This is a genomic window from Kineococcus rugosus (genome assembly GCF_050871975.1).
Taxonomy (GTDB): domain Bacteria; phylum Actinomycetota; class Actinomycetes; order Actinomycetales; family Kineococcaceae; genus Kineococcus.
The window spans coordinates 1-111887 of sequence record NZ_JBJLSJ010000014.1; the positions used below are offsets into that span (position 1 = coordinate 1).

Below are 111887 nucleotides of genomic sequence, written 5' to 3' on the forward strand. Positions count from 1 at the left end.
CCTGGGGTGCGGTCGACATGTGGGCACAAACGGCGTCACGTGGGGGCTCGGGGGGTATCGGGGCGGCGTGGGCCGGGGTGCCCGCCGGGCGGCGCCCACCCCGGTGCGCGGTCAGCCGATCTGGTTGGCGAGGTCCTTGGAGGCGCTGTCCCAGGCGGCGGCGGGGGTGATGCCGTTGACCTCGACGGACAGCAGGGCCTGCACCAGCGAGGACTTCACGACGGCGTCCTCCTCACCGAGGACCTGGGTGGGGGCGGACTCGGCGGCCTGGGAGAAGATCTGGCCGATGGGCGCGCCCTGGAAGTACTCGTCGGTGGCGTCGGCGACCAGCGGGAACGCCTTGGTGTTGGAGGGGAAGTTCCCGCCGACCGCGAAGACCTTGGCCTGCTGCTCGGGGTCGGTCAGCCACTTGACGAGCTTGGCGGCCTCCTCCTGGTTCTTGCTGGACTGCGGGATGCCCAGGTAGGCCCCACCCCAGTTCCCGCCGGCCCCGCCGGGCAGGGAGGTGACGTTCCACTTGCCCGCGCCCGCGTCGCCGGCCTTGCCCTTGATGTACCCGACCATCCAGGCGGGGCAGGCGATGGTGGCGAAGGAACCGCTGCCGAAACCGGTGTCCCAGGCCGGGTCCTCGAACTGCTCCAGCTTGGCGGTCAGGCCCTCCTGCGCGGCGGCGGCGGCGGTGTCGAAGGCGTCCTTGACGGCGGGGTTGCTGTCCCAGACCAGTTCGCCGGCCTCGTCGTAGTAGATCTCCTCCTCGGTGGAGACGATCGCGTTGTAGAACCCGCCGGCGGAGTCCATCCAGGCGGCGCCCGCGGGGGCCTTGGCCTTGAACTCGCGGCCGAGGGCGACGTAGTCGTCCCAGGAGGTCATCCGGGCGGCGAGCTGGGCGGGGTCGGTGGGCAGGCCGGCCTGCTGGAGCAGGTCGCTGCGGTAGCACAGGCCCATGGGGCCGATGTCGGTGCCCATGCCCAGGACCTTGCCGTCCTCGGTGGTGGCCGCGGCCGACTTCCACTCGGGGTAGTTCGGGGTCTGCTCCCCCGCGACGGTCTGGGACAGGTCGACCCACTTGTCGTCCTGGTTGGCGACGACGTCGGCGATGCGGCCGACCTCGATGCCCTGGATGTCGGCGGCGCCGTTGCCGGAGGCCAGCTTGGTCTGCAGCGCGGGCCAGTAGTTGTTCTCACCCTGGGTGGACTCGTACTGGATGGTGACGCCGGGGTTGAGCTTCTCGTACTCGTCGAACAGCCCGGCCTCGTCGAGGCCGAAGGTGCCGAACAGGCTGACGGTGAGGTTCTTCCCGCCGCCGCCGGACTCGGTCTGCTCGCCGGTGCTGGACTGCGCGGTGCTGCAGGAGGTGAAGAGCAGGGCACCGGTCAGGGTCGTCGCCAGAGCGGCGAGGGTCTTCGCGCGGACGGTGGGCATGGGGGAACTCCTCGGGCCTCGCCTGGACGGCGGATCGACGGTGATCAGGTCCGTGAGAGCGCTCTCATCGGGGAACGAGTCCCGTGAGAGCGCTCTCAAGGGGTGCGAACAGAGTGGACCCGGGGACTACCCGGTGTCAACGGTCAGGACGTGGCGCGTTCGACGAGTTCCGTGGCGGCCACGACGTGGTCGCTCACGGGGCGGCCGTCCACCAGCGCCAGCAGCATCCGCGCCAGCTCGCGCCCCATGCCCACCACCGGCTGGCGCACCGTCGTCAGCGGCGGCGTCGCGGCCGCCGCCAGCGGGGCGTCGTCGAACCCCACCACGCGCACCTGGTCCGGCACCGACCGGCCGGCCGCGGCCAGCGCCTGCAGCACCCCGGCGGCCATGAGGTCGTTCGCGGCGAACACCCCGTCCAGGTCGGGCCGGCGCGCCAGCAGCTCCTCCGTCGCCCGCCGCCCGCCGTCCACCGTGAAGTCGCCGTCGGCGGCCATCGCGGCGCTGAAGCGCTGCCGCTGCGCGCGCAGCTCGGTGCGGAAGCCCTCCAGCCGCTCCTGCCCCACCCGCATGTCCATCGGCCCGGTGACGGTGACGACGCGGCGGCAACCGCGCTCCAGCAGGTGGCGGGTGGCGGTGCGGGCCCCGCCCACGTTGTCCGCCGACACGAACGGCACCGTGGAGGACTCCTCGTAGGGGCGCCCGGACATCACCACCGGGATGCCGGCGTCGCGCAGGTGCTGCGGCAGCGGGTCCGGCCCGTGCACCGAGACCAGGATCGCCCCGTCCACGTGCCCGCTGCGGGCGTAGCGCTCGAACCGCTCGCGCTCGCGCCCGGTGGACAGCACCACCAGGACCAGCTGCACCTCGCGGTCGGCGAGCTCGGCCTGGGCGCCGCTGGCGATCAGCGGGAAGTAGGAGTCGGCGAAGAACCGCTCCACCGGCTCGACGACGACCAGGGCCACCGAGCCGCTGCGGCGGGTCACCAGCGAGCGGGCCGCCTGGTTCGGCACGTAGGACAGCTCCGAGGCCGCCCGCAGGACCGCCTCGCGGGCGGCCTCGCTGACCCGGCCGTACCCGGCCAGGACGCGGCCGGCGGTGGCCCGGGAGACGCCGGCGCGCAGGGCGACCGACTCCAGCGTCGGCGCAGCCGGAGTCGGCACGGGTCCTCCAGGGTCAGGGGTTCTCGCGGGGCGGGCGCGCCCATCCTCGCAGCCCGCGGATCCCGATGACGGCGATCGCGGTCCCCAGCACCAGGCTCACCACCACGAGCACGAGGTGGACGAGGAAGAACGGCTGCGGGCCGTCCTGCCAGGACCGCTCGTCGCCCCAGATGTTGCGCAGGAAGTTCGGCCAGATGAACCAGCTCCAGACCCCGAACAGGACGAGGAACCAGCTGACGGGTTTGGACAGGACCACGGCCCGATCCTCCCACCCCTCAGCGCCGGCGGCGCCGCGCCAGCCCCAGGGCCGCCCCGGCGCCGGTCAGCCCCACGACGACCCCCGACACGAACGGCACCCGGCGCCGGCGCCGGGCGGGGGCCCTGAGGTCCTCGGGGACCTCCGGGCCGAGCGGGACGAGGAGCCGGGCCGCGGCCATGAGGTCGGGGTTCAGCGAGCCGTTGTCCTCGGCGCGCACGGCCGCCAGGGACGCGGCGAGCAGGATCAGCCGCCCGATGAGGTTCATGAGCACCAGCAGCACGATGAGGGTGACGGCCGAGCCGACGAAGGCGCCGCCGCCGTCGGCGCTGCGGCTGGCGATGGTCGTGCCGAACTGCTTCAGGACGCCGATGCCGACGCCGCCCAGCACGGCGCCCTGCAGCAGGTCGCGCACCGGGACGTCGGCGCCGGGCAGGAAGCGGAAGACGGCCAGGAACGTCAGGGTGTCGATGGCGAAGGACACCGCGAAGCCGAGCGCCGCCAGCAGCCAGCGCGACCACGTCGACGGCTCGAACCCCATCGCGCCGAGCAGGAACTCCCCTGCGGCGTTGGTCGCGACGACGGAGGCCACCGACAGCAGCACCCCGAACCCGATGATGACCATGCCGCCGACGTCGCGCAGCTTGACGAGGGCGAAGTTGCCCCCGCCGGCGTCCTCCCCGAAGACCGCCCGCACGCCCTGGCGCATGCCGTCGATCCAGCCGATGCCGGTGAACAGGCCGGTGGCGACCGAGACCAGCAGCGCCCAGGTGAGCGTGGTGTCGTTGAGGTAGTCGTCGATGTAGATGCCGCTGGCCCGGTCCGCGCCCCCGGCCGGTGTCGGCCCGGCGTGGACCAGCCCCGGGGCGTAGGCGTCGACCCCGTCGACGAGGTTGCGCACGACCCAGTCCCGCAGCTCGGGGGTGCCCTGCATGACGAAGCCCACCAGGGTCAGGCTGACCGCGAGCGCCGGGAAGATGGAGAAGAAGGCGAAGTAGGCGATGCCGCCGGCCAGGACGTTGCCGCGGGCGGCGCTGTACTTGGCGTAGGCGCGCAGCGGCACCGACCGCTGCACCGTGGTCACCGCGTTCTTGGCCTGCTCGACCGCGCTCACCGGCTCCGGGCCCCTCACTGCTGGAAGGTGAAGTCCTCCCGTGGCCGCCAGACGCCGTCGGCGCCGTGCTCGTAGAGGCTGAACCCCTTCACGGTGAAGGTCGCCTCCCAGTCCCGCAACACGAGTTCGGCCCGGTCCAGGGCGGCCTCGTCGACGTCGTGGGCGACGGTGACGTGGGGGTGGAACGGGAAGTTGATCTCGGCGGTCAGGGGGCCGGTCCGGATGGCGGCCTGGAGCAGCTCGCACTCGGAGATGCCCCGGGCGAGCTGGACGAAGACGACGGGCGAGACGGGCCGGAAGGTGGCCGTGCCGCGCAGGTGCACGTCGAAGGGCTCGCCGGTGGCGGCGGTGGCCTCGAGGTGGTCGCGGGCGGCGGGCAGGTCGGCCAGGTCCAGCTCGAACGGCGGCAGCAGGGTGATGTGCGGCGGGATGGCGTGCGCCAGCGGGTCGCCGAACTCGCTGCGCCACGCGGTCAGCTCGGCGGCGTGCGGGTCCGGCACCGGGATGGACACCCCGATGGTCCGGACCTGCGCGGACGGTCCTGAGGTCACCGGCGTCCGACCAGCCCGACGCGGTCGTAGACCGTCGCGAGCGTCTGCTCGGCGATCTCGTTGGCGCGCGCGGCGCCGCGGGCGAGCAGCTCGTCGAGGGTGCCGGGGTCGGCCATCAGCTCGGTGGCGCGGGTCCGGACGGGGCCGAGGGCGTCGGTGACGACCTCGGCGAGCTCCTTCTTCAGGTCCCCGTAGCCGCGGCCGGCGAAGTCGGCCTCCAGCTCGGTGATCGTGCGGCCCGACAGCGCGGAGTGGATGGACAGCAGGTTGGAGACGCCGGCCTTCTCGACGGGGTCGAACAGGACCTCGCGGCCGGTGTCGGTGACGGCCGAGCGGATCTTCTTGGCGGTGACCTTCGGGTCGTCCATGACGTCGACGATGCCGTTCGGCGAGGACGAGGACTTGCTCATCTTCGCGGTGGGGTCCTGGAGGTCGTAGATCTTCGCCGTCTCCTTCGGGATGAACGGCTCGGGGACGACGAAGGTGGCGCCGTAGCGGGAGTTGAAGCGCTGGGCGAGGTTGCGGGTCAGCTCCAGGTGCTGGCGCTGGTCCTCGCCGACGGGGACCTCGGCGGCCTGGTAGAGCAGGATGTCGGCGGCCATGAGGACGGGGTAGGTGAACAGCCCGACGGTGGTGGACTCGGCGCCCTGCTTGGCGGACTTGTCCTTGAACTGCGTCATGCGGCCGGCCTCGCCGAAGCCGGTGAGGCAGGACAGCACCCAGGCGAGCTGGGCGTGCGCGGGGACGTGGCTCTGGACGAACAGCGCGGACCGGTCGGGGTCGATGCCGGCGGCGATGTACTGCGCGGCGGTCCAGCGGGAGCGCTCGCGCAGCTCGGCCGGGTCCGGCCCGACGGTCAGGGCGTGCAGGTCCACGACGCAGTACAGGGCCTCGTGGGTGTCCTGCAGCGCCACCCACTGCTTCAGCGCGCCGAGGTAGTTGCCCAGGTGCAGCGACCCCGACGTGGGCTGCATGCCCGAGAGCAGGCGGGGACGACCCGACGTGGTGACCGTGGGAGCTGCCTCGGGGATCGACTCTGCCGACATGCCTCCATCCTGCCAGCCGCCACCGGGCCCGGACCGCCCAGGTCGGCGGGCCGTCTGTGCGGTCGTGTTCGGTTCTGTTTGACCCTGGGCGGTTGGCGCGTCATGCTCGGGGGGTGCTGGCCCACCAGCGGCAGGAGGTCATCCTCGACGCCGTCCGCGCCCACGGCGGCGTCCGCGTCGCCGACCTCGTCGAGCGCCTCGGCGTCTCGGAGATGACCGTCCGCCGCGACATCGGCGAGCTGTCCCGGCAGGGCCTGGTCGCCCGCGTCCACGGCGGCGCCGCCGCCCTGGGCCGCACCAGCGAGGAACCCGGCTTCGCCGCCAAGTCCACCCGCCGCCCCGACGCCAAGCGCGCCATCGCCCGCGCCGCCGCCCGCCTCGCCGCGCCCGGCGCCTCCGTCGCCCTGTCCGCGGGCACCACCACCGCCGCCCTGGCCGCCGAGCTGCGGTCCGTGCCCGACCTGACCGTCGTGACGAACTCCCCCCGCGTCGCCGACGTCCTGCACGACCCCGACCGGACCGTCGTCCTCTCCGGCGGCGAGCGGACCCCCTCCGACGCCCTGGTGGGCCCGGTGGCCCGCGCCGGGCTGGCCGGCCTGCACGTCGACGTCCTGTTCCTCGGCGTCCACGGCCTCGACGTCACCGCCGGGCTGAGCACCCCCAACCTGCTGGAGGCCGACACCAACCGGGCCCTCATGGCCTGCGCGGCCCGCGTCGTCGTCGTCGCCGACGCCACCAAGCACGCCGTCGTCGGCCTCACCTCCTTCGCCCCCCTGACCGCGGTCGACGTCCTCGTCACCGACACCGCCCTCGACCCCGCCGACCGCGCCGCCCTGGCCGAGCACGTCGGTGAACTCGTCATCGCCGACCCCACGGAGGACCCCACGTGACCCACCCCTTCCGCAAGACCTCGACCCGGATGGCCGACGGCCGCGAGCTCATCCACTTCGACGACACCGAGCCGTGGCTGTCCGGCGAGCGCGTCCGCGACGCCGTGGACCACCGGCCGCTGCCCCCCGCCGACCAGACCCTGCGCGGCGGCGCGCAGGTGCGGTTCGACCCGCTCACCGGGGACTGGATCGCGATGGCCTCCCACCGCAACGACCGCACCCTCATGCCCCCACCGGACCAGGACCCGCTGGCCCCCACCGTCCCCGGCGGGTTCCCCACCGAGATCGCCGACTCCAGCTACGACGTCGTCGCGTTCGAGAACCGGTTCCCGTCGTTCTCGAACCGCATCGGTGGGGAGCACGGGTCGCTCGACGGCGAGGAGCTGTGGCCCACCCGCCCCGCGGCCGGCCGCTGCGAGGTCGTCTGCTTCACCTCCGACACCCACGGGTCGTTCGCGACGCTGCACCCGCACCGCGCCCGCACCGTGCTGGAGGCGTGGATCGACCGCACCGAGGCGCTGAACGCCACCGAGGGCGTCGAGCAGGTGTTCGTGTTCGAGAACCGCGGCGCCGAGATCGGCGTCACCCTCCCCCACCCGCACGGCCAGATCTACGGGTACCCGTACGTCACGCCGAAGACGCGGGCCATGCTGCGCCGCGCCGCGGAGCACCGGGAGGCCACCGGCCGCAACCTGTTCCGCGACGTCCTGGACGCCGAGCGGCGCTCCGGCGAGCGCGTCCTGTTCTCCACCAAGCACTTCACCGCCTACGTCCCGGCCGCCGCCCGCTGGCCCGTGGAGGTCCACCTCGCCCCGCACCGCGACGTGCCGGACCTGCCGGCGCTGACCGACGACGAGCGCGCCGACCTCGTCGGGGCCTACCTCGACGTGCTGGGCCGGCTCGACCGCTACTACCCCGACGAGCACCCGATGCCCTACATCGCCGGGTGGTTCCAGGCCCCCGCGCGCGAGGGCCGCGACGACTTCCGGCTGCACCTGCAGGTGTTCAGCGTGCAGCGCGGCCCCGGCAAGGTGAAGTTCCTCGCCGGGTCCGAGTCGGCCATGGCGGCCTGGATCAACGACACGACGCCCGAGAAGGTGGCGGCCCGACTCCGTGAGGTGGCGCAGCAGTGACCGAGTTCTTCGACGCACCGGCCCGGCCCGGAACCGCCGCGGCGCTGGCCCGGGAGTTCCGCGACGCCTTCGGCGAGGACCCCGAGGGCGTCTGGTCGGCGCCGGGCCGGGTCAACCTCATCGGTGAGCACGTCGACTACACCGGCGGGCTGTGCCTGCCGCTGGCGCTGCCGCACCGCACCTTCGTCGCGCTGCGGCCCCGGACCGACAGCACCGTCCGGGTCCGGTCGCGGCAGGAGACCGGCGAGGTCGTCGTCGCGCTCGACGAGGTCGGCGCCGGTTCCCCCAGCGGCTGGGCCGCCTACGTCGCGGGCGTCCCGTGGGCGTTGCAGCAGAAGGGCTTCGAGGGTCCCAGCCTGACCGGCGGGTTCGACGCCCTCGTCGACGGCCACGTCCCCTACGGCTCGGGGCTGTCGTCCTCGGCGGCCCTGGAGTGCGCCGTCGCGATCGCCCTGGCCGAACTGGTCGAGGCGCCGCTGGACGACACCGGCCGCGCCGGGCTCGCGAGCGCCTGCCAGCTCGCCGAGAACGTCGTCGCCGGCGCGAACACCGGCGGCATGGACCAGGCCGCGTCGCTGCGCTGCCACGCCGGCGGGGCGATCCTGCTCGACACCGACGACGACTCCGTCTCCCAGGTCGCCCTCGACCTCGCCGGGGCCGGGCTGGCGCTGCTGGTCGTCGACACCCGCGCCGGGCACTCCCACGCCGGGGGCGAGTACGGCCGCCGCCGCGCCGACGTCGAGCGGGCCGCGGAACTGCTCGGCGTGCCGAACCTGCGCCGCGTCGACGTCGCCGACCTCGACGCCGCGCTGGACCGCGTCGGCGCCGAACCCGACGGGGAGGTGCTGCGCCGCCGCGTGCGGCACGCCGTCACCGAGATCGACCGGGTCGCCCGCACCGCCGACCTCCTGCGGCAGGGCCGGGCCGACGGGATCGGCGACCTGCTGAACGCCTCGCACGACTCCCTGCGCGACGACTACGAGGTGTCCTGCCGCGAACTGGACCTCACCGTCGACGTCGCCCGCGCCCACGGGGCCCTCGGGGCCCGGATGACCGGCGGGGGTTTCGGCGGGTCGGCGATCGCGCTGGTGCGCGCCGACCGGGTCCAGGCGGTCGCCGAGGCCGTCGACGCCGCGTACGCCGGGCAGGGGCTGACCGCTCCCCGGTTCCTCGCGGCCCTGCCCTCCGAGGGCGCCGGCCGCGACCTCTGACCCCCGCGGCCGGGGGACCCGCACGGGTCCCCCGGCCGCCCCGCTCCCGGTGGAGGGGTCAGGCGTCCATGCGCTGCAACCGCAGCGCCGACAGCACCACCCCGACGACGGTCACCCCCACCAGCACCACCGAGGCCCCCGTCACCCCCAGCGACGACACCGTCCCCAGCGGGACGTCGCCGGGGATCGCCAGCGACGCCACCCGGCGCCCGTACGACCCGATCGACAGACCCCGCAGCGCCGGGGCCAGCCCGGCCAGGAACGTCTCCCACAGCACCACGTACGCCAGCCCCGCCAGCAGCCCGCGCCGCGTCAGCAGCGACAGCAGGACGAACAGCGCGCAGTACGCCCCCGACGTCAGGACCGTCGCCAGCAGCACCCCGCCCACGACCCGCCCCGCGGGCTGGTTCACCGAGATCCCCAGCACCGCGCACGCCACGACCGCCGGCAGCGTCACCACGACCGTCGCCGTCCACGCCGCGGCGAACCGGGCCACGACGGTGTGCCAGCGGGGACGGGCGATCGCCCGCAGCAGCGGCAGCGTCCGCGCGTCGCGCTCGTCGCCGAACGCGCCGATGGCCAGCACGAGCGCCACGATCGGCACCACCAGCCCCGTGAGCAGGTTCCCCGTGAACGTGTTCTGCACGCCGTAGCGGTTCGGGACGCTGGTGATGCCGATGACGACGAACACCACCACCGCCACCACCAGCGGCAGGACCGCGAAACCCGCCGTCCGGCCGCGCAGGAGGATGCCCCGCAGCGAGAACCCGTACAACGTGGTGCTCATCGGCCCGCCCCCCTCGCCGCACGGACCAGGTGGGCGAACACGCTCTCCAGGTCCTCCCCGACACCCTCGACGCGCCGCAGCGTCGCCCCGCGCTCGCGCGCCAGCCGCGGCACCGCCTCGGCCAGCGCCACGGCCCGGGGAGCCTCCACCAGGACCCCCGGCCGGCCCGCGCCCTCGCGCCGCACCGACTCCACCAGACCCTCCGACAGCAGCGCCCCGGCCACCTCCAGCACCCGTTCCCCCTCCAGCCGCACCGTGCGCGGCCGGTCCACCAGCAGCTCCCGGATCCCCGCCGGCTCCCCCTCGGCCACGAGCCGGCCGTTGACGACCACCAGCACCCGCGAGGCCATCCGCTCCACCTCCGACAGGACGTGCGAGCTGACCACGACCGTGCGGCCCTCCCGCCCCAGCGCGGCCAGCAGGTCCACGTCGGCGCGGCGCTGCGCGGGGTCCAGGCCGTTCAGCGGCTCGTCGAGCAGCAGCACCTGCGGGTCGTGGACCAGGGCCTGCGCCAGCTTCACCCGCTGGCGCATCCCCTTGGAGAAACCCCCCACCCGCCGGTCGGCCGCGTCGGTCAGCCCGACCCGGTCCAGCACGGCCTGCGCCGCTTCCCGGTACCGCGCGACCCCGCGCTGCCGGGCCAGGAACTCCACCTGGGTCCGGGCGCTCGCGTGCGCCCAGGTGGCCTCCCCGTCGGCGACGATCCCCAGCCCGCGGTTCACGGCCGGGTCGGCGTGCGGGTCCCGGCCCAGGACGCGGACCGTGCCCTGGCTGGGGCTGGTCGCCCCGGCCAGCAGCTGCAGGGCGGTGGACTTGCCCGCCCCGTTGTGCCCCAGCAGACCCGTGACCCCGGCGTCGATGGCGACGGTGACGTCGGACAGCGCGACGGTGTCCGCGAACCACTTGCTGACGCCGGTGAACTCGATGGTGCTCACGCGTCGTTCCCCTTCCCGTACCGGCCGCACAGGACCGCGAGCCCACCGACCACGACGACCGCCCACACCACCCACGCCAGGGCGCCCGGCGCCGCCAGGTCCTCCCCGACGAACGCGGCCGCCAGCCGCACCGGCCCGCTGGCCGGGTCCAGCGCCAGCGGCCAGTCCTCCCCCGTCACCAGCGAGATCGCCCCCGTCAGCGCGGGCCCGACCAGGACGACCGCGAGGTACCCGCCGACGGCGAACACCCGCTTGGCGGTCAGCGAACCGACCGCCAGCCCCAGGCTCGCGTGGAACAGCACCACGACCGCGGCCGCGCCCAGGATCCTCGGCAGGTCCCCGACGTGGTCGCCGAACCAGGTGGCCGGCGCGTCGGCCGTCGCGATCGAGCCGACGAACAGCACCAGCAGCGGCCCCAGCACGATGATCGCCAGCAGCGAGACCGCCGCCAGGAACACCCCGGCCACGTACTCGAACCACGACAGCGCCGTGGCGAAGTACAGCGACAGCACCCGGTCGCGCCGGTCGCGGGTCAGCATCGACGGGATCGACGTCGCCACGAACGCGAGCAGGACGACGGAGTTCGTCGCCAGCAGCGTCGAGTACGAGATGAGGTCCGTGGGCTGCACGTCCACCGCCGGCACCAGCAGCGGGACGGCGACCACCGCCAGCGCCGGCAGGTACGCGGCGGCCAGCAGCAGGAACGGCCAGATCTTCGCGCTCGCGCTGCGCCGCAACCCCAGCGGGCGGCGCACCCCGCTGGCGACGAAGCTCGCCACCGCCGAGCGGCGCGGGCGCAGGGCCCCGGCGAACCGGGAGTACCGGATGTCGTGCAGCACCGCGCGGGGGGCCGCGCCGGGCGTGCTGGTGGGCCCGGTCACCGGACGCTCCCCGCCATCGCGTCGACCACGACGTCCTCCAGGCCGCGCGCGGCCGGGACGAGGCGCTCGATCCCCACCCCGCGCTCGGTGGCCAGGTCCCGCACCGCGTCCAGGGCCGCGTCGGGGCTGGCGCTGAGCCCGATGTCCCCGCCCGGGGTGGGCGCCAGCCGCACGCCCAGCGGCGAGAGGCGGGGTTCCAGCGCCGCCGCGAACGCGCCCGCGTCACCGGAGACCCGCAGTTCCACCGGCCCCGACGGGTCGTGGCCCACGACCACGCCCCGCTGCGCCGCGAGCGTCCCCCTGCGCAGGACGACGACCTCGTCGCAGGTGCGCTCGATGTCGTCGAGCACGTGGGAACTGGCGATGACGCGGATGCCGAGCTCGGTCGACAACCGGCGCACGATGGCCAGCATCTCCTCCCGGCCGGCCGGGTCCAGCCCCGAGGTGGGTTCGTCCAGCAGCACCAGGTCCGGCCCGTGCACGAGGGCCTGGGCGAGTTTCGTGCGCTGCTGCATGCCCAGGGAGTACGTGCCCACCGGGCGGCGGCGCTCCTCCTCCAGGCCCACCGCGAACAGCACCTCGCTGGTGCGGCGCACCGCGTCGCGGCGGCCCAGGCCGCGCAGCCGGGCCAGCGAGACGCACACGTCCTGCGCGGACATGTCGGCCGGCAGGCACGGGTGCTCGGGCATGAAACCCACCCGGCGCCGCAGCTGCGACCGGTCCCGGACGCTGTCCAGGCCGAGCAGCCGCACCGACCCGCGGTCGGGGTTCGTCAGCCCCAGGGCCGTGCGCAGCAGCGTCGACTTGCCCGCCCCGTTCGCCCCGAGCAACCCCGTCGCCGGGGCGTCCAGGGTCATCGTCAGCCCGTCGAGGGCCTGCACCGCGCCGAACCGCTTCCCCACGTCCAGGCACTCCAGTGCCGCTGGTTCATCCACCCGACCATCAGAGCACTCACAGGTGCGCCCTGGATCCCCCCTTCGACGGGCGGGCGGTCAATCCTTCGGGAACCATCACGTCGTGACCACTCCCCGAACCACCGCGGTGGACGTGTGCGTCGTCGGGTCCGGCTCCGGCGGGAAGATGGTCGCCCAGGAACTGGCCCGCGCCGGTCGCCGCGTCGTCCTCGTCGAGCGCGGCCACGTCGGCGGGTACTGCCCCTACCTGGCCTGCGTGCCCGCGAAGTCGCTGCTGCTGTCGGCGCGCTCGGGGTTGTCGTGGGTCGCGGCGCGCGCGGTGCGGGACGAGGCCGCCTCCCACCGCGACGACACCGCGGCCGCCGACGAGCTGGCCGCCGACGGGGTGGAGGTCGTGCGGGGCGCGGCGACGCGCATCGGCCCCGGCCGCGTCGAGCTGGACGGCCGGGTCGTCGAGGCGGCCGCCGTCGTCGTGGGCACCGGCAGCGCCCCCGTCCGGCCGCCGCTGCCCGGGCTCGACGACGCCGCGACCGCCGCGCTGACGTGGACCTCCGAGCAGGCGCTGGCCGCCGACGAGCTGCCGGACCGGCTCGTCGTCCTCGGCGGCGGCCCCGTCGCCGTCGAGCTCGCCCAGGCCTACCGGGGGCTGGGCAGCGAGGTGGCGCTGGTGCAGCGCGGACCGCACCTGCTGTCGGCCGAACCGGCCTGGGTGGGCGGGGTGCTCGCCGCGGCGCTGGCCGCCGACGGCGTCGACGTGCGCACCGGCGACCCCGCGGCCTCGGTGCGCGGCGGGGTGGGCGGCGGGGTGGGCGGCGGGGCGCTGCGGCTGGAGTCCGGGGCGGAACTGCCGTTCGACCGGCTGCTGCTGGCGACCGGCCGCTCCCCCGTGACCGACGGGTTCGGCTTCGCCGCCGACTGGCTCACCGACGCCGGGGCGCTGCGCACCGACGCCCGTTGCCGCGTCGTCGGCGACGACGGGCCGGTGCCGGGGCTGTTCGCCGTCGGCGACGTCACGGGCATCTCCGACTACACGCACACCGCCAACCACCAGGCCCGGACGGTGGTCGGTGAACTCCTCGGCCGGGGCCGGGACGCGGACTACCGCGCCATCCCCCGGGCCGTCTACACCGACCCCACGGTGTTCTCCGTCGGCGCCACCACCGGCGCCCGGTCGGCGCGGTTCGAGGTCGCGCAGGTCGAGCGCGCGGCCCTGGTCGAGCTGTCCCGGCGCAGCCGGGTGACCGGGTCGGTGGAGCTGTTCGCCGACGAGGCCGGGGTGCTGGTCGGGGCGGCCTGCGTCGGCCCCGACGCCGACTCCTGGGGCGCCGAGCTGGCGCTGGCCGTGCGCGCGGGCCTGGACGTGGACCTCCTGCACCACCACGTCCGGGCGTTCCCGACGTGGTCGGAGGCGATCTTCCCGGCGCTGGAGGAGCTGCGGGGGTGAACCCGCAGGGCCGCCGGCCCGCGACGACCCGGTGGGCCGACCTCTCCGGCGCCTCAGGCCCGGCTGCAGTCGGCCGTGACGGGGAGCTGGGAGTCGGCGGGTTCGTCCCACGTCCAGTTCGAGCTCCGGTGCCCCAGCTCGGGGTAGCGGGTGACCCCGGGAGCGGGCAGGGACAGGACGCAGCCGTTGCCGAAGACCACGTCCAGGTCGTACGCCTTCCCCCCGTCCACCTCCTCGACGGCGCACCCGTCGTAGATCGGCTCACCGTCCCGGGGGTCCACCGACAGCTCCAGCGAGCCGCCCGCCGGGATGAGGGGCGCGCCGGCGGACTCGCCCTGGACGTCGCGCCGGTGCGCCTCGCTGCACTGCCACGGCAGGGAGCTGACGTGGTGGGTGAAGCGGAACGTCACCACGTCGGTGTCGGTCCGCCCCTGGTTCCGCAGGGTCACGATGAACCGACCGTCGCCCCGGAGGCGGTAGTCGTCCTCGACGGCTCCCCCTTCGTCCTGCGGCAACCCCGCGGGTTCCCACCGGACATCCGCGAGGACGGGGATGGCGGCGTTGGAGGTGGCCACGTCCCGGGCGGTCTCCGCCGATCGTTCCGCCGCGGTCGCCGAGCGCTCGGAGGCGTCGAGAGCGGCCTGGGCGGTCCGCGCCGAGCTGTGGCTCGCAGCGCCGGACCACAACCCCACGGCCAGCGCCGCGATCGACACGAAGAGCGCCGCCCGTTCCACGACGACCTTCCCCACCCGGTGGAAGGACGTGCGCAGGGTGTTCCCAGCAGGTGCCGGTGGTTCGTCGGTCACGCCGTCACGCTAGGGGGCGGGTCCGACACCCCGGCGCGCGACTGCCCCGGCGGCGCGCGGCCTCAGGCCCCGTAGACGGCGACGACGGGGGCGTGGTCGGAGAACCGCTCGGCGTAGCTGGCCGCGCGGTCGGTCTCGACGGTGCGCAGCCGCCCGGCCAGCCCCGGGGTGACGAGCTGGTAGTCGATGCGCCAGCCGGTGTCGTTGTCGAACGCCTGGCCGCGCCAGCTCCACCACGCGAACGGGCCGTCGACGTCGCCGGCGACCCGGCGCTGGGTGTCGACCCAGCCGAGCTGGTCGAACCAGTGGTCGAAGTGGGCGCGCTCGTCCTCCAGGAACCCGGCCTTGCCGCGGTTGCCCTTCCAGTTCTTGATGTCGCGCTCGGTGTGCCCGACGTTGAGGTCCCCGGCGACGAGCGCCTCGCGCCCGGTCTCGCGGGCGGTCTCGCCGAGCTCGGCGAGCCGGACGTCCATGGCGTCGAGGAACCGGTACTTGTCGTCCTGCTGCGGGCTGCCGACCTCACCGGAGTGCACGTAGGCGCTGACGAACGTCACCGGGCCGATCGCGGTGTCGACGTCGGCCTCGACCCAGCGGCCGGAGGTCTCGAAGTGGGGGTCGTGGGCGAAGCCGATGCGGACGGCGGTGAACTCCGAGCGCGCCGCGATCGCGACGCCGGCGCGGCCCTTCGCGGCGGCCTCGGTGTGGGCGACGTGCGGGTAGCCCGGCAGCGCCTTGCGCAGCTCGGCGTCGGGGGCGCGGACCTCCTGCAGCAGCAGGACGTCGGGGTCGCGGGCGTCCAGCCAGTCCGGCATCCCGCGGCGGACGGCGGCGCGGACGCCGTTCACGTTGACCGTGGCGACGAGGAGTTCCTTCTTCTTCCCAGGCACCCGCGGGACGCTACCCGACCCCGGCGACGGGGCCGGGCAGCGCTCCGGGTCAGCGCAGGCCGGTGGCCCGTTCGGCCGACTCGACGACGTTCGTCAGCAGCAGCGCGCGGGTCATCGGGCCGACCCCGCCGGGGTTGGGGGCCACGAACCCGGCGACCTCGGCGACGTCGAGGGCGACGTCCCCGGTGAGCTTCGACTTCCCCGTCGCGGGGTCCACGACCCGCGAGACGCCGACGTCGAGCACCGCGGCACCCGGCTTCACGTTCTCCCGGGTCACCAGGCCCGGCACCCCGGCGGCGGCGACGATGACGTCGGCCCGCTTGAGGTGCTGGTCCAGGTCGCGGGTCCCGGTGTGGCACAGGGTGACCGTGGCGTTGGGGTGGCGACGGGTCAGCAGCAGCCCGATGGGCCGCCCGACCGTGACGCCGCGCCCGACGACGACGACCTCGGCCCCGTCCAGGGGCACGTCGTGGCGCAGCAGCAGGTCGATGACCCCGCGCGGGGTGCACGGCAGCGGGGAGGTGATCTCCTCGCGCACGCGCAGGACCAGGCGGCCCAGGTTCGTCGGGTGCAGCCCGTCGGCGTCCTTGTCCGGGTCCACCATCTCCAGGACCCGGTTGGCGTCGATCCCGGCCGGCAGCGGCAGCTGGACGATGAACCCCGTGCAGTCGGGGTTCGCGTTCAGCTGCGCGATCTCGGACTCGATCTCGCCCTGGGTCGCGTTCGCGGGCAGCTCGACCTGGATCGAGGCGATCCCGACCTCGGCGCAGTCGCGGTGCTTGCCGCGCACGTAGCTGGCCGAGCCGGGGTCGTCACCGACGAGGACGGTGCCCAGCCCGGGGACGACGCCGTGCTCGCGCAGCGTCGCGACGCGCTCGGCGAGGTCGGCCTTGACGGCGGCCGCGGCCGCCTTGCCGTCGAGGACGACCGCGCTCACAGGACGCCCTGGTTCGAGGGGTACAGCGGGAACTCGGCCGTGAGCTTGGCGACGCGGGCGCGCAGCGCGTCGGCGTCGAAGTCCGGCTTGAGCGCCTGCGCGATGACGTCGGCGACCTCGGTGAACTCGGCCGCGCCGAACCCGCGGGTGGCCAGCGCCGGGGTGCCGATGCGCAGGCCGGAGGTGACCATCGGCGGGCGCGGGTCGAAGGGGACGGCGTTGCGGTTGACGGTGATGCCGACCTCGTGGAGGCGGTCCTCGGCCTGCTGGCCGTCGAGCTTGCTGTCGCGCAGGTCGACGAGCACGAGGTGGACGTCGGTGCCGCCGGTGAGGACGGACACGCCGGCCTCGGCGACGTCGGGGGCGGTGAGGCGCTCGGCGACGATCTGCGCGCCCTCGAGGGTGCGGCGCTGGCGCTCGGCGAACTCGGGCGAGCCGGCGACCTTGAAGGCCACGGCCTTGGCGGCGATGACGTGCATGAGCGGGCCGCCCTGCTGGCCCGGGAACACCGCGGAGTCGATCTTCTTGGCGTACTCGCCCCGGGTGAGGATCAGGCCCGAGCGCGGCCCGGCCAGCGTCTTGTGGACGGTGGAGGTCACGACGTCGGCGTGCGGGACGGGGCTGGGGTGCAGCCCGGCGGCGACGAGACCGGCGAAGTGGGCCATGTCGACCATGAGGTACGCGCCGACCTCGTCGGCGATGGACCGGAAGGCGGCGAAGTCGAGGTGGCGCGGGTACGCCGACCAGCCGGCGATGATCAGCTTCGGGCGGGCCTCGAGCGCGGTGGCGCGCACGACGTCCATGTCGACGCGGAAGGTCTGCGGGTCCACGCCGTAGGCGGAGACGTCGTACATGCGCCCGGAGAAGTTGATCTTCATGCCGTGCGTGAGGTGGCCGCCGTGGGCCAGCTCCAGGCCCAGGATGCCGTCGCCGCCGCGGATGAGGGCGTGCATGGCGGCCGCGTTGGCGGTGGCGCCGGAGTGCGGCTGGACGTTGGCGTGCTCGGCGCCGAACAGCTCCTTGACGCGGGTGCGGGCCAGCTCCTCGGCCACGTCGACGTGCTCGCAGCCGCCGTAGTAGCGCTTGCCGGGGTACCCCTCGGCGTACTTGTTGGTCAGGACCGAGCCCTGCGCCTCGAGCACGGACCGCGGCGCGAAGTTCTCGCTGGCGATCATCTCGAGGGTGTCGCGCTGCCGGCCGAGCTCGGCGTCGAGGACGGCGGCGATCTCGGGGTCGACCTCGGACAGGGGGCGGTCGGTCACACCGGTGGTGGTGGGCTGGACGTCGGTCACGTTCGCTCCTCGTACGGCGGGCGGTGGTGGCGACGCGGAGCCCAGGCGGACGACCCCGTGAACGGCGGGACCCGCACGGGTCCCGTTGCCGCTCCCCGGTGGTGACCCACCTCGACGCCAGTCGCGGCCCGGCCAGGTTAGCCCAGGACGCCTCGCCCGGGCCACGCGCTACCGGGCGATCGCGGCGTCCAGGACGGTCCGCATCTTGGCCGCGGTCTCGGCGACCTCGGCGTCGGGGTCGGACCCCTCGACGATCCCGGCGCCGGCGAAGATCCGCAGGGTGCGCCCGCGCACCTCCGCGCAGCGGACGGCGACCACCCACTCCCCGTCGCCGTGGACGTCCTGCCAGCCGACGGCCCCGGCGTAGCAGCCCCGGTCCATGCCCTCGACCTCGTCGATGACCTTCAGCGCGGCCGCCCGCGGCGACCCGCCGACGGCCGGGGTCGGGTGCAGCGCGGCGACCAGGTCGACCGACGTCGTGCCGGTGTCGTTGAGCAGCGCGGTGATCCGGGTCGCCAGGTGCCAGACGGCGGGGGTGGCGACGAGCTCGGGCTCGGGGGCGGTGATGGTGCGGCACAGCGGCGAGAGGGCCTCGACCACGGCGTCGACGACGAACGCGTGCTCGCGCCGGTCCTTGTCGGAGGTCATCAGCGCGTCGGCGCGGCGCATGTCCTCCTCCGGCTCGGGCGAGCGCGGGATGGACCCGGCCAGCGGGCGCAGCAGGACGCTGGGGCCGCGCCGGCGCAGCAGCAGCTCCGGGCTGGCGCCCACGAGCCAGCGGGCCTGCGGGTCGGCCGGGTCATCGAGCGGGACGGCGAGCGCGGTGGCGCCGGGGTTGCGGCCGACGAGCTCGGCGACGAGGTCGGGCACCGACCAGTCGTCGAGGGCCTCCAGCTCCAGGGTGCGGGCCAGGACGACCTTGGAGACGTCACCCGAACGGATGCGCCCCAGCGCGGTGCGGACGGCGTCGGCGTACCCGCCGGGGGCGGGCACGGGCCGGCTGCGGGCGACGGTGACCTGCCCGCGGGCGCCGACGAGCGGCAGCGGGAGGGGGCCGGGGCTGATCTCGCCGGTCCCCAGGCGCAGGGCGCCGGGCCGGGTGAGGTCGAAGGGCACCGCCCCGGCGGCGATCAGGCCGCGGGGCGCGCCGTCGAGGGCGGCGGTGGTGCGGCGCAGCTGCTCGATCCCGGACCCGCCGGGGACCAGGGGGCGCGGCCCGGTCTGGACGAGGGTGGACTTCTCTCCGGAGAAGACGGTGGCTCCGCCACGCACGGCGAGCCCTACCGCCTCGGGTTCTGACACGCCGCCAGCCTAGGCTTGATGCCGTGAGCACGCGCCCGAGGGTCCTGACCCTGTCCTGCCCCGACCGTCCCGGCATCGTCCACGCGGTGACCGGCGCCCTCGTCGCCCTCGACGCGAACATCACCGAGAGCCAGCAGTACGGGGACCCGGACTCGGGGCTGTTCACCATGCGGGTCGCCTTCGACGCCACGGCGAGCGAGGAGGCGCTGCGGGCGAACCTGGAGGTCGTGGCGCAGCGCTTCGACCTGGACTGGAAGCTGTCGGCGGCCGACGAGCCGGTGCCGACGCTGGTGATGTGCTCCAAGCAGGGGCACTGCCTGAACGACCTGCTGTTCCGGCACCGCGCGGGTCACCTGCCGGTGGACGTCCGGGTGGTCGTCTCGAACCACACCGACCTGCGGCCGCTGGCGGAGTTCTACGGCGTCCCGTTCGTCCACGTGCCGGTCGTGACGGGCGACGCGGCGTCGAAGGCCGCCGCGGAGGCCCGGCTGCTGGAGCTGGTCGCCGAGCACGGCGCGGAGCTGGTGGTGCTGGCGCGGTACATGCAGGTCCTGTCGGACGACCTGTGCCGCAGCCTGTCCGGTCGCGCCATCAACATCCACCACTCGTTCCTGCCCAGCTTCAAGGGCGCCCGCCCGTACCACCAGGCGCACGCGCGGGGCGTCAAGATCATCGGGGCGACGGCGCACTACGTGACGGCCGACCTGGACGAGGGCCCGATCATCGAGCAGGAGATCGAGCGGGTGGACCACCGCGCGACGCCGGCCGAGCTGGTGCGGCTGGGCCAGGACGTGGAGGCGCGGACGCTGGCGCGGGCGGTGCGCTGGCACGCCGAGCAGCGGGTGCTGCTCGACGGGAACCGCACCGTCGTCTTCCGCTGAGCCGGTCCCCCGGTCAGCGGCGGCCCCCGAACCGGAAGGGGATCGGGATGGGGCCGATGCAGCAGACCCCGCTGGTCTGCGCGGGCAGCAGCAGCGCGACGGCGCGGTAGCAGGCCAGGAAGCGCAGCGCGCCGGCCGGGACGGCGCGCACCACCCCGCGGCGCGCGACCTGCTCGCGGACGGCCTGCGAGCAGGAGTCCCCGCCGTGGGCGAGGCGGTGGGCGCAGGAGTACCCCTTGCGCGGGGAGACCGACCGCTGGTACCAGCCGATGGCGGCGTCGACGGCCCGGCGGGGTGCGTGCTGCGCTCTCATGCCCTCACGCTAGGTGCGGACCCGCCGTGGCGCGCGTCACAACCAGCCGCGGCGCTTGAAGATGACGAACAGCGTGACGCTCAGCCCGAGCATCAGCAGCAGCGCCAGCGGGTACCCCAGGGTCCAGTCCAGCTCCGGCATGTGCGTGAAGTTCATGCCGTAGATGCCCCCGACCAGGCTGGGCGCGAACAGGATCGCCGCCCAGGAGGAGATCTTCTTGACCTCCTCGCTCTGGGCGAAGCTCGCCTCCGTCAGCGCGCGCATCTCCTCGTTCTGGCGCTGGCCGACGAGGGTCGCGTTCACGGTGAGGATGTCGCGCAGCTGGCTGCGGTAGTTCTCGATGCGCTCGATCGCGACGGTGACGTGGTCGGCGACGTCGCGCAGGTACCGCTGGAGCTCCTCGTCCACCCGGTACTTCTGGAAACCGCCGGTGAGGCCGTTGAGGATCGCGGTCAGCGGGGTCACCGCCCGCTGGAAGTCGCTGACCTCCTGGGACAGCTCGTAGATGCGCCGGGAGACCGCGGGGTCCCCGGTGAACACCTGGGTCTCGATCTCGTCGATGTCGTTCTCCAGGCCCCGCAGGACCGGCCCGTACCCGTCGACCACCGCGTCGAGGATGGCGTAGAGGATTGCCTCGGTCCCCAGGCCCAGCAGCTCGGGGTCGGCCTCCAGCCGCTTGCGCACCTGCGCCAGGCTGGGCGACTCCGCGTGCCGGACGGTCAGCAGGAAGTCGCGGCCGATGAACAGGTGCAGCTCGCCGAACTCCACCTCCTCGGCCTCGTCGTCGTAGCGGGCCGCGCGCAGCACCACGAACAGCGTCGAGCCGTACCGTTCGAGCTTGGGGCGCTGGTGGGCCAGGACGGCGTCCTCGACGGCCAGCTCGTGCAGCCCGAACTCGGCGGCCAGCGCGTTCAGCTCCTCCTCCGCCGGGCGGTACAGCCCCATCCACGCGACGCGGCCCTCGGCCTCGCGCAGCGCCCGCACGGTGCTCACGAGGTCGGTGGGCGAGACGACGCGGTGCCCGTTCTCGTAGACGCCGGAGTCGACGAGGCTGCTGCCGCGGGCCATCGGCGCCGACGGGATCGCGCCGTCGCGGGCGAGGTTGCGGGAGGGGACCATGCCCCGCCGTCCCATCGACGGCAACGGCAGACGGCGGCGGGGCACGGTGGACCTCCCTGGGCTCTCGGGGTGCGACAGCCCAGTGTCGCGCGCGCCCGCCCCGGCGGTGACCCCGGTGAGCGGATCGACCCGTCCGGCCCCACGCTGGGCGGGCAGGACCGACGGACCGACGGACGAGGACAGCAGGTGGGGACGGCATGAGGTACCGGGACGACGCGAGCCTGGACCCCGGCGGCGTGCAGGACCGCCGCGGCGGTGGAGGGGGGCGCGCGGTCGCCCTCGGCGGCGGGGGGCTGGGGATCGTGGGGGTCCTGGTGCTCGTGCTGCTCCAGGTCCTCGGCGGTGGCGGCGCGGACCCCGGGGCGCAGCGGGCCGGGTCCGTCCTGGACGGCCTCGGTCCCGGCCAGGTCGTCGACGACTCCCAGCTGGCCGCGTCCTGCCGCACCGGGGCCGACGCGAACGCGCGCCGCGAGTGCGCGGTCGTCGCCGACATCGAGTCCATCCAGGACTACTGGGGCGGGGTGCTGGGCTCGGCGTACGTCCCCACCTCGACGGTGTACTTCTCGGGGGGCACGCAGACCGGTTGCGGCGCAGCCTCCTCGGGGACCGGCCCGTTCTACTGCCCGGCCGACGAGCTGGTGTACCTGGACCTGTCGTTCTTCGACGACCTGACGTCGCGGTTCGGCGCGCAGGGCGGGACGTTCGTCGACGCCTACGTCGTGGCCCACGAGTACGGCCACCACGTGCAGCACCTGCTGGGCACGGCCGGCCGGGTGCAGGCCGGGGTGACCGGGCCCGACAGCGGCAGCGTGCGGCTGGAGCTGCAGGCCGACTGCTACGCGGGCGCCTGGGCCAACCACGCCACGACGGTCCCCGACGACTCCGGCGCGCCGCTGATCGAGGAGCTGACGCAGGACGACGTGGCGCGGGCCCTGGACGCGGCCGGGCGCATCGGGGACGACTTCATCCAGTCCGAGCTCGGCGGGGGCCCGGTCGACGAGAGCGCGTTCTCGCACGGCTCGTCGGAGCAGCGTCAGCGCTGGTTCACCACGGGCCTGCGCACGGGCGACCCGGCGCAGTGCGACACGTTCGCGGTGCAGGACCTGTAGGACGGCCGACGGCCCCGCACCGGTCGGTGCGGGGCCGTCGGGGCGTCCGGGCCGTCAGGCCAGGCGCGCGGCGAGGTTCTCGTCGAGCGAGCCGAGGAACTCCTCGGTCGTCTGCCACGCCTGCTCCGGGCCCACGAGCAGGGCGAGGTCCTTGGTCATCTTGCCGCTCTCGACGGTCTTGATGACGACGTCCTCGAGGGTCTCGGAGAAGCCGATGAGCTCGGGGGTGGAGTCCAGCTTGCCGCGGTGCGCCAGGCCCCGGGTCCAGGCGTAGATCGACGCGATCGGGTTCGTCGACGTCGGCTTGCCCTGCTGGTGCTGGCGGTAGTGGCGGGTCACGGTGCCGTGCGCGGCCTCGGCCTCCACGACGGAGCCGTCCGGGGTGGACAGCACCGAGGTCATGAGGCCGAGCGAGCCGAAGCCCTGCGCGACGGTGTCGGACTGCACGTCGCCGTCGTAGTTCTTGCAGGCCCAGACGTAGCCGCCCTCCCACTTCAGGGACGCGGCGACCATGTCGTCGATGAGGCGGTGCTCGTAGGTGATCCCGGCCTCGGCGAACTTGTCCTTGAACTCGGTCTGGAAGACCTCCTCGAAGATGTCCTTGAAGCGGCCGTCGTAGGCCTTCAGGATCGTGTTCTTCGTGGACAGGTAGACCGGGTACTTGCGGGCCAGGCCGTAGTTCAGCGACGCGCGGGCGAAGTCGACGATGGAGCTGTCGAGGTTGTACATCGACAGCGAGACGCCGGCGCCGGGGGCCTGGAAGACCTCGTGCTCGATGGGCTCCCCGCCGTCCTTGGGCGTGAAGGTCACCGTCAGGGTGCCCTCACCGGGGAACTTGAAGTCGGTGGCGCGGTACTGGTCGCCGAAGGCGTGGCGGCCGACGATGATCGGCTTGGTCCAGCCCGGCACCAGGCGCGGGATGTTGGAGATGATGATCGGCTCGCGGAAGATGACGCCGCCGAGGATGTTGCGGATCGTCCCGTTCGGGGACCGCCACATCTTCTTCAGGCCGAACTCCTCGACCCGGGCCTCGTCGGGCGTGATGGTGGCGCACTTGACGCCCACGCCGGCCCGCTGGATCGCGTGCGCGGCGTCGATCGTCACCTGGTCGTCGGTGGCGTCGCGGTGCTCGACGCCGAGGTCGTAGTACTCCAGGTCGACATCGAGGTAGGGGTGGATCAGGCGGTCCTTGATGAACTGCCAGATGATCCTGGTCATCTCGTCGCCGTCGAGCTCGACGACCGGACCCTGGACCTTGATCTTGGCCACTGTGCTGTCTCCTCCGACTCACGGGGCTTTCTCTCGACGTCAAGCTACCGCCCGCGCCACCCCCAGCCTTCACCGCGGGGTCCGTCTTGTCACGTACGCTGCGGCTCCGTGAGCAGTCTCGAGACCCCAGCAGAGCTCGATCCGCGGACCACGGCCGGTCAGCTCGCGGGACTGCACGCCCGCACCGACGCCGCCGTCCGCGCCGCCGACGAGCGCGCGGCCGCCAAGCAGCACCCCCGCGGCAAGAAGACCGCCCGCGAGCGCATCGCGGCGCTGGTGGACGAGGACTCCTTCGTCGAGCGCGGCGGCCTCGTGCGCAGCCGCGCGACGGCCTTCGGGATGGCCGCCAAGCACGTCGACGGCGACGGGGTGGTCACCGGCTACGCGACGGTCGACGGCCGGCCGGTGTGCGTGTACGCGCAGGACTTCACCGCGTTCGGCGGGTCCCTGGGCGAGGAGCACGGCGCCAAGATCGTCGAGCTGCAGGACTTCGCCGCCCGCACCGGCTGCCCGGTGATCGGCATCAACGACGGCGGCGGGGCCCGCATCCAGGAGGGCGTCGCCTCGCTGGTGCAGTACGCGCGGATCTTCCGCCGCAACGTGCACGCCTCGGGCGTGGTGCCGCAGGTCTCCCTCATCCTGGGGCCCTCGGCCGGGGGCGCGGTCTACTCCCCCGCGCTGACCGACATCACCGTGATGGCCGACGAGACGTCGCACATGTTCGTCACGGGCCCGGACGTCATCCGGACCGTGACCGGTGAGGACGTCGGGTTCGAGGAGCTGGGCGGCGGGCGCACGCACGCCACCCGCTCCGGGGTCGCCCACCACCTGGCCGACACCGAGGACGACGCGATCGCCTACGTGCGCGAGCTGCTGTCGTACCTGCCCTCGAACAACCTGTCCGAGGCGCCGCTGCTGCCGCCGGAGCACCCGCGCGACCTCGTCGTCGACGAGGACGACCTGGTGCTGGACACCATCGTCCCGGACTCCCCGAACCAGCCGTACGACATGACGGCCGTGATCGCCGCCGTCGTGGACGACGAGGAGTTCCTGCAGGTCCACGAGCTGTTCGCGCCCAACGTCCTGACGGGTTTCGCGCGGGTCGAGGGCCGGCCGGTGGGGATCGTCGCGAACCAGCCGCTGCAGCTGGCCGGGACCCTGGACATCGACGCCTCGGAGAAGGCGGCGCGGTTCGTGCGGCTGTGCGACGCGTTCAACGTCCCCGTCCTGACGTTCGTCGACGTGCCCGGGTTCCTGCCCGGCACCGACCAGGAGTGGAACGGCATCATCCGCCGCGGCGCGAAGCTGCTGTACGCCTACGCCGAGGCGACCGTGCCGCTGATCACCGTCATCACCCGCAAGGCGTACGGCGGGGCGTACATCGTCATGGGGTCCAAGGAGATGGGCGCCGACGTGTGCCTGGCCTGGCCCAGCGCGCAGATCGCGGTCATGGGTGCTCAGGGCGCGGTGAACATCCTGCAGCGCAACGTGCTCAAGGAGACCGCGGAGGCCGGCGGGGACGTCGACGCCAAGCGCCGCGAGCTCGTCGACGACTACGAGCTGCAGCTGGCGAACCCGTACGTGGCGGCCGAGCGCGGTTTCGTCGACGCGGTCGTCGCCCCCAGCGAGACCCGCGTGCAGGTCGTCCGGGCGCTGCGCGCGCTGAGCAGCAAGCGGGCGACCCTGCCGGCGAAGAAGCACGGGAACATCCCGCTGTGAACGAGGAGGAGCCGGTGGACGTCGCCGAACTGCTGGGGACGCTGCGCATCGAGCGCGGCAACCCCGAACCGGAGGAGCTCGCGGCCCTGACGGTGGTCCTGACCTCCCGGCTGCGCCGGCCCGCGGCCGTGGAGGTCGTCCCGGCCCCGCGCTCGCGGTGGGCCGACCCCCGCCACGTGCTGGGCCTGCCGCCGGCACCGGGGCGGGGCTCCTGGCGCGCGAGCGCCCTGCCGCGCTGACCCGCGCACCCGCCCGCGCCGTAAGCTCGCCACGTGACGTTCGACGCAGGTGACGTCCGGTGACGGAACGGCTCCCCGGGTCGGTGCGCGTGGTCCACGCCGCCGACGTGCACCTCGACTCCCCGCTGCGCGGGCTGCGCCGGCTGGGCGACGACGCCGTCGCCGACACCCTGCGCGCGGCCACCCGCGGCGCGCTCGAGGCCCTGGTCGCGCTGTGCGAGGACCAGCGCGCCGACGCGCTGCTGCTGGCGGGGGACCTGTACGACGGGACGTGGCACGACTACGCCACCGGCCGGTTCTTCACCCGGCAGGTGCAGCGGCTGGCCGACTCGGGGATCAAGGTCTTCGTCGTGTCGGGCAACCACGACGCGGAGAGCCAGATCACCCACTCCCTCACCCTGCCGCCCAACGTGCACCGGTTCGGCGTGGACTCCCCCGGCACGGTCGTGGAGGAGCACCTGGGCCTGGCCGTGCACGGGCAGGGGTACCGCACCCGGGCGGTGTCCTCGAACCTGGCCGCGGGCTACCCCCGCGAGGTGCCGGGCGTGGTCAACGTCGGCCTGCTGCACGCCACCGTCGACGGCAGCCGCAGCGGCGGCGAGCACGAGCGGTACGCGCCCTGCTCGGTCGCCGACCTGACCGCGCTGGGCTACGAGTACGTCGCCCTCGGGCACGTGCACGCGCGCGAGGTGCTGGCCACCGGCCGCACCACCGTCGCCTACTCGGGCAACCTCCAGGGCCGGCACCCCCGCGAGACCGGGGCCAAGGGCGCCTACGTCGTGGACCTGGTGCCCGGTGAGCCGGCGGCCCTGACCTTCCACGCCCTGGACGTGGCCCGCTGGGAGTCGCTGGAGGTCGACGTCACCGGCGCCGCCGACGTCGCCGACGTCGTGGGGGTGCTGCGCGATCGGCTGCTGGAGGCGCGCCGCGACGCCGGGGACCGTCCCCTGGTGGTCCGGCTGGCGCTGGACGGCCCGACGGCCGCGGCGGCCGACCTCGCCGACGCCGAGCGCCTGCGCCAGGAGGCCGAGCAGGTCGCCGAGACCGCCGGGGTCGTCCTGGAGAAGGTGGAGTCGCGCGCGCGGCTCCCGCGCGCGGGCGGCGCCGACGACCCCGAGCTGGTCGCGGCGGTCCGGGCGGCCGCCGACGCCCTCGCGCAGGACCCGGCGCTGACCCAGCTGGTGCGGGGCGTGCGCGGGGACGTCGGGCGGTTGCTGTCCGACGCCGGTCTGCTCGACCTCGGCGACCCCCGGGCGCTGTCCGCGCTCGCCCGGCGGGCCGCGCAGGACCTCTCGACCCGGCTGGAGGGACGCTGATGCTGCGCAGGGTGACGCTGGCGCCCTACGGCGCGTTCGAGTCCGCCGCGATCGAGCTCGGCGACGGCCTCACGGTCGTGGTGGGCGCCAACGAGTCCGGCAAGTCGACCCTGCTGGGCGCCGTCGCGGACCTGCTGTGGGGCTTCGAGAAGAGCCCCCGCTACGCCTTCGTCCACGCCCGGGCCCGGCTGCGGGTGGGCGCCCGCTGGGGGTCCGGCGACGACGGCGGGGGCCGCGACCTGGTCCGGTCCTCGCGGGGCCTGCTGGAGGACGACGAGCCGGTCGCCGCGCCGTGGGCCGAGGACGGGTGGGACCGCCGGGCGTGGACGAGCCGGCTGGGCCTGGACCACGAGCGGCTGCGCGACGGCGGGCGGCAGGTGCTGCGCGGCGGCGGCGACCTGGCCGGCCTGGTCTTCAGCGCCCACCACGGCAGCGGCGCGCAGGAGCTGCTGGCCGCCCTGGAGGCCGAGGCGGAGCGGCTGTGGCGCCCGCGGGGCCGGTCGGCGGTCAAGGACGGCGTCGCCCTCGTCCAGCAGCTGGACGAGCAGCTGGAGGGCACCGCGACCCGCGCCGGGCAGGTGGAGGCGGCCCGCGCCGCCGCCGAGGCCGCGCGCGCGGACGCCGACCGCGCGCAGGCGCGGCTGCGCAGCGTGCGCGCCGGGCGCGAGGAGGCGGCGCGACGGCTGCGGCTGGCTCCCCGCGTGCGGGCGCTGCTGCGCACCCGCGAGCAGGTCGCGACGGCGACCGCGGACCTCGTCGCGGCCGGCGGGGCCCTCACCGCGGCCGACGTGAGCGCCCACGACGAGGCGGCCGCCGAGCTGGCCCGGGCCGGGGCCGCCCTGGCCGACCTGGCCGACCGGGCCCGGGCCCTGGCCGAGGAGCGCACCCGCTGCACGGTCGAGGAGGACGTCCTGGCCGCGGGCGCCGAGGTCGACGCGCTGCTGGAGGCGCGCCAGGCCCGCGCGGAGGACACCGCCGAGGCCGTGCGGGCCCGTGCGAGCGCCGAGGACGCGCTGCACACCGCCCGGCAGGCGCTGCAGACCTTGGAGCCGGTGCCCGACGGGCCGGTCGCCGACGTCGTGCCCGCGCTCACCGCCCGGCTGCAGGTCCCCGCCGACCGGGCCGCCGACCTGTCGCAGCTGGCCGACGCCCACACCGCGGCGGCGGCCGACGCGGCCCGCTCGGCGGCCGAGCTCGACCGGGCCCGGGAGGCCGCCGCGGGGCGCGACCCGCTGCGGGAGGTCGCCGACGAGGACGTCGCCGCCCTGCGGGCCGTGGTGGCCGCCGCCGACCGGGACGGCTCGGCGGCCCGGGAACGGCGCGCGGCGCTGGCCGCGCGCGACGAGCGGCGGGCCGCGGCGCGCGCCGAGGCCGTGGCGGCCGGGGCCACCGACCCCGGCGCGGCGGCCGGCGCCCCGCCCTCCCTCGACCCCGGCACGGTCCGGGCCGTGCACGCGACCCTGGCCGCGGCCGAGGAGGAGCGGGCGCGCGCCGAGGCCGAGCACGAGCGCTGCGCGGCGGCGGCGCGGGCGGTGGCGGACGAGCTCGCCGACGCCGAGCGCGGCGTCGGCGGCGCGGACGAGGAGGCGCTGCGGGTGACCCGCGCGGCCCGCGACGCGCTGCTGGAGCCGCTGCGCGCCGGCGCGCCGGTCGACGGGCCCGCGCTGCTGGACGCGGTGGCCCGCGCCGACGCGGCCGCCGACGCGCTGCTGGACCACGCCGAGGCGGCGGCGCGGTTGCGGGAGCTGCGCCGCGGCGCCGACCGGGCCGCCGCGGCGGCCGCGGCCGCCGCCGCGCAGGCGCGGGCCGCGCACGAGGACGCCGACCGGGCGCGCGCGGCGTACGCGGCGTCGTTCACCGCCGTCGGCCTGCGGGTCCCCGACGGCGACCCGGCGCAGGTGCTGGGGGCCCTGGACCGGCTGGGCGCCGAGAGCGCCGCGGCCGACGCCTGGGAGCAGCGGGCGCAGGAGCTGGGGACCGAGGTCCGGGCCCAGCTCGACGCCCTCGCCGCGGTGCTCGCCCGCTGCGGCGAACCCGCCGGCGGGCCGGCCGGCACCGACGTGCAGGCCGGGCTCGACGTGGCGCTGGAGACCGCGCGCGCGGTGATCGCCGCGGCCGAGGCCGCGTCGGTGCAGCGGGCCCTGGACGCCGACCGCGACCGCGCCGCGCAGGTCGCCGCGCAGCGGCACGAGCGGCACCTGCAGGACGCCGAGCGGGCCGAGCGGGCCTTCCGGGCCGCAGCCGGGGCGGCCGGGTTGCCGGCCGACCTGGGACCGGCGGGGTGGACCGCGCGGGCCCGGGTGCTCGAGACCGCCGCCGAAGCCGTCGCCGCCGCCCGGCGCGACCAGGACCGGGCCCGGGCCCGGGAGGAACGGGTGGCCGCCTTCGCCGCCGAGGTGGTCGCGCTGGCCGCGCGCCTGGGCACCCCGTGCGGCGCGGGGCGCCCGGAGCAGGTGGAGGTGGCCCTGACGACGCTGGCGGACCGGTTGCGCCGCAGCCGGGCCGACGAGCGCACCGCCGCGGAGCTGGAGCGGCGGGCGCAGGAGGTCGCGGCGTCCACCGCGACCGAACGGGCCCGGCGGGAGCGGGCGCAGGAGCGGCTGACCGCCCTGCTGGCCGGGGGCGAGGACCTCCCCGCGCTCGCCGCGCGCGCCCGCGGCAGCCGCGAGCTGCTGGACCTGCGGGACGCCGAGCGCGCCGAGACCGCCGACCTGGCGGCGGAGGTGGGCACCGTCGAGGACCTCGCGCGGCTGGTCGGGGAGGTCGGCGCGCGCACCGACGCCGACCTGCGCACCGACGACGAGGAGGCGGCGCTCGCGGACGAGCAGGCCCACGAGGTGTGGGCGCGGGCCCGTCAGGACGTCACCCGGGCCGAGGTGGAGCTGGAGCGGCTGACCGGGGGCGCCGACGCCAACGTGCTGGCCGCCCGGCGCGCCGAGGCGCTGGCCGGGTTGCAGGCCGACACCGAGCGCTACGTCGTGGTGGACCTGCAGCGCACCGTGCTGCGCCGCCAGCTGGAGGAGTTCTCCGCCACCCGCGCCAACCCGCTGCTCGCCGAGGCCGGTGAGGTGCTGACGCTGCTGACCGGGGGGCGCTGGACCGGTCTGGTGGCCCTCGACGACGGCGGGGTCCGGCGGCTGGCGGTCCGCCGGGCGGACGGGGAGCTGCTGGAGGGGGCCGACGCGCTGAGCGAGGGCACCGCCGACCAGGTCTTCCTGGCGCTGCGGCTGGCGGCGGTGACCGCCCAGCACCGCGCGCTCGTGGCGTCGGGGCAGGGCCCGCTGCCGGTGGTCCTGGACGACGTGCTGATGACCTTCGACGAGGTCCGCACGCGGGCGGCGCTGTCGGCGCTGGCCGAGATCGCCCGCGACGTGCAGGTGGTGCTGCTGACCCACCACGCCGACGTGGCCGGGCAGGCCGCGGACCTGGCCGCCGCGGGGGCGGCGGTGACCGTGACGCGGCTGCCCGCCCCGGGGGCGGTGCCGGCCGCCGCGGCGCCCGCGCCGGGCCCGGACCGGCGGGCGCGCCCGGGGGTCGACCCGCAGCTGGTGCGGGCGTGGGCGCGGGACCAGGGGCGGGCCGTCGCCGACCGCGGCCGGGTGAGCGAGCAGCTGGTCCGGGACTACCTCGCCGCGCACGACCTGGGCGAGACCGGCTGAGGCCGGCCGGCCGGGGCCGGGTGGGGGTGGGTCAGAACCCCTGCAGCTGCAGGAGCATCCACGGGCTGAACGGCGAGGGGTCGGCCGCGACCTCGGCCCGCAGCTCGTCCAGCCCGACCCAGCGGTAGGCGTCCACCTCGTCGGGGTCCAGGGCCAGCTCACCGGCCAGGCGCGCGGTGAACACCGGGCAGACCTCGTTCTCGACCGTCCCGTCGTCCATGACGGCGCGGTAGCGGAACGTCGGCAGCAGCGGCGCGACGTCCACGACCTGCGCGCCCAGTTCCTGCACCGAGCGCCGCACGACCGCGTCGGCCGGTTCCTCCCCCGGACCGGGGTGCCCGCAGAACGAGTTCGTCCACACCCCCGGCCAGGTGCGCTTCGACGCGGCCCGGCGGGTCAGCAGCGTCCGCCCCCGCTCGTCGAGGATCCAGCAGGAGAACGCCAGGTGCAGGGGGGTGCTGGTGTGGTGCACGTCGGCTTTCGGCGCGGTCCCGCACGGGGTCCCGTCGTCGGTCAGGAGCACGACGAGTTCCACGGTCGGGTCGGCAGGCGCGAGGGTCACCCCCAGAAGGTAAGCGGTCCCCGGAGCGGTCGCGCGCGAGGAACGCCGACACGCCGTCGGCGACACCCCGCGCCGCGGTGATCCGGGCCCGGGGGCGCCGGGGCGGGCCCGCGCCCGGCGCCCCCCGGTCTCACGGGTGGACGATGATCTTGACCGCGGTGTCCTTGTGCTCCACGAGGGTGGTGAAACCCTGCTCGACGAGGTCGTCCAGCGCGATGCGGCCGGTGATGAACGGCGCGAGGTCGATCCGGCCCGAGCGGACCAGCTCGATCGTCTCGGGGTGGTCGCGGCGGTAGCCGATGATGCCCCGCAGGTCGATCTCCTTGTTGACGAGCTTGGTCATGTCGACGGTGGCCGGGTGGCCCCAGATCGACACGTTCACCACGACCGAGACGGGTTTGACGACGTCCAGGCACAGGTCCAGGACGGGGTCCACCCCGGCGCACTCGAACGCGGTGTCGGCGCCCACGCCCCCGGTGAGTTCCAGGACGCGGGCCTTCACGTCGTCGCGCGAGGGGTCGAGGACGTGGTCGGCGACACCGGTGGACAGCGCCTTCTCCTTGCGGGCCCGCGTGAGCTCGACCAGGACGGTGGTGACCCCCAGGCCCTTGAGCACGGCGGCCACGAGCAGGCCGATGGGGCCCGCGCCGCCGACGACGGCGACGTCACCGGCCTGCGCGCCGCTGCGGGCGACGGCGTGGTGGGCGACGGAGAGCGGTTCGATGAGCGCGGCCTGGTCGAGGGGGACGTCACCGACGGCGTGGACCCACCGCGCGTCCACGACCACCTTCTCGGCCAGGCCGCCGCCACCGCCGGCCAGGCCGATGAAACCCATGTCGACGCAGACGTTGTAGTTCCCCGCGCGGCACGGGGCGCACCGGCCGCAGACGAAGAACGGCTCGACGACGACGGCGTCGCCGACGGAGAACCCCTCGACCCCCTCACCGATCTCGGAGACCGTGCCCGAGAACTCGTGGCCGAGGGTGACCGGCGGTTCCTCACCGGTCAGCGGGTGGGGGTGCCCGGGGTGCGGCACGAAGATCGGGCCCTCGAGGTACTCGTGCAGGTCGGTCCCGCAGATGCCGCTCCAGGCGACGTCGATCTTCACCGTCCCCGGGCGCACCCCGGGTTCGGGGACGTCCTCGACGCGGATGTCCTTCCGCCCGTGGAAACGTGCTGCCTTCATGGCTGGGGCCACCTCCGTGATCGGTTGTCGGCGACGGTTCGCGGACGCCCCATGCCACCTCCCGCGTACGCTGCGGTCGAGGGTTGCAGGGGGTTGCGGTGCAGATGGGTGAGCCGGCCGTGGGTGCCGGGCAGGATCCCCGGGAACTGGCGCGCCGGTTGCGGCGCACCCGGGAGGCGGTGCTGGGGTCGCGGCGCCGGCCCGCGGACGTCCGCCCGGTGATCGCCGCGTCGTGGGAGCGCGTGCGGCGCAGCGACCTCGACCCCTCCGGCGGCGTCCCGGGCCGGTACCTCGACGGGGCGGGGCTGCGGGAGCGGCGCGCGGGCACCGCGCTCGTCGACGCGCTGCCGGCGGTGCGGGCGCACCTGCGGGCCGCGGCGGACGCCGTGGGCCAGGTCGTCGTGGTCGCCGACGCCGGTGGTGCGGTGCTGTGGCGGCAGGGCTCGCCCGCCGCCCGCCGCCGCGCCGACGCGCTGGGTTTCACGGAGGGCTCGGTGTGGACGGAGGACTCCGTCGGCACGAACGCCATCGGCACGGCCCTCGTCGTGGACGCCCCGGTCCACGTGTTCGCGGCCGAGCACTACGCCGAGACGCACCAGCCGTGGACGTGCGCCGCGGCTCCCGTGCACGACCCGGCGGGCCGCGTGCTGGGCGTCGTGGACCTCTCCGGTCCGGCCGCGACCGTCCACCCGGGGACCCTGTCGCTCGTCGCGGCGACCGCGCGGGTCGCCGAGCTGGAGATCGCGGCGCTGCACGAGCGCCGGCACCGGCCGCTGGCCGCCCTCACCGGTCCCGGCGTGCTCGTCGTGGCCCGGGACGGGTGCGTCGTCGGGGGCGCGTCGGCCGGTTCCCCGGTCACGGTCCGCGACGGTCGCGCGGTCGTCCCCGGGGTGGGGCGCTACACCGCCGAGGAGGTCCCGGGGGGCTGGCTGCTGCGCGCGCCGGACCCCGCGCACGTCCCCGCCCGCCTCGAGCTGACCGGGACCGGCGTCCGGTGGTGCTCGCCGTCGAGGACGGTCGAGGTGCCGCTGTCCCCCCGGCACCGGCAGCTCGTGGAGCTGCTCGCGGCCAGCCCGCGGGGGCTGTCCGCGGCGCAGGTGGCGCAGCGGCTGTTCGGGGACGGTGCCCGCGCGGTGTCGGCCCGGGCCGAGCTGTCCCGCCTGCGACGGCTGCTCGGCCCGGTCCTGGCGTCACGTCCCTACCGGCTCACCGTCCCGGTCGGGGAGCGCTGAACCCCACCGCTCAGACGGGGACGGGGGCCGTCGCGGCGGCGACGGCGTCGTCGAGCTCGGCCCCCAGCCCCAGGTCCTCCCCCGCCACCAGCCGGGCCTCGAGCTCGCGCACCCGGGGGATGACGAGCTCCCCGAACGCCTCGACCTCCTCCTTGACGTGCAGGAAACCCAGCAGCAGCAGGTCGACGCCGACGAGCCGGTACGCCAGGACGCGGCGCGCCACCTCGTCGGGGGTGCCGACCAGCCCGGTCCGGAACCCGTCGTTGTACTGGACGAGGTCGCGGAACCCGCTGTCGGCCCACATGCCCTTGCCGTCGCGGGTGGAGTTCCCGGCCTCCTGCACCGCGGCGCCGAACCCCTCGACCTTGGCGCGGTCGGCCTTGGCGATGATCTCCTCCAGGACGGCCTCGGCCTCCTCGCGGGTGTCGCGCACCAGGGCGAACCCGTTCAGCCCGAACCGCACCGACCGGCCGTTCGCGGCGGCCAGCGCGCTGACCTCCCGCACCCCGGCGGCGGCGTCCGCGATCGACTTGCCGTTCATGAAGTACCAGTCCGAGACACGGCCCGCCATGGCCTGCGCGGCGGTGGAGTTCCCGCCCTGGAACACCTCGGGCGCGGCCGTGGGCTGCGGGCGGAAGGTGATGTCGGTGGCGTTGAAGAACTCCCCGGACTGGCTGTAGCCGTCCTGGCTCCACACCCCGCGCAGCAGTTCGATGAACTCCTCGGACTGCTTGTAGCGGTCGTCGTGCTCGTGCCAGGTGACCCCGAGCTGCGTCGCCTCGTCCTTGAACCAGCCGGACACCACGTTCAGCGCGAGGCGGTTGCCGGTGAGCTCCTGGGCGGTCGCGGCGAACTTCGCCAGGACCCCCGGGTGCCAGAAGAACGGGTGGACCGCGGCGATGACCTTCAGCCGCTCGGTCGCCAGCAGCAGGGCCAGGGAGAACGACGTCGACTCGTGCTGGGCGTCGGCCCCGTAGGAGGCGAGGTAGCGCACCTGGGTGAGGGCGTACTCGAACCCGACGCGCTCGGCGGCGCGGGCCACCTCGACGTTGTAGGCGGGCTCGTGGCTGGTGCGCTGCTCGATCGTCGAGACGACCAGCCCGCCGGAGACGTTGGGGACCCAGTAGGCGAACTTCAGGGGCTCGTGCAGGGACATGACGCGGCCGCTCCTCCATCGGTCCTGGCGGTAGCACCCCCCAGGGGGGGGTTGCTGCGGCATCGTCGAGCCAGGTCTCTCCGCCGCTCTGGATGGGATCGGTGCACCCTACCCCGGTGACGGGCCGGCGCGCCGGGGAACGCCGACGCCGCTCCCGGTGACCGGGAGGGGCGTCGGCGTTCGGGCGGGGCGTTCGGACGGGGCGTTCAGACGGGGGTCGGCACCACGCCGGCCAGCACCAGGCACGAGACCGCCAGGACGACGAGGATCGCGACGTCCAGCCCGCGCGAGCGGACCGCGAGCGCCCCCGCGACCCGCACCGGCAGCACCAGCCGCAGGACGGCGGCGACGGCCAGGTCCGCCCCGAGCAGCACCCCGCCCGGGGTGGGGCCGGCCAGCAGCGTCAGCACCAGCGCGAGGACGATCCCGCCGACGAGCGTCAGCAGGACGGCGTTGCCCGGGGTCGGGACGCGCTCGGTGGTCACGGTGCCGACGCTACCGGCGGGTCTCAGTGCGCGAAGTGGCGCGCGCCGGTGAAGTACATCGTGACGCCGGCCTTCTCGGCGGCCTCGACGACCTCGGCGTCGCGGATGGAACCGCCCGGCTGCACGATCGCCCGGACCCCGGCGTCGAGGAGGATCTGCGCCCCGTCGGCGAAGGGGAAGAACGCGTCGGACGCGGCGACCGAGCCGGTGGCCCGGTCCGCGCCGGCGCGCTCGACGGCCAACTTGCAGGAGTCGACGCGGTTGACCTGGCCCATGCCGACGCCGACGGAGGCGCCGTCCTTGGCGAGCAGGATCGCGTTGGAGCGCACCGAGCGGACCGCGCGCCAGGCGAACTCGAGGTCGGCCAGGACCTCCGGGGAGGCCGCCTGACCGGCCGCGAGCGTCCAGTTCGCGGGGGCGTCGCCCTCGGCGTCGACGGCATCGAGGTCCTGGACGAGGACGCCACCGGAGACGTGGCGCCACTCCCGGGCCTGCCGGGAGTAGCCCTCGGGCAGCTGCAGCAGGCGGATGTTCTTCTTGGCCCGCAGGACCTCCAGCGCGTCGTCGTCGAAGCCGGGGGCGATGACGACCTCGGTGAACACGTCGGCGACCTGGGCGGCCATGGCGGCGGTCACGACGCGGTTGGCGGCGATGACGCCGCCGAAGGCGGAGACGGGGTCGCAGGCGTGGGCCTTGGCGTGCGCGTCGGCGACGTCGGTGCCGGTGGCGACGCCGCACGGGTTGGCGTGCTTGATGACGGCGACGGCCGGCGCGTCGAAGTCGTGCGCGGCGCGCAGGGCGGCGTCGGCGTCGACGTAGTTGTTGTAGGACATGGCCTTGCCGTGCAGCTGCACGGCCTGCGCGATGCCCGGCGCGGACGTCGGGTCGACGTAGACGGCGGCCTGCTGGTGCGGGTTCTCGCCGTAGCGCAGGACGTCGGTGCGCTCCAGGGCGACCCCGGCGACCGCGGGCCAGCCCCGGTCGGCGTCGTCGAGGGTCTGCTCGGCGAACCAGGACGCCACGGCGGTGTCGTAGGCGGCGGTGTGCGCGAACGCGGCGGCGGCGAGCCGCTTGCGGGCGGTGAGGTCGAACCCGCCGTCGGCGACGGCGGCGAGGACGTCGGCGTACTTCGCGGGGTCGACGACGACGGCCACGCTGGGGTGGTTCTTCGCGGCGGCGCGGACCATGGAGGGGCCGCCGATGTCGATCTGCTCGACGACCTCGTCGTACCCGGCGCCGGAGGCGACGGTCGCGGCGAACGGGTAGAGGTTCACGACGACGAGGTCGAAGGGCTCGACGTCGAGCTCGGCGAGCTGGCGGACGTGGTCGGGCAGGCGGCGGTCGGCGAGGATCCCGGCGTGGACCCGCGGGTGCAGGGTCTTGACGCGGCCGTCGAGGCACTCGGGGAACCCGGTGAGCTCCTCGACGGGGGTCACGGGCACGCCCGCGGCGGCGATGCGGGTCGCGGTGGACCCGGTGGAGACGAGGGCGACACCGGCCGCGTGCAGCCCCCGGGCGAGCTCCTCCAGGCCGGTCTTGTCGTAGACGCTGACCAGCGCGCGCTTCACGGGGACCTTCGTGACCTGGGGGTCCATCAGCGGGGTGCCGTCCTCTCGGGGTGGGGGGTCGCGCGGGCCAGTCGCCCGACGACGTCGACGAGCAGTTCGCGCTCGCGGGTCTTGATGCGCTCGTGCAGGGAGGCCTCGTCGTCGTCGTCCAGGACGCGCACGGCGACCTGGTCGAGGATCGGGCCGGTGTCGACGCCGGCGTCGACGAGGTGCACGGTGCAGCCGGTGACCTTCACGCCGTGGGCCAGGGCGTCGCGGACGCCGTGGGCCCCGGGGAAGGAGGGCAGGAGGGCGGGGTGGGTGTTGACCAGGCGGCCGGCGAAGGCGTCGACCACGGGGGCGCCGAGGATGCGCATGAACCCGGCGAGGACGACGAGGTCGGGGTCGCGGCGGGCGACCTCGGCGGCGAGCGCGGCGTCCCAGGCGGGGCGGTCGGCGAAGTCGGCGGGGCTGACGGTGAAGGTCTCGACCCCGGCGGCGGCGGCCCGCTCCAGCGCGGTCACCCCCGGCTTGTCGGAACCGACGGCGACGACGCGCCACTGCGGGTCGTCGGCGTCGAGCAGGGCCTGCAGGGTCGAACCGGATCCGGAGGCGAGGACGACCACACGTGCGGACACGTGGGCAGACTCTAGTCGCCGGGGCGGTCCGCGCCGCAACGCGCCGCGGGGCGGTCCGGCGGCCCCGTCAGGGGGTGGGGCGGTCGTCGCCGAGGAGCTTGCGCGGGGTCCCGGGGGCGCCGGCGGCGGCCCCGGGCAGGTCGATCACCAGTTCCGCCCCGCGCCAGGCGCGCCACGCCCGGCCCAGCAGGACCGCGAGGACGGCGCCGGCGGCGACCTCGCCGGCGACGACGGCCCCGGTCAGCAGCGCGTCCGGGCCGACCTGCCCGAGCCGGCCGTGCCCGAGGGCGCCGGAGGCCAGGGCGGACAGCAGCGCGACCCCGGCGCCGGTCAGCGCGCCCTGGACCAGCGCGGTGGCGCAGCGGTGCAGCAGCCCCTCGACCCGGCGGCCGCGGCGGGCGGCCAGCACCTGGGCGAGCGCGCCGACGAGGACGGGCGCGGCGACGGCGGCCCACGCCAGCGCCGGGGTGGCCCCGGGCGCGGGCAGCGCGCCCAGGACGGGGACGGTCGGCAGCACGTCCAGCGACGTCCCGCCGGGGGCCACGGAGGTCCCGGTGCCCACGGCGAAGCCCGTCCCGCTCGTCCAGGCCACCCCCCACACGGCGAGGGTGGGCAGCAGCAGCGCCTGCGCGAGGGTGAGCAGCGCCCCGCCGACCAGGCCCGGGGTCAGAGCCCGGTGCAGCGCGAGGACGTCGTCGCGGCCGTGGAGCAGCGCGGCCGCCACGACGAGGGAGCCGACGGCGGCGAGCCCGAGGACCGCGGCGGCCGCCGGGCGCCAGGCCGCCGCCAGCCAGGCGGGGACGGCCGCCGGCGTCGCCGGGCGCAGCGGCCACAGCGCGGCCAGGGCGCCCAGGCCCCCCACGAGGCACCCCCCGAGCAGCGCGCTTGCCGGGGAGGCGGCCCCGACGCCGCTGCGCGCGACCAGCGCGACGAGCAGGGTCAGGAGGCCGTACGCGGCGGTGAACATCCCCAGGGCGGGCCCGAACGGCGCCGGGCGCTCGGACTCGGCCTGGTCGGCGAGCCACATCCGCACCGCCCGCCGGGCCGAGAGCCCGGCCAGCAGCGTCACCCCCAGGGGGGCGACCCCGAGGGTGCCGCCGACGATCGCGACGTCGGCGCCGTGGGCGAGCAGCCACAGGTCCGCGCCGACGCGGGCGACCGCCGCCAGCGACGACGTGGAGCGCACCGAGGCGATCCAGCCGACGATGCACAGCAGCAGGACCGGGACGAGCAGGGACAGCACCGCCCGCACGGCCGCGCCGAGCAGCGGCCCGGGGTCGGGCAGGGTGCGGGGCCGGCGCGGGTCGCGGCCGGTCGGGCGGGGGCGGGCGGTGGGGCGGCTACCGGCGGTGGACATCCCTGCGATGGTCCCCCGCCCCGGCGCCGCGGGTCGCGCGCGACGCGCGTGCGGGGGCGGGTTTTCGCGCGGACGCCCCCGCCGACGGGGTCGGCGGGGGCGTCCGGTGCTGCGCCGCGGGGCGGCGCGGGGGCGGGGCTCAGAGGGCCTGGAAGATCTCCCGGGCCAGCTTCGCGGTCTCCGACGGCGTCTTGCCGACCTTCACCCCGGCCGCCTCGAGGGCGTCCTTCTTGGCCTGCGCGGTGCCGGCCGAACCGGACACGATGGCGCCGGCGTGGCCCATCGTCTTGCCCTCGGGGGCGGTGAACCCGGCGACGTAGCCGACGACGGGCTTGGTGACGTTGGCCTCGATGAACTTCGCGGCGCGTTCCTCGGCGTCGCCGCCGATCTCACCGATCATCACGATGACGTCGGTGTCGGGGTCGTCCTGGAACGCCTGGAGCGCGTCGATGTGGGTGGTCCCGATGACCGGGTCCCCGCCGATGCCGACGGCCGAGGAGAAGCCGATGTCCCGCAGCTCGTACATCATCTGGTAGGTCAGGGTCCCCGACTTCGAGACCAGGCCGATGCGGCCGGACTGCGTGATGTCGGCGGGGATGATCCCGACGTTGGACTGGCCGGGACTGATGAGGCCCGGGCAGTTGGGGCCGACGAGGCGGGTCGTGCCGGACTTCGCGGCGAGGGCGTAGAACTCGGCGGTGTCGTGGACCGGGACGCCCTCGGTGATGACGACGACGAGCGGGGTGGCCGCCTCGATGGCCTCGACGACGGCGCCCTTGGTGAACTTCGCCGGGACGAAGATCACGGAGACGTCGGCGCCGGTGGCCTCGCGGGCCTCACCGACGGAGGAGAACACCGGGACCGCGACGGGCGAGCCGTCGGCGGCGGTGAAGTCGACGCTCTGCCCGCCCTTGCCGGGCGTGACGCCGCCGACGATGTTCGTGCCGGAGGCCAGCATCCGCTGGGTGTGCTTGCGCCCCTCGGACCCGGTCATCCCCTGCACGAGGACCTTGGAGTCGGAGTTGATGAAGATCGACACGGTTCAGGCCCCCACGTTCGCCAGTTCGGCGGCCTTGTCGGCCGCGCCGTCCATGGTGTCGACGACCGTGACGAGCGGGTGGTCCGCCTCGGCGAGGATCGCGCGACCCTCCTCGACGTTGTTGCCGTCCAGGCGCACGACGAGCGGCTTGGTCGCCTCGTCGCCGAGGATGCCGAGGGCGGACACGATGCCCTTGGCGACCTCGTCGCAGGCGGTGATGCCGCCGAAGACGTTGACGAACACGCTCTTGACCTGCGGGTCGTTGAGGATGACGTCGAGGCCGTTCGCCATGACCTGCGCGGACGCGCCGCCGCCGATGTCGAGGAAGTTCGCGGGCTTGGTGCCGCCGTGCTTCTCCCCCGCGTAGGCGACGACGTCGAGGGTCGACATGACCAGGCCCGCGCCGTTGCCGATGATGCCGACCTGGCCGTCGAGCTTGACGTAGTTGAGGTTCAGCGCCTTCGCCTTGGCCTCGAGCGGGTCGGCCGAGGCGGCGTCGGCGAGCTCGGCGTGCTCGGCGTGGCGGAACTCGGCGTTCTCGTCCAGCGTCACCTTGCCGTCGAGGGCGACGACGGCACCGTCCTCGGTGCGCACCAGCGGGTTGACCTCGACGAGGGTCGCGTCCTCGGCGGTGAACACCGTCCACAGCTTCTGGAAGACCTCGGCCACCTGCGGCTGCAGGTCGGCGGGGAAGCCCGCGGCCTGCGCGATCTCGGTGGCCTTCGCGGCGTCGATGCCGGTGAGGGCGTCGACGGCGACGCGGGCCAGGGCCTCGGGGCGCTCCACGGCGAGCTGCTCGATCTCCATGCCGCCCTCGACGCTGGCCATCGCCAGGTAGGTGCGGTTGGACCGGTCGAGCAGGACCGAGAAGTAGAACTCCTCGGCGATCTTCGCGCCCTCGGCGACCATCACCTGGTGGACGGTGTGTCCCTTGATGTCCATGCCGAGGATCTCCCCGGCCTTCTCGGCCGCCTCGGCGGGGCTGTGGGCGAGCTTGACGCCGCCGGCCTTGCCGCGGCCGCCCACCTTGACCTGCGCCTTGACGACGACGGTCCCGCCACCCATGGCCTCGGCGGCCGCCTGGGCCTCCTCGGGGGTGGTCGCGACGCGGCCGTCCAGCACCGGTACGCCGTGCGCCGCGAACAGGTCGCGCGCCTGGTACTCGAAGAGGTCCACCAGTGTTCCTCGTCTTCCTCGTCCTCGGTCGGAAGTGACTGTCAGTACCGGGTGGGCACCAGTCCAGGTTCGCTGGTCGGGCGTCCACGTCGGCCGGCACCGGGCCTTCCCGACACTAGACCCGCGCGGCGATCGTCTCTCGCGCAGGTGTGGAGACGCAGGTCACACCGGCTCGCCGACCGCGAGGGGCGGGGCGAGGATGCAGCCACCATGCAGACCACCGCGGACACCGCCACGGGCACCACCGCCGCTGACCTCGAGGCCGTCCTGGCCGCCGCGCACGCCGCGCGCCGGCCGCTGGCGCGGACCTCCCCCACCGACCGCGCTGCGGCCCTGGAGGCCGCCGCCGACGCCCTGGAGGGCGCCCGCGCCGAGCTCGTGGCGCTCGCCGCGGCCGAGACGCACCTGCCCGTCGCCCGGCTGGAGGGCGAGCTGACCCGCACCGCCTTCCAGGCCCGGCTGTTCGCCGCCGGCCTGCGCGACGGCTCCCTGGTGCCGGCGCGCGTCGACCCGGCCGACCCCGGCTGGGGCACCGGCCCGCGCCCGGACCTGCGCCGCACGGTCGTCCCGATCGGGCCGGTCCTGGTGTTCGCGGCGAGCAACTTCCCCTTCGCGTTCAGCGTCCTGGGCGGCGACTCCGCCTCGGCCCTGGCCGCGGGCTGCCCCGTCGTCGTCAAGGCGCACCCGGGCCACCCGCAGCTGTCGCGGCTCACGGCCCGCCTCGTCACCGGCGCCCTGACCGGCGCGGGGCTGCCCGCGGGGGCGTTCGCGCTGGTCGAGGGGGTCGAGGCCTCGCTCGCGGCGCTGCGCGACCCGCGGGTCCGCGCCGCCGGGTTCACCGGGTCGCTGCGCGGGGGGCGCGCGCTCTTCGACGTGGCCGCCGCGCGGCCGGACCCGATCCCCTTCCACGGCGAGCTGGGCAGCGTGAACCCCGTCGTCGTCACCCCGGCGGCGTGGGCCGAGCGCGGCACCGCGATCGCCGACGGCTGGGTGGGCTCCCTCACGCTGGGGTCGGGGCAGTTCTGCACCAACCCCGGCGTCGTCCTGGTCCCCGACGCCGCGGCGTTCACCGCCGCGGTGGACCTGCCCGTCCCGGGGCCGATGCTGAACCCGGCGATCGCGCGGGGGTACGAGGAGTCCGCGCGGGAGCTGCGGGAGCAGCCGGGCGTGGGCGTCGCGGCGACCGGGCCGGCCTCCGCCGAGGGGGTCGCGGCGCAGGTCCTGACGGCGTCGGCGGCCGACGTGCTGGCGAACCCGCGGACCCTGCACGTCGAGGCGTTCGGCCCGGCCGGCCTCGTCGTCGGCTACTCCTCCCCGCAGGAGCTGCGCGACCTGCTGGAGGTGCTGCCGGGCCAGCTGACCGGGTCGGTGCAGGCGGCGGCCGACCCCGCCGACGACGACCTGGCCGTCGAGGTCGCGCAGCTGCTGGCCGAGAAGGTGGGCCGGGTGGTGTGGAACGACTGGCCGACCGGGGTCACCGTCTCCGGCGCCCAGCAGCACGGCGGCCCGTGGCCGGCGACCACGACCCCCACCACGACGTCGGTGGGGACGGCCGCGATCGAGCGCTGGCAGCGCCCGGTCGCCTTCCAGGCGGTGCCCGCCGCCGCCCTCCCCGAGCAGCTGAGGAGCTGACGTGCACGTCGTCGTCACCGGAGCCACCGGCCACATCGGCAGCTACCTGGTCCCGCGCCTGGTGCGGGCCGGGCACCGGGTCACCGCGGTCTCCCGCGGCGGCCGCGAGCCGTACCACCCCGACCCGGCGTGGTCGCAGGTGGAGACCGTCGTCGCCGACCGGGAGTCGGCGACGTTCGCCGCCGACGTCGCGGCGCGGCGCCCCGACGCGGTGGTGGACCTCATCAGCTTCGACCTCGCGACCACCCGCACCCTCGTGGAGGCGCTGCGCCCCGGCGGTGCGTTCCTGGCCCACTGCGGCACCATCTGGGTCCACGGCCCGGCCGCCGCCTCCCCGCTGCGCGAGGACGACCCGCGCGAGCCGTTCGGGGAGTACGGGACGCGGAAGGCGGAGATCGAGGAGTTCCTGCTCGCCGAGCGGGACCTGCCGTGCACGGTGCTGCACCCCGGGCACATCAGCGGGCCGGGCTGGCCCGTCATCACCCCGCTGGGGAACCTCGACCCCGACGTCTGGCACCGGTTGTCCACCGGCGCCGAGCTCCTCGTCCCCGGCCTGGGGCTGGAGACCGTGCACCACGTCCACGCCGACGACGTGGCGCAGGGTTTCGAGCTGGCCCTGGCGCACCGGGACGCCGCGACCGGCCGCAGCTTCCACGTCGTCTCCGACCGGGCGCTGACGGTGCGGGGTTTCGCGCGGGCCGCCGCCGCCTGGTGGGGGCGGGAGGCGAACCTGCGGTCGGTCTCCTGGGAGGAGTTCCGCGCCGCGGCCGGTGAGCACGCCGAGGCCAGCTGGGAGCACCTGTCCCGCAGCCACAGCGCGAGCACCGACCGGGCGCGCGAACTCCTGGGGTACCGCCCCGCGTTCACGTCGCTGCAGGCGGCGCGGGCGGCGGTGGAGGCGATGGGGCTGCTCCCCGGCGGGGGTTCCTGACCGCGGGGGTCAGCGCAGCGCGGCGCCGGCCCGCTGCGTGCACGGGACGCACCCGGCGGCGGTCGGGCGGAACTCCAGCCGCGCCGCCGGGATCGGCCCGCCGCAGTGCACGCACGCCCCGTAGGTGCCGGCGTCCACCCGGGCCAGCGCGGCGTCGGCGTCGGCGACCGCGCGGCGGGCGGCGTCGAGCTGCGCCGCGGCGGCCGGGTCGTTCTCCATGGCCTGCAGGTCCTCGGCGGTGAGGGACTGCAGGAACGCGCGACGTTCGGAACGGTTCTCCTGCAACGCCGTCCGCAGGGTTCCGAGCAGTTCCGGGTCGAGCGGCGCGGTGTGCGGACCGGGCAGCCCCTGGGCGACGGCGGGGGTGTTCGGGGTGAGCGTGGTCATCGTGGACTCCTGGGGGAAAAGAAAGGGACGTCCCGCGGTGCGCGGGACGTCCCTGGGTGCTGGTCGCGGTGAGCGATCAGGTTCTGGGGGCGCCCGACGGGAACACCGCAGGGGAACGGAGTTCCGTCCCCTGCCGCAGTTCCACGTCGATCACCATGAACTCACCATAGCCCGGTTCCCCGCGAAGTCCACCCGGTTGCGGCCCGGGCTCGCGCCGGGGTCCGCCGGGGCACCTGTGACGATGTCGGGGTGACGAACCCGCTCGACAACCCCGTCTGGTCCGCCCTGACCGGCGTGCACGCCCACCTCGCCGAGGGGTCCGGCGACGGCCGCCGCTACCCCGCCGACGTCTCCCCGTTCTGCGCGGTCGCCGACCAGCGCGACCCGCGGGCGTGGGCCGACCTCGCCGACCTCGCCGGTCCCGGCACCGAACTGCTCGTCCCGGCCCTGGAGCAGGTGCCGCCGGCCGGTTTCACCGTGACGGCCGGCCTGCCGGGGGTTCAGCTGACGGCCACCGACGCGTTCGCCTCCGGGGCCTCGGACCTCGTGGTGCCGCTGGGCGAGGACGACGTGGAGGACATGCTCGACCTGGTGGCCCGGACGCAGCCCGGGCCGTTCGGCCGCCGGACCCGGCTGCTCGGGACCTACCTCGGGGTGCGCGAGGGCGGCAGGCTGCTCGCGATGGCCGGGGAACGGTTGCGGCTGGGCACGGCCACCGAGATCAGCGCCGTGTGCACCGACCCCTCGGCGCGGGGCCGGGGGCTGGCCACGACCCTGGTCCGCGCTGTGGCGCAGGGGATCCGGGACCGCGGCGAACTGCCGTTCCTGCACGCCGCCGCGCACAACGAGAACGCGATCCGGCTCTACCTGTCCCTGGGTTTCAGCCTGCGCCGCACCGTGGAGTTCGCCCGGGTCCGCACGCCCTGACGACCTCCGGTCAGGCGGTCCCGGGGCGCGGCCACCAGGGCGGCAGGAGCTGCGCGACGCGCCGCGCCGCCCCCGCGACGTCCTCGTCCTCGCTCGCGGCCCAGCGGGCCAGGACGGCGACCAGGCCGCCGGCCAGGTGGGTCGCGAACTCGGCGGGGGTGTCGGCGGGTGCGACACCGCGCTGGACCCACACCCGCACGGCCAGTTCGGCGCGACGTTCCAGGGCGGCGGTCAGGGCCCGGCGGAACCCCGCGTCGGCGTCGGAGCCGAACAGGGCGCGGAACGTCGTCCGGTGGGCCGCGACGTAGCCCAGCTGCCCGCGCAGGGAGTCGTGGTAGCGGCCGGCGGCGCCGGGGTCGTCGAGGTCGCCCAGCTCGGAGGCGGGGACCTCGGCCAGGTCGTCGACGAGCTCGGCGAACACCTCGGCGGCCAGGGCGCGCTGGTCGGCCCAGTGGCCGTAGAACGTCGCCCGGTTCACTCCCGCGCGCCGGCACAGCTCGACCACCGTGAGCTCGGCCAGCGGCCGTTCGGCCAGCAGGTCCAGGAGGGCCTCGACGAGCAGCCGGCGGCTGCGCAGGGCGCGGGGCTCACCGGACTCGGCGGCGAGCCGGCCGGCCCGGGGGGCGGGGTCTGCGCTCACCGGCCCATCATCGCGCGGGCGCGGTGGGGCGCGACAGACCTATCGTGTCGCCATGGCGCGCTTCGTCGAGGTCCACCCGGTCGACCCGCAGCCGCGGGCCGTCGCCCAGCTGGTCGCGCTGCTGCGCGAGGACGCGCTGCTGGCCTACCCGACGGACTCCTGCTACGCGCTGGGGTGCCGGCTGGACAGCCACACCGGCGCCGAGCGGATCCGCCGGATCCGGCACCTGGACGACCGGCACCACTTCACGCTGGTCTGCTCCGACTTCGCCCAGCTCGGGCAGTTCGTGCACCTGGACAACGTGCAGTTCCGGGCGGTGAAGGCCGCGACCCCCAACCCGTACACGTTCATCCTGCCCGCCACCAAGGAGGTCCCCCGCCGCTTCGCGCACCCGAAGAAGAAGACCGTGGGGGTGCGGATCCCCGACCACCCGTTCGTGCGCGCGCTGCTGGCCGAGCTGGGCGAACCGCTGCTGTCCAGCACCCTGCTGCTGCCCGGTCACGACGAACCCCTCACCGACGGCTGGACCGTCAAGGAGGAGCTCGACCACGTCGTCGACGCGGTCGTCGACGCCGGCGAGTGCGGCACCGAGCCCACGACCGTCGTGGACTGGTCGCAGGGCTACCCGGAGGTCGTGCGCGTGGGCGCCGGGGACCCGTCGCGCTTCGAGTAGGTCCCGTCGACCACCCGGGGTCTCACCAGCCCAGGGTGCCCGGGGCCCCTTGAACGGGCCGGTGACCTCCGAGGAGATCCAGCCGCCGTAGAAGTCCCCCTCCTGCGCCTGCACCTCCTCGTCGTCGAGCAGGCAGCGCACCGCCGAGGGGTAGAAGGCGAACGCCCCGGCCAGCGCCGCGAACCCGGGCGTCGGGTGCGGGTACGTCCACGCCGCCCGCGGGACCAGCACCCGGCCGTCGGCGGCGAGGAGGTCCACGTAGGACGCCTGCCCCTTCCACTCGCACAGGCTCGTGCCGGGCGCGGGCCGCAGCGCCCCCGGCACGACGGCGTCCGCGGCGACGTAGTACGTCGGCGGGTGCGAGGTCTCCAGGACCCGCCACGCCGACGGCCGGTCCGCCGACGGCGCCACGTCGGCCAGCGGGCGCCCCTGCGGGTCCAGGACCCGCACCCGCCGCGTCGCCGGTTCCAGCCGTGGGGGCCGCGGGTAGTCCCAGCACGATTCGCTCACCCCCGCAGGGTGCCCCGCGCCGCCGGGGCCCGCCACACCGCGAGCACCGCGTCGCTGAGCCGGTCCAGCGCCGGGGAGCGGATCTTCCACCGCTGCCAGTGCAGCGCGACGTCGACCCCGCCGCCGGGGTCCAGGTCGACCAGCTCCCCGGGGCCGAACGTGGCGATCTGCTCCGGCAGCAGCATCCCCCACCCGAAGCCGTGCCGGACGGCCTCGGCGAAGTCGGAGGTCGCCGGGACGTGGTGGCGGGGCGGGTGCAGGTCCCCGAACCGGCGCAGCCAGGTGTCCTGCAGGTCGTCGTCGCGGTCGAAGACGACGGCGGGCGCCCGGCCCAGGGTGTCCGGCCCGACCCCGCCGGCGAACCAGCGCGCGGCCGGCTCAGCCGCGGCGCAGGGCCGGTAGCGCATGCGGCCCAGCGGCACCGACGTGCACCCCGCGACGGGTTCGGCGTCGGTGGTGACGGCGGCCACGACCGTGCCCTCGCGCAGCAGCTCCGCCGTGCGGGCCTGGTCCTCGCGCCGCAGGTCGAAGCAGAACTCCCCGGCCAGCGGCGCCAGGGCGGGCAGGAACCAGGTGGCGAGGGAGTCGGCGTTGACGGCCACCGGCAGGACCGGCCGCCCGCCGGCGCCGGCGTCGAGGCCCAGCTCCCGGCCCGCCTCGGCCGCCAGCAGCTCCACCTCGCGGGCCAGCCGCAGGACGGCGCGGCCGGCCTCGGTCGGCCGCACCGGCCGGGCCCGCACCAGCAGGACCCGGCCCGCGGACGACTCCAGGGCCCGGATCCGCTGGCTCACCGCCGACGGCGTCACGTGCAGGAGGCGGGCGGCGGACTCGAAGCTGCCCTCGGCGGCGACGGCGGCCAGCGCCCGCAGCTGGGCGAGGTCGAGGTCCATGAAGCGATGCTAAAGCGGGTGAAGGAACCTGAGCTGGACCCGCGTCGGCGGTGGTCCCTACCGTCGGCGACGTGCTCACCCTGCTGTCCGGGCTGGCCTTCGGCCTGTCCCTCATCGTCGCCATCGGCGCCCAGAACACCTTCGTCATCAAGCAGGGGGTGCGCGGGGAGCACGTCGGGGCGGTCGTCGCCGTCTGCGTCGTCAGCGACGTCGTCCTCATCGCCGCCGGGGTCGCCGGCGCCGGGGCCCTCGTGCAGGCCGCGCCCGGGGTGCTCACCTGGATGCGGGTCGCCGGGGCGGTGTTCCTGCTCGCCTACGGGGCGTTCGCCCTCCGCCGCGCCTGGCGGCCCGGCGCGCTGCACGCCGACACCTCCGGCAGCCCCGTCGGCGCCGGCCGGGTCGTGGCGACCGCGGCGGCGCTGACCTGGCTGAACCCGCACGTCTACCTCGACACCGTCGTCCTGCTCGGCTCGGTCGCCGCCGCCCACGGCGGCGGCCGCTGGTGGTTCGGCGCGGGGGCGGCGCTCGGCAGCCTCGCGTGGTTCCCCGCCCTCGGCCTGGGCGCCCGGCTGCTGCGGCCGGTGTTCGCCCGCCCCGCGGCCTGGCGGGTGCTGGACCTCGTGGTGGCGCTCGTCATGGTCGCGCTGGCGGTGCAGCTGCTGCGCGCGGCCTGACCCCCGCCCGCCCCGCCGCCCGCAGCACCAGGACCGCCGCCCCGAGCAGGCCGTCGTCGGCCGGCACGACCACCCGGCCCCGCAGCGCCGCCGCGAGCGCCCCGGCCGGTGCGGGCCCCACCCCGTGGCGCCACACCCCGCCACCGGCGACGAGCGGGGCACCGGGGTCGAGGTCGGCGGTGACCGCCCGCACCAGCACCGCCAGCTCGTCCTGCGCCGCGGCCACCACCGCGGCGGCGACCGCGTCCCCGGCGCGCGCGGCGGCGGTCGCCAGCGGGGCCAGCCGGGCCAGCCGCACCGGCGCGGCGGCGTGCACGGCGTCGACGAGGCCGCGCAGGGCGAGCGCCCGGCCCCGCTCGACGCGCCGGTCCGCCGGCAGCCCGAACGCCGCGAGCACCGCCGCGGTCAGGGCCGTGGCCGGGCCCGTCCCGTCGAGGTCGGCGGTGGCGGCGCGCGCGACGCGGTGACCGATCCAGAACCCCGACCCGGGGTCGCCCAGCAGCCAGCCGTTCCCGCCGGCGACGCGGGCGAGGTCGCCGGCGCGGACGCGGGCGGCGACGGCCCCGGTCCCGACGACCAGCACGGCGCCGTCGTCGCCCCCGGCGGCCGAGTGGAACATCGCGAGCAGGTCCGGGACGCGGCGCAGCGGCGACGCGCGGGGCACCCCGAGGTGGTCGCCCACCTCGCGCGCCGTCACCAGCCGGTCCGACCCGGCGGTCGCGAGGACCGTGGCGGCGACGTCGCCGGCGCGGTGCCCGGCGGCGGCCAGCGCGGCGTGCGCGGCCGCGCGCAGCTCCCCCAGCGCCGGGCCGACGCCGACGGCCGTGGGGTTCCCCGGCCCGGCGGCCGCCCGGCCCAGCGCGTTCCCGTCGGGGTCCAGGACCAGCGCCCGGGTGGTGCTGCCGCCGGCGTCGAGCGCGAGCAGGACCGTCACCGGGCGCCGCCGGGCCTCAGAGCTTGGTGACCGGGGCGTACCGCAGCAGCAGCCGCTTCGTGCCCTCGGAGCGGAAGTCGATGTGCGCCACCGTCTTGTCGCCCTCGCCCTCGATCCGCACGACCGTGCCCATCCCGAAGGAGTCGTGGGTGACGCGGTCCCCGGGGTTCAGCGCGACCACCGGGCGGCTGCCCGCCGAGCGCACCCCCGGCCGCTGCGCCACGCGCGACATCGCGGTCGTCGACGAGGCGCCCTGGAACGTGGACGCGCCCCGCTTCCACGTCACGAGCGCCTCGGGGACCTCGTCGAGGAACCGCGACGGCGGGTACTGCTGCGGCGCACCCCACGCGCTGCGGACCGCCGAGCGCGACAGGTACAGCCGTTCCCGGGCGCGGGTCAGGCCGACGTAGGCCAGCCGGCGCTCCTCGGCGAGCTGGTCGGGGTCGCCCAGGGACCGCTGGTGCGGGAACGTCCCGTCCTCCATGCCGGTGAGGAACACCACCGGGAACTCCAGGCCCTTGGCGGTGTGCAGCGTCATGAGCGTCACCACGCCGTCGTCCTGCGCCCCCGCGGGGATCTGGTCGGCGTCGGCGACGAGGGAGACGCGCTCGAGGAAGTCCGACAGGGTCCCGTCGGGGTTGTCCTCGGTGAACTCCTCGGCCACCGCCACGAGCTCGGACAGGTTCTCCACGCGCGACTCGTCCTGCGGGTCGGAGCTGGCGCGCAGCTCGGCGAGGTACCCGGTCTGCTCCAGCACCGCCTCCAGCACCACGGCCGGGGAGGCGCCGGACTCGGCGAGGGTGCGCAGGTCCGCGACGAGCTGGGCGAACCCCTTGACCGCGTTCAGCGACCGCGACACCAGGCCGATCGCCTCGTCGGCGCGCTGCAGCGCCTCGCCGAACCCGATCCGCTGGCGCTCGGCGAGGACCACGAGCGCGGCCTCGGCCCGGTCCCCGATGCCCCGCTTGGGGACGTTGAGGACCCGGCGCAGGTTGACGGTGTCGTCGGGGTTGTCCAGGACGCGCAGGTACGCGACGGCGTCCTTGACCTCGCGGCGCTCGTAGAAGCGGGTCCCGCCGACGACCTTGTACGGCAGGCCGGTGCGGATGAACACCTCCTCCAGCGACCGGGACTGCGCGTTGGTCCGGTAGAAGACCGCGACGTCCTTGTAGGTGACGCCCTCGTGGTCGTGCAGGCGGTCGATCTCCTCGGCGACGAACGCGGCCTCGTCGTGCTCGTCGTCGGCGACGTACCCGACGATCTGCTCCCCGGCCCCCGCGGCGGTCCACAGGTTCTTCGGCCGGCGGTCCTCGTTGAGCTTGATGACCTCGTTGGCGGCGGTGAGGATGTTCTGCGTCGAGCGGTAGTTCTGCTCCAGCAGGACGGTCGTCGCGTCGGGGTAGTCCTGCTCGAACTCCACGATGTTGCGGATCGTCGCGCCGCGGAAGGCGTAGATCGACTGGTCGGCGTCCCCGACGACCGTGAGCTCACCGCGCGGGACGGGCCCCTCGCCGGTGCCGACGAGCTCCTTCACCAGCACGTACTGGGCGTGGTTGGTGTCCTGGTACTCGTCGACCAGCACGTGCCGGAACCGGCGGCGGTAGTGCTCGGCGACGTCCGGGAAGGCCTGGAGGAGGTGGACGGTCGACATGATGAGGTCGTCGAAGTCCATCGCGTTGGCCTGCCGCAGCCGCTGCTGGTAGGTCCGGTAGGCGCGGGCCAGGACGCGCTCGGTCTCGGTGCCGTCCTCGGAGTGGGCGCGGTCGAAGAAGGCGTCCTCGTCGACCAGCTCGTTCTTGAGGTTGGACACCATGTTCGACATCGCGCGGGGGGCGTGCTTCTTGGGGTCGAGGTCCAGCTCGCGGCCGACCATCGCCATGAGCCGCTGGGCGTCGGCGGAGTCGTAGATCGAGAACGAGGTGCGCATCCCCAGGTGCTGGGCCTCGCGGCGCAGGATCCGCACGCAGGCGGAGTGGAACGTCGAGACCCACATGCTGCGCGCGCCCATGCCCACGACGTCGCCGACCAGGGACGCGACGCGCTCGCGCATCTCGGCGGCGGCCTTGTTGGTGAAGGTGATGGCGAGGATCTGACCGGGGGTGGCGCGCCCCTCGGCCAGCAGGTGGGCGATGCGGTGGGTGAGGACCCGCGTCTTGCCCGACCCGGCGCCGGCGACGATGAGCAGCGGGGTCCCGGAGTGGACGACGGCCTGGCGCTGCTGGGGGTTGAGCCCGGCGACCAGGGCCGCGGGGTCCAGGCCGCCGCGGCGCGCCGGGGCCGCCGGGCCGGCGGGGGCGGGGCCGGTGGGCGCGGCGGGGTCCGGGCCGTCGCCGGCGCCGAAGGGGAGGTCGTCGAAGAGTGTGCTCATCGTCCGTCCAGGGTAGGCCCGTCCCACGACACGGGCCGCCGTGCGGACGGGCGCCGGCGGGGGTTCGGTGGAGTCAGCGCCCGCCCCTCCGGTCGCCGGCCCCGCCCCCGCCCGGGGCGGGGCCACCAGCGCCCACCCGGTGGCGGACCAGAACGGTCGATGATGGACCACAACGGTCCAGCACGGTCTACAGTGGTCCCGTGCCACGACAGACCCGCGAGGAGATCGACGAGGAGATCCTCGACACTGCGGCGGCGCTGTTCGCCCGCCACGGCGTCGAGCAGACCTCCGTCCAACGCATCGCCGACGCCGTCGGCTACTCCAAGACCGGTCTGCTGCACCGGTTCCCCAGCAAGGAGGCGATCGCCGAGGCCACCGTCGCGCACACCGCCGCCCGCTTCGAGGCCGTCGCCGCCCGCGTCGGGGGCCGGCCCACCGGCCGCGACCGCGACCGCGCCGTCCTCGACGAGCTCGTCACCCTCGCCCAGACCCGCCCCGGCCTCGTCTCCTTCATGCTCACCTCCCTCAGCCAGGGCGCGCTGGGCACCGAGCGCCTCGACGCCCTCGGGGAGGTCCTCTTCCGCTGCTTCGGCGTCCCCCTCGCCCCCGGCGACCCCCCACCCACCGGCGAGGCGCTGCTGCGCGCCGTGCGCGTCACCAGCGCCGTGGGCGGCCTGGCCGTCGCCTCCCTCGCCTTCTGCGACCTGCCCGCCGCCGACCTGCGCACCGGACTGGTCACCACCGCGCTCAGCGCGCTCGGCCACCCCACCCCGACCGAGGAGAACTGAGATGGCCACCTTCCTGCACCGGCTGGGCGCGGCCGCCCTCCGGCACCGCCGGCTCGTCATCGCGCTCTGGGTCCTGCTGCTCGCCCTCGGCGGCGTCGGCGCGGCCACCCTGTCCGGCAAGACGGTCAACTCCTTCGAGATCCCCGGCCAGGAGTCCACGACCGCCCTGCGGCTCATCGGCGAGGAGTTCGGCGACACCGCCGACGGCGCCACCGCCCAGGTCGTCCTCCAGGTCCCGGCCGGTGAGCAGGTCACCTCCCCGGAGAACGCCGCGAGGGTCGCCGGCGTCGTCCAGGCCCTGGCCGCGCTGCCCGGCGCGCAGGGGGCCAGCAACCCCCTGGACCCGGCCAACCCCACCGTCTCCCCCGACCTGCGGGCCGCCTACAGCACCGTCTCCTACGGCGTCGCCCCGCCGGAGGTCACCGACGAGCAGCGGCAGGCGCTGCTGCGCGCCGTCGACGACGCCCGCGGCACCGGCCTGACCACCGAGGTCACCGGCAGCGCCACCCAGGGCGTCTCCACCATCGGCGGGGCCGCCGAGGCCCTCGGCGTCGTCGTGGCGCTCGTCGTGCTCGCCGTCACCTACGGCTCCCTCGTGGCGGCCGGCATGAACCTGCTCACGGCCGTCGTCGGCGTCGGGATCGGCGCGCTGGGCATCACCACCCTCACCGGGTTCGTCGACCTGCAGTCCACGACGCCGATCCTCGCCGTCATGCTCGGCCTGGCCGTCGGCATCGACTACGCGCTGTTCATCGTCACCCGCTTCCGGCACGAGCTCCTCGCCGGTCGCACGGTCGCCGAGGCCGTCCCGCTGGCCGTCGGCACCGCCGGGTCGGCCGTCCTCACGGCCGGGACCACCGTCGTCATCGCCCTCGCCGGCCTGGCCGTCGCCGGCATCCCCTTCCTCACCGAGATGGGCGTCGCGGCCGCCGCGACCGTCGTCGTCGCCGTCCTCGTGGCCCTCACGCTCGTCCCGGCCGCCCTCGGCGTCATCGGCCTGCGCGCCCTGCCCCGCTCCGCCCGCCGGGCGCTGACCCACGAGGGCGGCCGGCACGCGGCGCTCCCGCCCGCCGACCCCGAGCCCACCGGCCGCGGGTTCTTCGGGGGCTGGAGCCGCCTGGTCACCGGCCGGCGCTGGCTCAGCCTCGTCGCGGCCGTCGTCGCCCTCGGCGCCGTCTCGATCCCCGTCGCCTCGCTGCAGACCAGCCTGGCGACCTCCTGGCCCGACGACAGCACGCAGGAGAAGGCCCAGGAGATCCTCGCCGAGCGCTTCGGCGCCGGGGTCAGCGGCCCGCTGCTCGTCCTGACCCGCGGCACCGACGCCGTCGCCCGGGGCGGGGAGCTGAGCACCGAGCTCGGCCGCCTCGACGGGGTGGCCCTGACCACCCCGGCCGTCCCCAGCGCCGACGGGGACGCCGCGCTCGTGACGGTGATCCCCACGACCGCCCCCGACGACGAGGCGACCACCGACCTCGTGCACCGGATGCGCGACCTCGTCCGCGAGGACGCCTCCGCCACCCCGGCCTACGTGACGGGCGAGACCGCCGTCAGCGTCGACGTCAACGAGACGCTGGCGCAGGCCCTGCCGGTCTACCTCGTGCTCGTCGTCGGCCTCGCGTTCGTGCTGCTCGTGCTCGTCTTCCGCTCGATCCTCGTCCCCGTCGTGGGGGTCGTCGGGTTCCTGCTGACCATCGGCGCCTCCCTGGGCGCCACCACCGCGGTGTTCCAGTGGGGCTGGCTGAAGGACCTCGTGCACGCCGACACGACGGGGCCGCTGCTCAGCCTGGCGCCGATCATCGTCGTGGGGATCCTCTTCGGCCTCGCGATGGACTACCAGGTGTTCCTCGTCTCGCGGATGCACGAGGCGCACGCGCACGGCGCGGACCCGCTGCAGGCCGTGCGCACCGGGTTCCGGCAGGCGGCGCCGGTCGTCGTGGCCGCGGCGGCGATCATGTTCGCCGTCTTCGCCGGGTTCGTCCCCGAGGGCGACGCGACGATCAAGCCCATCGCGTTCGCCCTGGCCGTCGGGATCCTCGCCGACGCCGTCGTCGTCCGGATGGTCGCCGTGCCCGCCGCGCTGGCGCTGCTGGGCCGGGCGGCGTGGTGGCTGCCGCGCTGGCTGGCCTGGCTGCCCGTCCTGGACGTCGAGGGGGCCGCGCTGGAACGGCGCGACCGCACCCCCGGCCCCGCGCCGGACCCCGCCCCGAACGCCTGAACGAGGTCGGCACCGCCCTCCAGGAATGGAGGAGCGGTGCCGATGGTTGTGAGGACTGGTCGCCCCGGTACGTGTCCCCGGGCCTCAACCCCAGCCGCTGCGAGCGGCCACTCGCCGAGAGGCGACGCTCGGGGCGACCAGCTCCTGCTTCAGGCGCTCCGGCGCCGGGCCGCGACGGTGACGAGCAACCCGCCGGCCACGACGAGCGCGGCACCGGCCGCGACCCACGGCACCACCTCCACGCCCGTGTTCGCCAGCCGCCCGGTCCCGGCCGGCCGCGCGGTGGCCGTGGGCCGGGCGGTGGGCCGCCGGGCCGCGGGCGTCAGCACCGGCGCGCTGCTGGTCGGGCGCGCGGTCGGCACCGGCGCCGCCGTCGTCGGCGCGGGGGTCTGCGTGGGGGTCGGCGCCGGGGCGGCCACGGCCGCCCGGTACCGCGGTGCGGTGTCCGGGGCCAGGCGCTGGTTCTCCGGCAGCCCCAGGTAGGCGGTGAACGCCTCCAGGTCGGTCCGGCCGAGCTCGACGCGGTCGGTGGCCTCGGCGAAGGTGGTGAAGTTGTCGCCGCCGGAGGCCAGGAAGCTGTTCACCGTGACGCGGTAGGGCGCCGCAGGGTCCAGCTCCACCCCGTCCAGCGTCGCCGACGTGATGCGCTGCCCGGCGGGGGCGGCCTCGTCGTAGGTGAAGAAGAACCCCTTCGAGACGCCCAGGGCCAGGAAGGGCCGGGAGGACCCGGCCGGCTGCCACTGCTGCTCCAGGACCCGCCGGACCTGCGCCCCGGTGAGGGTCAGCGTCACGACGGAGTTCGCGAACGGCTGCACCGCGGCGGCCTCGGCGTAGGTGACGACGCCGTCGCCCTCGGCGCCGGAGGCGGCGAACAGCAGGTCGTCGCGGATCCCGCCGGGGTTCTCGAAGGCGATCTGCGCGCCCGCGCCCGCGGTCTGCTGCTTCTGCGCGTCGGCGATGAGGTTGCCCAGCGGGGACTGCGTGCCGCGGTCGTCGTCCTCGCCGGTGAAGGCGCGGGTGATGTCGGCCGTGATCGACCCGACGGGCCGCTGCCCGACCGTCTCGGCCACCGCGACGGCGTCGTCGACGATCCGCTGGACCTGCGCGTTCGGGGTGAACCCCACGACGTCGAGGACCTGGTGGCCGGCTGCGACGACCTGGCCGGTGGCGTCGACGTCCAGCACGAGGTGGTCGAAGGCCGTGGAGTAGCTCTCGGCCGACAGCACCGGGCGGTCGACGGCCCTGCCGGCCACCGGGAACGCGCAGTCGTAGCGCTGGTGCGTGTGGCCGGACAGGATCGCGTCGACCTGCGGGGAGGCGCCCCGCACGATCTGCCCGAAGGCGCCCTCGGTGGCGACGGCGGCGCAGTCGGTGGCCGAGGACCCCTCGTGGGCGAGCAGGACGACGACGTCGGCCTCGTCGTTGGCGGGGTTCCCGTCCGACAGCTGCGCGGCCACGGCGTTCGCCGCGGCGACCGGGTCGGTGAAGGTGAGGCCCGCGACGCCCTGCGGGGAGACCAGGCTCGCGGTCTGCTGCGTGACCACGCCGACGAGGCCGACGCGGACCCCGCCGACCTCGGTCGTCACGAACCCCGGCAGCGCGGGCGTGCCGTCGGCCTTCAGGACGTTCGCGGCCAGGTAGGGGAAGTCGGCCAACGGGTCGGCGCCGTTCGCGCCGGGGTCGCCGTTCACGCCGATCCGGTCGGTGAGGTCGGCGTAGCCCTGGTCGAACTCGTGGTTGCCGGCCGCCGAGGCCGCCACGCCCATCGCGTTCAGGGCGGCGAGGGTCGGCTCGTCCTGCTGGATGAACGAGGTGAACGTCGAGGCGCCGACGTTGTCGCCGACGGACAGGACCAGGGTGTTCGGGTTCTTCGCGCGCAGCGCGTCCATCGCGCCGGCCAGCTGCGCGACGCCGCCGACGGGGTCGCCGTCGTCGGTCTCGTCGGGGGCCTCCAGGCGGCCGTGCAGGTCGTTGAAGGCGCCGACCTGGAGGCGCGTGACGCCCGCGGCGGGGGCCGGCAGGACGTCGGGGACCTGCCCGGGCGCCGGGGCCGGGGAGGGCGTCGGCGTGGTCGCCGCTCCCGCCGGGCCGGCCAGCAGGGGGGTGCTCAGGGCGGCCACGGCGGCACCGGAGCACAGGAACCGGACGAGGGGGCGACTCGGGCGCATGATCTCGCTTCCACGGGCAGGGGCGGGCGATCGCCGATCCTGTCAGTCACAGCGACCTCAGCGGAACCCCCGGGCCGCGACCCGGACGGTGCTCAGGTGCGGCACCCGGGTGCGGCGACCGGGTGCGGCGCCTCAGGCGACCTGCGCGTCGCCCTGCGCGATCCGCAGGCCGCGCAGCGCCACCCCGACCAGGCCGACGCCCTCGGCCTCCTCCAGCGGGACCCACCGGGCCAGGTCGGTGCTGCCCCCCACGTCCAGGACCTCCGGCTCGCGGACCTCCAGCGGCTCGGCCCGGACCAGGACCCGCACGGCGTGGAAGTCCTCCAGGACCCCGCGCGGGGACCGGCCCGTGAAGTGCTCGGCGCCGATCTCGGCCAGCCCCGTCACCCGCACGTCCATCCCGGTCTCCTCGTGCACCTCGCGCACGACGGCGCTCAGGGGGTGCTCGCCGTGGTCGACCCCGCCGCCGGGCAGCGTCCAGCGCCCCGGGCTCGGGGTCCGGGCGCTGAGGCGGGTCAGCAGCAGCGCCCCGTCGGACACGACGACGGCGTAGCAGGCCAGCCGCTGCCGCACCACGGGCGCGTCCGCGCGCCCGGGCGCCAGCCGCACCCGCTCGGCGGGGTCCAGGACGACGTCGGCGTCGGGCGCCAGCGGCCACTGCTGCGGCGCCGGGACCCGCTGCGCGCCGGCCGCACCGGCCAGGGCGTCCGGGGCGCGGCCGGCCAGGACCAGGTGCACCGTGTGCAGGTCGAGGCCGTCGTCCTCGCGGCGGCCGTCGACGACCGCGAGGAGCGCACCGGTCTCCAGGCCGCCGGGCCCGCCGTGGACGCGCGCCAGGGCCGCGGCCGGCGTCTCCCCGTGGGCCAGCAGCGCCCACGGCAGCACGCCGCCGACCAGGAGCAGCCGGCCGTCCTCGACGTCGGCGAGGTGGACCGCGACGCGCTGGAGCGCGCTCACGCCGCCGTCGCGGAGCGGGCGTCCAGCCGGGCGCGCACGTCCCGGGTGTTGCGGAGCTCGGCGTAGAAGGACAGGAACGGGATCGTCCCGGCGAGCGCCGTCAGCAGCATCCGGCTCCACGACCAGCGGACCCGGTTGCCCAGGTCGAAGGTCGTGATGAGCAGCACGACGTACAGCCAGCCGTGCGCGACCCCGACGGTGGCGACGATCGCGTCCCCGCCGCCGAAGGCGTCGAGGTACTTCTGCGGCATGCCGACCAGGACCAGCACGACGAGGCCGATGCCGGTCAGCCAGGCCATCACCCGGTAGCGGGTCAGGGCGGCGCGCACCTTGGGCGCCGAGCGCAGGTCGCCCGCGGGTCGGGGGGTCGCGTCAGGGCTCACCGGGCACCACTCATGTCTCGTCCTCCAGCACCGTCCGCGGGTTCGTCCACCCGCGCTCGGGGGTCATCCTCCCCCGGCCCCGTCCGCTCGTCGCGCACGGCCCTGAACCACATGACGACGGCGAAGAGGCCGAAGACCCACCACTGCCCGGCGTAGGCGAGGTTGCGCCAGTCCAGCCGGCGGCTGGACTGCCCGGGGTCGGCGGGCGGGACGGCTCGCAGCCCCTCGGCCGGGGAGGTCTGGGTGACGTAGGCGTTGGCGACGGGGTAGTCGACGCGGTTGACGAGGTCCGCGGCGCTGACGACCCAGGTCTGCCCGGCGGGCAGCGCGTCGGCGGAGGGGGCCACGTCGGAGGCCTCCGGGGGCTGGACGACCCCGGTCAGGTCGACGGGGCCGACCGGCAGCGCGGGCGCGGGCTGCCCCTGCGGCACCCAGCCGCGGACGACGGGGACGCCGGAGCCGTCGGGCAGGACCACGACGCCGACCACCCAGGAGCCCACGGCGCCGTCCAGCGGGCGGCCGGGGGCGAGCAGGTCCACGGCGGGGTCGAAGGTGCCGGACACCTCGACGCGGTGGCCGACCTCGTCGGCCGACAGGACGGCGGCGGCGCCGGGGGCCCCGGCGTCGACGACGCTGCTGACCGGCACGACGGGCTTGAGCGCGGGGGGCTCGGACACGACGACGTTCCCGCGCTGCCACTGCCAGACCCCGAGGCCGCCGCAGACCAGGACGATCACGAGGGCGACGACGGTCAGGACGACGACCCGCCCGGTGGGGGCGGGCCTGCGGTCCTCGTCCAGCCGGTCCTCGTTCACCGCCCCAGGTTACGCGGGGCGCCGGGGACGGCGGTCAGCTCGTGCGCCCGAACTGGTCCCGGCGGGCCGTCGTGGTGGTAGCGGAGTGCCAGGATCGGCGGTAGCGCTTTCCGCGGGACGGCCGGTCCGGCCGGGCGCCCGCCCCCGGGTACCGGGTGTCGGCGCCGAGGAACGGAACGGTGAACGCCAAGGCGGTCAGCAGGACGAGGATCAGGACCAGGCTCATCGCGACCACCGACCGCTATTGATGTCGGACCAGATAGCGCTATTGTCATCTCTCATGGACCACGGTAGCAGTGTGCAGCGCGTCACCACCAGCCTCCGCGAGCTGGCGGCCGCCCTGCCCGCCGGGAGCAAGCTGCCCAGCAGCCGGCGGCTCGTCACCGACCTCGGCGTCGGGCCCGTCACCGTCCAGCGCGCCGTCGACGCCCTCGTCGCCGACGGCACCGTCGTCACCCGCCCCGGGGCCGGCACCTTCGTCGCCCGCGCCGCCCGCACCGCCACCGTCGACACCGACTGGCAGCGCGTCGCCCTCGGCGCCTCCCCCGTCCAGGCCGAGGGGGTCCTGTCCGCCCTGACCGTGCCGTCCCAGAACGTCCTCGACATGGCCCGCGGCTACCTCGACCCCACCCTGCAACCCACCTCGCGGCTCGCCTCCGCGATGGCCCGCGCCGCCCGCCGCCCCGAGGCGTGGTCGGTGCCGCCGCTGTCCGGCGTCCCCGAGCTGCGCACCTGGTTCGCCCAGCAGCTCGGCGCCGACCGCGACGACGTGTTCATCAGCCCCGGCGGCCAGGGCGCGCTGTCCACCGTCCTGCGCTCCATCGTCCCGGCCGGCAGCCCCGTCCTCGTCGCCGTGCCCAGCTACCCCGGCGTCATCTCGCTGCTGCGCAGCGCCGGGCTCGTCCCCGTCCCCGTCCCCACCGACGCCGACGGCGTGCGCCCCGAGCTGCTCCAGCGCGCCTTCGAGCAGTCCGGGTCGCGGCTGCTGTACCTGCAGCCCACCTACGCCAACCCCGACGGCTCCGTCCTGTCCGCCGACCGCCGCCGCCCCGTCCTCGACCTCGCCGCCGCCGCCGGGGCGTTCATCGTCGAGGACGACTTCGCCCGCTGGCTCGGCCACGGCCCCACGACCACCCCCTCGCTGCTGCGCGACGACACCGACGGGCGGGTCATCACCGTCAACTCCCTGTCCAAGGTCTCCGGCCCCAGCCTGCGCGTCGGCTGCGTCGTCGCCCGCGGGCCGGTGGCGCGGCGCATCGCCGGGCTCAGCTTCGTCGACCACCTCATCGTGTCCCGGCCGCTGCAGGAGGCCGCCGTCGAGCTGGTCACCGGTGCCGGGTGGAACGCGCACCTGCGGGGGCTGTCCGCCGCGCTCGGCGCCCGCCTGGACACCCTGGCGACCGCGCTGGCCCGCGAGCTGCCCGAGTGCGCCTTCACCCGGCCCCGCGGCGGGTTCTCGCTGTGGCTGCGGCTGCCGCGCGGCGTCGACGACCTCGAGGTCGCCCGCCGCACCCGCGAGCGCGGCCTCGTCGTCGGGCCCGGCCGGCACTACGTCGTCGCCGAGGAGGACGCCACCCACCTGCGGCTGTGCTACGCCGCGATCACCGAGCAGCAGATCCCCGCCGCCGTGGAGATCCTCGCCGGGTCGCTGTGACCGCCACGGGGACGGGGTCGACCGGACCGGTGCCGCGCACCCCCACGCTCGACACCTCCCCCACCCCCGCCGGCCCGGTCGTCCTGCGCGAGGCCCGGCGCGAGGACGTCCCGGCCGTCGCCGGTCTGCTCCTCGACGACCGGCTCGGCCGCGCGCGGGGGTCCACCGACGACCTCGCGCCCCACCTCGCCGCCGACCGGCGCCGCGGGTGCACCACCGTGCAGCTGACGACCCACCTCGAACGCACCGACGCGCACCGCTCCCACGAGCGCCTGGGGTCCGTGGCCTCGCGCGCGGGGGTGGAGCTCACCCCCTGACCGCCCCAGGACGCCGGACGCCCCCTCGCGGCGGACCGCGAGGGGGCGTCGGGACGACCCGGGTTCAGGCGGGGATCACTCCCACTCGATGGTGCCCGGCGGCTTGCTCGTCACGTCGAGCACCACCCGGTTCACCTCGTCGACCTCGTTGGTGATGCGCGTGGAGATCCTCGCCAGCACGTCGTACGGCAGCCGCGACCAGTCCGCCGTCATGGCGTCCTCGGAGGACACCGGCCGCAGCACGACCGGGTGGCCGTAGGTGCGGCCGTCGCCCTGCACGCCCACGCTGCGCACGTCCGCGAGCAGCACCACCGGGCACTGCCAGATCTCGCGGTCCAGCCCGGCCGCGGTGAGCTCGGCGCGGGCGATGGCGTCGGCCGCGCGCAGGATCTCCAGCCGCTGCGGCGTCACCGCCCCCACGATGCGGATCGCCAGGCCCGGGCCCGGGAACGGCTGCCGGTGCACCATCGCCTCGGGCAGCCCCAGCTGCACGCCGACCGCGCGGACCTCGTCCTTGAACAGCGCGCGCAGCGGCTCGACCAGCTCGAAGGCCAGGTCGTCCGGCAGGCCGCCGACGTTGTGGTGGCTCTTGATCGTCGCCGCGCCCGTCCCGCCGCCGGACTCCACGACGTCGGGGTACAGGGTGCCCTGCACGAGGAACCTCACCTCGCCGCCGTCCGCGCCCTCGGCGGCGACGACGTCGCGCGCGGCCTGCTCGAACACGCGGATGAACTCGCGGCCGATGATCTTCCGCTTCTGCTCGGGGTCGCTGACCCCGTCGAGGGCGTCGGCGAACCGCTGCACGGCGTCCACGACGTGCAGCTTCACGCCCGTCGCGGCGACGAAGTCCTTCTCGACCTGCTCGGCCTCGCCGGCGCGCAGCAGCCCGTGGTCCACGAACACGCACGTCAGCTGGTCCCCGACCGCGCGCTGCACCAGCGCACCGGCCACCGCCGAGTCCACCCCGCCCGACAGCGCGCAGATGACCTTGCCGTCGCCGATCTGGGCGCGGATGCGGGCGACCTGCTCCTCGATGACGTTGCCCGTCGTCCAGTCCGGGTCGATCCGCGCGCCCTCGCGCAGGAAGTTCACCAGCACGTCCTGGCCGTGCTCGGAGTGCTTGACCTCCGGGTGCCACTGCACGCCGTACAGGCGCCGCTCGTCGTCCTCGAACGCCGCGACCGGCGTCCCCGGCGTCGAGGCCGTCACCCGGAAACCCTCCGGGGCGCGGGAGACGCTGTCCCCGTGGGACATCCACACGTTCTGCGCCGCCGGCTGGTCGCGCAGCAGCGTCGAGGCCGCCGCGTCCGGCAGCTCCGCCGGCGTCCCGCCGTACTCGCGGCGGCCCGTGCGGGCGACGTCGCCGCCGAGGGCCTTGGCCATCGCCTGGAAGCCGTAGCAGATGCCGAGCACGGGGACCCCCGCCTCGAACAGCGCCGGGTCGACCTGCGGGGCGTCCGGCGCGTACACGCTCGACGGGCCGCCGGACAGGATCACCGCGGCCGGGTCCTTCGCCAGCATCTCCGCCACCGGCATCGAGCTCGGCACGATCTCGGAGAACGTGTCCGCCTCCCGGACCCGGCGCGCGATCAGCTGCGCGTACTGGGCCCCGTAGTCGACGACGAGGACCGGTCGGTGGGTGCGCTCCGCAGCCACCTCGGGGTTCTCCTGTGCGGTCTCGCTCTCGGGCGCATCCGGCGTCACGCCCCCAGGGTATCCGCCGGCGCGGACCCGGCGGTAAACCCCGTGGAAGCCCCCGGGGACAGCGATTACCGTCGGTGCACGTGCGCTCCCTCCCCCTGAGCGACCCCGGCACCCCCGACGTGACCTCCCCCACCCGGTTCCTGCTGCGCACCGCCGCGCTGCAGTGGCGGCCGATGGTGGCCGGGTCAGCGGTCGGGACCCTGTGGTTGCTGTCCCAGGCCGTCCTGCCCGCCGCGATCGGCCGCGCCGTCGACGAGGGCGTCGTGGACGGCGACGCCGCCGCCCTCACCCGCTGGTCGCTGGTCGTCCTGGCCCTGGCCGTCGTCACCTCCTGGGCGGCGGTCGTGCGCCACCGCTTCGGCGTCACCAACTGGCTCACCGCCTGCTTCCGCACCCTCCAGCAGGTCGGCCGGCACACCTCCCGCGCCGGGACGGCCGTCACCGAGCGGCTGCCCCAGGGCGAGGTCATGGCCTCCATCGCCTCCGACGGGCCCCGCCTGGCCGACGCCTTCGACGTCACCCAGCGCGCCGTGGCCTCCGTGGCCGCCGTCGCCGTCGTCGCCGTCCTCGTGCTGCGCACCTCCGTGCCCATCGGCCTGGTCATCCTCGTCGGCGTCCCCGTCGTGATGGCGCTGCTGCTGCTGCTCCTGCGCCCCCTGCAGGAGCGGCAGCGCGTGCACCGCAAGCTGTCCGGCGAGCTCACCTCGATCGGCACCGACACCGTGCGGGGCCTGCGGATCCTGCGCGGCATCGGCGGCGAGGAGGTCTTCCTGGACCGCTACCGCGCCAAGAGCCAGCAGGTCCGCGCCGCCGGCGTGCGCGTCGCCGTCTGGGAGTCCTCCCTGGAGGCCCTGCAGGTCCTCGTCCCCGGCCTGCTCGTCGCCGCCCTCGTCTGGGCCGGCGCCCGCGCCACCGCCCGCGGCGAGATCACCCCCGGCGACCTCGTCGCCCTCTACGGCTACGCCGCGTTCCTCACCTCCCCGCTGCGGATGCTCGTCGAGGCCGCCGACAAGTACGTCCGCGCCCTCGTCGCCGCCCGCCGCCTCACCACGCTGCTGGAGGTGCCGCCCGCCGTCACCGACGACGGGACCGCCACCACCGCCGGCGGGGCCCTGGACGACCCCGACTCCGGCGTCCACGCCGCCGCCGGCGCCCTCACCGCCGTCGTCTGCGACCCGCCCGAGGACGCCGCCGCGCTCGCCCGCCGGCTCACCCGCTTCGACGACGACACCCGCGCCACCCTCGGCGGGGTCCCGCTGCGGCGGCTGCCGGTCGCCGAGGTCCGCCGCCGCGTGCTGCTGTCCGAGGACGACGCCCAGCTGTTCAGCGGCACCGTCCGCGAGCAGGTCGACCCCGAGCACCGGCACACCGACGCCGAGGTCCTCGCCGCCGTCGACGTCGCCGACGCCCGCGACGTCCTCGACCTCGTCGACGGCGGCCTGGCCGGCGCCGTCACCGAGCGCGGCCGCTCCCTGTCCGGGGGCCAGCGCCAGCGCCTGGCCCTGGCCCGCGTGCTGGCCCGCGACCCCGAGGCGCTCGTCCTGGTCGAGCCCACCAGCGCCGTCGACGCCCACACCGAGGCCCGGATCGCCGCGCGCCTGCGCACCGCCCGCACCGGCCGCACGACGGTCGTCGCCACCGCCAGCCCGCTCGTCCTGCCCCAGGTCGACGAGGTCTGCTGGGTCCGCGACGGGCGCCTGGCCGCCCGCGGCCGGCACGCCGACCTGCTCGCCCGCGACGCCGGGTACCGCCGGTTCGTGACCCGCGACGCCGCGGCCGACGTGCCCGCCCCCCGCCCCGCTCCCCCGACCACCGCGACCGCCGAGGACCGCCCGTGAGCCCGAAGACCCTGCCGGTCGCCGACCGGGCGCACGTCCTGCGCGACGTGCGGCGCCTGCTGACCCAGCACCGCGGCCCCGGGCTGCGGATGCTCGGGCTGCACGCCCTGGCCGCCGTCGCCGGCCTCGCCGGGCCGTTCCTGCTCGGCCGCCTCGTCGACGACGTCGTGGGCGCCGTCCGCGACGGGACCGCGTTCGCCGCCGTCGCGCACCGCGTCGACGTCGCCGTCGCCGCCCTCGTCGCGGCCGTCGTCGCGCAGGCCGTCCTGGCCCGGCTCGCCCGGCAGCGCTCCCTCGTGCTGGCCGAGGGCGTCTTCGCGCAGCTGCGCGAGGAGTTCCTCGCCCGCGCCACCGCGCTGCCGCTGTCGGTCGTCGAGCAGGCCGGGACCGGCGACCTCGTCTCGCGCACCACCAACGACGTCGACGCCCTCAGCTACACCGTCCGGTACGGGGCCCCGGCGATCCTCGTCGCGTCCGTCACCTCCGTGCTGACCGTCGTGGCCGCGGTGCTCTCCGGGCCGCTCGTCGCGCTCGCCGTCCTCACCGGCCTGCCCGGGCTGCTGCTGGCGACCCGCTGGTACCTGCGCCGCGCCCCGCAGGGGTACGCCGCCGAGCGCGCCGAGTGGGGCCGCATCTCCACGACCCTCGGCGAGAACGTCGAGAACGTCCGGACCGTGGAGGCCCTCGGCCTGGCCGACCACCGCGTCCGCCGGGTCGACGACGTCATCGGCCGCACCGTCGAGCGCGAGCGGTACACCCTGTCGCTGCGGACCGTGTGGTTCCCCAGCATCGAGATGTCCTACCTGCTGCCCGTCGTCGTGGCGCTGCTGTGGGGCGGGTTCCTCGTGCGGCACGACCTGCAGACCGTCGGGCAGGTGACGACCGTCGTCCTGTACCTGCGCCAGCTCGTCGGCCCCGTCAACGAGCTGCTCGCCTGGTGGGACGAGCTGCAGGTCGGGCAGGCCTCCTTCGCCCGCGTCGTGGGGCTGTCCGCGGTCGAGCCCGACCGGGTCGCCCGCCCCGACGAGCCCGTCTCCGACGAGATCTCCGCCGACCGGGTGGGGTTCTCCTACACCGCCGGGCGGCCCGTCCTGCACGACGTCTCGCTGTCCCTCGAACCGGGCGAACGGCTCGCGATCGTGGGGCCCACCGGCGCCGGGAAGTCCACCCTCGGGCGGCTGCTGGCCGGGATCAACCCGCCCAGCGACGGCTCGGTGCGCGTCGGCGGCGCCGAGGTCACCGGGCTGCCGCTGGACGAGCTGCGCTCCCGCATCGCCCTGGTCACCCAGGAGCGGCACGTGTTCGCGGCCTCGCTGCGCGACAACGTCGCCCTCGCCGCCCCCGGCTCCTCCGACGAGCAGGTCCTCGACGCGCTCGAGGCCGTCGACGCCCGCGACTGGGTGCGCGCGCTGCCCGACGGGCTCGACACCGGCGTCGGGGAGAACGGGCTGGCGCTGTCGGCGGCGCAGGCGCAGCAGGTGGCGCTGGCCCGGCTCGTGCTGGCCGACCCGCACACCCTCGTCCTGGACGAGGCGACGTCGCTGCTGGACCCGAACGCGGCCCGGCACCTGGAGCGGTCGCTGGCCGCGGTCCTGGAGGGCCGCACGACGGTGGCCATCGCGCACCGGCTGCACACCGCCCACGACGCCGACCGGATCGCCGTCGTCGAGGGCGGCCGCATCACCGAGCTCGGCACCCACCACGAGCTGGTCGACGCGGGTGGTCCCTACGCGCACCTGTGGCGCAGCTGGCACGGCGAGGCGTAACCTGGGAGGAGTTCACTCTCAGGGCTCCGGTGCGTCAGTGGTGGGGAGGCGCACCCGCGACGCTGGAGCCTACCCGTGAGCACCACCACCACCGCCCCGACCCTGCTGTCCCGCTACGCGCGGCTGCCGCAGATCGCCGGGCCCACCTACCTGCCGCTGACCGCCCTGGGGCGGCTGCCCATCACGATGGTGCCGCTGGCCGTCCTGGCCCTGGTCACCGCCGCCAGCGGCTCGGTCGCCGTGGGCGGGCTCGCGAGCGCCGCCGCGGCCGTCGGGGAGGCCGTCGGGGTCCCCGTCGTCGGCTGGTTCGCCGACCGGCGCGGCCAGCGGACGGTCCTGCTGACGGTCGTGCTGCTGCACCTGCTGGCCCTGGCCGGTCTGTTCACCGCGCTGGGGACCGCCGGGACCCCCGTGGTGCTGGCCGCGGCCGCCGGGGTCGGGTTCACCCTGCCCTCGGTCGGCGGGTTCTCCCGGGCGCGGTGGCTGCGGATGGCCCGGGACCCGCACGACGTGACGACGGCGTTCGCGGCCGAGGGCACGATCGACGAGGCGACGTTCATCCTGGGCCCGGCGCTGGTGGGGGCCGTCGGGGTGCTGGGCAGCCCGGCGGCGGCGCTGCTGACGTCCGCGGGGCTGACGACGGTGTTCGTCTCGGCGTTCGCGCTGCACCGCACCCACCGGCACACCGCGCCGCTGCCGGGCGCCGAGCGCCGCGCGGCGGGCCGGGTGCCGTGGACGGTCGCGGTGCCGGTGCTGGGGATGCTGTGCCTGGGCACCGTGTTCGGCGCCACCCAGACGGGGGTGACGGCCGCGGCCGAGACCGTCGGGTCGGCGTCGCTGGGGTCGCTGGTCTACGCGGTGTCGGCGATCGGGTCGACGGTGACGACGCTGTGCCTGGTGCTGCTGCCGGCGCGGTTCACGCTGCGCGCGCGGTGGGCGGTGTGCGGGCTGGGCCTGCTGGCCGGGGCGGGCGCGATGGCGCTGGTCGCCGACCGGCTGGGCGCGCTGGCGGTGGCGGTGCTGTTCCTGGGGCTGTTCGTCGGGCCGGCGCTGGTGACGGTGAACACGCTCGCGGCGCGGCTGGCCCCGCAGGGCCGGGGCGCCTTCCTGATGGCGCTGCTGAACTCCGGCATCGTGCTGGGGGTCGCGACCGGCGCGTCCGCGGGCGGGGCGCTGGCCGAGCACCACGGCCCCGCGTGGGGCTTCGCCGTCGTCGCGGCGGCCGGGGCGCTGCTGGCCGCGACGGCCGCCGTCGCCCCTGCGCGCGACGTCAGGCGGTGAGCTCGGCGAAGTCGACGCCGGTCCACTCCGCCGACCGCGCCCACAGCCACGCGGCGTCGGCGGTGTCGTAGGCGGAGGGGCTGGCGGGGACCTGCACGGGGAAGCCCCGCCACTCCTGCCGCCCGCCGGGGCCGAAGTACTCCCCGCCCACCGCGGCGGGGTCGGTGGCCGCGCGCAGCAGCGGCCAGGCGCCCTGCGCGGCGGGCTGGCCCACGGCGCGGCCGAGGACCTGCGCGAACGCCTCGCCGACCCGGTTGCCGGCCAGCGGCGTCATCTTCCACAGGTTCGTGTCGGACAGGCCCGGGTGCGCGGCCGTGGACACGATCGGGGCGCCGACGGCCGCGGCGCGGCGCTGCAGCTCGAAGGCGAACAGCAGGTTCGACAGCTTCGACTGCCCGTACGCCAGCCACTTCTGGTAGCTGCGCTCGGACTGGTAGTTCTCCCGGTTCAGCCGGCCGAACCGGTGGGCGACGCTCGCCACGCTCACCACGCGGCCCCCGCCGCCGGCCAGCAGCGCCGGCAGCAGCAGGCCCGTGAGGGCGAAGTGGCCCAGGTGGTTCGTGCCGACCTGCGTCTCGAACCCGTCGACCGTCCGGCCGAACGGCGGCACCATGACGCCCGCGTTGTTCACGAGGACGTCGAGGCCGGAGCGGCGGTGCAGCACCTCGGAGGCGGTGCGCCGGACGCCGGCCAGGTCGGCCACGTCGAGGGCGACGAGCTCGACCTGCGGGTCGACGCCGGAGTCGCGGACCTCGGCGGTCAGGCGGGCCACCGCGGCCCGGCCCCGCTCGGGGTTGCGGCAGGCCAGCAGGACGTCCGCGCCGCGGCGGGCGAACTCCGTCGCCACGTGGAACCCCAGGCCGGAGTTCGCGCCGGTCACCAGCACCGTGCGCCCCTCCTGCGGGCCCATCGCGTCGGGCGTCCAGGGGGTGGTGGGGTCCTGCTGGGTCACGGAGCTCCTCAGGCGGGCTGGTACGGGGACACGACGACCTCGATGCGCTGGAACTCCTTGAGGTCGGAGTACCCGGTGGTGGCCATCGACCGCCGCAACGCGCCCATGAGGTTGGTGGTCCCGTCCGCGACGCGGCCGGGGCCGTTGAGGATCTCCTCCAGCGGCGCGCTGGTGCCGACCCGGACGCGCTCACCGCGCGGCAGCACCGCGTGGTGGGCCTCCGGGCCCCAGTGCCAGCCGCGGCCGGGGGCCTCGGTGGCGCGGGCCAGGGAGGCGCCGAGCATGACGGCGTCGGCGCCGCAGGCGATCGCCTTGACGATGTCGCCGGACGTGCCGACCCCGCCGTCGGCGATGACGTGCACGTACCGGCCGCCGGACTCGTCCATGTAGTCGCGGCGGGCGGCGGCGACGTCGGCGACGGCCGAGGCCATCGGGGCGTGGATGCCCAGCGCGGTGCGCGTGGTGTGCGCCGCTCCCCCGCCGAACCCGACGAGGACCCCGGCCGCGCCGGTGCGCATCAGGTGCAGGGCCGCGGTGTACCCGGCCGCCCCGCCGACGACGACGGGCACGTCGAGCTCGTAGATGAAGCGCTTGAGGTTCAGCGGCTCGCTGCGGCCGGAGACGTGCTCGGCCGAGACCGTGGTGCCGCGGATGACGAACAGGTCGACGCCGGCGTCGACGACGACCTTCCAGAACTCCTGCGTGCGCTGCGGCGAGAGGGCACCGGCGACGGTGACGCCGGCGGCGCGGACCTCGGCGAGGCGGCTGGTGATGAGCTCGGGCTTGATCGGCTCGGCGTAGATCTCCTGCATGCGCGGGGTCGCCACCGCCGGGTCCAGCGCGGCGATCTCGGCCAGCAGCGGCTCGGGGTCCTCGTACCGGGTCCACAGGCCCTCGAGGTCGAGGACGCCCAGGCCGCCGAGGCGGCCCAGCGCGACGGCCGTGGCGGGCGAGGCGACGGAGTCCATCGGCGCGCTCATCACGGGGATGTCGAAGTGGTACGCGTCGATCTGCCACGTCGTGGAGACGTCTTCGGGGTCGCGGGTGCGCCGGCTGGGGACGACGGCGATGTCGTCGAAGCTGTAGGCGCGTCGCCCCCGCTTGCCGCGGCCGATCTCGATGTCAGACACGGCCTCAGGCTACCTGCTGCGGCCCGCGCGCCGATCACGCGCGGGCCGCGGCGGCGGCCCGGTGACGGGTCAGCGACCGCTGTAGTTCGGCGCCTCGACCGTCATCTGGATGTCGTGCGGGTGCGACTCCTTCAGCCCCGCGGGGGTGATGCGGACGAACCGGCCACCGGCCTGCAGCTCGGGGACGGAGCGCGCACCGGCGTAGAACATCGACTGGCGCAGCCCGCCGACGAGCTGGTGCGCGACCGCGCCCAGCGGCCCGCGGTACGGCACCTGGCCCTCGACGCCCTCGGGCACGAAGCGGTCGTCGGAGGCCACGTCGTTCTGGAAGTAGCGGTCCTTGGAGAAGGAGCGCCCGCCCTGCCGGGTCTGCTGGGCCCCCAGCGAGCCCATGCCGCGGTAGCTCTTGAACTGCTTGCCGTTGATGAAGACCAGGTCGCCCGGGCTCTCGTCGCAGCCGGCCAGCAGCGACCCCAGCATCACGGTGTCGGCGCCGGCCACGAGGGCCTTGGCGATGTCGCCGGAGTACTGCAGGCCGCCGTCGCCGATGACCGGGACCCCGGCGGGCTTGGCGGCGCGGGAGGCCTCGTGGATCGCGGTGACCTGCGGGACGCCGACGCCCGCGACGACGCGCGTGGTGCAGATCGACCCCGGGCCGATCCCGACCTTGATGCCGTCCACGCCGGCGTCGACGAGCGCCTGCGCCGCGGCGCGGGTCGCGACGTTGCCGCCGACGACGTCGACGTGCGCGGCCGCGCTGTCGCCCTTGAGCCGGGAGATCATCTGCAGCACGGCCTGGGAGTGCCCGTGCGCCATGTCGACGACGAGCACGTCCACGCCCGCCTCGACCAGGCCCATGGCCCGCTTCCAGGCGTCCTCGAAGATGCCGATCGCGGCGGCCACCCGCAGCCGGCCGTCCTCGTCCTTGGTGGCCAGCGGGTACTTCTCGGACTTGACGTAGTCCTTGACGGTGATCAGGCCGGTGAGGCGGCCCCCGCCGTCGACGATCGGCAGCTTCTCGATCTTGTGCTGGCGCAGCAGCTGCATCGCGTCGTCGGTCGAGACGCCGACGGGCGCGGTGACCAGCGGGGCCTTGGTCATGACCTCGCGCACGGGCCGGGTGAAGTCCGACTCGAACCGCAGGTCGCGGTTGGTGACGATGCCGACGAGGCGGCCGTCGGCGTCGACGACGGGGACGCCGGAGATGCGGTAGCGCCCGCACAGGGCGTCCACGTCGGCGAGGGTGGCGTCGGGGGTCGTGGTGACGGGCTGGGTGACCATGCCCGACTCCGACCGCTTGACGAGGTCGACCTGGTTGGCCTGCTCCTCGGCGGACAGGTTGCGGTGCAGCACACCGAGACCACCCTGACGGGCCATCGCGATGGCCATCCGGGACTCGGTGACGGTGTCCATCGCCGAGCTCAGCAGCGGGATCCGCAGGCTGATGCGCTTGGACACGCGGGTCGACGTGTCGACCTCGGAGGGGATGACGTCGGACTCACCGGGCAGCAGCAGGACGTCGTCGTAGGTCAGGCCCACGAAGCCGAAGGGGTCGTTCTCGGACGCTTGTCCGTCGGGGATCTGCGCGCTCACCCCCACGAGTCTACGAGCCGGCCGGGGCCTCGTCGGACGCGTCCGGGACCCCGGTCCCGGACGGGGCCGGGTCGGCCGTCCCGGGCACCGGGACGAGCCCGGCGCTGGGGGACGGTTCCACCACGGCGGGCAGCGTGGGCGTGGCGACGGCCGGCTCGTCGGTGCCGGGCGCGGGGCCGGTCGCGGCGCCCGGGTCCGGCGGGGTCGCGCCGGGGGTCTGGTCCGTCGTCGGCTCGGCGCTGGGGACCGGGTCGGTGGGCGTGACGTCCGGGTCCTGCGTCGGGACCTCGGTCGGCTCCTGGGTCGGCGTGCCGGTCGGCTCCTGGGTCGGGACGTCCGTGGCCGGGGCCGTGGGCGTGTCCGCGGGTGCGCTGGACCCGGGGGCCTGCGGGGGCCCCGTGGGGGCCGAGGGGCCCGCGGGCGCGTCGCCCGAGCCGCCGGCGGGGGCGTTCGGGACGACGGGCACGACCGGCACCGCCGGCGACGTGCCGGTGGCCCGCGGCGGGGTCGCGGACCCGGCGGCCCCGGTCGGGCCGGTGGGCCCGGTCCCGTCGGCGCCGCCCGTCGCGGACGGGCTGGGCGTCGCCGTCGGGCGCTCGGCCTGCCGCGTGGGCGCCCACGCGGGCGTGGGCGTGGCGACGACCGCCACGTCGGCGAGGGTGGTGCCGGTGGGCGAACCGGTCGGCGAGGCCGTCGGCGACCCGGTGGGGGCGTCGAGCGCCACGCCGGTCAGGTCGCCCTCGGCCGCGAGGACGGCGAGCGCCTCGTCGACCCGCTGCACGACGGCGGCGTCGACGTCGGCGCCGTCGAGCTGGCGCCGCAGGTTCTTCAGCCGCGCCGAGGCGGACTCGTCGTCGCCGGCCTGGGCGAGGGCCTGCACCTGGCTCAGCTCGCGCTGGACGCGCTCGGCGGGCGTGCCGGCGAAGGCCTGGAAGACGGTGTCGGGGAACCAACCGGGCAGCTGGGAGGCGAAGGAGGCTGCGACCCGGCCGTCGCGGTCGCCCAGCGGGCCGACGCCGGTGGCGGCCGCGGCGGCCGTCCCGCCGAGCAGCGTCAGGACCGCGGCGGCCGCGACGGTCCCGCGGCCCAGGCGCTGCAGGGTGCGGCGCCGGGCCAGCAGGACCCGCGGGGCGGGGACGTGCTCGGGCGCGAGGCCGGCGCCGTCGAGGTCGGGCAGCTCCACGGGCCGCACGCCGGCGGTCTCGGGGTCGGCGTGCAGGGCGTAGGAGTCCAGCAGCCGGGCGACGGCGTCGGACAGGTCGCCGGTGGTGGCCTCGTGCCGGCCGAGGCGGTCCAGCAGGGCGTCGGTGGCCAGCAGGTCGGGCACGGAGAAGGAGTTGTCGTCCACGTCCACGTCCCCCCCTGCCTGGTCGCTCGTCGTCTCGTCGGTGGTGGTGCCGGTGGTGCTGGTGGCGTCGCCGCGGACGCCGCGCAGGTGGCCGCGGCGGCGTCCGCCGCGCGAGCCGTCGTCCCCGGTGCTCACGGCGCCACCTGCAGGGAGGCGTCGGCGAGGGCGGTCTTGCGCAGCTTCTGCATGGCGCGGTGCTGGGCGACGCGGACGGCCCCGGCGGTCATGTCCAGGGCGCGGCCGGTCTCCTCGGCGGACATCCCGGCCCCCACCCGCAGCGTGATGATCTCCCGCAGCTTGGGCGGCAGGGTGTCCAGCAGCCGGCCCACGGTCTCGGCGTCGAAGGCGTCGAGCGCGAGCTGCTCGGGACCGGGTTCGGCGGTGGCGGCGTCGGGGACGTCGTCCGTCGGGACGGGTGCGCGGTAGGAGGCACGCTGCGCGTCGGCGACCTTGTTGGCCGCGATGCGGTAGACGAACGCCTCGAACGGGCGCCCGGTGTCCTTGTAGCGAGGCAGGGCCGTCAGCACGGCGATGCAGACCTCCTGTGCCGCATCCTCTGCGGCGTGATCAGCTCCGGGCAGGCGCCCGAGCTTGGCCCGGCAGTAACGGTGGACGAGGCGGCGCACCGCTGCCAGGAGGTCGGCGACGGCCCCCTGCTCCCCCGTCAGGGCACGAGCCGCCAGTTCCTGGAGCCCCCCGGCATCCGTGCTGTTCATCGGCGCGGGACCGTCCGGTGTTACACCTCCGCCCGCACCGGTCCGCAGGGGGTCCTCCTCGAGATCACCGTCGGGCTGGTCGTCGGGCTGGTCACCGGGCAGGTCGTCGGGCTGGTCGCCGGGCACCGCGCCGGCCAGGGCGGACCCGGTCGTGACGACCTCGACGTCCTGCGGCCCGGGCGTGAACTCGACCCGCGGGACGTCGGGCGCGACGGCGGACGCGACGTCGGCGCGTCTGCTGTCCGCGTCGGGCCGGCCGACGGTGCGTGCGTCGACCGGCTCGTCGCCCCCGGGGCTCACCCACCTACCGTACGAGACCCCAGCGGAATCCCACAGCCACCGCCTGAGCGCGGTCGGCGGCCTCGAGCTTGCGGAACAGCCGACGCGCGTGCGTCTTGACCGTGTCCTCGGACAGGAACAGCTCCCGGCCGATCTCCGCGTTGCTGCGCCCGCGGCTCATGCCGACGAGCACCTGCTGCTCGCGCTCGGTGAGCACGGGCGCCCGGCCCGTGAGCACCGCACGCGTGCGGTTGCCGCCACGACGACGGCTGACGTCCTGCAGCGCCTGGAGCACCGCCGTGGCGAGCTCCTCCCGCGAGACGTCCTTGACGAGGTAACCGCGAGCGCCGGCCGCGACCGCGCGGGCCACTCCGTCGCCGTCCTCGGCCATCGTGGCCATGAGGACGTTCGCCTCCGGGTGACGGGCGAGCAGCCGACGGGCCGCCTCCACGCCACCGATGCCCGGCATCCGGACATCCATGATCACCAGCGAGGGCCGTTCCACCGGCCAACGCTGCAGAGCCTCCTCGCCCGAGCTCGCACCCACGACGCGGGTGACGCCCGGGACAGCAGCCACCATGCGGCGCATGGCTTCGCGGGCCAGCGGAAGGTCATCGCAGACCAGAACCGTTGCCACCACAAACCTCTTCCCTGTGTGGGTGGAGCGGGGCCGTCCGTGGCCCTGCTGAGTCGCACGTCGGGTGCGCCACGTAGGGAGTTGTCGGCACGCACCCGACCCGACCTGAGCGCGATCCTCCAGGTCGCTGGCGCGATGGCCCCCCGACGTGCTAGAGGGGGTTGGTAGAAGACCTCAGGCGGAGACGGCGGCGGCGCACGCCGCGACGGCCGCCTCGAGGGTGGTCGCGACGACGACGTCGGGCCGGCCGGCCGCGGCGTGCGGGGGCCAGGCGGCGCCCAGCAGGACGACCAGCGGCGCCGGCCGCACCCGCAGGACGTCGTCGAGGTCGGCGAGCGCGTCCCGCCCCCCGGTCCCCGGCGCGCCGTCGCGCTCGGCGACCAGCAGCAGCGCCGGCGGCCGCACCCGGCGCACGGCGGCGGCGAGCATCCGCGGCGGGACGCCGTCGCCGACGCTGCGGGTGCCGGTGCCGGACTCGGCCAGCGCGGCGGCCGCGGCGAGCAGGACGGGCGTGCGGTCGCGGTCGTCGACCGTGCCGGTCCCGGCGAGCAGGACCGACCGCTCGCCGTTGGCCGTCGGCAGCGCCGACAGGGCCCGCGCGACGGCGGCGTGCATGGCGGCGTCGCGGGCGACCGAGGCCGGCCCGAGGACGTCGTCCCAGGCGCGGGCGACCCCGCGGGTGCGGATCTCGACGGCGAAGCGGTCGGCCAGGCTGGTGACGGCCCACTCGGCGGCCTCGTCGACGGGGTCCTCGCGGCGGTGGGCGCCGCGGGCGGGGCGGCTCTCGCTGTCCTCGGACTCGTCGGGCCCGCCGTCCTCGGGCCGGGTCCCCTCCCCCGGCTCCCCGGCGGGCGGCCCGTCGGCGGGCACCTCGTCGGCGCGCGGGTCGCCGGTGGGCAGGCCGCCCCCGGGGGCGGCGGGGTTCAGCAGCCCCGAGCCGGGCCCGGCGATGGCGGCGGCGTCGGTGACGGCGGCCTCGATGACGGCCGCGGGGATCGTGGAGACGCTGGCCAGGGCGAACCCGCCGTCGGCGACGGCGGTGGTGGCGGCCAGGCGGGCCGCCTCGGCGGGGGCCACGCCCTCGAGGGTGAGCCGGCGCATGACCACCAGCCGGGCCAGGTCGGCCGAGGAGTAGCGCCGGTGGGCACCGGCGGTGTGCTCGGAGGGCCCGAGCCCGTAGCGCCGGTCCCAGGTCCGCAGCGTCGCCGGGGCGACGCCGAGGCGGCGGGCGACCGCGGCCACCGTGAGGGTCATGCGCGGGGCGGGCGGCGCGGGCGCGCCCGTCGCGTCGGACCCCGCGGAGCTGGGGTCGGCGGCGGTGGACATGGGGCGAGTCTGGCAAGCGCCTGCGCCGGACGCCACTCGCCCACCGCGTCGGGGTTGTTCACCCTTGTTCAGGGACGCGGTCCCCCGTCCCGCGAACGGGGCGCGAACGGGGCGCGAACACGGTGCAGCAGGCCACCGGATCGCTCCACGGGGTGTTCACCTCCGGTTCAGCGCGGTGCCGGACCACCGGCGAACGGGGTGACGGAGGTCACCGAAGATCGTGAACAAGTTTCCCGCAGGGGCTTGAACAACTTCTGGCGCGGTTGTAGCTTCAAGCCAGTCAGCAAGATCCCCCCTCCCCCAGGAGCGCACCATGGCCGAGATCTCCCGCCTCCCCGGACCCGTCGCCGACGTCTGGGAGTGGCAGCTCGAAGGGTCCTGCCGCCAGGCGGACCCGAACCTCTTCTTCCACCCCGAGGGTGAGCGCGGGCCCGCCCGCCGCAACCGCGACGCCGCCGCGCAGGCCATCTGCGGCGGCTGCCCCGTGCTGCAGATGTGCCGCAAGCACGCCCTGAAGGTCCGCGAGCCCTACGGCGTGTGGGGCGGCATGACCGAGGACGACCGCGAGGCGATCTACGCGACCGAGCGCCGCCGCGGGATGCGCGTCGCCAGCTGACCCCCGCTCCACCCCGTGCGCGGTGTGGTGCGGTGCACGGACGACGGAAGGGCCCGGTCCCCTCGGGGGGACCGGGCCCTTCGTCGTGCGGTGGGGGAGGTCAGTGGCCGTGGCCGTGACCGTGGCCCGCGGCGGCGGGCTCCTCCTCCTTCTTGTCCACGACGAGGGTGTCGGTGGTCAGGACCATCGACGCGATCGACGCGGCGTTGCGCAGCGCGGAACGGGTGACCTTGACCGGGTCGAGGACCCCGCCGGCCAGCAGGTCGACGTACTCGCCGGTCGCGGCGTTCAGGCCGTTGCCCGGCTCCAGGGAGCGGACCTTCTCGACCACGACGTAGCCCTCGAGGCCCGCGTTCTCGGCGATCCAGCGCAGCGGCTCGGAGGCCGCCTTGCGGACGAGGGCGACACCGGTCGCCTCGTCGCCGGTCTTGCCCAGGTTGTCCTCGAGCACGGAGACGGCGTGCACCAGGGCCGAGCCGCCGCCGGCGACGATGCCCTCCTCGATCGCGGCGCGCGTCGCGGAGACGGCGTCCTCGATGCGGTGCTTCTTCTCCTTGAGCTCGACCTCGGTGTGCGCGCCGACCTTGATGACGACGACACCGCCGGACAGCTTCGCGAGGCGCTCCTGGAGCTTCTCGCGGTCCCAGTCGGAGTCGGTGCGCTCGACCTCGGCCTTGATCTGGGCGACGCGGCCGGCGATGTCGTCGGCCGAGCCGGCGCCGTCGACGATCGTGGTGTCGTCCTTGGTGACCGTGATGCGGCGGGCGGTGCCCAGCGCGTCCAGGTCGATCTGGTCGAGCTTGAGGCCGACCTCCTCGGCGACGACCTGCGCGCCGGTGAGGGTGGCGATGTCCTGCAGGATCGCCTTGCGGCGGTCGCCGAAGCCGGGGGCCTTCACCGCGACGGCGTTGAAGGTGCCGCGGATCTTGTTCACGACCAGGGTCGACAGCGCCTCGCCGTCGACGTCCTCGGCGATGATCAGCAGCGGCTTGGAGACCTTGAGGACCTTCTCCAGCAGCGGCAGCAGGTCCTGGACGGTGGAGATCTTGCCCTGGTGGACCAGGACGTACGCGTCCTCGAGGACCGCTTCCTGACGCTCGGCGTCGGTCACGAAGTACGGCGAGATGTAGCCCTTGTCGAACTGCATCCCCTCGGTGAAGTCCAGCTCGAGGGCGGTCGTGGAGGACTCCTCGACCGTGATGACGCCGTCCTTGCCGACCTTGTCGAACGCGTCGGCGAGCAGCTCGCCGACGGTGGAGTCCTGGGCCGAGATCGTCGCGACGTGGGCGATGTCGCCCTTGCCGTCGACGTCGCGGGCCAGCGACAGGAGCTTGTCGTTGACGGCCTCGACGGCCGCGTCGATGCCGCGCTTGAGGCCGGAGGGGGCCGCGCCGGCCGCGACGTTGCGCAGGCCTTCCTTGACGAGGGCCTGGGCCAGGACGGTCGCGGTGGTGGTGCCGTCACCGGCGACGTCGTTCGTCTTGGTGGCGACCTCCTTCGCGAGCTGGGCGCCGAGGTTCTCGTACGGGTCCTCGAGCTCGACCTCGCGGGCGATGGTGACGCCGTCGTTCGTGATCGTCGGCGCACCCCACTTCTTGTCGATGACGACGTTGCGGCCCTTGGGGCCGAGGGTCACCTTGACGGCGTTGGCGAGGGCGTCGACACCGCGCTCGAGGGACTTGCGGGCGCTGTCGTCGAACGAGAGCTGCTTGGCCATGTCTTCTTCCTTCCCGGGACTGGGGGCGGAACGAGGGACGCCCCGGGCACCCGGTGTTCGGGCGCCCGGGGCGTCAGGACCTCGTGCCGCTTACTTGGCGACCTTGGCGAGGACGTCGCGCGCCGAGAGGATCAGCAGCTCGTCGCCGCCGTACTTCACCTCGGTGCCGCCGTACTTGGAGTAGATGACCTTGTCGCCGACGGCGACGTCGACCGGCACGCGGTTGCCGTTGTCGTCCACGCGACCCGGGCCCACGGCCAGGACCTCGCCCTCCTGGGGCTTCTCCTTGGCGGTGTCCGGGATGACGAGACCGGAAGCGGTCGTCTGCTCCGCGTCGAGCGGCTTGACGACGATGCGGTCCTCGAGCGGAGTGATGGAGACCGACACTGGTGCGGCCCTCCCCTTCTGCTTCAGCGAACGTGGCGTACGGGACGGTCGGTGGGGTGGGGAGCGGACGCACGTCGTCGCGGGTGCCGTTCGGCCGCTGCCCCGTTGGCACTCCCCCGTGAGGAGTGCCACCGACGCTGCGCGCGACGTTAGCACTCACGACCGGCGAGTGCCAGGTCCGGGGCCCTCCTGGCAGCATCCACCGGGTGAACACCGAGGACGTCCAGGCCCTGCGGTCCCCCGCCGGCCGTTCCCTGCTCGCCGAGCTGGCCGGCACCGCCGCCGAGGACCCCGTCGCCCTCGCCGCCCGGCTGCGCCGCACCGGGCACGACCCGGCGCTCGCCGCCCTGGCCACCACCCAGGTGCGGCTGCGGGAACGGGCCGCCGCGAAGTTCGGCCCCCGCGCCCACGAGCTGCTGCTCACCGCGGCCGGCGCCGAGCAGGCCACCCGCGCCGTCGTCGCCGCCGAGCACGCCCGGCGGTTCGCGGCCGCCGGCGTGACCCGGGTCGCCGACCTCGGCTGCGGCGTCGGGGCCGACTCCCTGGCCTTCCTCGACGCCGGCCTGGACGTCCTGCCCGTCGACGCCGACCCGGTCACCGCGGCCGTCGCCGCCCACAACCTCGGGGTGCCGGTGCGCTGCGAGGACGTGCGCGGCGGGGTCGTCGACGAGCTGGCGCCCACCGACGGCGCCTGGTTCGACCCGGCGCGGCGCACCTCCGGCGGGCGGCGCGTCTTCGACCCCGAGGCCACCTCCCCGCCCCTGTCGTTCGTGCTGGCCACCGCGGCGCGGGTCCCGGCCACCGGCGCCAAGCTCGCCCCCGGCCTGCCGCACGACCTCGTGCCGCCCGGCGCCGAGGCGCAGTGGACGTCCGTGGACGGCGACGTCGTCGAGTGCGCCCTGTGGTGCGGCCCGCTGGCCCGGCCCGGCACCGGCCGCAGCGCCCGGGTGGTCCGGGGCTCCACCGCCCTGGAGCTGGACGACACCGACCTGCCCGTGGCGGCCGTCGGGGACGTCGGGGAGTACCTGCACGAACCGGACGGGGCCGTCATCCGCGCCGGGCTCGTGGGCCGCGTTGCGCACGACCTCGGCGGCCGGCTGGTCGACGAGACGATCGCCTACGTCACGACCGACCACGCGGCCACGTCGGGCTTCACCCGCTCGTTCCGGGTCCTGGAGGTCGCGCCGTTCGGCCTGAAGGCGCTGCGCGCGCGGCTGCGGGCCCTGGACGTCGGCGCGCTGACGGTGAAGAAGCGCGGGACGGCCGTCGACCCCGACCAGCTGCGGAAGCAGCTCGCGCTCAAGGGGTCCCGCCCGGCGACGATCGTGCTGACCCGGGTGCGGGGCAGGCAGAGCGTGCTGGTCGTCGACCCCGTCAGCTGAGGCGCGCCCGCAGCACCAGCGCGTCGATGTCGTCGGGCTGGTAGTACCGGGCGCGGCGGGCGATCTGCTCGAACCCCTCGCTGCGGTACAGGTGCTGCGCGGGCTCGTTGTCGGCGCGGACCTCCAGCAGCAGGTGCCTCGCCCCGGCCGCGACCGCCTCGGCCCGCAGCGCCCGCAGCAGCTCCCGCCCCGTCCCCCGGCCCTGCCGGTCGCGGGCCACGCCGACGGTCTGCACGTCGGCCTCGGCGCCGTTGACCGCGATCCCGCCGTACCCGACGACCCGCCCGTCCTCCACGGCGACCAGGAAGCGCCGGTTGGGGCGGGCCAGCTCACCCCAGAACGACTCCGGGGACCACGCGGTGGCGTCGAACAGGTCCGCCTCCAGGGCGTGCACGTCGGCCAGGTCCCACCAGCGCATCTCCCGCAGCTCCACCCGCGCGAGGGTACGGGCCGCCGCTAGGCCGTGACGCGCTTGCGCGCCCCCGGCTCGGTGGCGTCCGGGCGCCGCAGGTACAGCGGCTCCGGCGGCAGCAGGCCCAGCCCCCCGCGCCCGGCGAGCGCGTCCACCGCCAGCTGCGCCAGCGCCCCGCCGTCCACGACGAGGGGCCCGCGCTCGGCGCCCAGGACGTCGGGGTACAGCCGGGTGCCCGACCCGACGACCGGCACGTCGGCCCGGACGTCCGCGGGAGCCCCGACGTCCGGGCCCGCGGTCCGCCGCACCCCCTCGGCGGTGGCGACGTAGCGGGCGGTGTGGACCTCCCGGCGGCGGGCGTCGGTGGCGACGAGGAACTCCCCGTCCAGCCCGCCGGCGGCGGCCTGGGCCGCGAGCGCGTCGAGCGAGCAGACGCCGTGCACGCGCGCGCCCCACGCCAGCGCCAGCGAGCGCGCGGTGACGATGCCGACCCGCAGCCCCGTGTACGGGCCCGGGCCGACCCCCACGGCGACGTCGGTGACGTCGGTGCGCTCGCGGCCGGCGTCGGCCAGCACCGCGGCGATCGTGGGGACGAGGACCTCGTTGTGGCTGCGGGCCGTCCCGGCGCGGGCGGACCGCAGGACCCGCTCGCCGTCGTGGAGGGCGACCGCCACCCCGTCGGTCGCGGTGTCGAGGGCGAGGAGCAGCACGCGGGGATCGTACGCGCGCGGGCGCCGCCGTCAGGCCCGCGGGTGGGTGGCCCGGCGGGCGAACCGCACGGACGCGGCGAACACCGCCGGGGCGTCCCGGTCGCTGGTCAGCTCGTGGAAGCTGTTGGCGTACACCACTTCCGACACCTCCGTCGAGGACACCCCGGCCAGCACGAGGCGGGAGGACAGCGCGGGCACGACGTGGTCGACGCGCGAGCGCAGCAGCAGCAGCGGCTGGTGCACGAGCGCCAGGTCGCGCCGCACGTCCCGCCAGCCGGCGGTCTGGGACACCAGCGCCCGCAGCGGCGTCCGGTCGTAGGCCAGCACCGAGGCGGTGGGGTCGGACAGGTCCCCCGCGATCGCCGGCCACCCCGGCAGCAGCCGGCCCAGCGTCCACACCGCGCCGGCCCGCCACGGGTCGAGCGCGACGGCGGGGTTGGCCAGCACGAGGGCGTGGACGCGGTCGGGGTGCAGCTGCGCCAGCCGCAGCGCCAGCGCACCGCCCATGGAGATCCCCGCGACGAGCACCACCTCGTGCTCCAGCCGGCCCAGCGCCGCCTCGACCGCGGACAGCCAGTCGGCCCAGGTGCTGCGGTTGCAGTCGGCCACGGTCGTGCCGTGCCCGGGCAGCAGCGGCACCTCCACGTCGAACCCGGCGGCGTGGAACTCCTCGGCCCAGCCGGCCACGCTCAGCGGGGTCGCGGTGAAGCCGTGCACGACCAGGACCGCGGCGCGCGGGCGGTCGCGGTGGCGGCGGGAGAAGCCCCGCACCCGCTCGTCGGTCGAGCGCTGCGCGAGGTTCACCGCAGCTCGACCCCCGCCCAGCGCTCGCCGACGCCCCGCAGCCGCGCGCGCCGGGGCTCGACGGGCGCGTCGCCCTCGACGTCGACGGCGCCGTGCGGGCGCAGCAGCTCGATCTCCAGGCGGTCCCCGGCGAGGTCCTCGACGAGGCCGCGGCCCCACTCGACGACCGTGACGGCCTCGGCCGCCGAGGTGTCCAGGTCCAGGTCGTCGACCTCGGCCAGCGACCCGAGCCGGTAGGCGTCCACGTGCACCAGCGGCGGCCCGCCCACCAGGGACGGGTGCTCGCGGGCGATGACGAACGTGGGCGAGGTGACGGGCCCGCGGACCCCCAGGCCCTCGGCCAGGCCCCGGGTGAACGTCGTCTTGCCCGCCCCGAGGTCACCGGCCAGGACGAGGAGGTCCCCGGCCCGCAGGAGCGCCCCGAGGCGGCGCCCGAACGCGGCCGTCTCCTCCGGGGTGCGCAGCTCCAGCTCGGTCACCGGGCCCTCCGTCCCCGGGTGCGCCGCGCCAGCGGGACGACGACCTCCTGCACGGTCCCGGCCACCGGGGCCCGGCGCGACAGCAACCGCTCCAGCCGCGCGGTCACCACCGACGGGTGCTCCAGCATCAGCAGGTGCCCGGCCCCCCGCACCAGGACGTGCTCGGCGCCGGGGATCGCCTCGGCGATCTCGCGGCCGTGCGCGGCGGGGGTCATGAGGTCGCGCTCGGCGGTCAGCACCAGGACGGGCCGGCCGGCCAGCCCGGCGAGCGCCTCGCGCTCGTCGAGGGTGCTGAACGCGGGCAGCAGGTCGGCGATGACGTCCACGGGGGTCTGCGCCATCATCCGCGCCGACAGGCGCAGCAGCTCCGGCGCGACGGGGCCGGCGAAGTTCCAGTGCCGCACCAGGAGCTGCTCCAGGTCCGCGCCCGCGCGCCGACTGCGCTCGAGGACGTCGTAGCGGTGCCCGGCGCGTTCGAGGGCCAGCTCGGCCCAGCGCACCAGGTGGTGCCCCAGCATCGGCAGGCCGTGGTCGACGGCGGCCATCCCGCCCGCGCTGGTGGCCATCAGGGCGACGGCCGACACCCGGGGCAGCAGGTCCGGGCGGCGGGCGGCGAGCTCCATGACGGTCATGCCGCCCAGGGAGTGCCCCACCAGGACCACCGGCCCGGTGGGCGCGACGGCGTCGATCACCTGGCCGAGGTCGTCGGCGAGCCGGGCGACGCTGACCGGGCCGGCGGGGCCGCGCCCGGAGCGGCCGTGGCCGCGCTGGTCGGGGAGGACGAGGCGGTACCGGCCGCGCAGGGCGAGCCGCTGGAAGTGCCAGCAGTCGCTGGACAGGGCGTACCCGTGGCAGAGCACGACGGTCGGGGCGCCGGAGCCGTGGGCGGGGCCGACCGGGTCCACGTCGACGTGCAGCCGCGCGCCGTCGTCGGTGACGACCTCGACGGGTTCACCGGTCAGCGGGTGCAGCTCCTCGCGCCGCGCGCCGGGCGCGTGCCGGCGCGCCCGCAGCGACGGCCTCACGCGCACGCCCCCACCCGCTGCGGCGCGGCGGGCCCGCGCGCGGCGTGCTCCCGGTAGGCGCGCGGCACCCGGGCCCCGATGCGGGTGACGACCTCCCAGGAGATCGTCCCGGCGGCGGCGGCCCAGTCGTCGGCCGTCGCCTCCCCGTGCCGGCCGGGGCCGAACACGACCGCGACGTCGCCGGGGGCGGCGTCGTCGTCGCCGAGGTCGACGACCAGCTGGTCCATGCAGACGCGGCCGGCGATGCGCCGCCGGGTCCCCCCGACGAGCACCTCCCCGGAGCGCTCGCCGTCCCAGGACGCGTGCCGCGGCACCCCGTCGCCGTAGCCGACGGGCACCAGGCCGAGGGTCGTGGCGGCCGGGACGGTGTACGTCAGGCCGTAGGAGACGCCCGCCCCGGCCGGGACCCGGCGCACGTGCGCGAGCCGGGCCAGCAGCGTCATCGCCGGTTCCAGCCCCAGCTGCGCGCCCGTGGCGCGCTCGGGGGCGGGGCTGAGCCCGTAGACGGCGAGCCCGGCGCGGACCAGGTCGTAGCGGGCGGCGGGCACGAAGAACGCCGCCGCGGAGTTCGCGTGGTGCCGCAGGCCCGGGTCGACCCCGTGCTCGCGGGCGGTCGCCAGCGCGGCCTCGAAGGCCGCCAGCTGCGCCGGGACGGACGGGTCGGCGGGCACGTCGGCGCTGGCGAAGTGCGCCCACGTCCCGCGCACGCGCAGGTCACCGGCCGCGACGTGCCCGGCGACGGCGTCGAGCAGCGCGGGCCACTGCTCCGGGGACGCCCCGCCGCGCGACATCCCGGTGTCGACCTCCAGGTGCACGTCGGCGCGGCGACCGGCGGCGCGGGCGGCCGCGGCGACGGCCTCCACCGCCCAGACCGCGGCGACGGACAGGTCGACCCCGGCCCGCACGGCGGGGACCAGGTCGGCGCCGGGGGTGAGGATCCAGGCCAGGACGTCCGCGTCCACCCCGGCGGCGCGCAGCGCGAGCGCCTCGTGGACGTGCGCGACCCCCAGCCAGGTCGCCCCGCCCGCGAGCGCCGCCCGGGCCACCGGGACCAGGCCGTGGCCGTAGGCGTCGGCCTTCACCACGGCCATCACCTCGGCCGGGCCGACGGCGGCGCGGACGGCCCCGACGTTGCGCGCGACCGCCCCCAGGTCGACGAGGGCCACCGCGGGCGCACCGTCCGGGACGTCCGCCGCCAGGTCGTCCACGGGGTCGGGCGGGACGTCGAGGGGTACACCGGGTCGTGGATGCACTCCTCGACGGTACCCGGCCCCGCCTCAGCGCCCGGGCCGGTCCCACCCCGGCAGGCCGGTCAGGGCCGCCGGCACGGCGTCGGCGACGTCGAGGGCCGCCAGGGGCCCGCCCGCGGACGCGAGCTCGGCGGCCCGGCCGTGCAGGACGGCGGCGTCGGCGGCCACCACGGCCGGGTCGTCACCGGGCCGGGAGGCCAGGGCCGCGCCCAGGATCCCCGCCAGGACGTCGCCCGCCCCGGCGGTGGACAGCCAGGCGGGGGCCGCGGCGGCCGTCAGCACCCGGTCCCCGACCACGGTGGTGACGGTGCCCTTGACCAGGACGGTGGCACCGGTCCGCTCGTGCGCGCGGCGCGCGAACGTCAGCGGGTCGGCCTCCACCGCGGCCCGGTCCACGCCCAGCAGCCGGGCCAGCTCCCCGGCGTGCGGGGTCAGCACGTGCTGCGGGCCCAGCGCGTCCGGCAGACCGGCCAGGGCGCCGGCGTCGACGACGGCCGGTTCGCCGGAGGCCAGCGCGTCGCGGACCCGGGCCTGCTGCTCGGGGTCGTCCGGGGAGACGCCCGGGCCCAGGACCCACGCCTGCACCCGGCCCGGCCCGGCGACGGCCTCGGGCCGGCGCTGCCGGACCAGCTCGGTGGGGTGGTCCGGGCCGAGGTAGCGGACCATGCCGGCGCCGGCGCGGACGGCGGCCTCCACGGCCAGGACCGCGGCGCCGGTGTAGTCCGGCCCGCCGGCCACGACGCCGACGACGCCGCGGGAGTACTTGTCGTCCGCGGGCCGGGCGCGGCGCCAGCGGGCGGCGACGTCGGCGGGCTCGACCCGCTCCACGGCGGGCGCGGGCAGCTCGCCCAGCCCGATGTCGGCCACGAGCAGCCGGCCGCAGAACCCGGCGGCCGGGCCGAGCAGGTGGGCGGGCCGGGCGGTGCCGAACGTCACGGTCACGTCGGCGGCCGCCACCTCGCCGGTGACGGCGCCGGAGTCGGCGTCCAGGCCCGACGGCAGGTCCACGGCCACGACGACGGGCCCGGTCAGCGCGGACAGCCCCTCGAGGGCCGGCCGCAGGCCGCCGCGACCGCCGAGGCCGGCGATGCCGTCCAGGACGAGGTCGGCGGCGGCGCAGACCGCCTCGTCCCCCGGTACCCAGGGCCGCGACCGCACCCCGGCGCGACCGGCGGCGGCCAGGGCCCCGGGGTGCGCGCGGTCGGCGGTCAGCAGCGCGGTGACCGCCGCGCCGCGCCGGGCCAGCCGGGCGGCCGCCAGCAGCGCGTCACCGCCGTTGTCGCCGGACCCGGCCAGGACGACGACCGAGCGGCCCGCGACCCCGGCGGTGGTGTCCCGCAGCAGGTCGGCGCACACCACGTCGAGGGCAGCGGCGGCGCGGTCCATCAGCGTCCCCGGCGCCAGGCCCGCCAGCGCGGCCCGCTCGGCCGCGCGGACGTCCTGCGCGCGGTGCGCGCCGATCACTTGCCCTCCGCGACCACCATGGCGGTGGCGATGCCGGCGTCGTGCGACAGGGACAGGTGGAAGGTGCCCACGCCCATCTCCTTGGCGATCTTCTTGGCGCTGCCCTTGACGACGATCTGCGGGCGGTGCCCGTCCTCGCGCTCGACGACGACGTCGCGCCACACCAGCCCCACGGGCGCGCCGAGGGACTTCGCGACGGCCTCCTTGGCCGCGAACCGGGCCGCGAGCGACTCCGGCGGCAGCCCGCGCTCACCGTCCCCGAAGAGCCGTTCGAGCAGCAGCGGCGTGCGCTCGACCTGTCGCCTGAAACGGGCGACGTCGACGACGTCGATCCCGATGCCGATGATCATCCGTGCACCCCTCCACGCCTCCGACCTCCGCCGGCGTCACGCTCCCACGAGGGCCCGCGACGCCCGACGGCGGGGGGTCGGCCACGATCACGCGGGGGTGCTCACTCCACGGTGACGGACTTCGCCAGGTTCCGGGGCTGGTCGACGTCGAGCCCCTTGGCGGTGGCCAGCTCGCAGGCGAACACCTGCAGCGGCACGACGGCCAGCAGCGGCGACAGCAGCGTCGAGGTCCGCGGGATGCGGATCACGACGTCGGCGAACGGCTCGACCGCGGTGTCGCCCTGCTCGGCGATCACCAGGGTCCGGGCCCCGCGGGCGCGGACCTCCTGGATGTTGGAGACGACCTTGGAGTGCAGCGAGTCGCGCCCGCGCGGGCTGGGGACGACGACGAACACCGGCTGGCCGGGTTCGACGAGCGCGATGGGGCCGTGCTTGAGCTCCCCGGCCGCGAAACCCTCGGCGTGGATGTAGGCGAGCTCCTTCAGCTTCAGCGCCCCCTCCATCGCGACCGGGTACCCGACGTGCCGGCCCAGGAACAGCACCGAGCGGGTGTCGGCCATGTAGCGGGCGATCTCGCGGACCTGCTCCAGGCCGTCGAGGACCTGCCGCACCTGCCCGGGGATCTCGTGCAGCTGGGCCAGGACCTCCCCGACCTCGTCGGCGAACTTGTTCCCGCGCAGCTGGGCCAGGTACAGCCCCAGCAGGTAGCAGGCGGTGATCTGGGCCAGGAACGCCTTCGTCGACGCGACGGCGATCTCCGGACCGGCGTGGGTGTAGAGGACGGCGTCGGACTCGCGCGGGATCGTCGACCCGTTGGTGTTGCAGATCGCCAGGACCTTCGCGCCCTGCTCGCGGGCGTGCCGCACCGCCATGATCGTGTCCATCGTCTCCCCGGACTGGGAGATGGCGACGACGAGCGTGCGCTCGGACACGACGGGGTCGCGGTAGCGGAACTCGTGGGCGAGCTCGACCTCGACGGGGATGCGGCACCAGTGCTCGACGGCGTACTTCGCGACCTGCCCCGCGTACGCGGCCGTCCCGCAGGCGATGACGACGATCTTGTCGATGCTGCGCAGTTCCGCCTCGGGGATCTTCATCTCGTCCAGCTGCAACCGGCCGGCCGCGTCGACCCGGCCCAGCAGCGTGTCGGCGATGGCCTGCGGCTGGTCGTGGATCTCCTTGGCCATGAACGAGGGGTACCCGCCCTTCTCGGCGGCCGCGGCGTCCCAGTCCACGTGGAACCGGCGGCCCTCCACGGGCGTGCCGTCGAAACCGGTGACGGCGACCGAGGTCGGGGTGATCGTCACGACCTGGTCCTGACCCAGTTCCAGGGCCTCGCGGGTGGACCCGATGAACGCCGCGACGTCCGAGCCCAGGTAGTTCGCGCCGTCGCCGAGCCCCACGACCAGCGGGGAGTTGCGGCGCGCGCCGACGATGGTGTCGGGCGCGTCGGCGTGCACGGCGAGCAGCGTGAACGCGCCCTCCAGCCGCAGGCAGACCGCGCGCATGGCCTCGGTGAGGTCCCCGCCGGCCCCGCCGTCGCCGTCGTACGCGCGCGCCAGCAGGTGCGCGACGACCTCGGTGTCGGTCTCGCTGGTGAACTCGACCCCGGTCGCGACCAGCTCGGCGCGCAGCGTCGCGAAGTTCTCCACGATGCCGTTGTGGATGACGGCGACCCGGCCGCCGACCCCCACGTGCGGGTGCGCGTTGGCGTCGGTGGGGCCGCCGTGGGTGGCCCAGCGGGTGTGGCCGATGGCCGTGGCCGTCGCCGGCAGCGGGTCGGCGCCCAGGACCTCGACGAGGTTGGCGAGCTTGCCCGCCTTCTTGCGGGTCTGCACGCCCTCGGGCGTGACGGCGGCGATCCCGGCCGAGTCGTACCCCCGGTACTCCAGCCGCCGCAGGCCCTCCAGGACCACCTCGGTGCCCTGCTGGGCAGCCCCCACGTACCCGACGATTCCGCACATGGGATCGAGGGTACGGTCCCGTCCCGGCGCGCGGCCCCGGCCTCGCCGGGGCGTCGCCCGCCGGGGCCACCGGGTAGCCTCTCGCCGGTGAGCTCGGGTGCGTCGGCGTCGCTGTCCTCGGTAGCGGCGGGGTCGGCGAGCACCCCCACCCCGTACGTGGTGCTCGACCGGGCGCACTGGAGCGCCCTGCGCGCCAGCACCCCGCTGACCCTGACGGCCGAGGACGTCGCCCGGCTGCGCGGCCTCGGCGACCGCGTCGACCTGCGGGAGGTCGAGGAGGTGTACCTGCCGCTGTCGCGGCTGCTGACCCTGTACGACCGGTCCGCCGGGTCGCTGCACGCGGCGACCTCCACGTTCCTCGGGGAGGACGTGCAGCGCACCCCCTTCGTCATCGGCATCGCCGGGTCCGTCGCCGTCGGCAAGTCCACCACCGCCCGCGTCCTGCGCGAACTGCTGTCGCACTGGCCCGAGACCCCCCGGGTCGAACTGGTCACGACGGACGGTTTCCTGATGCCGAACGCCGAGCTGGAACGGCGCGGCATCCTGCACCGCAAGGGGTTCCCCGAGAGCTACGACCGGCGCGCGCTGCTGCGGTTCCTGGCCGCGGTGAAGTCCGGCGTCCCCGAGGTGCGGGCGCCGGTCTACTCCCACCTCGTCTACGACATCGTCCCGGACGAGCACATCGTGGTCCGCTCCCCCGACGTGCTCATCGTCGAGGGGCTGAACGTCCTGCAACCGGCGCGGGTCCGCGCCGACGGGACCCAGGGCGTCGCGGTCAGCGACTACTTCGACTTCTCCCTGTACGTCGACGCCCGCAGCGAGGACGTGCGGAACTGGTACGTGCACCGGTTCCTGGAACTGCGCCGCACGGCGTTCTCGAAACCCGAGTCGTACTTCCACCGCTACGCCGCCCTCACCGACGAGGAGGCCGTCGCGCGGGCCGGGCGGATCTGGAACGACATCAACGGCCCGAACCTGGCCGAGAACGTGCTGCCGACGCGCGGCCGGGCGACCTGCGTCCTGCAGAAGGGCGCCGACCACTCGGTGCGTCAGGTGCGGTTGCGCAAGGTCTGACCGGTCCTCACAGCGCCAGGCGGACGCGCACCACGTCGGCGAGCCGGTCGGCGACGGCCTGCGCCTGCTCCTGGTGGGCGGCCTCGACCATGACCCGCACGAGCGGTTCGGTGCCGCTGGGGCGCAGCAGCACCCGGCCGGTCGCGCCGAGCTCGGCCTCGGCCCCGGCCACGGCGGCGAGCAGGTCGTCGTCGCAGCCCGCGCGGGACTTGTCGACCCCGCGGACGTTGACCAGGACCTGCGGCAGCCGCTGCACGACGCCGGCCAGGTCGGCCAGGGAGCGGCCCGTCTCGGCCATCCGGGCCATCAGGTGCAGCCCCGTCAGGACGCCGTCGCCGGTGCGGGCGTGCGCCGGGAGCACCACGTGCCCGCTCTGCTCGCCGCCGATGCTCCACCGCCCGGCGTTGAGGGCCTCCAGCACGTACCGGTCGCCGACGGCCGTCTCGACCACGGTGACGCCCTCGCGCTGCATGGCGAGCTTGAGGCCGAGGTTGCTCATGACGGTCGCGACGAGCGTGTCCTCCACGAGCTGCCCGCGGTCGCGCAGGGCCAGGGCCAGGACGGCCATGATCTGGTCGCCGTCGACGTCGTTCCCCGCCGCGTCCACCGCCAGGCACCGGTCGGCGTCCCCGTCGTGGGCCAGGCCCAGGTCGGCGCCGTGCGCGACGACGGCCGCCCGGACCGGGCCCAGGTGGGTGGAACCCACGCCGTCGTTGATGTTCAGCCCGTCGGGGGCGGCGGCCAGGACGGTGACCCGGGCCCCGGCCTCGCGCAGCACCCGCGGCGAGAGGGCGCTCGCCGCGCCGTGGGCGCAGTCGACGACGACGTGCAGCCCCGCCAGGGACGACGGCCCGCCGGGCAGCGTCGACAGCAGGTGGTCGGCGTAGGCGTCCTGGGCGTCCTGCTCCACGTCGGGACCGGCGTGGACCCGCCCGACCCCCGCCCCCGTGGGGCGGCGCGCCGTGCCGGAGCGGTACGCGGCCTCGATGCGGTCCTCGACGTCGTCGGGCAGCTTCGTGCCGCCGCGGGCGAAGATCTTCAGCCCGTTGTCCGGCATGGCGTTGTGGGACGCGGAGAGCATCACGCCGAAGTCGGCCCCGGAGGTGTCGACCAGGTGCGCCAGCGCGGGGGTCGGGACGACGCCGACGTCCAGCACGTCGACCCCGGAGGCGGCCAGCCCGGCGACCACGGCCGCGGACAGGAACTCCCCCGAGGCGCGCGGGTCGCGGGCCACCATCGCCCGCGGCCGGGCCTGGCCGGTGTCGTCGACGAGGACGGTGGCCGCGGCCACCGCCAGCCCCATCGCCGTCTCGGCGGTCAGGTCGACGTTCGCCAGCCCCCGCACCCCGTCGGTCCCGAAGAGCCGCCCCACGTTCGTCCCCTTCCCCACTCGGCCGGTCCCGGCCCCAGACGACACGACGGCCCCGGGAGACTCCCGGGGCCGTCGTGACGGTACTCGCTGACAGGCGCTGGATCAGCGCTTGCTGAACTGCGGCGCCTTGCGGGCCTTCTTCAGACCGGCCTTCTTGCGCTCGATGACGCGCGGGTCGCGGGTCAGGAAGCCGGCCTTCTTCAGGGCCGGGCGGTTCGCCTCGAGGTCGACGGCGTTCAGCGCACGCGCCACGCCGAGGCGCAGGGCGCCGGCCTGGCCGGAGGAGCCACCGCCGTGGATGCGGGCGATGACGTCGAACGACCCCTCGAGTGCGGTGACGCGGAACGGCTCGTTGACGAGCTGCTGGTGCACCTTGTTCGGGAAGTAGTCGTCCAGCTCGCGGCCGTTGATCTTCCACTGGCCGGTGCCGGGGACGATGCGCACGCGGGCGACGGCCTCCTTGCGGCGGCCGGTGGCCCCGCCGGGGGCGATGATGCTGTTGCCGCCGGTGGCCGGGGCGGACGATTCCGACGTGTAGGACCCGTCGAACTCGTCGGTCTCGGTGATGTCCTCGACGACGTCTTCGGTCGTGTACTCGCTCACGATGCTCCTCGCTCCGCTCAGTTGGCCGTGTTGGTGCCGCGGCTCACTGCGCGACCTGGGTGATCGTGAAGGGCACGGGCTGCTGCGCCGCGTGCGGGTGCTCCGGGCCGGCGTAGACCTTGAGCTTGCTCAGGACCTGACGGCCGAGGGAGTTCTTGGGGATCATGCCGCGGATGGCCTTCTCGACGGCCTTCTCCGGGTTCTTGTCGAGCAGCTCGACGTAGCTGGTGGCCTTCAGGCCGCCCGGGTAGCCGGAGTGGCGGTAGGCGACCTTCTGCTCGCGCTTGGAGCCGGTCAGGGCCACCTTCGCGGCGTTGACGATGATGACGTAGTCGCCACCGTCGACGTGCGGGGCGAACGTCGCCTTGTGCTTGCCGCGGAGCAGGGTCGCGGCCTGGACGGCCAGACGGCCCAGGACGACGTCCTCCGCGTCGATGACGAGCCAACGGCGGTCGATGTCGCCCGGCTTGGGGGTGAACGTGCGCACGGGGGTTACCCATCTCCTCGGACGATTGCGGACTGGGCCCGCGCTCGAATCCTCCGGCGCCGGGAAGATCCCGAACCTGACGGCAGGTACTGCGTGGGCACAACGACCCATGACGTTACCTGCCGTTCGCCGGGTGGGTCAAAACGGCGGGTGGCCGCCGCTCAGCGCACCCGCTCCACGCGCGCGACGTCCCACACGGGCTCGGGCGTCTCCACGACGCGGCCGTCCTCCCCGAACAGCAGGAACCGGTCGAAGCCGCGGGCGAACCAGCGGTCGTGCGTCACCGCCACCACCGTCCCCTCGAAGGCCGCCAGCGCCCGCTCCAGGGCCTCGGCCGAGTGCAGGTCGAGGTTGTCGGTCGGCTCGTCCAGCAGCAGCAGCGTCGCCCCGGACAGCTCCAGCAGCAGGATCTGCAGCCGCGCCTGCTGACCGCCGGACAGGTGCTCGAACAGCTGCTCGGCCGCCTCCGCCAGCCCGTACCGGTCCAGCGCGCGGCCCGCGGCCTCCCGGTCCAGGCCGTCGCGGTGGGAGTTCCCGCGGTGCAGCACGTCCAGCAGCGTCCGCCCCACCAGGGCCGGCTGCTCGTGCGTCTGGGCGAACCAGCCCGGCCGCACCCGCGCCCCCAGGCGCACCGACCCGCGGTGCTCCACCGGCGCCGGGACGTGCTCGTCGACGGGCAGGTGCTCGGCGTCGGGGTCGGACCCGCCGGCGGCGAGCAGGCGCAGGAAGTGCGACTTGCCCGAGCCGTTGGACCCCAGCACCGCCACCCGGTCGCCCAGCCACAGCTCGGCGTCGAAGGGCTTCATCAGCCCCGACAGCTCCAGCCCCTCCACGACCACCGCCCGCTTGCCGGTGCGCCCGCCGCGCAGGCGCATCCGCACGTCCTGCGCGGCCGGCGGGGCCTGCGGCGGGCCGGCCTCCTCGAACTTCGCCAGCCGGGTCTGGGCCGCGGCGTACCGCGAGGCCATGCCGTCGTTGAACTTCGACTTCTCCCGCAGCGTCACCACCAGCGTGCGCAGCTTCACGCGCTCCTCGTCCCAGCGCCGGCGCAGCTCCTCCAGGCGCTCCCCGCGGGCCTGCCGGGCGGCGCCGTACTCGGCGAAGGAGCCGCCGTGCGTCCACGCCACGGCCCCCAGCGCCCCCGGCTCGAGGGTGACGACGCGGTCGGCCGCCGCCGCGAGCAGCTCGCGGTCGTGGCTGACCAGCAGCACCGACTTCGACGTCGCCCGCAGCTGCTCCTCCAGCCAGCGCTTGCCGGGCACGTCGAGGTAGTTGTCCGGCTCGTCCAGCAGCAGCACGCCCTCGGGACCGCGCAGCAGCGCCTCCAGCACCAGCCGCTTCTGCTCCCCGCCCGACAGGGTGCGCACCAGCCGGTTGCGGCACCGGTCGAACGGGACCCCCAGGGCCGCCAGGGTGCACTCGTCCCAGACGACCTCCTGCTCGTAGCCGCCGGCGTCGCCGAAGTCGGCCAGGGCCTGCGCGTAGCGCATCTGCGACTTCTCGGTCCCGTCCTCGACCATCGCGGCCTCGGTCGCCTCGACGGCCGCGAAGGCGGCGCGCAGCGGCGCGGGGGCGACGTGGACGAGCAGCTCGGCCACCGACGTCCCGTCGCGCACCGACCCCACGAACTGCCGCATGACGCCCAGCCCGCCGCTGCGGGCGATCGAGCCGGCCTGGACGGGCTCGTCGCCGGCGATGAGCCGCAGCAGCGTCGTCTTGCCCGTCCCGTTGGGGCCGATGAGCGCCGTCGTGGAGCCGTCGGCCACCCGGAAGGCGATGTGGTCCAGCAGGGGACGCCCGTCGGGGAGCTCGTGGCTCAGCCCGGAGACGTCGACGTGTCCACTCGCAGATCCAGCCACGGTGGAGCAGTCTGCCGCGGAACCGTCAGAGCTCGCTGCCGGTTTCCGCGCGGGCGGTGTGCGTCAGGCGCACCGAGCAGCTGGTGGAGTCGACGTCGGCCCACTCCCCCGCGACGTCCAGGACGGCGATGCCGGCCGTGCGCAGCTGCGTCACCTCGCCCGTGAGGGCCTCGACCAGCGCGCTGACGCCCGGGTTGTGGGCGACGAGGACGACCGTGGCGTCGGCGGTCTCGGTGTCCAGCCCGCGGACGATGCGCAGCAGGTCCCCGAGGGTGGCCTCGTACAGCCGCTCCTCGTCGACGACGACGGGGGCGACCCCCCAGCCGTCCAGCAGCCGGGCGGTGGTCTCCTCGGTGCGGCGCGAGGGGGAGCTCAGCAGCAGGTCGCACCGGCCGACGTGCCGGCGCAGCCAGCGGCCGGCCTCGACGGCGTCGGCCCGGCCGCGGTCGGCGAGGGGGCGGGCGATGTCCTGCAGTCCGAGCGGCGAATCGGCCTTCGCGTGGCGGACGACGACGAGCGTGGGCACGTTGGCCTAGCCTGCCCCACACCGGGGCCGCCCGGCCAACCGCCCCCTCGCCCGCCGCGCCCGATCGGGTCAGGGCAGCGTGCGCACGGCGCGCGACTGCGCGGCCCGCGCGGCGAGGTCGGCGTCGGCGGGGTAGACGACCTCCTCCAGCGTCAGGCCCTGCGGGCCGACGACGGCCACCGCGGGGTCGCGCCGCGCCCGGTCCTGCACCAGCCGGGGCCAGTCGACGTCGCGCCGCCCGTCCCCCACGGCCAGCACCGCGCCCACCAGCGCCCGCACCATGGAGTGGCAGAAGGCGTCGGCCTGCACGTCGGCCACCAGCAGGCCGTCGCCGGTGCGCGACCACGAGTACGCCAGCAGCGTGCGGACCGTGCTGGCCCCCTCCCGCGGCTTGCAGTAGGCCGCGAACTCGCGCAGCCCGACGAGGCCGCGGGCGGCGAGGTCCATGGCCGCCGCGTCCAGCGGCCGGCGGTGGTGCAGCACGTCGAAGCGGCGCAGCGGCGGGACCCCGGCGGGGTCGTCGCAGACGCGGTAGGCGTAGCGGCGCCGCAGGGCCCCGAAGCGCGCGTCGAAGCCGGCGGGGGCGGGCGCGGCCCGGTGGACCCGCACGTCCGGCGGCAGGACGCCCGCCAGGCGCCGGACGAGGGCCGCCCCCGGCACGGAGCCCGACCGGCCCGGCACGGCCTCCCAGGCGGCCCGCGGGACGTCGACGTGGGCCACCTGGCCGCTGGCGTGCACACCCGCGTCGGTGCGGCCGGCCACCGTGAGCCGGGGGGCGGGGTCCAGCCGCAGCACCCGGCCGAGCGCGGCGGTCAGCTCCCCCTGCACCGTGCGCAGCCCCGGCTGCTCGGCCCAGCCCGCGAAGCGCGTCCCGTCGTAGCCGAGGTCCAGGCGAACGCGAACGAGCCCGCCCTCCCCGGGACCGGGGAGGACGGGCTCGACGCTGGGACGGGAGGCGCTCAGGCCTGGTCCTTCTTCTCGTCCGAGGGGTCGGCCTCGGCGGCGTCGACCTCGGTGCCCTCGTCGGCGGTCGCCGGGGCGTCGCCCTCGGGCAGGGTGTCCGGCTGCGCGACGCTGCCGGCCTCGACCTCGGTGGTCCCCGGGGTCGCCTCGGCCGCGGGGGCCTCCTCGGCCGGCGCGGTCGCGGCGGCGGCCTGCTCGGCCTCGCGGACGACGCCCTGCTTGGCGCTGACCGGCTCCATGACGAGCTGGATCACGGCCATGGGGGCGTTGTCGCCCTTGCGGGGACCGATCTTCACGATGCGCGTGTAGCCACCGTTGCGCTCGGCCATCGCCGGGGCGATCTCGGTGAAGAGGAAGTGCACGACGGACTTGTCGCGCACCGTCTTCATGACCTCGCGGCGGGCCGCCAGGTCACCCTTCTTGGCGAAGGTGATGAGGCGCTCGGCGTGCGGGCGCAGCCGCTTCGCCTTGGCCTCGGTGGTGGTGATGCTGCGGTGTTCGAAGAGCGCAGTCGCCAGGTTGGCGAGGATGAGCTTCTCGTGGGCCGGCCCGCCGCCGAGCCGCGGACCCTTGGTGGGGGTGGGCATTGTTGTGTCTCCTCGGTGTTGCCCCGCGCCTGGTCAGCGCGCGAAGCTGCGGACGGTCAGAGCTGCTCGTCCTCGGCGAACGACTGGTCGTCGTCCTCGAAGTCGTTGACGACGGCGCTCGGGTCGAACCCGGGCGGGGAGTCCTTGAGGTGCAGGCCCATGCCGACCAGCTTGGCCTTGACCTCGTCGATGGACTTCTGCCCGAAGTTGCGGATGTCGAGCAGGTCGGCCTCGCTGCGCGAGACCAGTTCGCCGACGGTGTGGATGCCCTCGCGCTTGAGGCAGTTGTAGGAGCGGACCGTGAGGTCCAGCGCCTCGATCTCGAGCGCCAGGTCGGCCGCCAGCGCGGCGTCGGTCGGCGAGGGACCCATGTCGATGCCCTCGGCCTCGACGTTGAGCTCGCGCGCCAGGCCGAAGAGCTCGACCAGGGTCTTGCCGGCCGAGGCGACGGCGTCGCGGGGGCTGATGGCGTGCTTGGTCTCCACGTCCACGACGAGGCGGTCGAAGTCCGTCCGCTGCTCGACGCGGGTCGCCTCGACCTTGTACGTCACCTTCAGGACCGGGGAGTAGATCGAGTCGACCGGGATGCGGCCGATCTCCTGCTCACCGGACTTGTTCTGCGCCGCCGAGACGTAGCCGCGGCCGCGCTCGACCGTCAGCTCCAGCTCGAGCTTGCCCTTGCCGTTGAGCGTCGCGATGTGCAGGTCGGGGTTGTGGACCTCGACCCCCGCGGGCGGGGCGATGTCGGCCGCGGTGACCGCGCCCGGGCCCTGCTTGCGCAGGTACATCACGACGGGTTCGTCGTGCTCGGAGGAGACGACGAGGTTCTTGACGTTGAGGACGATCTCGGTGACGTCCTCCTTCACCCCCGGCACGGACGTGAACTCGTGCAGCACGCCGTCGATCCGCAGGCTGGTCACCGCCGCGCCCGGGATGGACGACAGCAGGGTCCGGCGCAGCGAGTTGCCGAGGGTGTACCCGAAGCCGGGCTCGAGGGGCTCGATGACGAAGCGCGAGCGGTACTCGTCGACGACGTCCTCGGTGAGGGTGGGGCGCTGTGCGATCAGCACGGAGGTTCCTTCCCGCGGGCGTCCGCCATATGACGCCCCGCACGCCCGTCGGCATCGGTCCACCGACGGGGTCTGGCTCGATCAGAGAACTGGGTTTCCGATCAGGTCGGTCCCGGGACCCGGGGGCCCCGGGACCGCTCCCGAGTCAGACGCGCCGACGCTTGGGCGGACGGCAGCCGTTGTGCGGGCTGGGCGAGACGTCCTGGATCGCGCCGACCTCGAGGCCGGTGGCCTGGAGGGAGCGGATCGCGGTCTCGCGGCCGGAGCCGGGACCCTTGACGAAGACGTCGACCTTGCGCATGCCGTGCTCCTGCGCACGGCGGGCGGCCGCCTCGGCGGCCATCTGCGCGGCGAACGGGGTCGACTTGCGGGACCCCTTGAACCCGACCTGACCGGCCGACGCCCACGCGATGACCGCGCCCGTCGGGTCGGTGATCGAGACGATCGTGTTGTTGAACGTCGACTTGATGTGCGCGTGGCCGTGCGCGACGTTCTTCTTCTCCTTGCGACGCGGCTTGCGCGTCGCCGTGGCCTGACGGCTCTTGGGAGGCATGCTCTCCGGACTCCTGGTGGACTGCGACGAGTGGCTTCGAGGGCGAACCGGTGGGTTCGCGAGGCGGCCCGCAGGCGGACCGCGCACTGCTTACTTGCGACCGGCCTTCTTCTTGCCGGCCACGGTGCGCTTGGGGCCCTTGCGGGTGCGCGCGTTGGTCTTCGTGCGCTGACCGCGGACGGGCAGCCCGCGGCGGTGCCGCAGACCCTGGTAGGTGCCGATCTCGACCTTGCGGCGGATGTCGGCGGCCACCTCGCGGCGGAGGTCACCCTCGACGCGGTAGTTGCCCTCGATGTGGTCGCGGAGCGCGACCAGGTCGTCGTCCGAGAGGTCGCGGACGCGCAGGTCCGGGTTCACACCCGTCGCGGCCAGGGTTTCCTGGGCGCGCGTGCGACCGACGCCGTAGATGTACGTGAGCGCGATCTCCAGCCGCTTCTCGCGGGGGAGGTCGACGCCGACGAGACGTGCCATGCGGGATGGTCCCTCTTCTGTCGCGGAGGTCTGGAGCAGGGCCTGTCCCGCCGTCTCGAGCGGGTCCCCGGCCTCCGACCGGGGGTGTCACCAGCGGTGCTGGCGGGTCCTGCTGTGGGTGCTGCTTCCGTGCTGGAGCAGTGGCGAAGCCGCGGTGCGTGCTGCGTCAGCCCTGGCGCTGCTTGTGGCGCAGGTTGTCGCAGATGATCATGACTCGCCCGTGACGGCGGATCACCTTGCACTTGTCGCAGATCTTCTTGACGCTCGGCTTGACCTTCATCGTGTCTCCGGTCGTGCAGAACCCGCCCCGGTCTCGGGGCGGGCCGGCGGCCAGTGGGTGGTCACTTGTAGCGGTAGACGATGCGCCCGCGGGACAGGTCGTAGGGGCTGAGCTCGACCACGACCCGGTCCTCGGGGAGGATGCGGATGTAGTGCTGACGCATCTTCCCGGAGATGTGGGCGAGCACCTTGTGGCCGTTGCTCAGCTCGACGCGGAACATCGCGTTCGGCAGGGCTTCGATCACGGTGCCTTCGATCTCGATGACGCCGTCCTTCTTCGGCATGTCCTCCGCTTTTCATCAAGTGTCGGTTGAGGCCTGCCCGATCGCCCACCGCCGGAAGACCCGACGGGAGGCATGGCAGACCGATGGTCAAGCTTACGCGACGGCGCGCCGTGGGCGAAATCGGGCGATCATGCCCGCCGGGTGGGTTGCGGCGCAACCGAAGACGCGCCCGCCGCGCCGCGCACCGGGCCTCCCCGACCACCCGGGGGCGGGTGCGGCGCCGGCCGGGCGGCGGGCGGCGACCTACTCGGAGGGGACGCTCACGCCGAACGCGGCGAGCTCGGCGGCTCCCCCGTCCGGGGCCGTGAGCACCCACAGGCCCTCGTCGAGGACGGCCACGGTGTGCTCCCAGTGGGCCGCGCGCGTCCCGTCGGAGGTCACGACGGTCCACTCGTCGGCCAGCACGTCGGTCTCGATCCCGCCGCGGGTGCACATCGGCTCGACGGCCAGCACCAGGCCCGGCTTGACCTTGGGGCCCTTCTCGCGGACGCGGTAGTTCAGCACCTCGGGGGCCATGTGCATGGCCCGGCCGATGCCGTGGCCGGTGTACCCGTCCACGATGCCCAGCCGGCCGTCCACGGCGTCCTCGACGGCCGCGCCGACGTCGCCCACGCGCCCGCGGGCGTCCAGCGCGGCGATGCCGGCCCACAGGGCCCTGCGGGTCACCTCGACGAGCTCGACGTCCCCGGCGTCCCGCGGCTCCCCCACGATCTGCGTGAAAGCCGAGTCGCCGTGCCAGCCGTCGACGACGCAGCCGCCGTCGACCGAGACGACGTCGCCCTCCTCCAGCACCCGGTCCCCCGGGATGCCGTGGACGACGACCTCGTTGACGGAGATGCAGAACGTCTTCGGGTACCCGTGGTAGCCGAGGAAGTTCGACGTGCCGCCCCCCGCGCGGATGACCTCCGCGCCGATGGCGTCCAGCTCGTCCAGCCGCACACCGGGGCGCAGCGCCGCCCGGACGCTCTCCAGGGCCGCGTGGGTCAGCAGCCCGGCCCGGCGCATCGCCCGGACCTGGTCCGGCGTCTTGTACTCGACCCTCTCCCGCCCGAACACGTCAGGCGGGGGGCAGGCCGAGGGCCGTCACGAGGCGCTCGGTGACCGACGAGATCTCCCCCAGGCCGTCCACCGACCGCAGCAGGCCGCGCTCGGAGTAGACCTCCACGAGCGGGGCCGTCTGCTCGGCGTAGACGTGCTGACGGGTGCGGACGACGTCCTCGGTGTCGTCCGAGCGGCCCTGCTCGAGGGCGCGGCGGGTCAGCCGGCGCACCAGCTCCTCGGTGTCGGCCGTGATCTCCAGCACGTGCTCGAGCTTGGCGCCGCTCTCGCGGAGCATGTCGTCCAGCTCGCGGACCTGGTCGACGGTGCGCGGGTAGCCGTCGAGGATGAAGCCGTCGACGGCGTCGGCCTGCTGCAGGCGGTCGCGGACCATCGCGTTGGTCACGGTGTCCGGCACGTACCGCCCGGCGTCGAGGTACTCCTTGACCGTCTTGCCCAGCTCGGTCTCCTCCGCCACGTTGGCGCGGAAGATGTCGCCGGTGGAGATGGCGGGGACACCGAGGCGGGACGACAGGAGCTTGGCCTGGGTGCCCTTGCCCGCACCGGGCGGACCGAGGAGGACGAGACGAGTCATCGCAAGAACCCTTCGTAGTTTCGCTGCTGGAGCTGGGACTCGATCTGCTTCACCGTCTCGAGCCCGACCCCGACGATGATCAGGATCGACGTGCCCCCGAAGGGGAAGTTCGTGTTGGCATTGAAGAGCACGAACGCGATGAGGGGAAGCAGCGAGATGAGCCCCAGGTACAGCGATCCTGGCAGGGTGATGCGGGTGAGGATGTAGTCCAGGTACTCGGCGGTGGGCCGTCCGGCGCGCACGCCGGGGATGAAGCCGCCGTACTTGCGCATGTTCTCGGCGACCTCGTCCGGGTTGAACGTGATCGCGACGTAGAAGTACGCGAAGAAGATGATGAGCAGGAAGTACACGGCCATGTACAGAGGGTGGTCACCCTTGGTGAAGTGGTCCGTGATCCAGGCGACCCAGGCCTCGTTCGGGTCGTTGAACTGGGCCACCAGCGCCGGCAGGTAGAGCAGCGACGAGGCGAAGATCACCGGGATGACGCCCGCCATGTTGACCTTGAGCGGGATGTACGTGGAGGTGCCCCCGTACATGCGCCGGCCGATCATCCGTTTGGCGTACTGCACCGGCACCCGGCGCTGGGACTGCTCGACCGCGACGACGGCCGCCACGACCACCAGACCGACCGCGATGACCCCCGCGAAGGTCAGCCAGCCGCGCTCGCGGCCGATGGCCAGCAGCGACGTGGGGAAGGTCGCGGCGATCTGGGCGAAGATCAGCAGGGACATGCCGTTCCCGACGCCGCGCTCGGTGACGAGCTCCCCCATCCACATGATCAGGCCGGTCCCGGCGGTCATGGTCAGGACCATCAGCAGGATGGTCGGCACGCTCTGGTCGGGCAGGACCTGCGCGTTGCACGAGGTCCCGAACAGCCGCGAGGGCTCCCGCGCGATCGTGACGTAGGTCGTGGACTGGAGGATCGCCAGGCCGATCGTCAGGTACCGCGTGTACTGCGTGAGCTTGCTGGTGCCCTGCTGCCCCTCCTTCTTCAGCTCCTCGAAGCGGGGGATCACGACCGTGAGCAGCTGCACGATGATGCTCGCGGTGATGTACGGCATGATCCCGAGCGCGAAGATGCTGAGCTGGAGCAGCGCGCCGCCGGAGAAGAGGTTCGCCAGGCCGAGCAGGTCGTTCCCGGTCTGGGCCTGGTCGATGCACTGCTGGACGGCGGAGTACGAGACCCCCGGGGCCGGCACGAACGAGCCGAGTCGGACCAGGACGATGATCCCGATCGTGAACAGCAGCTTGCGGCGCAGGTCGGGCGTCCGGAAGGCGCGACCGATTGCGGTGAGCACTACGACCTCCTGCACCGCGCTCCCCTGTCGAGGAGGAGACGGGTTGTCACTGACGGGTCGGACGGTTGGGCCGGACGGAGGGTCCTCGAGCCGAGGCCCACGCCGTCCGGGTAGACCCTACCTCCCTGCAAACGCGCACGCGGCGGTAGCAGGCGATCACTCGCCGCTACCGCCGCGTGGGCAGTGCTGTGCTCGCGTCAGCGAACGGTGGTGGTCCCGCCCGCAGCCGCGATCTTCTCGGCCGCCGAGGCCGAGAACTTGTCGGCCGTCACCTGCAGGGCCACGGTGATCTCACCGGTGCCGAGCACCTTGACGGGCTGGCCCCTGCGGACCGCGCCCTTGGCGACGAGCTCGTCGACACCCACGGTGCCGCCCTCGGGGAAGAGGGTCGCGAGCTTGTCGAGGTTGACGACCTGGAACTCGACGCGGAACGGGTTGGTGAACCCGCGCAGCTTCGGCAGGCGCATGTGCAGGGGCATCTGGCCGCCCTCGAAGGCCTCGGGCACCTGGTAGCGGGCCTTGGAGCCCTTGGTGCCGCGACCGGCGGTCTTGCCCTTGCTGCCCTCACCGCGGCCGACGCGCGTCTTGGCGGTGTTCGAGCCCGGAGCCGGGCGCAGGTGGTGCAGCTTCAGAACGTGTTCGCCCTGGTTCGCCATCAGTCGACCTCCTCAACCTTCACGAGGTGCGCGACGGTGTTGGCCATGCCACGGAACTCGGGCTTGTCGTCCTTGACGACCGACTGCCCGATCTTGTGGAGCCCGAGGCTGCGGAGCGTGTCGCGCTGGTTCTGCTTGCCGCCGATGCCGGACTTGGTCTGCGTGATCTTCAGGCGAGCCATCAGGCGGTCACCCCCGCGGCCTGGGCGCGCAGCAGCGCGACCGGGGCGACGTGCTCGACCGGCAGACCACGACGCGCCGCGACCTGCTCGGGACGCTCCAGGCCGCGCAGGGCCTCGATCGTCGCGTGCACGATGTTGATCGCGTTGTCGCTGCCGAGGGACTTCGACAGGACGTCGTGGATGCCCGCGCACTCGAGGACCGCGCGGACCGGGCCACCGGCGATGACGCCGGTACCCGGGGAGGCCGGGCGCAGCATGACCACGCCGGCCGCCTTCTCACCCTGCACGGGGTGCGGGATGGTGCCCTGGATCTTGGGGACGCGGAAGAAGTTCTTCTTGGCCTCCTCGACGCCCTTGGCGATCGCCGCGGGCACCTCCTTGGCCTTGCCGTAGCCGACACCGACGGTGCCGTCGCCGTCGCCCACGACCACGAGGGCCGTGAAGCTGAAGCGGCGGCCGCCCTTGACGACCTTGGCCACGCGGTTGATGGTCACGACGCGCTCGACGAAGTTGCTGCGGTCGCCCGCGTCACCACGTCCACGGTTGTCGCGGCCGCCGTCGCGGCCGCCGCGGCCGCGGTTGTCACCGCGGTTGTCGCCGCCGCCGCGGTTGTCGCCGCCGCCGGCCGCACCGGCGCCTCGGCGCTGGGGTCCAGGCATCAGACGTTCCTCATCTCATCGACTTCGTAGGTCACAGGGCCAGCCCCGCCTCACGAGCGCCGTCGGCGATCGCCGCGACACGGCCGGCGTAGCGGTTGCCGCCGCGGTCGAAGACCACGGCCTCGACACCGGCAGCCTTGGCGCGTTCGCCGACGAGCACGCCCACGGCCTTCGCCTTGGCGGACTTGTCGTCGCTGCTCGCGCGCAGGTCCGCCTCCATGGTCGAGGCCGACGCCAGGGTGTGACCCGCGGCGTCGTCGATGACCTGGACGAACACGTGGCGCGTGGACCGCGTGACCACGAGACGAGGACGCACAGCGGTGCCGACGACCTTCTTGCGCACGCGGGTGTGACGACGCTTGCGCGCCGGCGCAGTGCCCTTCTGGGTCTTCTGGGTGGAGAGTCCCATGGTCACTTACCAGCCTTTCCGACCTTGCGGCGGATCTGCTCGCCGGCGTAGCGCACGCCCTTGCCCTTGTACGGGTCGGGCTTGCGGAGCTTGCGGATGTTCGCGGCGACCTCGCCGACCTGCTGCTTGTCGATCCCCGCCACGGAGAACCGGGTGTTGTTCTCCACCGCGAAGGTGATGCCCGCCGGCGCCTTGACGACGACCGGGTGGCTGAAGCCGAGCGCGAACTCGAGGTCGGAGCCCTTCGCCGTGACGCGGTACCCCGTGCCGACGATCTCGAGCTTCTTCTCGTAGCCCTTGGTCACACCCTCGACCATGTTCGAGATCAGGGTGCGGGTCAGGCCGTGCAGCGAGCGCGAGGTGCGCTCGTCGTCGGGACGGGTCACCTGGAGGGTGCCGTCCTCGGAGCGCTCCACCGCGATGGGCGAAGCGACGGTGTGGTTCAGCTCGCCCTTGGGGCCCTTGACCGTGACGGCTGCGCCGTCGATGGTCACGTCCACACCCGAGGGGACGGTGATCGGGAGTCGGCCGATGCGCGACATGAGTTCTCCTCCCTCACCAGACGTAGGCGAGGACTTCCCCACCCACGCCCTTCTTGTTGGCCTGCTTGTCGGTCAGGAGGCCGGAGGACGTGGACAGGATCGCCACGCCCAGGCCGCCCAGCACGCGGGGCAGGTTCGTCGACTTCGCGTAGACCCGCAGACCCGGCTTGCTCACGCGGCGCAGGCCGGCGATCGCACGCTCACGGTTGGGGCCGAACTTCAGGTTCAGCGTCAGCTTCTTGCCCACCTCGGCGTCCTCGACCGTCCAGGAGGCGATGTAGCCCTCGGCCTGGAGGATCTCGGCGATGTGCGACTTGAGCTTGCTGTACGGCATCTGCACCACGTCGTGGTACGCCGAGTTGGCGTTCCGCAGTCGCGTCAACATGTCCGCGATGGGGTCGGTCATCGTCATCGGGCTCGTCCGCCCTTCCTCGCCGCGGTTTCCGCACCACGTTCGGTGGCGCGGACCTTCGGCGTCTCAGTGATCAGGGTCGTGAAGGAAGAAGAGGTCACCAGCTGGACTTGGTCACACCGGGCAGCTCGCCGGCGTGAGCCATCTCGCGCACGCAGATGCGGCACAGGCCGAACTTGCGGTACACGGCGTGCGGGCGACCGCAACGCTGGCAGCGGGTGTAGGCGCGCACCTTGAACTTGGGCTTGCGCGCGGCCTTGTGGATCAGTGCGGTCTTCGCCACGGTCAGTTCTCCTTGAACGGGAAGCCCAGAGCACGCAGCAGCGCACGGCCTTCGTCGTCGGTCTTCGCCGTCGTCACGACCGTGATGTCCATCCCGCGGACGCGGTCGATCTTGTCCTGGTCGATCTCGTGGAACATCGACTGCTCGTTGAGACCGAAGGTGTAGTTGCCGTTGCCGTCGAACTGCTTCGGCGACAGACCGCGGAAGTCGCGGATGCGCGGGAGCGCGAGCGACAGCAGACGGTCCAGGAACTCCCACATGCGGTCCCCACGCAGGGTGGTGTGGCAACCGATCGGCATGCCCTCGCGCAGCTTGAACTGCGCGATGGACTTGCGGGCCTTGGTGATCTGCGGCTTCTGGCCGGTGATGGCCGTCAGGTCGCGGACCGCGCCGTCGATCAGCTTGGAGTCACGAGCAGCCTCGCCGACACCCATGTTCACGACGACCTTGACCAGGCCGGGGATCTGCATGACGTTCGGGTAGGAGAACTGCGTGTGCAGCTGACCCTTGATCTCTTCGCGGTAGCGCTGCTTCAGACGAGGCAGGGCGGGCGCTTCAGTGGTGGTGGTCATCAGATGTCCTTGCCGGAACGCTTGGCGACGCGGATGCGGTTGGTCTTGGTGCGACCGTCGCGCTCGACCTTCTCCTCGCGGATGCCGACGCGGGTCGGCTTCTTGGTCTCCGGGTCGACGAGCTGCACGTTGCTGATGTGGATCGGGGCCTCGCGCTCGACGATGCCGCCCTCCACACCGGGACGGGCCTTGGTGTGCCGCTTGATGCGGTTCACGCCCTCGACCAGGACCCGCTGGGTCTCGGCGTTGACCTCGAGGACCTTGCCCTGCTTGCCGAGGTCGGACGTCTTGGTGCCGTCCTCGTTCTTGCGCCCGCGCACGCGGGTGATGACCTGGACCAGGTCACCCTTCTTGATGCGCAACTTCCCCATGGTCAGAGCACCTCCGGAGCCAGCGAGATGATCCGCATGAACTTCTTCTCGCGCAGTTCACGGCCGACGGGCCCGAAGATGCGGGTACCGCGCGGGTCGCCGTCTGCGCGGAGGATCACCGCGGCGTTCTCGTCGAAGCGGATGTAGGAACCGTCGGCGCGCCGACGCTCCTTCTTGGTGCGGACGATGACGGCCTTGACCACATCGCCCTTCTTGACGTTCCCACCGGGGATGGCGTCCTTGACCGTGGCCACGATCACGTCACCGATGCCGGCGTAGCGGCGGCCGGAGCCACCGAGCACGCGGATGCACAAGATCTCCTTGGCACCCGTGTTGTCGGCGACCTTGAGCCGCGACTCCTGCTGGATCACTCTCTACTCCTTCGTCGCGCCGGTTCTCGACCACCCGCGAGGGGGCGAGCCTGGCCGAACGGACATGGAATCTGGGGGTGGGCCGCACCTGTGGCCCACCCTCGGTCGAACGCGCCCGAGAGCGCGCGCGTCACTTCGCGCGTTCGAGGACCTCGACGACGCGCCAACGCTTGGTCGCAGACAGCGGCCGGGTCTCGGCGATGAGGACGAGGTCGCCCACGTTCGCCGTCTCCACCTCGTCGTGCGCCTTGACCTTGGTCGTGCGGCGGATGACCTTGGCGTAGAGCGGGTGCTTCACGCGGTCCTCGACCTCGACGACGACGGTCTTCTGCATCTTGTCGCTGACGACGTAACCGCGACGCGTCTTGCGGTAGCCGCGCTCGGTCGTGGTCGCAGCGGTGTCCTGCTCGCTCACTTCGCAGCCTCCTTCGTGATCGGCGCCTCGGTGATGCCGAGCTCGCGCTCGCGCATCGTCGTGTAGATGCGGGCGATGTCCCGCTTGACCGCCTTCAGCCGGGAGTTGTTCTCCAGCTGGCCGGTGGCGGACTGGAAGCGCAAGTTGAACAGCTCTTCCTTCGCCTTCTTCAGCTCCTCGACAAGCTTCGTGTCGTCGAACTCGCGGAGCTCGTCAGCGCTCAGGCCCTTGGTCCCGATCGCCATCATTCACCACCCTCACGACGCACGATCTTGCACTTGACCGGGAGCTTGTGGATCGCACGGGTCAGAGCCTCGTGCGCCACCTTCTCGGTCGGGAACGACAGCTCGAACATCACGCGACCGGGCTTGATGTTCGCGATCCACCACTCCGGCGAACCCTTGCCGGAACCCATGCGGGTCTCGGCCGGCTTCTTCGTCAGCGGACGGTCCGGGTAGATGTTGATCCAGACCTTGCCGCCACGACGGATGTGGCGGGTGATGGCGATACGAGCGGACTCGATCTGGCGGTTGGTGACGTAGCCGCCCTCCACCGCCTGGATCCCGTACTCACCGAAGGTGACCCGGGTGCCGCCGGAGGCAGCGCCACGCCGCGTGGGGTGGTGCTGCTTGCGGTGCTTGACTCGCCGCGGGATCAGCACGACTCAGGCCTCCGTTCCGTTGGAACCCTTGCCGGTGACCGGCTGCGCAGCAGCGGTACCGGTCGGAGCAGCGCCGGGAGCCGCGGCCTCGGCCACGGGTGCGCTCTCCTGCGTCGGACGACGACGGCCGCGGCCCTCGCCGCGGTCGGGACGCTCACCACGACGCGGGGCGCGCGGAGCGGCGGCCTGCGACTGGGCGAGCTCACGGCTGGTGACGTCGCCGTGGTAGATCCACACCTTCACGCCGATGCGGCCGAAGGTGGTGCGGGCCTCGTAGAAGCCGTAGTCGATGTTCGCGCGCAGCGTGTGCAGCGGAACGCGACCCTCGCGGTAGAACTCCGAGCGCGACATCTCCGCACCGCCGAGGCGGCCGGCGCACGCGACGCGGATGCCCTTGGCGCCCGAGCGCATCGTCGTCTGCATCCCCTTGCGCATGGCGCGGCGGAAGGAGACGCGGCTCGCGAGCTGCTCGGCGATGCCCTGGGCGACCAGCTGGGCGTCGGTCTCGGGGCTCTTGACCTCGAGGATGTTCAGCTGGACCTGCTTGCCCGTGAGCTTCTCGAGCTCACCGCGGATGCGGTCGGCCTCCGCGCCGCGACGGCCGATGACGATGCCCGGCCGGGCGGTGTGGATGTCGACGCGCACGCGGTCGCGGGTGCGCTCGATCTCGACCTTCGAGATGCCCGCGCGCTCCATGCCCTTGGACATGAGGCGGCGGATCGCGACGTCCTCCTTGACGTAGTCGGCGTAGCGCTGACCGGTCTTGGTGGAGTCGGCGAACCACCGGCTGCGGTGGTCGGTGGTGATGCCCAGTCGGAACCCGAACGGGTTGACCTTCTGTCCCATCAGCGGGTCCTCCTCGTCTTCTTGGCGCCGGCGACGGCGGGGGCCACGACCACGGTGATGTGGCTGGTGCGCTTCAGGATGCGTCCGGCGCGGCCCTGGGCCCGCGGACGGAAACGCTTCATGGTCGGACCCTCGTCGACGTGGATCGCCTTCACGACGTACTCGTTCGGGTCGAACGCCTCAGAGTGCTTGTCCGCGAGGAACTTCGCATTCGCGATGGCGCTCTCGACGAGCTTGCGCACCGGCTCGGCCGCCGCCTGCGGGGCGAACGACAGCACGGCGACGGCTTCGGTGGCCTGCTTGCCCCGGACGAGGTCGACGACTCGGCGCGCCTTCTGGGGCGTGACGCGGAGGTGCCGCGTCTGCGCCTTGGCTTCCATCCCTGTCCTGCTTCCTGGTTTCGGTCTCGAAAGGTGGTGCCGCTGGAGCCGGTGGCTCAGCGACGACGACCCTTGCGGTCGTCCTTCTCGTGGCCCTTGAACGTCCGCGTGGCAGCGAACTCGCCGAGCTTGTGCCCCACCATCGACTCGGTGACGAAGACGGGGACGTGCTTGCGGCCGTCGTGCACCGCGAACGTGTGACCCAGGAAGTCCGGGGTGATGACCGAACGGCGGGACCACGTCTTGATGACGTTGTGCGTTCCGGCCTCGTTCTGCGCGTCCACCTTCTTCTGGAGGTGGTCGTCGACGAACGGGCCCTTCTTCAAGCTGCGAGGCATGGCCTTAGCTCCCTATCAGCGCTTCTTGCCGGTGCGGCGGCGACGGACGATGAGCTTGTCGCTCTCCTTGCCCGGACGCCGCGTACGGCCTTCAGGCTTGCCCCAGGGGCTGACGGGGTGACGACCACCGGACGTCTTCCCCTCACCACCACCGTGCGGGTGGTCGATCGGGTTCATGGCGACACCGCGGACGGTCGGGCGCTTGCCCTTCCAGCGCATGCGGCCGGCCTTGCCCCAGTTGATGTTGGACTGCTCGGCGTTGCCGACCTCGCCGATGGTGGCGCGGCAGCGGACGTCGACGTTCCGGATCTCGCCGGACGGCATGCGCAGCTGGGCGAAACGGCCCTCGCGGGCGACGAGCTGGACGCTCGCGCCGGCGGAGCGGGCGATCTTCGCGCCGCCACCGGGACGGATCTCGATGGCGTGGATGACCGTACCCACGGGGATGTTGCGCAGCGGCAGGTTGTTGCCGGGCTTGATGTCGGCCTCGGGGCCGTTCTCGATCCGGTCACCCTGCTTCAGCTTCGCGGGGGCGATGATGTAGCGCTTCTCGCCGTCCACGTAGTGCAGCAGCGCGATGCGCGCGGTGCGGTTGGGGTCGTACTCGATGTGAGCGACCTTGGCCGCGACGCCGTCCTTGTCGTGACGACGGAAGTCGATCACGCGGTAGGCGCGCTTGTGCCCACCACCGATGTGGCGGGTGGTGATCCGACCGGACGAGTTGCGGCCACCGGTCTTGGACAGCGGGCGGACGAGCGACTTCTCCGGCTCGCTCCGCGTGATCTCGACGAAGTCGGCGACGGACGAGCCACGGCGGCCCGGCGTCGTCGGCTTGTACTTGCGGATTCCCATTGCAGCGTTTCCTCGGGTTCGAAGGTGTCTACGGCAGTCGTGCGAGCCCTACCGGGCTCAGGCGACCGAGCCGCCGAAGATGTCGATCGTGCCCTCGCGCAACGTCACGATGGCCCGCTTGGTGTCCTTGCGCTTACCAGTACCGAACTTGGTGCGCCGGCTCTTGCCCTGACGGTTCGCGGTGTTGACCGCGGAGACCTTGACGCCGAAGACCTTCTCGACCGCGATCTTGATCTCGGTCTTGTTGGCCCGCGGGTCCACCAGGAACGTGTACTTGCCCTCGTCGATGAGCCCGTAGCTCTTCTCGGAGACGACCGGCGCGAGCAGGATGTCGCGCGGGTCCTTCTGGGTGCCGCCGATCGCGCTCACAGGGTGCTCCCTTCGGATTCCGCCGCCACCGCGGTCGCGCTGCGACCCTTCGGCGGACCGGCGACGAAGGAGTCGAGGGCCGCGCGGGTGAAGACGACGTCGTCGCTCTTCAGGACGTCGTAGGTGTTCAGCTGGTCAGCCGGCAGCACGTGCACGTTCTCGAGGTTGCGCAGGGACTTCTGCGACACCTCGTCGTCGCGGGTCAGGACGACCAGCACGTTCTTGCGGCCGGACAGGGTCGCGATGAGCGTCCGCGCCGTCTTGGTGGAGGGGGCCTCGCCGACGGCGAGCCCCTCGACGACGTGCAGACGGTCGTGACGCACCCGGTCGGAGAGCGCACCGCGCAGGGCGGCGGCGATCATCTTCTTGGGGGTGCGCTGCGAGTAGTCGCGCGGCTTGGGGCCGTGGACGATGCCACCACCGGTGAACTGCGGGGCGCGCAGCGAACCCTGGCGGGCGCGGCCGGTGCCCTTCTGCTTGTACGGCTTCTTGCCGCCACCGCGGACCTCACCACGACGCTTGGTCGAGTGGGTGCCCTGGCGGGCCGCCGCGAGCTGGGCGGTCACCACCTGGTGGATCAGCGCGATGTTCGCCTGGCGGGCGAAGTCCTTCGCCGGCAGCTCGACGGTGCCGTTGGTGCCGCCGTCGGCGGTCCGCAGCGGGACGGTGATGGGCTCAGCGGTCTGAGTCGTCTCGGTCATCTCAGGCCTCCTTCACGCGCGCCTTGGACGCGCTCTTGACGAGCACGAGGCCGCCGCGGGGACCGGGGATGGCGCCCGTGATGAGCAGCAGCCCCTTCTCCGCGTCGATCGCCTGCACGGTCAGGTTCTGGGTGGTCTGGCGAGCCGCACCCATGCGACCGGCCATCCGCATGCCCTTGAACACGCGACCCGGGGTGGCGCAGCCACCGATCGACCCGGGCTTGCGGTGGTTGCGGTGCGCACCGTGGGAGGCGCCGACGCCGGCGAAGCCGTGACGCTTCATGACACCGGCGAAGCCCTTGCCCTTGGTGGTGCCGACGACGTCGACGGTCGTGCCGGTCTCGAAGACCTCGGCGGTGACCTCCTGGCCGAGCTCGTACGAGCCGGCGTCCGTCGTGCGCAGCTCCACGAGGTGACGACGCGGAGCGACGCCCGCCTTCTCGAAGTGCCCGGTGGCAGGCTTGTTCGCCTTGCGCTGCGCGATGGCCTCGGTGGCCAGCTGGACGGCTTCGTAGCCGTCGGTGGTAGTGGTGCGGATCTGGGTGACGACGTTCGGCTCGACCTTGACGACCGTGACCGGGACGACGCGGTTGTCCGCGTCCCACAGCTGGGTCATGCCGAGCTTGGTGCCGAGCACACCTCGCACTTGCCTGTCGCTCATCGTGTGCAGTCCCTCAGAGCTTGATCTCGATGTCGACACCGGCCGGGAGGTCGAGACGCATGAGCGAGTCGACGGTCTTCGGCGTCGGGTCGATGATGTCGATGAGACGCTTGTGCGTCCGCATCTCGAAGTGCTCGCGGCTGTCCTTGTACTTGTGCGGCGAGCGGATGACGCAGTAGACGTTCTTCTCGGTCGGCAGCGGCACGGGCCCTGCGACCGACGCGCCCGTGCGGGTCACCGTGTCGACGATCTTGCGCGCCGAGCTGTCGATGACCTCGTGGTCGTAGGCCTTGAGCCTGATGCGGATCTTCTGTCCCGCCATGGCGTCGTCTGACTCTCTCTCTTCGTACCGCTACTGACTCGCGCGCGGCGCGGAGCCCCGTCGTGTGTGGTGCTCCGACCCCCGAGGTCGGGCGTGTCGCGCTCTCGCACGAACTGCACCCTCGCCCGGTTGCCCGGTGTGGTCCTGTCGTCCTGTTCAGGTTGCCCTGGAGGTCCAGGTGAACCGTCCGCCGCCCGTACGAGACGTTCGACGTTCGCGGCTGCCGGCCGGAGGTCTGCCCGGTCCCCGGATCGGATGGGATCTTGATCCAGGCGCGGGTCAGCGGCACAGCAACCCCGATAGTCTGCCAGACGAACGGGCTCCTTGGCGAATCGAGCAGCGGTGCCTGGGTGGTGGACGGCTCGCCCACGACGAAGGGGCGGGTCCTGGAGGACCCGCCCCTTCGCCCCGGCGAGCGATCCGCTGCGGGAGGCGACTCCCGCAGCGGCTCAGCTCACTTGATGATCTTCGTGACCCGACCGGCGCCGACGGTGCGGCCACCCTCACGGATCGCGAACTTCAGGCCCTCTTCCATCGCGATGGGCTGGATGAGGTCGACCTTCATCTCGGTGTTGTCACCGGGCATGACCATCTCGGTGCCCTCGGGCAGCGAGACGACGCCGGTGACGTCGGTCGTCCGGAAGTAGAACTGCGGACGGTAGTTGTTGTAGAAGGGCGTGTGACGGCCACCCTCGTCCTTGGACAGGATGTAGGCCTGGCCCTCGAACTCGGTGTGCGGGGTGATCGAGTTCGGCTTGGTCACGACCTGGCCGCGCTCGACGTCGTCACGCTTGAGACCACGCAGCAGCAGGGCGGCGTTGTCGCCGGCCTGGCCGGTGTCCAGCATCTTGTTGAACATCTCG

At 74.8% G+C, this 111887-nt stretch carries 119 protein-coding genes, 1 pseudogene and 2 riboswitches (1 of these 122 running past the window's edge); of the genes and pseudogenes, 26 read left to right on the forward strand and 94 right to left on the reverse strand.

What is annotated here, in order from left to right; translation table 11 throughout:
* Positions 1–111: 111 nt before the first annotated feature.
* The 6 genes from ACRYM6_RS09745 to trpS form a co-directional block, all read right to left on the reverse strand.
* Positions 112–1422, reverse strand: a complete 1311-nt coding sequence (locus ACRYM6_RS09745) for an extracellular solute-binding protein (RefSeq protein ID WP_432542678.1) — start codon at positions 1420–1422, stop codon at positions 112–114.
* Positions 1423–1565: 143 nt separating this feature from the next.
* Positions 1566–2582 (reverse strand): LacI family DNA-binding transcriptional regulator, encoded by a 1017-nt coding sequence (locus ACRYM6_RS09750; RefSeq protein ID WP_432542679.1) that lies wholly within the window; start codon positions 2580–2582, stop codon positions 1566–1568.
* Positions 2583–2595: 13 nt separating this feature from the next.
* A complete protein-coding gene (locus ACRYM6_RS09755; protein ID WP_432542680.1) occupies positions 2596–2838 on the reverse strand; it encodes an SCO4848 family membrane protein in 243 nt (80 codons plus the stop codon).
* 19 nt (positions 2839–2857) lie between these two features.
* Positions 2858–3970: a YihY/virulence factor BrkB family protein gene (locus ACRYM6_RS09760; protein ID WP_432542681.1), complete on the reverse strand. Its 1113-nt coding sequence runs from the start codon at positions 3968–3970 to the stop codon at positions 2858–2860.
* Entirely contained in the window at positions 3967–4503 is a 537-nt protein-coding gene (locus ACRYM6_RS09765; RefSeq protein ID WP_432542682.1) for a 2'-5' RNA ligase family protein, read from the reverse strand. Before ACRYM6_RS09765 ends, ACRYM6_RS09760 begins: the two co-directional genes overlap by 4 nt.
* Positions 4500–5549: a tryptophan--tRNA ligase gene (gene trpS, locus ACRYM6_RS09770; RefSeq protein WP_432542683.1), complete on the reverse strand. Its 1050-nt coding sequence runs from the start codon at positions 5547–5549 to the stop codon at positions 4500–4502. Before trpS ends, ACRYM6_RS09765 begins: the two co-directional genes overlap by 4 nt.
* Positions 5550–5662: 113 nt before the next feature.
* Between trpS and ACRYM6_RS09775 the strand changes: the two genes are divergently transcribed.
* The 3 genes from ACRYM6_RS09775 to galK are packed head-to-tail and all read left to right on the forward strand — an operon-like array spanning position 5663 to position 8783.
* Positions 5663–6439 (forward strand): DeoR/GlpR family DNA-binding transcription regulator, encoded by a 777-nt coding sequence (locus ACRYM6_RS09775; RefSeq protein ID WP_432542684.1) that lies wholly within the window; start codon positions 5663–5665, stop codon positions 6437–6439.
* Positions 6440–6468: 29 nt separating this feature from the next.
* Positions 6469–7572 (forward strand): galactose-1-phosphate uridylyltransferase, encoded by a 1104-nt coding sequence (galT, locus tag ACRYM6_RS09780; RefSeq protein WP_432542780.1) that lies wholly within the window; start codon positions 6469–6471, stop codon positions 7570–7572.
* A complete protein-coding gene (galK, locus tag ACRYM6_RS09785) occupies positions 7569–8783 on the forward strand; it encodes a galactokinase (protein ID WP_432542685.1) in 1215 nt (404 codons plus the stop codon). The genes galT and galK overlap by 4 nt, the downstream gene beginning before the upstream one ends.
* A 58-nt stretch (positions 8784–8841) precedes the next feature.
* Here galK and ACRYM6_RS09790 read toward each other — a convergent pair whose 3' ends face one another.
* From ACRYM6_RS09790 to ACRYM6_RS09805, 4 genes are read right to left on the reverse strand one after another with little or no spacing between them, the layout of a single operon-like run.
* Positions 8842–9570, reverse strand: a complete 729-nt coding sequence (locus ACRYM6_RS09790; protein ID WP_432542686.1) for an ABC transporter permease — start codon at positions 9568–9570, stop codon at positions 8842–8844.
* On the reverse strand, positions 9567–10505 hold the full coding sequence (locus ACRYM6_RS09795; RefSeq protein WP_432542688.1) for an ABC transporter ATP-binding protein: 939 nt from the start codon (positions 10503–10505) through the stop codon (positions 9567–9569). The genes ACRYM6_RS09790 and ACRYM6_RS09795 overlap by 4 nt, the downstream gene beginning before the upstream one ends.
* Positions 10502–11386 (reverse strand): hypothetical protein, encoded by an 885-nt coding sequence (locus ACRYM6_RS09800; RefSeq protein ID WP_432542690.1) that lies wholly within the window; start codon positions 11384–11386, stop codon positions 10502–10504. The genes ACRYM6_RS09795 and ACRYM6_RS09800 overlap by 4 nt, the downstream gene beginning before the upstream one ends.
* Positions 11383–12321 carry an ABC transporter ATP-binding protein gene (locus ACRYM6_RS09805; RefSeq protein WP_432542692.1) on the reverse strand — a complete coding sequence of 313 codons (939 nt, stop codon included), beginning with the start codon at positions 12319–12321 and terminating at the stop codon, positions 11383–11385. The genes ACRYM6_RS09800 and ACRYM6_RS09805 overlap by 4 nt, the downstream gene beginning before the upstream one ends.
* Positions 12322–12403: 82 nt before the next feature.
* Between ACRYM6_RS09805 and ACRYM6_RS09810 the strand changes: the two genes are divergently transcribed.
* Positions 12404–13744, forward strand: coding sequence for an FAD-dependent oxidoreductase (locus tag ACRYM6_RS09810; RefSeq protein WP_432542693.1), 1341 nt, complete (start codon positions 12404–12406; stop codon positions 13742–13744).
* Between the two features lie 53 nt (positions 13745–13797).
* Here ACRYM6_RS09810 and ACRYM6_RS09815 read toward each other — a convergent pair whose 3' ends face one another.
* The 5 genes from ACRYM6_RS09815 to ACRYM6_RS09835 form a co-directional block, all read right to left on the reverse strand.
* Complete coding sequence (locus tag ACRYM6_RS09815) at positions 13798–14550, reverse strand: hypothetical protein (RefSeq protein WP_432542694.1); 753 nt, start codon at positions 14548–14550, stop codon at positions 13798–13800.
* A gap of 62 nt (positions 14551–14612) precedes the next feature.
* The gene (locus ACRYM6_RS09820; protein WP_432542695.1) at positions 14613–15437 is read right to left on the reverse strand and encodes an exodeoxyribonuclease III; all 825 of its coding nucleotides are present in this window, start codon (positions 15435–15437) and stop codon (positions 14613–14615) included.
* Between the two features lie 49 nt (positions 15438–15486).
* Entirely contained in the window at positions 15487–16374 is an 888-nt protein-coding gene (locus tag ACRYM6_RS09825; protein ID WP_432542697.1) for a bifunctional methylenetetrahydrofolate dehydrogenase/methenyltetrahydrofolate cyclohydrolase, read from the reverse strand.
* Complete coding sequence (glyA, locus tag ACRYM6_RS09830) at positions 16371–17666, reverse strand: serine hydroxymethyltransferase (RefSeq protein ID WP_432542698.1); 1296 nt, start codon at positions 17664–17666, stop codon at positions 16371–16373. Before glyA ends, ACRYM6_RS09825 begins: the two co-directional genes overlap by 4 nt.
* Positions 17667–17698: 32 nt before the next feature.
* Positions 17699–17801, reverse strand: a riboswitch (ZMP/ZTP riboswitch).
* Positions 17802–17834: 33 nt separating this feature from the next.
* Positions 17835–18968, reverse strand: coding sequence for an isochorismate synthase (locus tag ACRYM6_RS09835; protein WP_432542699.1), 1134 nt, complete (start codon positions 18966–18968; stop codon positions 17835–17837).
* 23 nt (positions 18969–18991) lie between these two features.
* On the opposite strand from ACRYM6_RS09835, the gene purU reads away from it, so the two are divergent.
* Positions 18992–19849 (forward strand): formyltetrahydrofolate deformylase, encoded by an 858-nt coding sequence (purU, locus tag ACRYM6_RS09840; RefSeq protein ID WP_432542700.1) that lies wholly within the window; start codon positions 18992–18994, stop codon positions 19847–19849.
* Between the two features lie 13 nt (positions 19850–19862).
* Here the strand turns inward: purU and yidD are convergent, their stop codons facing one another.
* Positions 19863–20162: a membrane protein insertion efficiency factor YidD gene (yidD, locus tag ACRYM6_RS09845; protein WP_432542702.1), complete on the reverse strand. Its 300-nt coding sequence runs from the start codon at positions 20160–20162 to the stop codon at positions 19863–19865.
* Between the two features lie 36 nt (positions 20163–20198).
* Positions 20199–21326 (reverse strand): magnesium/cobalt transporter CorA, encoded by a 1128-nt coding sequence (gene corA / locus ACRYM6_RS09850; RefSeq protein WP_432542703.1) that lies wholly within the window; start codon positions 21324–21326, stop codon positions 20199–20201.
* A gap of 152 nt (positions 21327–21478) precedes the next feature.
* On the opposite strand from corA, the gene ypfJ reads away from it, so the two are divergent.
* Positions 21479–22390, forward strand: coding sequence for a KPN_02809 family neutral zinc metallopeptidase (gene ypfJ / locus ACRYM6_RS09855; RefSeq protein ID WP_432542704.1), 912 nt, complete (start codon positions 21479–21481; stop codon positions 22388–22390).
* Between the two features lie 54 nt (positions 22391–22444).
* Here ypfJ and ACRYM6_RS09860 read toward each other — a convergent pair whose 3' ends face one another.
* Positions 22445–23659 carry an NADP-dependent isocitrate dehydrogenase gene (locus ACRYM6_RS09860; protein WP_432509896.1) on the reverse strand — a complete coding sequence of 405 codons (1215 nt, stop codon included), beginning with the start codon at positions 23657–23659 and terminating at the stop codon, positions 22445–22447.
* A 108-nt stretch (positions 23660–23767) separates the two neighbouring features.
* Between ACRYM6_RS09860 and ACRYM6_RS09865 the strand changes: the two genes are divergently transcribed.
* The 4 genes from ACRYM6_RS09865 to ACRYM6_RS09880 are packed head-to-tail and all read left to right on the forward strand — an operon-like array spanning position 23768 to position 30592.
* Complete coding sequence (locus ACRYM6_RS09865) at positions 23768–25378, forward strand: acyl-CoA carboxylase subunit beta (RefSeq protein WP_432542705.1); 1611 nt, start codon at positions 23768–23770, stop codon at positions 25376–25378.
* A complete protein-coding gene (locus ACRYM6_RS09870; protein ID WP_432542706.1) occupies positions 25375–25617 on the forward strand; it encodes an acyl-CoA carboxylase subunit epsilon in 243 nt (80 codons plus the stop codon). The genes ACRYM6_RS09865 and ACRYM6_RS09870 overlap by 4 nt, the downstream gene beginning before the upstream one ends.
* Before the next feature lie 59 nt (positions 25618–25676).
* Entirely contained in the window at positions 25677–26933 is a 1257-nt protein-coding gene (locus ACRYM6_RS09875; protein WP_432542707.1) for a metallophosphoesterase family protein, read from the forward strand.
* Between the two features lie 11 nt (positions 26934–26944).
* Positions 26945–30592, forward strand: coding sequence for an AAA family ATPase (locus ACRYM6_RS09880; protein WP_432542708.1), 3648 nt, complete (start codon positions 26945–26947; stop codon positions 30590–30592).
* Positions 30593–30623: 31 nt separating this feature from the next.
* Here ACRYM6_RS09880 and idi read toward each other — a convergent pair whose 3' ends face one another.
* Together idi and ACRYM6_RS09890 are read right to left on the reverse strand one after the other, a co-directional pair.
* Entirely contained in the window at positions 30624–31154 is a 531-nt protein-coding gene (gene idi / locus ACRYM6_RS09885) for an isopentenyl-diphosphate Delta-isomerase (protein WP_432542709.1), read from the reverse strand.
* A gap of 130 nt (positions 31155–31284) precedes the next feature.
* Positions 31285–32340 (reverse strand): 2,3-butanediol dehydrogenase, encoded by a 1056-nt coding sequence (locus tag ACRYM6_RS09890; protein ID WP_432542710.1) that lies wholly within the window; start codon positions 32338–32340, stop codon positions 31285–31287.
* Between the two features lie 104 nt (positions 32341–32444).
* Here ACRYM6_RS09890 and ACRYM6_RS09895 point away from each other — a divergent pair, with 104 nt between their 5' ends.
* Positions 32445–33572: a GAF domain-containing protein gene (locus ACRYM6_RS09895; RefSeq protein ID WP_432542781.1), complete on the forward strand. Its 1128-nt coding sequence runs from the start codon at positions 32445–32447 to the stop codon at positions 33570–33572.
* A 10-nt stretch (positions 33573–33582) separates the two neighbouring features.
* On the opposite strand, the gene sfnG is transcribed toward ACRYM6_RS09895, so the two are convergent.
* From sfnG to sucC, 7 genes are all read right to left on the reverse strand, one after another.
* Positions 33583–34728 carry a dimethylsulfone monooxygenase SfnG gene (gene sfnG / locus ACRYM6_RS09900; protein ID WP_432542711.1) on the reverse strand — a complete coding sequence of 382 codons (1146 nt, stop codon included), beginning with the start codon at positions 34726–34728 and terminating at the stop codon, positions 33583–33585.
* Between the two features lie 12 nt (positions 34729–34740).
* A riboswitch (SAM riboswitch) is annotated at positions 34741–34827 on the reverse strand.
* Between the two features lie 107 nt (positions 34828–34934).
* Entirely contained in the window at positions 34935–35213 is a 279-nt protein-coding gene (locus ACRYM6_RS09905; RefSeq protein WP_432542712.1) for a DUF3017 domain-containing protein, read from the reverse strand.
* Positions 35214–35236: 23 nt separating this feature from the next.
* Positions 35237–36808, reverse strand: a complete 1572-nt coding sequence (gene purH / locus ACRYM6_RS09910) for a bifunctional phosphoribosylaminoimidazolecarboxamide formyltransferase/IMP cyclohydrolase (RefSeq protein WP_432542713.1) — start codon at positions 36806–36808, stop codon at positions 35237–35239.
* On the reverse strand, positions 36808–37437 hold the full coding sequence (gene purN, locus ACRYM6_RS09915; protein ID WP_432542714.1) for a phosphoribosylglycinamide formyltransferase: 630 nt from the start codon (positions 37435–37437) through the stop codon (positions 36808–36810). The genes purH and purN overlap by 1 nt, the downstream gene beginning before the upstream one ends.
* 28 nt (positions 37438–37465) lie before the next feature.
* Entirely contained in the window at positions 37466–38755 is a 1290-nt protein-coding gene (locus ACRYM6_RS09920; RefSeq protein ID WP_432542715.1) for a cell division protein PerM, read from the reverse strand.
* Positions 38756–38894: 139 nt separating this feature from the next.
* Positions 38895–39794 (reverse strand): succinate--CoA ligase subunit alpha, encoded by a 900-nt coding sequence (gene sucD / locus ACRYM6_RS09925; RefSeq protein ID WP_432542716.1) that lies wholly within the window; start codon positions 39792–39794, stop codon positions 38895–38897.
* Between the two features lie 3 nt (positions 39795–39797).
* Positions 39798–40970, reverse strand: coding sequence for an ADP-forming succinate--CoA ligase subunit beta (gene sucC, locus ACRYM6_RS09930; protein ID WP_432542717.1), 1173 nt, complete (start codon positions 40968–40970; stop codon positions 39798–39800).
* 210 nt (positions 40971–41180) lie between these two features.
* Between sucC and ACRYM6_RS09935 the strand changes: the two genes are divergently transcribed.
* On the forward strand, positions 41181–42602 hold the full coding sequence (locus ACRYM6_RS09935; RefSeq protein ID WP_432542718.1) for an aldehyde dehydrogenase family protein: 1422 nt from the start codon (positions 41181–41183) through the stop codon (positions 42600–42602).
* Position 42603: 1 nt separating this feature from the next.
* Positions 42604–43533 (forward strand): NAD-dependent epimerase/dehydratase family protein, encoded by a 930-nt coding sequence (locus tag ACRYM6_RS09940; protein WP_432542719.1) that lies wholly within the window; start codon positions 42604–42606, stop codon positions 43531–43533.
* 9 nt (positions 43534–43542) lie between these two features.
* Here the strand turns inward: ACRYM6_RS09940 and ACRYM6_RS09945 are convergent, their stop codons facing one another.
* Positions 43543–43920, reverse strand: coding sequence for a TraR/DksA family transcriptional regulator (locus ACRYM6_RS09945; RefSeq protein ID WP_432542720.1), 378 nt, complete (start codon positions 43918–43920; stop codon positions 43543–43545).
* 249 nt (positions 43921–44169) lie between these two features.
* Here ACRYM6_RS09945 and ACRYM6_RS09950 point away from each other — a divergent pair, with 249 nt between their 5' ends.
* Positions 44170–44847 (forward strand): GNAT family N-acetyltransferase, encoded by a 678-nt coding sequence (locus tag ACRYM6_RS09950; protein ID WP_432542721.1) that lies wholly within the window; start codon positions 44170–44172, stop codon positions 44845–44847.
* Between the two features lie 10 nt (positions 44848–44857).
* On the opposite strand, the gene ACRYM6_RS09955 is transcribed toward ACRYM6_RS09950, so the two are convergent.
* Positions 44858–45487, reverse strand: coding sequence for a TetR/AcrR family transcriptional regulator (locus tag ACRYM6_RS09955; RefSeq protein WP_432542722.1), 630 nt, complete (start codon positions 45485–45487; stop codon positions 44858–44860).
* Positions 45488–45539: 52 nt separating this feature from the next.
* On the opposite strand from ACRYM6_RS09955, the gene ACRYM6_RS09960 reads away from it, so the two are divergent.
* On the forward strand, positions 45540–46160 hold the full coding sequence (locus ACRYM6_RS09960) for an L-threonylcarbamoyladenylate synthase (protein ID WP_432542723.1): 621 nt from the start codon (positions 45540–45542) through the stop codon (positions 46158–46160).
* A gap of 22 nt (positions 46161–46182) precedes the next feature.
* On the opposite strand, the pseudogene ACRYM6_RS09965 reads toward ACRYM6_RS09960, so the two are convergent.
* Together ACRYM6_RS09965 and ACRYM6_RS09970 are read right to left on the reverse strand one after the other, a co-directional pair.
* A pseudogene (locus ACRYM6_RS09965) lies at positions 46183–46670 on the reverse strand (DUF427 domain-containing protein).
* Positions 46667–47560 (reverse strand): LysR family transcriptional regulator ArgP, encoded by an 894-nt coding sequence (locus ACRYM6_RS09970; RefSeq protein ID WP_432542724.1) that lies wholly within the window; start codon positions 47558–47560, stop codon positions 46667–46669. The pseudogene ACRYM6_RS09965 and the gene ACRYM6_RS09970 overlap by 4 nt, the downstream one beginning before the upstream one ends.
* A gap of 71 nt (positions 47561–47631) precedes the next feature.
* Between ACRYM6_RS09970 and ACRYM6_RS09975 the strand changes: the two genes are divergently transcribed.
* Positions 47632–48234, forward strand: coding sequence for a LysE/ArgO family amino acid transporter (locus ACRYM6_RS09975; protein WP_432542725.1), 603 nt, complete (start codon positions 47632–47634; stop codon positions 48232–48234).
* Here the strand turns inward: ACRYM6_RS09975 and ACRYM6_RS09980 are convergent.
* Together ACRYM6_RS09980 and pcrA are read right to left on the reverse strand one after the other, a co-directional pair.
* Positions 48194–49168, reverse strand: a complete 975-nt coding sequence (locus ACRYM6_RS09980; RefSeq protein ID WP_432542726.1) for a BadF/BadG/BcrA/BcrD ATPase family protein — start codon at positions 49166–49168, stop codon at positions 48194–48196. The genes ACRYM6_RS09975 and ACRYM6_RS09980 overlap by 41 nt on opposite strands.
* Before the next feature lie 16 nt (positions 49169–49184).
* On the reverse strand, positions 49185–51536 hold the full coding sequence (gene pcrA, locus ACRYM6_RS09985) for a DNA helicase PcrA (protein WP_432542727.1): 2352 nt from the start codon (positions 51534–51536) through the stop codon (positions 49185–49187).
* A gap of 200 nt (positions 51537–51736) precedes the next feature.
* On the opposite strand from pcrA, the gene ACRYM6_RS09990 reads away from it, so the two are divergent.
* Both ACRYM6_RS09990 and ACRYM6_RS09995 read left to right on the forward strand, forming a co-directional pair.
* On the forward strand, positions 51737–52324 hold the full coding sequence (locus ACRYM6_RS09990; protein WP_432542728.1) for a TetR/AcrR family transcriptional regulator: 588 nt from the start codon (positions 51737–51739) through the stop codon (positions 52322–52324).
* A gap of 1 nt (position 52325) precedes the next feature.
* On the forward strand, positions 52326–54539 hold the full coding sequence (locus ACRYM6_RS09995; protein ID WP_432542729.1) for an MMPL family transporter: 2214 nt from the start codon (positions 52326–52328) through the stop codon (positions 54537–54539).
* A gap of 149 nt (positions 54540–54688) precedes the next feature.
* Here ACRYM6_RS09995 and ACRYM6_RS10000 read toward each other — a convergent pair whose 3' ends face one another.
* From ACRYM6_RS10000 to ACRYM6_RS10020, 5 genes are all read right to left on the reverse strand, one after another.
* Positions 54689–56707 carry a bifunctional metallophosphatase/5'-nucleotidase gene (locus tag ACRYM6_RS10000; protein WP_432542730.1) on the reverse strand — a complete coding sequence of 673 codons (2019 nt, stop codon included), beginning with the start codon at positions 56705–56707 and terminating at the stop codon, positions 54689–54691.
* 132 nt (positions 56708–56839) lie between these two features.
* Positions 56840–57664: an NUDIX domain-containing protein gene (locus ACRYM6_RS10005; protein WP_432542731.1), complete on the reverse strand. Its 825-nt coding sequence runs from the start codon at positions 57662–57664 to the stop codon at positions 56840–56842.
* On the reverse strand, positions 57661–58047 hold the full coding sequence (locus ACRYM6_RS10010) for a DUF3817 domain-containing protein (protein WP_432542732.1): 387 nt from the start codon (positions 58045–58047) through the stop codon (positions 57661–57663). The genes ACRYM6_RS10005 and ACRYM6_RS10010 overlap by 4 nt, the downstream gene beginning before the upstream one ends.
* Positions 58044–58862 (reverse strand): SURF1 family protein, encoded by an 819-nt coding sequence (locus tag ACRYM6_RS10015; protein ID WP_432542733.1) that lies wholly within the window; start codon positions 58860–58862, stop codon positions 58044–58046. Before ACRYM6_RS10015 ends, ACRYM6_RS10010 begins: the two co-directional genes overlap by 4 nt.
* Before the next feature lie 34 nt (positions 58863–58896).
* Positions 58897–59088 carry a hypothetical protein gene (locus ACRYM6_RS10020; protein ID WP_432542734.1) on the reverse strand — a complete coding sequence of 64 codons (192 nt, stop codon included), beginning with the start codon at positions 59086–59088 and terminating at the stop codon, positions 58897–58899.
* Positions 59089–59142: 54 nt separating this feature from the next.
* Between ACRYM6_RS10020 and ACRYM6_RS10025 the strand changes: the two genes are divergently transcribed.
* Together ACRYM6_RS10025 and ACRYM6_RS10030 are read left to right on the forward strand one after the other, a co-directional pair.
* A complete protein-coding gene (locus ACRYM6_RS10025; protein WP_432542735.1) occupies positions 59143–60516 on the forward strand; it encodes an aminotransferase-like domain-containing protein in 1374 nt (457 codons plus the stop codon).
* 29 nt (positions 60517–60545) lie between these two features.
* On the forward strand, positions 60546–60833 hold the full coding sequence (locus ACRYM6_RS10030) for a hypothetical protein (protein WP_432542736.1): 288 nt from the start codon (positions 60546–60548) through the stop codon (positions 60831–60833).
* A 75-nt stretch (positions 60834–60908) separates the two neighbouring features.
* On the opposite strand, the gene guaA is transcribed toward ACRYM6_RS10030, so the two are convergent.
* Complete coding sequence (gene guaA, locus ACRYM6_RS10035) at positions 60909–62489, reverse strand: glutamine-hydrolyzing GMP synthase (protein WP_432542782.1); 1581 nt, start codon at positions 62487–62489, stop codon at positions 60909–60911.
* A 128-nt stretch (positions 62490–62617) separates the two neighbouring features.
* Between guaA and ACRYM6_RS10040 the strand changes: the two genes are divergently transcribed.
* The 3 genes from ACRYM6_RS10040 to ACRYM6_RS10050 all read left to right on the forward strand — a co-directional run bounded on the left by ACRYM6_RS10040 (position 62618) and on the right by ACRYM6_RS10050 (position 67422).
* Positions 62618–64375 carry an ABC transporter ATP-binding protein gene (locus ACRYM6_RS10040; protein ID WP_432542737.1) on the forward strand — a complete coding sequence of 586 codons (1758 nt, stop codon included), beginning with the start codon at positions 62618–62620 and terminating at the stop codon, positions 64373–64375.
* Positions 64372–66141 carry an ABC transporter ATP-binding protein gene (locus ACRYM6_RS10045; RefSeq protein ID WP_432542738.1) on the forward strand — a complete coding sequence of 590 codons (1770 nt, stop codon included), beginning with the start codon at positions 64372–64374 and terminating at the stop codon, positions 66139–66141. Before ACRYM6_RS10040 ends, ACRYM6_RS10045 begins: the two co-directional genes overlap by 4 nt.
* Before the next feature lie 75 nt (positions 66142–66216).
* On the forward strand, positions 66217–67422 hold the full coding sequence (locus tag ACRYM6_RS10050) for an MFS transporter (RefSeq protein WP_432542739.1): 1206 nt from the start codon (positions 66217–66219) through the stop codon (positions 67420–67422).
* Here the strand turns inward: ACRYM6_RS10050 and ACRYM6_RS10055 are convergent.
* From ACRYM6_RS10055 to ACRYM6_RS10085, 7 genes are all read right to left on the reverse strand, one after another.
* Positions 67412–68374, reverse strand: a complete 963-nt coding sequence (locus tag ACRYM6_RS10055; RefSeq protein WP_432542740.1) for an oxidoreductase — start codon at positions 68372–68374, stop codon at positions 67412–67414. The two genes, ACRYM6_RS10050 and ACRYM6_RS10055, sit on opposite strands and share 11 nt — an antisense overlap.
* 8 nt (positions 68375–68382) lie before the next feature.
* The gene (locus ACRYM6_RS10060) at positions 68383–69504 is read right to left on the reverse strand and encodes a GuaB3 family IMP dehydrogenase-related protein (protein WP_432542741.1); all 1122 of its coding nucleotides are present in this window, start codon (positions 69502–69504) and stop codon (positions 68383–68385) included.
* 69 nt (positions 69505–69573) lie between these two features.
* Complete coding sequence (guaB, locus tag ACRYM6_RS10065; RefSeq protein ID WP_432542742.1) at positions 69574–71097, reverse strand: IMP dehydrogenase; 1524 nt, start codon at positions 71095–71097, stop codon at positions 69574–69576.
* A 10-nt stretch (positions 71098–71107) separates the two neighbouring features.
* Complete coding sequence (locus ACRYM6_RS10070; protein WP_432542743.1) at positions 71108–72580, reverse strand: hypothetical protein; 1473 nt, start codon at positions 72578–72580, stop codon at positions 71108–71110.
* On the reverse strand, positions 72577–73461 hold the full coding sequence (shbA, locus tag ACRYM6_RS10075) for an RNA polymerase sigma factor ShbA (protein ID WP_432542744.1): 885 nt from the start codon (positions 73459–73461) through the stop codon (positions 72577–72579). The genes ACRYM6_RS10070 and shbA overlap by 4 nt, the downstream gene beginning before the upstream one ends.
* A 4-nt stretch (positions 73462–73465) precedes the next feature.
* Positions 73466–74077 carry a response regulator transcription factor gene (locus ACRYM6_RS10080; RefSeq protein WP_179750673.1) on the reverse strand — a complete coding sequence of 204 codons (612 nt, stop codon included), beginning with the start codon at positions 74075–74077 and terminating at the stop codon, positions 73466–73468.
* 174 nt (positions 74078–74251) lie between these two features.
* Positions 74252–75331, reverse strand: coding sequence for a MerR family transcriptional regulator (locus ACRYM6_RS10085; protein ID WP_432542783.1), 1080 nt, complete (start codon positions 75329–75331; stop codon positions 74252–74254).
* 385 nt (positions 75332–75716) lie between these two features.
* On the opposite strand from ACRYM6_RS10085, the gene ACRYM6_RS10090 reads away from it, so the two are divergent.
* Positions 75717–76019 (forward strand): WhiB family transcriptional regulator, encoded by a 303-nt coding sequence (locus ACRYM6_RS10090; protein WP_432542745.1) that lies wholly within the window; start codon positions 75717–75719, stop codon positions 76017–76019.
* 100 nt (positions 76020–76119) lie between these two features.
* On the opposite strand, the gene groL is transcribed toward ACRYM6_RS10090, so the two are convergent.
* Positions 76120–77736 (reverse strand): chaperonin GroEL, encoded by a 1617-nt coding sequence (gene groL, locus ACRYM6_RS10095; RefSeq protein ID WP_432542746.1) that lies wholly within the window; start codon positions 77734–77736, stop codon positions 76120–76122.
* A 90-nt stretch (positions 77737–77826) separates the two neighbouring features.
* Positions 77827–78123 (reverse strand): co-chaperone GroES, encoded by a 297-nt coding sequence (gene groES, locus ACRYM6_RS10100; protein ID WP_012084928.1) that lies wholly within the window; start codon positions 78121–78123, stop codon positions 77827–77829.
* Between the two features lie 206 nt (positions 78124–78329).
* Between groES and ACRYM6_RS10105 the strand changes: the two genes are divergently transcribed.
* Positions 78330–79505 (forward strand): class I SAM-dependent methyltransferase, encoded by a 1176-nt coding sequence (locus ACRYM6_RS10105; protein ID WP_432542748.1) that lies wholly within the window; start codon positions 78330–78332, stop codon positions 79503–79505.
* On the opposite strand, the gene rimI is transcribed toward ACRYM6_RS10105, so the two are convergent.
* From rimI to glmS, 9 genes are all read right to left on the reverse strand, one after another.
* Positions 79498–79938 (reverse strand): ribosomal protein S18-alanine N-acetyltransferase, encoded by a 441-nt coding sequence (gene rimI / locus ACRYM6_RS10110; protein WP_432542749.1) that lies wholly within the window; start codon positions 79936–79938, stop codon positions 79498–79500. The two genes, ACRYM6_RS10105 and rimI, sit on opposite strands and share 8 nt — an antisense overlap.
* 23 nt (positions 79939–79961) lie before the next feature.
* A complete protein-coding gene (gene tsaB / locus ACRYM6_RS10115; protein WP_432542750.1) occupies positions 79962–80627 on the reverse strand; it encodes a tRNA (adenosine(37)-N6)-threonylcarbamoyltransferase complex dimerization subunit type 1 TsaB in 666 nt (221 codons plus the stop codon).
* 30 nt (positions 80628–80657) lie between these two features.
* A complete protein-coding gene (locus ACRYM6_RS10120) occupies positions 80658–81431 on the reverse strand; it encodes an alpha/beta hydrolase (RefSeq protein WP_432542751.1) in 774 nt (257 codons plus the stop codon).
* Complete coding sequence (gene tsaE / locus ACRYM6_RS10125) at positions 81428–81910, reverse strand: tRNA (adenosine(37)-N6)-threonylcarbamoyltransferase complex ATPase subunit type 1 TsaE (RefSeq protein WP_432542752.1); 483 nt, start codon at positions 81908–81910, stop codon at positions 81428–81430. Before tsaE ends, ACRYM6_RS10120 begins: the two co-directional genes overlap by 4 nt.
* Complete coding sequence (locus ACRYM6_RS10130; protein WP_432542753.1) at positions 81907–82935, reverse strand: alpha/beta fold hydrolase; 1029 nt, start codon at positions 82933–82935, stop codon at positions 81907–81909. The genes tsaE and ACRYM6_RS10130 overlap by 4 nt, the downstream gene beginning before the upstream one ends.
* On the reverse strand, positions 82932–84188 hold the full coding sequence (gene alr / locus ACRYM6_RS10135; RefSeq protein ID WP_432542754.1) for an alanine racemase: 1257 nt from the start codon (positions 84186–84188) through the stop codon (positions 82932–82934). The genes ACRYM6_RS10130 and alr overlap by 4 nt, the downstream gene beginning before the upstream one ends.
* Before the next feature lie 24 nt (positions 84189–84212).
* Entirely contained in the window at positions 84213–85649 is a 1437-nt protein-coding gene (locus ACRYM6_RS10140) for a bifunctional ADP-dependent NAD(P)H-hydrate dehydratase/NAD(P)H-hydrate epimerase (protein ID WP_432542755.1), read from the reverse strand.
* The gene (locus ACRYM6_RS10145) at positions 85646–85999 is read right to left on the reverse strand and encodes a holo-ACP synthase (protein WP_432542757.1); all 354 of its coding nucleotides are present in this window, start codon (positions 85997–85999) and stop codon (positions 85646–85648) included. The genes ACRYM6_RS10140 and ACRYM6_RS10145 overlap by 4 nt, the downstream gene beginning before the upstream one ends.
* 101 nt (positions 86000–86100) lie before the next feature.
* Positions 86101–87963 carry a glutamine--fructose-6-phosphate transaminase (isomerizing) gene (gene glmS, locus ACRYM6_RS10150; protein WP_432542758.1) on the reverse strand — a complete coding sequence of 621 codons (1863 nt, stop codon included), beginning with the start codon at positions 87961–87963 and terminating at the stop codon, positions 86101–86103.
* Positions 87964–88050: 87 nt separating this feature from the next.
* Between glmS and coaA the strand changes: the two genes are divergently transcribed.
* Positions 88051–89037, forward strand: a complete 987-nt coding sequence (coaA, locus tag ACRYM6_RS10155; RefSeq protein WP_432542759.1) for a type I pantothenate kinase — start codon at positions 88051–88053, stop codon at positions 89035–89037.
* A gap of 7 nt (positions 89038–89044) precedes the next feature.
* Here the strand turns inward: coaA and glmM are convergent, their stop codons facing one another.
* The 37 genes from glmM to tuf all read right to left on the reverse strand — a co-directional run.
* Complete coding sequence (gene glmM, locus ACRYM6_RS10160) at positions 89045–90409, reverse strand: phosphoglucosamine mutase (protein WP_432542760.1); 1365 nt, start codon at positions 90407–90409, stop codon at positions 89045–89047.
* 102 nt (positions 90410–90511) lie between these two features.
* On the reverse strand, positions 90512–91012 hold the full coding sequence (gene rpsI / locus ACRYM6_RS10165; protein ID WP_432509952.1) for a 30S ribosomal protein S9: 501 nt from the start codon (positions 91010–91012) through the stop codon (positions 90512–90514).
* A 43-nt stretch (positions 91013–91055) separates the two neighbouring features.
* Complete coding sequence (gene rplM / locus ACRYM6_RS10170) at positions 91056–91499, reverse strand: 50S ribosomal protein L13 (protein WP_432542761.1); 444 nt, start codon at positions 91497–91499, stop codon at positions 91056–91058.
* 161 nt (positions 91500–91660) lie between these two features.
* Positions 91661–93358: an ABC-F family ATP-binding cassette domain-containing protein gene (locus ACRYM6_RS10175; RefSeq protein WP_432542762.1), complete on the reverse strand. Its 1698-nt coding sequence runs from the start codon at positions 93356–93358 to the stop codon at positions 91661–91663.
* 25 nt (positions 93359–93383) lie between these two features.
* Positions 93384–93884, reverse strand: coding sequence for a SixA phosphatase family protein (locus tag ACRYM6_RS10180; protein ID WP_432542763.1), 501 nt, complete (start codon positions 93882–93884; stop codon positions 93384–93386).
* Positions 93885–93953: 69 nt separating this feature from the next.
* A complete protein-coding gene (locus ACRYM6_RS10185) occupies positions 93954–94847 on the reverse strand; it encodes a tRNA pseudouridine synthase A (RefSeq protein ID WP_432542784.1) in 894 nt (297 codons plus the stop codon).
* Positions 94844–95434, reverse strand: coding sequence for a 50S ribosomal protein L17 (gene rplQ / locus ACRYM6_RS10190; protein ID WP_432542765.1), 591 nt, complete (start codon positions 95432–95434; stop codon positions 94844–94846). Before rplQ ends, ACRYM6_RS10185 begins: the two co-directional genes overlap by 4 nt.
* A gap of 56 nt (positions 95435–95490) precedes the next feature.
* A complete protein-coding gene (locus tag ACRYM6_RS10195) occupies positions 95491–96504 on the reverse strand; it encodes a DNA-directed RNA polymerase subunit alpha (RefSeq protein WP_367636854.1) in 1014 nt (337 codons plus the stop codon).
* Positions 96505–96649: 145 nt separating this feature from the next.
* Positions 96650–97057 (reverse strand): 30S ribosomal protein S11, encoded by a 408-nt coding sequence (gene rpsK / locus ACRYM6_RS10200; RefSeq protein WP_432509958.1) that lies wholly within the window; start codon positions 97055–97057, stop codon positions 96650–96652.
* Positions 97058–97147: 90 nt separating this feature from the next.
* The gene (gene rpsM / locus ACRYM6_RS10205; protein ID WP_432542766.1) at positions 97148–97528 is read right to left on the reverse strand and encodes a 30S ribosomal protein S13; all 381 of its coding nucleotides are present in this window, start codon (positions 97526–97528) and stop codon (positions 97148–97150) included.
* A gap of 166 nt (positions 97529–97694) precedes the next feature.
* Complete coding sequence (gene rpmJ / locus ACRYM6_RS10210) at positions 97695–97808, reverse strand: 50S ribosomal protein L36 (RefSeq protein ID WP_106209588.1); 114 nt, start codon at positions 97806–97808, stop codon at positions 97695–97697.
* A gap of 61 nt (positions 97809–97869) precedes the next feature.
* Complete coding sequence (gene infA / locus ACRYM6_RS10215; RefSeq protein ID WP_012084955.1) at positions 97870–98091, reverse strand: translation initiation factor IF-1; 222 nt, start codon at positions 98089–98091, stop codon at positions 97870–97872.
* Positions 98092–98334: 243 nt separating this feature from the next.
* Positions 98335–99147: a type I methionyl aminopeptidase gene (gene map / locus ACRYM6_RS10220; protein ID WP_432542767.1), complete on the reverse strand. Its 813-nt coding sequence runs from the start codon at positions 99145–99147 to the stop codon at positions 98335–98337.
* A gap of 1 nt (position 99148) precedes the next feature.
* Complete coding sequence (locus ACRYM6_RS10225; protein WP_432542769.1) at positions 99149–99724, reverse strand: adenylate kinase; 576 nt, start codon at positions 99722–99724, stop codon at positions 99149–99151.
* Complete coding sequence (secY, locus tag ACRYM6_RS10230) at positions 99721–101022, reverse strand: preprotein translocase subunit SecY (protein WP_432542770.1); 1302 nt, start codon at positions 101020–101022, stop codon at positions 99721–99723. Before secY ends, ACRYM6_RS10225 begins: the two co-directional genes overlap by 4 nt.
* 197 nt (positions 101023–101219) lie before the next feature.
* Positions 101220–101678, reverse strand: coding sequence for a 50S ribosomal protein L15 (gene rplO / locus ACRYM6_RS10235; RefSeq protein WP_432542771.1), 459 nt, complete (start codon positions 101676–101678; stop codon positions 101220–101222).
* Complete coding sequence (gene rpmD / locus ACRYM6_RS10240; protein WP_432542772.1) at positions 101678–101860, reverse strand: 50S ribosomal protein L30; 183 nt, start codon at positions 101858–101860, stop codon at positions 101678–101680. Before rpmD ends, rplO begins: the two co-directional genes overlap by 1 nt.
* Positions 101860–102519 (reverse strand): 30S ribosomal protein S5, encoded by a 660-nt coding sequence (gene rpsE, locus ACRYM6_RS10245; RefSeq protein ID WP_432542773.1) that lies wholly within the window; start codon positions 102517–102519, stop codon positions 101860–101862. Before rpsE ends, rpmD begins: the two co-directional genes overlap by 1 nt.
* A gap of 31 nt (positions 102520–102550) precedes the next feature.
* Entirely contained in the window at positions 102551–102928 is a 378-nt protein-coding gene (gene rplR / locus ACRYM6_RS10250) for a 50S ribosomal protein L18 (RefSeq protein WP_432542785.1), read from the reverse strand.
* 2 nt (positions 102929–102930) lie between these two features.
* Complete coding sequence (gene rplF / locus ACRYM6_RS10255; protein WP_432542774.1) at positions 102931–103470, reverse strand: 50S ribosomal protein L6; 540 nt, start codon at positions 103468–103470, stop codon at positions 102931–102933.
* A 13-nt stretch (positions 103471–103483) separates the two neighbouring features.
* Positions 103484–103882, reverse strand: coding sequence for a 30S ribosomal protein S8 (gene rpsH, locus ACRYM6_RS10260; RefSeq protein WP_432515155.1), 399 nt, complete (start codon positions 103880–103882; stop codon positions 103484–103486).
* A gap of 97 nt (positions 103883–103979) precedes the next feature.
* Complete coding sequence (locus tag ACRYM6_RS10265; protein WP_432542775.1) at positions 103980–104165, reverse strand: type Z 30S ribosomal protein S14; 186 nt, start codon at positions 104163–104165, stop codon at positions 103980–103982.
* 2 nt (positions 104166–104167) lie between these two features.
* Positions 104168–104737, reverse strand: a complete 570-nt coding sequence (rplE, locus tag ACRYM6_RS10270; RefSeq protein ID WP_432515158.1) for a 50S ribosomal protein L5 — start codon at positions 104735–104737, stop codon at positions 104168–104170.
* Complete coding sequence (gene rplX / locus ACRYM6_RS10275) at positions 104737–105108, reverse strand: 50S ribosomal protein L24 (protein WP_432515159.1); 372 nt, start codon at positions 105106–105108, stop codon at positions 104737–104739. Before rplX ends, rplE begins: the two co-directional genes overlap by 1 nt.
* A 2-nt stretch (positions 105109–105110) precedes the next feature.
* Positions 105111–105479, reverse strand: a complete 369-nt coding sequence (rplN, locus tag ACRYM6_RS10280; protein ID WP_012084971.1) for a 50S ribosomal protein L14 — start codon at positions 105477–105479, stop codon at positions 105111–105113.
* Positions 105480–105609: 130 nt separating this feature from the next.
* Positions 105610–105894: a 30S ribosomal protein S17 gene (gene rpsQ, locus ACRYM6_RS10285; protein ID WP_432515160.1), complete on the reverse strand. Its 285-nt coding sequence runs from the start codon at positions 105892–105894 to the stop codon at positions 105610–105612.
* Positions 105891–106139, reverse strand: coding sequence for a 50S ribosomal protein L29 (rpmC, locus tag ACRYM6_RS10290; RefSeq protein ID WP_432515171.1), 249 nt, complete (start codon positions 106137–106139; stop codon positions 105891–105893). The genes rpsQ and rpmC overlap by 4 nt, the downstream gene beginning before the upstream one ends.
* Positions 106139–106555 (reverse strand): 50S ribosomal protein L16, encoded by a 417-nt coding sequence (gene rplP / locus ACRYM6_RS10295; RefSeq protein ID WP_179750729.1) that lies wholly within the window; start codon positions 106553–106555, stop codon positions 106139–106141. The genes rpmC and rplP overlap by 1 nt, the downstream gene beginning before the upstream one ends.
* A gap of 3 nt (positions 106556–106558) precedes the next feature.
* Positions 106559–107401 carry a 30S ribosomal protein S3 gene (gene rpsC / locus ACRYM6_RS10300; protein WP_432542776.1) on the reverse strand — a complete coding sequence of 281 codons (843 nt, stop codon included), beginning with the start codon at positions 107399–107401 and terminating at the stop codon, positions 106559–106561.
* Positions 107401–107781 carry a 50S ribosomal protein L22 gene (gene rplV / locus ACRYM6_RS10305; protein ID WP_366172914.1) on the reverse strand — a complete coding sequence of 127 codons (381 nt, stop codon included), beginning with the start codon at positions 107779–107781 and terminating at the stop codon, positions 107401–107403. Before rplV ends, rpsC begins: the two co-directional genes overlap by 1 nt.
* A gap of 56 nt (positions 107782–107837) precedes the next feature.
* Positions 107838–108119 (reverse strand): 30S ribosomal protein S19, encoded by a 282-nt coding sequence (gene rpsS, locus ACRYM6_RS10310; RefSeq protein ID WP_432515162.1) that lies wholly within the window; start codon positions 108117–108119, stop codon positions 107838–107840.
* A 15-nt stretch (positions 108120–108134) separates the two neighbouring features.
* Positions 108135–108971 carry a 50S ribosomal protein L2 gene (gene rplB / locus ACRYM6_RS10315; RefSeq protein WP_432515163.1) on the reverse strand — a complete coding sequence of 279 codons (837 nt, stop codon included), beginning with the start codon at positions 108969–108971 and terminating at the stop codon, positions 108135–108137.
* Positions 108972–109028: 57 nt separating this feature from the next.
* Positions 109029–109331 (reverse strand): 50S ribosomal protein L23, encoded by a 303-nt coding sequence (rplW, locus tag ACRYM6_RS10320; protein ID WP_179756392.1) that lies wholly within the window; start codon positions 109329–109331, stop codon positions 109029–109031.
* A gap of 5 nt (positions 109332–109336) precedes the next feature.
* A complete protein-coding gene (rplD, locus tag ACRYM6_RS10325; RefSeq protein WP_432542777.1) occupies positions 109337–110041 on the reverse strand; it encodes a 50S ribosomal protein L4 in 705 nt (234 codons plus the stop codon).
* 1 nt (position 110042) lies between these two features.
* On the reverse strand, positions 110043–110702 hold the full coding sequence (rplC, locus tag ACRYM6_RS10330) for a 50S ribosomal protein L3 (RefSeq protein WP_432542778.1): 660 nt from the start codon (positions 110700–110702) through the stop codon (positions 110043–110045).
* Positions 110703–110715: 13 nt separating this feature from the next.
* Entirely contained in the window at positions 110716–111024 is a 309-nt protein-coding gene (gene rpsJ / locus ACRYM6_RS10335) for a 30S ribosomal protein S10 (RefSeq protein WP_012084982.1), read from the reverse strand.
* Positions 111025–111478: 454 nt separating this feature from the next.
* On the reverse strand, positions 111479–111887 hold the final stretch of the coding sequence (tuf, locus tag ACRYM6_RS10340) for an elongation factor Tu (RefSeq protein ID WP_432515166.1). It continues 785 nt past the right edge of the window; the window shows 409 of its 1194 coding nt (coding positions 786–1194); the start codon falls outside the window, past its right edge; it ends in the stop codon at positions 111479–111481.

Excerpts from the sequence above, each read along its gene's own strand:
- rpsS (WP_432515162.1), bottom strand. The coding sequence starts at position 108,119 with ATGCCTCGCAGCTTGAAGAAGGGCCCGTTCGTCGACGACCACCTCCAG.
- glmS (WP_432542758.1), bottom strand. The coding sequence starts at position 87,963 with ATGTGCGGAATCGTCGGGTACGTGGGGGCTGCCCAGCAGGGCACCGAG.
- rplO (WP_432542771.1), bottom strand. The coding sequence starts at position 101,678 with ATGGCGAACCAGGGCGAACACGTTCTGAAGCTGCACCACCTGCGCCCG.
- ACRYM6_RS10225 (WP_432542769.1), bottom strand. The coding sequence starts at position 99,724 with ATGACTCGTCTCGTCCTCCTCGGTCCGCCCGGTGCGGGCAAGGGCACC.
- rplF (WP_432542774.1), bottom strand. The coding sequence starts at position 103,470 with ATGTCGCGCATCGGCCGACTCCCGATCACCGTCCCCTCGGGTGTGGAC.
- rplB (WP_432515163.1), bottom strand. The coding sequence starts at position 108,971 with ATGGGAATCCGCAAGTACAAGCCGACGACGCCGGGCCGCCGTGGCTCG.
- ACRYM6_RS09890 (WP_432542710.1), bottom strand. The coding sequence starts at position 32,340 with ATGAAGGCAGCACGTTTCCACGGGCGGAAGGACATCCGCGTCGAGGAC.
- purH (WP_432542713.1), bottom strand. The coding sequence starts at position 36,808 with ATGGACCCCCAGGTCACGAAGGTCCCCGTGAAGCGCGCGCTGGTCAGC.
- rplQ (WP_432542765.1), bottom strand. The coding sequence starts at position 95,434 with ATGCCCACCCCCACCAAGGGTCCGCGGCTCGGCGGCGGGCCGGCCCAC.
- ACRYM6_RS10145 (WP_432542757.1), bottom strand. The coding sequence starts at position 85,999 with ATGATCATCGGCATCGGGATCGACGTCGTCGACGTCGCCCGTTTCAGG.
- ACRYM6_RS10085 (WP_432542783.1), bottom strand. The coding sequence starts at position 75,331 with ATGACCCTCACGGTGGCCGCGGTCGCCCGCCGCCTCGGCGTCGCCCCG.
- ACRYM6_RS09895 (WP_432542781.1), top strand. The coding sequence starts at position 32,445 with ATGGGTGAGCCGGCCGTGGGTGCCGGGCAGGATCCCCGGGAACTGGCG.
- ACRYM6_RS09945 (WP_432542720.1), bottom strand. The coding sequence starts at position 43,920 with ATGACCACGCTCACCCCGAACACCCCCGCCGTCGCCCAGGGGCTGCCC.
- rpsJ (WP_012084982.1), bottom strand. The coding sequence starts at position 111,024 with ATGGCGGGACAGAAGATCCGCATCAGGCTCAAGGCCTACGACCACGAG.
- rpmD (WP_432542772.1), bottom strand. The coding sequence starts at position 101,860 with ATGGCTCGCCTGAAGATCACGCAGACCAAGTCCGGCATCGGCGGCAAG.
- rplC (WP_432542778.1), bottom strand. The coding sequence starts at position 110,702 with ATGAGCGACAGGCAAGTGCGAGGTGTGCTCGGCACCAAGCTCGGCATG.
- ACRYM6_RS09970 (WP_432542724.1), bottom strand. The coding sequence starts at position 47,560 with ATGGACCTCGACCTCGCCCAGCTGCGGGCGCTGGCCGCCGTCGCCGCC.
- rplR (WP_432542785.1), bottom strand. The coding sequence starts at position 102,928 with ATGGGACTCTCCACCCAGAAGACCCAGAAGGGCACTGCGCCGGCGCGC.
- infA (WP_012084955.1), bottom strand. The coding sequence starts at position 98,091 with ATGCCGAAGAAGGACGGCGTCATCGAGATCGAAGGCACCGTGATCGAA.
- ACRYM6_RS10020 (WP_432542734.1), bottom strand. The coding sequence starts at position 59,088 with ATGAGCCTGGTCCTGATCCTCGTCCTGCTGACCGCCTTGGCGTTCACC.
- ACRYM6_RS09790 (WP_432542686.1), bottom strand. The coding sequence starts at position 9,570 with ATGAGCACCACGTTGTACGGGTTCTCGCTGCGGGGCATCCTCCTGCGC.
- rplD (WP_432542777.1), bottom strand. The coding sequence starts at position 110,041 with ATGACCGAGACGACTCAGACCGCTGAGCCCATCACCGTCCCGCTGCGG.
- rpsE (WP_432542773.1), bottom strand. The coding sequence starts at position 102,519 with ATGCCTGGACCCCAGCGCCGAGGCGCCGGTGCGGCCGGCGGCGGCGAC.
- rplE (WP_432515158.1), bottom strand. The coding sequence starts at position 104,737 with ATGACCACCACCACTGAAGCGCCCGCCCTGCCTCGTCTGAAGCAGCGC.
- rpmC (WP_432515171.1), bottom strand. The coding sequence starts at position 106,139 with ATGGCGATCGGGACCAAGGGCCTGAGCGCTGACGAGCTCCGCGAGTTC.
- rpsH (WP_432515155.1), bottom strand. The coding sequence starts at position 103,882 with ATGACGATGACCGACCCCATCGCGGACATGTTGACGCGACTGCGGAAC.
- galT (WP_432542780.1), top strand. The coding sequence starts at position 6,469 with ATGGCCGACGGCCGCGAGCTCATCCACTTCGACGACACCGAGCCGTGG.
- ACRYM6_RS09960 (WP_432542723.1), top strand. The coding sequence starts at position 45,540 with ATGGCGCGCTTCGTCGAGGTCCACCCGGTCGACCCGCAGCCGCGGGCC.
- trpS (WP_432542683.1), bottom strand. The coding sequence starts at position 5,549 with ATGTCGGCAGAGTCGATCCCCGAGGCAGCTCCCACGGTCACCACGTCG.
- sfnG (WP_432542711.1), bottom strand. The coding sequence starts at position 34,728 with ATGTCCCTGCACGAGCCCCTGAAGTTCGCCTACTGGGTCCCCAACGTC.
- ACRYM6_RS09995 (WP_432542729.1), top strand. The coding sequence starts at position 52,326 with ATGGCCACCTTCCTGCACCGGCTGGGCGCGGCCGCCCTCCGGCACCGC.
- rpsK (WP_432509958.1), bottom strand. The coding sequence starts at position 97,057 with ATGCCTCCCAAGAGCCGTCAGGCCACGGCGACGCGCAAGCCGCGTCGC.
- ypfJ (WP_432542704.1), top strand. The coding sequence starts at position 21,479 with ATGAGGTACCGGGACGACGCGAGCCTGGACCCCGGCGGCGTGCAGGAC.
- rplV (WP_366172914.1), bottom strand. The coding sequence starts at position 107,781 with ATGGAAGCCAAGGCGCAGACGCGGCACCTCCGCGTCACGCCCCAGAAG.
- ACRYM6_RS10025 (WP_432542735.1), top strand. The coding sequence starts at position 59,143 with ATGGACCACGGTAGCAGTGTGCAGCGCGTCACCACCAGCCTCCGCGAG.
- ACRYM6_RS10000 (WP_432542730.1), bottom strand. The coding sequence starts at position 56,707 with ATGCGCCCGAGTCGCCCCCTCGTCCGGTTCCTGTGCTCCGGTGCCGCC.
- rpmJ (WP_106209588.1), bottom strand. The coding sequence starts at position 97,808 with ATGAAGGTCAAGCCGAGCGTCAAGAAGATCTGCGACAAGTGCAAGGTG.
- ACRYM6_RS09920 (WP_432542715.1), bottom strand. The coding sequence starts at position 38,755 with ATGTCCACCGCCGGTAGCCGCCCCACCGCCCGCCCCCGCCCGACCGGC.
- ACRYM6_RS10090 (WP_432542745.1), top strand. The coding sequence starts at position 75,717 with ATGGCCGAGATCTCCCGCCTCCCCGGACCCGTCGCCGACGTCTGGGAG.
- groL (WP_432542746.1), bottom strand. The coding sequence starts at position 77,736 with ATGGCCAAGCAGCTCTCGTTCGACGACAGCGCCCGCAAGTCCCTCGAG.
- ACRYM6_RS09745 (WP_432542678.1), bottom strand. The coding sequence starts at position 1,422 with ATGCCCACCGTCCGCGCGAAGACCCTCGCCGCTCTGGCGACGACCCTG.
- rpsM (WP_432542766.1), bottom strand. The coding sequence starts at position 97,528 with ATGGCACGTCTCGTCGGCGTCGACCTCCCCCGCGAGAAGCGGCTGGAG.
- yidD (WP_432542702.1), bottom strand. The coding sequence starts at position 20,162 with ATGAGAGCGCAGCACGCACCCCGCCGGGCCGTCGACGCCGCCATCGGC.
- pcrA (WP_432542727.1), bottom strand. The coding sequence starts at position 51,536 with ATGAGCACACTCTTCGACGACCTCCCCTTCGGCGCCGGCGACGGCCCG.
- rpsC (WP_432542776.1), bottom strand. The coding sequence starts at position 107,401 with ATGGGACAGAAGGTCAACCCGTTCGGGTTCCGACTGGGCATCACCACC.
- rplX (WP_432515159.1), bottom strand. The coding sequence starts at position 105,108 with ATGGGGAAGTTGCGCATCAAGAAGGGTGACCTGGTCCAGGTCATCACC.
- ACRYM6_RS09935 (WP_432542718.1), top strand. The coding sequence starts at position 41,181 with ATGCAGACCACCGCGGACACCGCCACGGGCACCACCGCCGCTGACCTC.